This is a genomic window from Aquicella lusitana (assembly GCF_902459475.1).
GTDB classification, from domain to species: domain Bacteria; phylum Pseudomonadota; class Gammaproteobacteria; order DSM-16500; family DSM-16500; genus Aquicella; species Aquicella lusitana.
Map to the genome: position 1 here is coordinate 1,497,271 of NZ_LR699114.1, position 115,343 is coordinate 1,612,613.

The following is a 115,343-nucleotide window of genomic DNA, read 5'->3' on the forward strand; positions in this document are numbered from 1 at the left end:
GCGAACGTACTAAAATAGCGTCAGGTGACTGAATCTCCGAAGCAATTTCATAAAGTTCTCTCGGAAACTGATTTAAACCTACGGATGAAATAGTATTGAGTGTCTGAATTTTAAACATTTGCGCTCCTGCTCCGATAATGGGATTCCACATGACGACATTGTCGAGTAAACTTAGCTTTCGTTCAAAACTGACAAGTTTACATGAGTAAGACTTCAGATGAAAACACCCAGCTGGCAATTACAAACGCCTGTTAATGCTGTTGTATTTGATTGCGACGGTACATTAAGCACCATTGAAGGAATTGATGAACTGGCTAAAAATAATGGTGTAAGCAGCACTGTGGCACACTTAACCGCGGAGGCCATGGGAAAGGCGGGCATTAATCCTGAGCTTTATCAAAGGCGGCTTGATCTGGTCCGTCCCCGTCAGGAGCAGGTCATAGCACTTGGCCATCACTATTTCGCCAATCAAGTGCCTGATGCAGATACCGTGGTACAACTGCTAAAACGCCTCAACAAAGCCGTTTATCTTGTTTCCGCAGGTCTTTACCCTGCTGTAAAAATTTTTGGCGAATTACTGCAGATTCCTCGGGAAAATATTTTTGCTGTGGACATTCAATTTGATGCGCTGGGAAATTTTTTTGATTTTGAACGCACTTCCCCTCTCGTCAATAATCAGGGCAAGCGTGATATTGTTAACCAGTTAAAATCGCAGCATCCAGCCATCATTCATATCGGTGACGGTTTAAATGACTATGTGACGCATGATCTGGTCACACGCTTTATTGGCTATGGAGGCGCATTTTACCGCGAAAATATTGCTGCCCTCTGCCAATATTATATCCGAACCGCCTCCATGTGTTCGTTGCTCCCCCTAGTACTCACGCAGAACGAATGCAAGGAACTGGAAACAGACGAACGAATGCTGTATGAAAAAGGCGTAACCGCCATCCAGAATGGAATGGTGACCGTGTAATCCGCTAATTCCTACATTTTTTCCTGTACCGTTAACGAAATTTTCTGCCTGCCTTTTTCCACATCTGTTTAAGATAAACCCCGCCTTGCCAAAGCAAAGTCACAATGACGTAACCCGCAAGCGCTGCTCCAAAGGCTGCAATGGGTAGCCCCACAAAAAAAGCTTTGCCAAATTGAAAAAACCAGGCTGAAAATGACGACCAAAATCCGGACAGACTGGTGAAATCCCAGGCCACCTCATGCACAGTGATAGCGGCACCGTTGGCATCCAGCACCTTGTTGCCCAGATAATAAGTTAAATAAACCAGTGGCAAGATCGTAAAAGGATTATTAACCCACGAAAAAACGACGGCGATAGGCAGGTTAGCCTGTAAAAGAATGGCCAAAATAATAGCCAAGAGTGTCTGAAAAGGTAACACAGGGATCATTGCGGCAAAAAGGCCGATAGCAACGCCACGCGCTACTGACACACGATTAAGGTGCCATAAAGCTGGATGTCGCAGGCGCCGTTTTAAAATGGGTAATACCGATGCATTCTCAAGCGACTTGTGATCAGGAATATACTTTTTTAACCAATTGGGCGGGCGCACACATGAACCTCAGGCAAAAACATTATCATATCACTAATCGGACAAGCGCATATGACTACATTTGCTCTTCTACACTTTTAATTTTATCTTCGATTGTTTCTCCCTTATCAGTGCGAGTACTGAGATGCAGATTCGTGAGCAGACGTGGCACATTCATTTGATGCATCGCCTCAATACATTCTCTGACGGCTTGTAAAACTTCATCTAAATCCCCCTCGATGTTTGTTCCTTCCGCGTGCAACTGCACCTTGAGGTTGGTTTTTTTTAAGATACGCTCACATTCAGCAATATATTTTGAAAAGGATGTACCAATGCCAATCGGCACTATCATCAGTTCGGCTATAACTTTCATATTCTCCTCCTGCCCAATCTTGGATGGACTTAACGAATTCCATAACGGTGTTTACACATCAGTTCAATCGGCTTTTTCAGCAGCGCTTTTGGCGTATCAGTACTACGTGGATCCAGCCCGTAATAAACTGCCTTGTAACGGGCACTGTAACCTACTCCATCACGCTTGGTTTTAACCGTAGAAGGAATCGCATAAAATGAACCCGTGGGTGTAAGTTCCGCATTAAGCAAATTTGCAAAAGCAATCGTAAAAATCCGCTGTTTGATATGATGGGTCGTGAGTAACACGCCCTGTCCTAATACATTTGAACATTGGGCATCCACGCAGGCATTCACATACCGCAATGTCGCATCATCAATCGTGATCTTCACATCATAATCCATGCCATCGCCTGGCATATAACCCGAAATCTTGGCATCCTTTGAGGAGGACTGACAGTCAATCATAATTTGCATGCTGCCTGCAAAGGCGCTCAATGATATGATCAGGGCTGACAAACCGGAAAATATGGCCAACGTTCTCATCATCAATCCTCATTAATAATTGGTAACTTGCATATCAGGGTGTCGATATACATCATCGTCCCCGGTTCTCATGTCGTAGGTAACAAAATCATCCACATAAAAGGTTGCACCTCTGTACGAGGTGGGCATAGCTGAAAATGTCACGTAATCCCGTGAACGCTGGCAAGCAGGCATCCATCCGCAGGGATAAAAAGGACAAACACACTGCGCAGTAATACGTACACGGCTACGCTTATACTTTTTGGTTTTCTGCTTATACTGTACGGTTTTTTTATATTTTTTTTGATGCACCACTTTCACTGGATAACCAGAACAATAGCCGCAGGCAAAAGGATCAGGCATGGGATAGACCAGGTAATATTCCGCGTTCGCACTGGAGGCGAAAGCAAATAACATAATGAAAAGAAAAAATTTAACTGGCGAGATCAGTTTAATTTCCATTAACTTCTCTCCGTTTTTATTTTTCTATTATTAATTTTAACATTAAATAAGAGCGGTTGGAGTAAAGATTAAGGGACGTAGATCATGACAAATATTTTTTATTAATGCATTGAAGCAGTTATCTCTTTAATCCGCAAAGGGTAACCGGGAACGCAATACGAGGAGTGTATCAATGAATCGAAGGCCCGTCTGCCCAATGGGCCTTCGCTTAACTTGGAGGCTGCAATTAATCTTCAGGGCCAACTTTATAAAATCCTTTGCAATCCTTGGTGTACCATACACCCTGCTCCATTCCACCCTCTTTCATGAGTGACTGGCCAAAGTAATGGACTTTTTCTTGCCAGGATTTCCCGTCTTCCTCGCCGCTGAACATGGCAGTTCCATTAAAAAAGTAAACGCCGCCCTGCTCTTTGGTGCTGTAACCCAGGTCTTTTGCCTTCACACCGTTTTTAGCTGTTACTTCCTTATCAACCTGTGTGGCTGACGTTTCATATTTATCGAGCACATGTGACTTGCAATAATCTTCAGTCACATTTTTGTTTTTTGGCATAATACCGTAAAACTCGCCCTCCCATACTCCTTCAGCGGCAAAAGCAGTACACGAAACCAGCACTAGCGCGCCGAGGCTGCGCGAAATTAATTTTTTCATGACATCCCATCCTTAGTGATTGAAAACAATTACCATAGGCAGTAGAGAGTGTAATTGTCAACTGTATCCTGCTATAAATTCGGGTTTGTATTTGCCTCTGTGTTTTTTTTAAATTTTGATCGCCATCATTGATTAAGGGCTGTTGACATTTGCCTTAGTGGCAACCCCGAAAATATGCCATCCTTGCAAAATACGTCATCCTGAGCGCAGCGAAGGATCTTTTTACAATTCAAAGATGACGACAAGTCAACTTCCCCAATTAACGCAATTTTTTTGCTTCGCAACCATCAACCCATTACAATGGCACCGATTGAGATAGCTTGTCGCTCAGAATGACATCTCAGTCAAAATGACGTCTGATATAACCAGGATGACACTGGACATAAAATGCTCTGGTAAAATGTCAACAGCCCCTTTTAGGAGAAACCCCATGCCGACTTTCCCGATTAAAAAACTGCGCGAAGAAACACCGGGGTGCCGAGAAGTACTGCATTTCAATAACGCAGGTGCCGCTTTGCCACCACGTGCTGTTATTGATGCCGTCAAGGAACACATTGACCTGGAAGCAACCATAGGCGGATATGAAGCTGCTTCTGTGTCTTTCGATAAGACAGAACAAATGTATGAACATGCGGCGCAGTTAATCCACTGTGATCGCAGTGAAATTGCTTTTGTAGAAAACGCAACCCGTGCGTGGGATATGGCTTTTTATAGTTTTAAGTTTAAAAAAGGTGACCGTATCATAACGGCGTTGAGTGAATACGCGAGCAATTATCTTGCCTTTCTGCACGCAGCCAGGCATACAGGCGTCAGCATCGATGTGGTTCGCAATGATGACAGCGGGCAACTTGATTTGGATGATTTAGAAAAGAAGCTGGATGAACGAGTCAAACTGATCGCCATCACTCACATACCTTCTCAGGGTGGACTCATCAATCCTGCCACTGAAGTCGGCCGCATGGCAAATGCCATGGGCATTCCCTATCTGCTGGACGCAACACAATCTGTCGGTCAACTACCCATTGATGTTCGAGCCATAGGTTGTGATTTTCTTTGCACAACAGGGCGTAAATTTCTGCGCGGCCCGCGTGGCACAGGGTTTTTATATGCCCGCAAAAGCCGACTAGAGCAGTGCGATCCGCCTTTTATTGATTTACAAGCTGCAAAATGGGTTTCCGACAATGACTATGTTTTTCGACCCGATGCACGGCGGTTTGAATGCTGGGAACAAAATATCGCTGCCAAAATTGGTTTAAGCACCGCCATTCAGTATGCCTTGCAGATTGGGCCAGATCAAATCTGGGAACGTATCCATTATTTATCACAACGATTGCGCCAACGGTTAAGCGAGATATCCGGCATTACGCTTCGGGACCTGGGGCAAAAAAAATGTGGTATTGTAACGTTCACTTCAGATCGCCAAACTCCTGAGGCCATACAGCTACAACTTCGCCTGCAGAAAATAAATGTCTCCATTTCTCTTGAAGAGTACGCCCGGCTAGATTTAGCCCCCAGAAAGCTATCGGCATTGGTACGCGCTTCGGTGCATTATTACAACACGGAGGAAGAGATCGAACATTTTTGCAATACCTTACAATCCATTCTTTAAGATTGCCGTTCACAGTCTCCGCCTGATGGTGATAACATGGGTTTCATCAGGATCATATTTCAAGGATGAATATGGATAATATTCATGAAACATTGGGCATTATTGCCGGTATTCTGGCAATATCCGGATACATTCCCTATATTATCAGCATCTTTCTGGGCAAAACCCGGCCCAATAAGGCAACCTGGTTCATCTGGGCGCTGGTGGGCGCGCTGCTTGCTTTTTCCTATATCGCGGAAGGGGATATTAAAGCCATTTGGCTGCCTCTGGGATACTTTTTGGGCCCACTCATTACAGCTATTTTGTCGATATGGTACGGCTACACAGCGTGGAGCCGGTTAGATAAAGCCTGCATTGTTATTGCTGTCTTAAGCATTATCCCCTGGCTGCTTTCCAAAGATGCGAACCTGACCTTAATCATTAATGTTCTCATTGACGCCACCGGCGCTATTCCCACCATTGTTAAATCGCATCGTGAACCCGACACCGAAGACGCCACCGCCTGGATCATCTTTTTTATTGCCAATACCATTCAGCTTTTTGCTATTACCGTTTGGAATATAGCCGCGATCTACCCCATTTATTTATTCCTACTGGCAGGGGCTATCGTATTTTTTATTTTAAAAGACAAAATCAAGAAACGAATCTGGGGAACTCAGTAATATCAGAGACAAAGCTCCTGGCTGCAGCCAGGAGCTTTGTCGATTAAAACATCGTATTAACGTTAGCTGATTTTTCAGGAATTTCCTGCACCGCGTCCCAGTGTTCAACGATTTTTCCTTTTTCCAGTTTAAATAAATCAAAAATAGCGCGACCGCGCGTGCCGGGTTCACGAACAGAATGAACTTGCAGGATCACATAATTTCCGCTTGCGAATACGCGTTTGATATCGCTATGCGCCTTGGGATAATTATCGCGTAAATATTGAATAAACGCTTTCAGGCCTTCCGGGCCATCGGCCGCCGTTGGATTATGCTGAGTATAACGGGAACCAAGGTACGCGGATGCGGCTGCAAAATTTTTGTTATTGATGACTTCGTTATAGAATGCAACCACGTTCTGTTTATTGATTGCCTGTTGCTTTTCATCGCTGCACGCATAAGCAGCGTGCGTAGTAAATAACAGCATCATGATGGCTAGTAGTATTATTTTTCGCATCAAGCTCTCCTCGGGGTTTTAGTAGGGAAAAAATTTGTCAGTAATATACCTAGTATGGCTTAGAGGCGTCAATTATCTTTTAAAAGGTAATTGAGAGAGATATCCCAACGGGGATTTTAGTTGAGTAGATTCTTGCTTTCACGGAAATTTTCAAAAAGGCAAATAGCGCATTTTCACAGACAAAAAACTCCTCTTAATCAGAACGCATTCTGATTTAAAGGAGCCCTTACTATTAATAATTAATAATTTGTTTTTGTAACTGTTGTGCGAGTCACTGGCGTTGTAGTGTAAGTTGTAGTGGAAACAGCGGGCGCTGGTGTTGTATAAGTGGTTGTAGTCGAGGATGGTGGAGTACCAATAGAGGCTGAACAACCGATTAAAATAAATGGCGAGATCATCATTCCAAAAATAAATAACTTTTTCATAAAAAACTCCTTTTAAACAGGATGATTAAAAACATAAAACAGCAACTTGATCTGAATAACATTCCTATCAGACCAAGCCGCTTAATCTCTATTCGATTACAAAATATTCAGGACTATAATCATAACAGTGTAAGTTCACTTCGTCAGTTCCCAATTTCACTCTAAACACACCGGAATCAAGCTTTACAAGCGCCGGCTGGACTTCCTTGTAACAAACAATTTTTCTGTTATCCGTTGCAAAATAATAGTAATCATGAGTAGTAGTGACGACAGTCGAAGGAACATACACTTCTGCTTTTTTCTCTATTACAACAGGTTCCCCGCTTATAATAATTTTTTCAGCTGAAGCGGTTAAGCTAAACAGCAACAATGCAATTGTGCTCAAACCTAACATGACTATTTTCATATTATTATCCTCCATGGCTTTATCCATTATTTTACCATGCGGACTTCTGCAAAAGATTTTCAAAATAGTATCAATGAAGTGCAGAAATTTTTTAGCGGTTATAATAAAATAGCTAATCATTCATCAACCTATCCAAACGGTATCCCATGAAAACGCATTCACATGAAATAATTACAGAAAGCTGCCGCCTGTATCTGCGCAAATTAACGCTGGATGATATACCGAATCTGCTAAAAATCTTCGCCGATCCGATTGCCATGCAATATTATCCCAACACATTGAACATGGAGGAAACTCAAGCATGGATTGAACGTGTCTTGAATAATTACCGCCTGCATAACGCCGGCCTCTGGGCCTGCCACTTAAAAGCAACCGATGAATTTGTGGGTCAGTGTGGATTACATTTTCAAAAAAATATTGATGGTAGAGATGAAGTTGAAGTGGGTTATCTTTTTGTGCGTCAATTCTGGCACCAGGGGCTCGCAACAGAAGCAGCAAAAGCCACCATGGATTATGCCAGGGAAAAACTCGGATTCAGACGTTTGATCTCCCTTATTCGACCTGAAAACCTCCCCTCTCGGCGTGTTGCAGAACGAAACGGGATGGTGCCTGAAAAAGAAATCGAATTTAAAGGCTACAAGCATATTGTTTACGTCAGTGAGATTCCATAAATGGATGAGCCTATCCTGAAATGTCACTGGGAACGATTCCAAGCACATGTTGAGCTTGATAGAGAAACCGCTGCTAAACTAATGTCTCCTTATTCCTGCAGCCCGATAGCCACGTTAACATTGTTATCTGAGGGCTGCGCCAATACCAATTACAAAATCACATTTAAAAATGATGATCCTCCGGTAGTCTTGCGCATCTATGTACGGGAAAACGAAGCTTTATTTCGGGAAGCAGCCATTCATCAGCGGGTCAAAGATTGCGTCCCCGTACCCGCCCTCCTTTATGCAGATGGTCAATGCTCTTTCTACGCTTATCCTTATGCCATTTTTGAATGGATAGAAGGGAAACTGCTACGCGAAATTATCCTCGCCAAAAATGAAAAAGCCATGGCACAGTGCGCATATGATGCAGGCACTTACCTTAGCAAATTACGTTGTATCCGCTTTACAGAAGGTGGCTTTTTTAACGCTGATTTAACCGTTCGGCCCTTTCGCCCGGATGAAAACTATTTGCCTTATGTTGAGTGGCTCCTGCAAGACCCGATTGTCAGGCAAAGCCTGGGTGAAACACTGCATCAGTCTGTTCACCAACTGGTTTCAAAACATGCTTATCTGCTTCCTGACAAGAATGAAGCCAATTTGACGCATGGCGACTACGATCCTGCGAATATCTTGGTCAGGGAGCATAACAGTGAATGGAAAATTGCGGCCATTCTAGATTGGGAATTTGCCTTCGCAGGCTCTTACCTCCTCGATATAGGCGAGATGCTACGGTATAGCCATAAACTACCCGAAAGTTATGAAATGAATTTTATCGCAGGAATCAAAACCGCCGGCGTAGCGCTGCCAATGAACTGGAAAAAGCAGGCAAAACTAATGGATTTACTTTGCTTGCTGCAGCTCGCCCATTATAATCCACCTACCGTTCGGCCTAATCTGAACAAAGATGTTACATCACTCATCAGCCACACGATCAGTCATTGGCACACTTTTTAATTGCGCGAACCATTACTGCCTGTTCCGCGACAACAGGCTGATAGGGGCTGCAGGTTCTTTTCTTTATCCGATTAGCTTTTCAGCCAAATTTTTGATATGGGCATGAATGAATTCCAGCAGCAGCCGGGTACGCTTGGGTAAAGCCTGCTGGTGAGGATAAATAGCATATAAATGATAATGACCCCATTCATAATTCTCGAGTACCGGCTGTAGTTGCTGCTGTTGCAGCGCATGCTTAACATTCAGCTCGGTAAATTTTCCAATGCCGAATCCGCCGGTGCACGCAATCAGTCCACTTTCAATATCATTGCAATTAAATTGCGGCTTGAGCGTCATGCTGTGCTTTTTATTTTTAAGCAGATAGGTCCATATGGCCGCATCCGGCAGACGACGATTATCAACATAATTGATCGTTATGTGATGAGCTAACGCCTCGGGTGTTGCTGGCTGGCCGTGCTTCAACAAATAACCGGGGCTCGCATACAAACCGATTTTTTCTTTAAATAACAGTTTCATTTGCAGGCTGCTGTCTTTGAGTGAAGTTTCCTCCAAATAACCTGCACCGCGAATAACCAGATCTAATCCTTCCTTCACGGGATCCTGCTGCTGGTTACTCAGGATCAGATCGATATGAATGTCATTAAACGTTGTTAAAAACTTCAGAATAATCGGCGTCAAATAATGCCGGCCAAAATGTAACGGCGCACTGACTCGAATGGTGCCCTTAGGCTTTTGGGCGGAGGATTGTATTAAACTGAGTGCCGCATCCAGCTCCTGCTGAATACGCTGTGCATGCTGCCAGAATAATTCGCCTTCCGGGGTCAAATGCAATTGGCGGGTGGTACGCTTGATGAGCGTAACACCCAGATCTGACTCCAATTGCGCAATGCGGCGGCTGATCAATCCGTTTGACAAGCCCAGGTATTTTGCTGCATGGCTGAATCCACCTTGTTGCACCACTGCGGCAAAAACAGCTGTATCATCTAAAATGCCCATTTGATTATAGCCAAATAGTAAAAAATTTTATTAATTATCATCTATTGTTCAATTAATAGCAATAATTTATAGTCGTTGTAAATAATAGAGAGGTACCTTTTTATGAATAAAGCAGGATGGGTAAGCATTGTGATGGGATTGATGAGTCAGGTGATGGCTCCGCCTCTCCATGCTGAGACGGTATCCACTCAACCAGTTATTAACCAAAGCGGGAAACATGCCACTATGAAATTCAATAATTTTATTTATATTTTCCTGGGACCTGAACTGGATCCCAAGCAGCATCGTGCTGTCATCAAAACCGACAAATTGACTTATACTACGGTGGGTATCGACTTTAAACACAAGGAAAAAGTGATCGAAGTCGCAAAGGAAGCGGTTGCAAATGGCGCGCAGATGATTGAACTGTGCGGTGGATTTGGGCCTCTCTGGATCGCGAAAGTAACGGAGGCCATTCAGGGCAAAGTGCCGGTAGGCAGCGTTGCATACGGTCCTGAAGCGCGCAAACCCCTGGTCGATTTGTTGAGTTAATGCCATGAACATTCTGTACGTTTATGCACACCCCAGTGCAAGTTCGTTTAACCATAAACTCAAGGCGCATGCCCAGGATTCACTGGGCAAGCACGCCATGCTTTTGAACTCGGATTTATATGCAATGCACTTTAATGCTGTCGCCAGTTGGGAAGACTTTGACCTGGATGCTTCAGCGCTCAGTCCACAATATTTTTTCGCGCAGCAGCAGGCTTATAAAAAACACAAACTGGCTAAAGACATCACCGCTGAAATCGAAAAATTAGCCCGGGCAGACCATATCATTTTTCAATTTCCTTTATGGTGGTTTTCCGCGCCTGCCATTTTAAAAGGTTGGCTGGACCGCGTACTAGTAAAAGGTTTTGCCTATGATACCGGCAAAACCTTTGATGATGGTTTACTGAAAGGCAAAACAGCTTCATGCATCGTCACGACTCAGTCGACGGAAGCGGCCTATCAAGTTAATGGTATACATGGCGCAACGATGGATGCATTTCTGCATTCCATTCACCATACACTGCGTTTCGTCGGCATGACGATACAGGCGCCTTTTGTTGTATATGGCGCTTTTAATCTGGATGCTGCGAGAGAAGCACAGATTATGAAAGACATGGATGCTTACCTGAATAATCTGCTAGCGCCTGTAAAAACAAGATAACGCAGGATGCCGATTAACTGGTTTATTTTTCAATACTTGCATTTTCCACCCAAACAAGCTCACAGGAACCCGCTCCTGTATCCGTGCGTGAAAGCGAACTGGCCCAGGTATATCCATCATTCGCAACGACTTTAACCAGATAACCGTTCAAGCTGACGATTTCATTTGGCCGCGCGGAAAGAAGCAGCGCCCTGACTTCATCATTGGCCGGAATCATATGCATATTGGCACTATGCGCAATAATGTATTCATTATTGATCGGCAGCGGTTCGTCATATCGCCAAAAATACCAGCGATTTGACTGCTCAATCGTGATTTTCTCAAGAAGGCGCGGATCCGACATTAATCCCCAGCCAAGCGCAAGATCAATAGGTGATAACTCAGCTCCTCTGTCCCATCTGTATTGGCGAGTATGCAAGACTTTGGCACGTATACTAAAAGCTGCCAGCGGTGTGATCACATATCCCTTCTTCACCCAGGGTGCCTCACCCGTGAGCATACGCTGCTCCGGCTCTTCGACTACAACGACCGACATTGTGCGCGGCGTATAGGGCCAGTAAATGTAAACCATGACGCCCACCAAGACGGGAATTATCCATGGTAGAGAACGGAAAAATAAGTTTTTCAAATCTTGCCGCATTACGTTTGTTTTCACTCCAGTTTAGGACTTTAATGAAAGGAGTATAGGTTGAAATCTTTGTTTTATCATCCGGCATTTCGTTTGGATTTTGACTATCGGAACTTCACAGAGTCATGGTAACCCATGTTATACTTCGTTTTCCCTCAATCATTTAAAAGGAATTTATTATGGCAAAAGCTAAGAAAAAGACAAAAATGAAGAAAAAAGTCTCTGTGACAAAACGGTTACCAGGTCGCCGGTTAAAGAAAAAAACGGCGGCAAAAAAGAAAATAGTTAAACCCAAAAAGAAAATTGCCAAGAGCAGGAAGAAAGCGGTTAAAGGTAAAAAGAAAAAATTATCTGTTGTCCCCCAGGGATACAACAGCATCACTCCTTACCTGATTGTTAATAACGCAGCAAAAGCCATTGAGTTTTATAAGAAATTGTTTGATGCAAAAGAAGTCATGCGCATGGACCAGCCGGATGGTAAAGTCGGTCATGCGGAATTACGTATTGGCGATGCCAAGATCATGCTGGCGGATGAATATCCCGAGATGGATGCACGCGCACCTGAAGCATTTGGCGGATCACCGGTTGGCATCCATTTGTATATCAAGGAAGTGGATACCGTTGTAGAAAAAGCTCTCAGAGCTGGGTCAACATTAATGCGGCCTGTTGAAACCATGTTCTATGGCGATCGCACCGGAACCTTGATCGATCCTTATGGACACAAGTGGTATGTTTCCACCCATGTGGAAAATGTGTCAGCTGCCGAAATGAAAAAGCGTGCAGAAAAATTGTTTGGCTCAAAATCGCAATCTGCCTGAACCTCCCACCGATACCCGATAGTTTTTGCTATCGGGTCATTTTGCCTGCAAATATCGAGAGCGTTTATTTAACTGCGCCACTAATTGTGCCGGAATAACAAGTTTTAAGTCTTAATCTATCGCTGCTTGTATCTTTTGCGCCTAACAAGATTGAGCATTTCAACAAATAGAGAAAAGCCCATTGCAAAATAAATGTATCCTCTGGGCACATGAAACTCGAAACCATCGGCAAGCAGCACCATACCGATCAGAATGAGAAAGCTGAGCGCCAGCATTTTGATAGTCGGATGTTTTTCCACAAATTTGCTTAATGGTTCGCTGGCAAATAACATCGTAATAATCGCAATGGTAATGGCGATCACCATAATCCAATAACGCTGCGTCAAGCCGATGGCGGTCAACACACTGTCAAAGGAAAAAATGATATCAAGCAAAGCGATCTGAGTAACAACCAGTCCCATGCTTGAAGTCGCACTGGTCGTGATACCTTTGTTTTTTACTTCTGGCTCAATTTCATTGTGAATTTCCTGGGTAGCTTTTGCCAATAAAAACAAGCCGCCGCCAATCAGAAAAAGATCCCGTCCGGAAAAACCGATGCTCAAGATTTCAAACAGTGGTTGAGTGAGTTTAATCAGCCAGACACCCATCGCCAGCAAAAGGAGACGGGTGACCCATGCAAGCGTCAATCCTATTTTGCGTGCTTTGGGTTGTAAGGATTTGGGTAGACGCTGCGTAATAATGGCCAAAAAAATCAGGTTATCAATTCCCAGAATAATTTCAAGAATAGTCAGGGTTAGCAGACTTAATGCAATATCCAGGGTCTCAGCCATGGGCTATCTTTCCTTTGCTGACAGCTATTTTATTCCAATATAAATATCCAGACTGGTATGATGCGGATCTGCCGCGCGTTGGTCATACACTTCAAAATCTGCCTGAAAACTTCGATGACCATTGAGTTCAGCGGGTGACATTTTCCAGATTTGCTGCCAGGCCTCGATGACAACTTCAGGCATTTTGCCCACCGGTGTCGTAAATCGTTGATAATGAGCCGCAGGGATAGTTAACGCTTGCATACCGGCAGGGATTAATGTCTGTGAACTGACTTCTTCACCTATAAAATAAGTGTAATCGCCTTTTTCATCGCTTTCATAATCTGTATAAACTGCCAGCGTAACACCCGGATTTTTACGCGCAGGTATCTGCGCTGCGATTTGCTGGCTGAAATAATGGCCTACCAGACTGGCAATCTTTGACGTCTGCGGGTTCATTTCATTCTGATTGTTGGTACGTGCAGACAACCCAATTAACATCATGGCGGGCATCGTTGCCGCTTCTTTTTTCATGAATTGACCCTCTACTTATTTATAGTCGCAAGTTTTCATACAGATGAATAAGTATAAATTATCCGATGGTTTTTTCCAGATAAAGATGGAGGATTTGCTTTTAAAAACCCACTTAAGGAAGTCTGCGCTATTGTTTACGAGGATGATGATTTGTTTCGTTTAACACCACCGCTTCGTGCTTTTTTTGCTTCTCCGCAAATTCAAGCAATTTTTTACCTGAGACAGTGATTTCAACAGGCTGCATACCGCCGTAAGGACTTTCGGCGATAATTTTAAAGGTATTTTCGCCGTCTTTAACGGGTTCAATTTTTTGAATTAGATAAGAACTATCCAACGTTCTTAGTGCATTCATACCAACCAGACGTTTCTCCTTTTTATTGCTCTGTATTCTATTTAAATATGACAAAGCATCCTGTATATGTTGCTTGGTAACGGATGGCTGTGTTGTCCACATTGAGTATTGCTCAGCAGAATCTATGACTGAGGCAGACTGGGAGAATATTTTCGCAGAAGCTGAAATACCCAAGGCATTTAATTCGGCAATTTGATCATTTGCAATAAGAGTTATCAGCTTCTTGTTATGCAAATCAGGCTTGGTTATGTAATCCAGGTTGGTCAGATAATGCCTATAATAAGGCGCTCTTAAATCTTCTATTATGATAGCGCTTAATGCCTCTTTATCTACCTCATCGGCAAAAGCAATGCATTCTATTACGCTATCGGCCAATTGCCGTCTCAATTCTTCTCGGGCCTTAAATTCCGCCAATATCTCGGGTTTATCATCAATGAAGTGCGACAGAATTGATTTTGCCGTGCTCTCCAGATTATTAGCTAATTTTTCCAGTTCCTTTTCCTCAAATAGCATACCGCTTGTTAGGGTACTCATAATGCGAGAATTAAAAAAAATTTTCTGAAACTCGTCTTCTTCGATCATATTTGCTATTTCATTCAGAATAGCTAGCTTTTGATCCTCTGTTACCCTAGAAAAAACTCGGCCGAATGTATTCAATGAAAGCTTATTTGTAATAGTCTGAAAATCGTGGCCGCCAATTTTAGCCATGTCTTTATCAATTAAAAAGGCAAAGAAACGATCGCCGCGCCTGGCCAGTCCAAGATTCAATCCTTCTGGTTGAAAATCTTCATCTTCGATCAATATCGCGCCAAGATTGGCTGCAAATAAATTGCCACTTATTTTGTACTTTTGGTTCGTTATCAGATCTACGACCACCTGATTTTTTATATTGAGTTGATATTGCTTATTGTAAGCAATAAGTTCCTTGGGAATATCGTTAGGCGTAAAAGTATAGTATTCCAAGTTCAAAAACGCCGTCATTGGAATATAGCCTTCAATGGATTCTGTTGCCACTAACGTTCTGATCAATTCAGTTTTATCATCAATGAATGATGTTTCTTTGCGGAAGGACAACCGTGCTTTTGGTGTATTCAAACCGATGCGGCATAAAACTTCCATCACAAAATATTCTGTTGCGTGATGCGCAGCCAAATAATATTTTTTGGGCTGCCCTTCCATTCGACTGCTAGCCTTAAGTTGAGGACCTAACGCGCCAGCATGTCCGCCAAACCGTTCCCCTTCAGTAGGCGAAAAACGGCCTATCTCTTTCAGGAGCGACTTCGACTCATTCCGGCTGCCTATTAATTGAAAATCAGGTTGCCGCTTTTTAAATAAAGCTGAAGTCACCGTTTTCCTGTTATCCATCTTGCTCTCATTTTTTTCAAGCAGTTGATATTTTCTTAATTATAGTCTTTATAATAGTGTTCGGCGGCTAGAAAAAGCGCTTTAATTCTTGTAGTTAGCCCCTGATTAGTCCCTGAATCACGTAAGCCAGCCATTATTTGCTGAATAGCTTTATTTACTATAAAATCCTGCGGCTTAGAAACGAAGTGCATTAAGTTCGCCATTTTAATTTATTGATACAAGAGAAAATGCTCATGAGTAGTAGTCGAAGAAAAGATAGCATCGCACGCCTTTTTGTTGATACATCAAATAAAGCGTCAGATATAAAAAAGACCGACCATGCTGATAAACCGCGGAACAAACATCATCCCCTCAAGATTGTAGAACTTGCTGTTGTGGACGGCTTTCCACTCGACCCTCAAAGAACGCTTTCGGCTCATGACGCTTGCGATGATTTTTCGTTACCTCCGACACTATCCCTTTATGACCCAAGTAATGATGAAACCGATAACGACGCTTTCCCCACATCATTGAAACCTATTGACATGACCGACTGTAAGTTTATAAAAAAAATTGGGTCGGGTAGTTCCGCCGATGTTTTTAGAGCCACCTGGCAGAACAAGGATATTGCCGTAAAAAAAATGGATTTTTCATATATTCAATTCAAGCGGGAAGCTGCTTTCTTGCATAAATTGACCGAATTAAACGCACCCAATATCGTGCAGTTTATCGGTTATAGCACAGACAACCTCAACTATTTTTATCTGGGCATGGAATACGTGCCGGGCGGAAGCCTGGATTGTTTGCTTGATTCAGCCCGGGAACTTTCCTGGTCCCTACGCATTTCATTTATGCTGGATATCGCGCGTGCCATTGATTTTTTGCATCAAATGAAAATATTGCATCGTGATGTTAAAAGTCCAAACATATTTTTGCGTGCAAATTTCCAATTAGTATTGGGTGATTTTGGCAGTGCAATTTATTTCGATCAGAAGCAATCTTTCGCAGGAACGATTGCCTGGATGGCACCTGAATTATTTGCACAAAAACCGGCAACACCCGCGTCTGATATCTTTAGTGTTGCAGTGACTTTTTGGGAAATTGCTTCCCGTCAAGTCCCTTATGAAGCCCACAAAGAACAGAGTATGATTAAAATCGTATCGGAAGGGCACCGGGAAAACATCCCTCTAACTTGTCCAAAAGACATAGCCGACTTAATCACTGAAAGCTGGGATCAGGATCCAACAAAGCGGCCGACTGCGGGAAAACTACTTGCCAGGCTTAGTATGTTAGCTGAAAAATCCAAAATAAACGTATCACCGATTGATGTTCCCGAAAAAGAAAAGAGTGCAAAAAGAAATACAGATCAGAAACGATTTCGCAGTTTTTGAAATGAGACTCGATTGGCATTCTCATTCGGAGAATAAAAACTCCAAATCGATCTCATCTCGCATGGGAATGCCATAATCGCCCGTCATGCCTATCAAGGGTTTTATTTTTCTTGAAACTTTCACTGAATCCATGTGAATACCACAAATATGAAATCCTCTTTTTTGATAAAATCGTAGTGCATCCAAATTATCATTCGTCGTCATTAAATATATTCTTTTGCAATTGTTATCTTTCGCTATTCGTTTTAATTCATCTAAAAGGATTGTGCCGGTACCTTTAAATTTATCAAAAACTTCAAACACGATTATTTCACAATTCTCACCTTGCATTTCGTAAAATAAAAATCCCGCAATGCCATTTTCATTTTCGGCAATCACCCCATCTAGAACAACCGGATTATATTTTTTACCTCGAATGACCAAAGGCAAGCCACCCCAGTCCCTGTTCATTAATTCTTCTAGCCATGTGGCGTCATCAGGAGAGAAAGACCTTATTTTCATTGGATTATTTTGCGGCATCGTTATTCCTTTCACATAAATTGAGTATCTTATCTTAAAGATACTGATACCAAGCGAACTTTAAAAATTTCTTCTATTATCATGCACCCCTGCGATAAATAAACTAAGGCGTATTTTACTTCCCTGCACACGACAAAACTTTTAACCGTTCGCCCTGTGCAGAGATTTTACTTGCTTTTATGTAAAAATATTTTACAATTATTCACTTTTTGCTGATATTAAAATTAACTACAAAACGAGGACAGCATGCTCCGAATGTTTAGCCAGCACTGGTCAAAATCCAGTCACCAGCCCACTACCAAAAATACTGCCCATTTTTCCTCAAGTTCAATTAAATTGCCCAAAGATTTTAATCTGCTTACCGCCCAGACCACCTATCAGGCCGTAACGCATTTAGCCGCGATTAAAGGAAAAAAAAGTGAAGAAATAAAGACAAAATATCCTCAGCTTCTTGAACATTTCTTCCACGGAAAAATTGCTTATACATTGCAATATAAATCTCCTGAAGAAGTAATTAAAAATGGTGGCCTGCTGTCCCGAAAAGATCTTTGGGTGTCAAATACCAGATCCGGTTACAATGATGGTTGCATTTGTTTCTCGCTGCTTCCTGAAGTAACAGCGATATTTTCTCGCGGATCCATCCATTCTTCTTCCACTAAAAAAACGAGCAAACCCTATATTTATGCTTTTCCCTTAACAGGAAATTTTTTCATCCCTGGCAGTCAATGGCGTGAAATCATATCACCCGGCGCATTTCCGCTCACTCGTTTCTGGATGTGCCGAGAATTGTTGGACATTGACCATCAAAACAAGATCCATCTTGGGCCCATACAGGGCCACATTGGAAAGATGGATATCATTCATGGCGAACGACTGGAAGCGTACCTGCAAAACAAGCTGGTCAAGCCGAATGAAATTGATTTCGGCGAAGACTTCCCGCTGGAGTTTGATATCAATGATACGGATGAATCAGCGAAATTTCAAAAGGCGGTAAAGGAACATTATGATGCCATAGCGAATCAGCCGACCCCTCGTCCGTAGAAGGCATAAACATTAGACGTGTTTTGAAATTTAATTAAATATTCACTTCATATAGTTGAAGAGTTTTTTTACTAATCGTTCGACGCGTATTCGGCATATTTTTTCTGTCATAGGACCGGGCGAGAGAGGTTATATCAAAAAACGATAAAGCAATAAACAAATCAGTATTAATCTTTAAAGTAGTGTTTAAATAACTGTGTCAGTGTTCAAAAGTTGATATAATTTTTCAAACTTGGAGCGCTGATAATGAACAATACAAAAATAAATCTTGAACAATTTGACTTCAATCAATTTCAGGAAGAGACAATAAAGAAGCTGAAATCCGGTCAGCCTTTGACCGGAAAGGACGGCGTACTTACCCCTTTAATCAAGCAATTATTGGAAGTAGCCCTTGATGGCGAAATGGATGCCCATATTGCCGATTGCAAGGATGATGGGCAGCCTAATCGCCGCAATGGCAAGACAAAGAAAACCGTCAAGACAGGTACTGGTTCATTTGAACTTGAAACACCTCGTGATCGTGAAGGCACTTTTGAGCCTGAGATTGTTAAAAAGCGCCAGACAGTATTGAACGAATCGCTCGATAATAAAATCTTGTCCCTGTACGCAATCAGCATGAGTTACGAGTCTATTACGGAACACCTGCAGGAAATGTATGGTCTTGAGATATCCCCTGCCAAAATCAGCCAGATAACCGATAAATTGTTACCCGTCATTACTGAGTGGCGCAGTCGTCCGCTGGATGCTGTTTATCCCATCGTGTTTCTAGATGCCATGCATTTCAAGGTTCGCGAAGAAGGAAAGGTTGTCAGCAAAGCGATTTATTCTATTCTTGGCATCAATAAAGACGGTCGCAAGGAAATTATCGGGATTTATCTTTCTGAGAGCGAAGGCGCACGTTTCTGGCTGGGCGTTTTGAATGACCTGCGCACTCGCGGTGTAGATGACATTCTGATTGCCAGTATTGATGGTCTTAAGGGCTTCCCGGAAGCAATAGCGGAAGTCTATCCCAGAGCCGAGATCCAGCTTTGCGTAGTGCATCAGATTCGCAATTCACTAAAATATGTTGTCAGCAAAGACCAGAAGTCATTTATGCTTGATTTACGGCAGGTATATCAGGCGCCGAACCGTGATGCTGCTGAACAGCACCTGCTTGAACTGGGCGAAAAGTGGGGTAAAAAATACCCTGCTGTTATCAAATCCTGGCATGTTAACTGGGAGACTCTGTCGCAGTATTTTAAATACCCTGAAGAATTGCGTCGTATAGTGTACACAACAAATATCATTGAGGGATTTCATCGTCAGGTTCGCAAATACACCAAGAGCAAGGGGGCGTTTGTGAGCGAAAATGCGTTAATGAAGCTGATTTACTGTGCCTGTCAAAAGATCATGGAAAAATGGAATCAGCCTATGCATAATTGGGCGTTGATAGCATCCCAGCTCCAGATTTATTTTGACGGTCGCTTAAAATTAGAACTGAGATGATTTCGGACTGACACAGTTTGATGAACGCTCTCTTTTAAGATCCATAAAAAAGTATGGCATCATCTCTTTAAAATACTATCCGCACAGTGAAAATAAGTTGGCATCAAAGTAGCCTTAGTAATATCTTCCAATGCAAGCTCATCTAACAACTCATTGGCGAAACTGGCGGGCAGAGATATCTTCTCTAGGTTGTATAAATGTTCTCGATCATCAACATATTCATCATAAAAGTTTATATGTTCCTCCAACGAAGGCCATTCGCCATGCTTAAAATAATAAAAATCTGCGCCGCGCATCTCGGTAAATAGTCCTTTTTGCATATGCAAAAATTCGAATTTATTATGCTTTAAATTCTGGTGTAACCTTAATGAATTTCGATGAATTAAAACATCATTTTGATAAAGGGTATTAAATGCATAGACACACATATTACCTTCATTGCCACCCTTAACCACAGATTGATATGCTGAAAAAAAAGCTGCGATATAAGAGCTATATGTCCAATCTAGCAGTCTTGTTGGCACCCCTGAATGCTGCGATAACGCTAACGAATAATAATCTTGATATTCTATTAATGGCGGGTATGTCTTCACGCGATACATCGCTTCCATATCAAGACAATCTTTCAGCCAGCGCTCCAAAGCCCTATCTAAAAAATAAATTATCTCATCAGTAATAAAGTTATTTTCGCTCTGATTAAGCTTAATTTTTATCTCGTTACTTTGAAGATACAATGCAGATTTATTACATGAATCTATAAATTTTTTTATTAATAATAGCTCTATTACTGATTGCTTTAATATTTCCTTTAAGCGATCAATCTCATCGCTAGAAAATTGACGTAGAGCGCTATTAAACAGGGTAATACTCTTAGTGGAATATCCATTCGCAATATTCTTAGCAAAGCTCTCTAAATTGCCTCCATTTGGCAATACTTCTTGCAATATTTCTGTTTTAATCCTGTCAGTTTCTAATCCTAAATTATTTCTTAGCGAAGAGGGCAATAGCGAAAGACTAGTTGGCTCCCACTGTCCCCTGTATACCCAATAATTTCGCTTGGTGCTATTTTTTCTCCATCGCTCATTTCTTTTATTTAATATATTTAAAAACTCACTTACGCTTTTTGCATCAGTTACAAGCATTCCACATTTTTGATTACTCATTAAATACTCCTAGTATCGCAGACAACATTTCTTATATTTTTTGCCGCTACCACAGGGACAAAGAGAATTTCTCTGAATTTTAACTCTTGTATATCGATCATGTGTCCCCATCAAATTCTTAGATAGCAAAGGATGGCCATGTTTTTGTTTGGCCATTTCATGTATTAGTGACTTCGTCTTGTTTTTTAATGTTTCAGGTACATTATCATCTGATACAGTAATCCCAACCCTACGTTTTATTTGCTCCTCTTCTAATCCATAAATAATCTTACTAATCTCATCAATCAGTTGCTGATATTCATTTGCAATTTGAAGCACTTGGTCAGTTGTTATTTCACTTATAATGTATCGATGAACTACCTTATTTCTGCGTTGATAAAGATTTTCAATTTTCTCATACTCAATCTGAGTAAGAATGTTTTTTTCAAGAGCATTCGCATAAATAGCCCGCTCAGATATAATCTTATCGTCATCACTTTGAAAAATTAATTCAGTAGGAATTTCAGTGCTAGCAGTATCAAGTTGATGCCGCAAAATTAAACCAGTTCGCAACAAAGCATCTATTACTGATGTTGCCAAACATACATACTCAACAAAACATCCGTTGTTACCTGCTCGATTCATGAGCAAGTTAGCTGCGGCAAATCCATTCATAAATTCTGTAAATTTTTCCCAGCTCATATCCGACTAAATCCATGTAATTAATGGGCTCTACCCCAAATAAGGGGGCATTTTAATCGTAAATAACATACCTTACTTGTTGAATGGACAAGGAAAAGGAGATTAAAAATGCCCCAAAAGGATATTATCCTAAGTTTACCCGGCTTTACCATCAAAAATGTCAGTGGTCATAACCCGATAATTATTGATGTTCATTATCGAAACAAACCACGATGCCCAGCTTGTAATGGCAGGAACGTGCGCAAGAAGGCTAGCTTCATTCGGCGTGTTCGTCATGAGCCGATAGGGCATAGACAAACAGTGTTGCGCTTTAAAGCTTATAAACTCTATTGCCATACCTGCCAGCGTTACTTTAACCAGCAGTTCCCTGGTATCAATAAGTATCAGCGAGCAACAGAACGCCTGCATAATCACCTTTATCATCGACACACGGAAGGTGTTTCGCAACAGTCTCTCGCTCGTGACTTTAAAATGGGTAAAGCAACCATTGAGCGCTGGCACCATCAGCAATATGTGCTTGCTCACAAAGAAATTGATGTTCGACACTGTCCAACAGTGCTTGGCATTGATGAGCATTTCTTTAGTAAAAAACAGGGTTATGCCACCACGTTTTGTAATCTCAGAAAACATAAAATATTCGACATCGTTAAAGGTCGATCGGCAAAAGATTTGGCAAGCTATTTAGATCGACTACCCGGAAAAGATCGCGTAAAAGTCGTCTGTATTGACTTAAGTAGCACATATCGAAGTATCGTGCATCAGTATTTCCCTAATGCCAAAATCGTTGCTGATCGCTTCCATGTGATTCGACTCATGCACCATATGTGTATGCAGACTTATCAGGAAATTGATCCCAAAATGAAAAATAAACGAGGGTTATTAGCAGCACTCAGAACTAACCCAGACAATCTCACTTCAGACAGATTGAAAAAGCGTGATCAGTATTTAAATGAGCATCCTGCAACTGCTGCCATATACCATTTTAAACGGCGCTTGCATCGATTGTTAATGAAAAAAACAGTGTTCAAAAGTCGTTGCCAGCGGCTAATTCCAGTATTTTTAAAAATGGTTACAGCATTGAAACAGAGTCCATTTAAACGATTAGTAACGCTTGGCAAAACACTTTATCAATGGCGTGAGGAGGTGGTACGTATGTGGCGATTCACAAAGAACAATGGAATAACGGAAGGCTTCCATCGGAAGATGAAATTAATACAGCGACGAGCATATGGGTTTCGGAACTTTGAAAACTATCGGTTACGTGTTAGGGTGCTGTGTTCGTAAATGGTGTGCCCCCTGAAATGGGAAAGACCCCACATATTCGACACACAAGAAGTACCGCAAAGAGAAAACCGCTGGAGAGCCCGTCATTGCTCTGCCGGTGACGAGACTCGAACTCATGACCTACTGATTACGAATCAGTTGCTCTACCAACTGAGCTACACCGGCATGGCTTTGAAAAACACGCGAAGTATAATGAAAAATGGGACCGATCGCCAGGGTTTGATATAAATTATGAGCGAGCAAAGAGTGCTGTTCTGCTCCAGCTCGGTATAAGGCAAAACAGGGCTGCTCATTTTTTAGCCGACCTGCCCGGACGAGTAGATATTCTCTGGTACAACAATTAACGATGCCCTATTTTATTTTGGTCCCCACTCTCTTATTCTCCACCACCTAACCAAATCAGCCTCCAATCGTTTTCCTGCTGCAGAATCTTTGCCAACGTTTTTAAGAGTATTTATTTAACTGTATCACTCCCGCATCACCCTCTCTGTCATTCCCCCGCATAGACGGGAACCATTCATCCTTGGCAATAGCCGTGCCAAAAAAACGATGGGATCCTCGTCTGCGCGGGGATGAGGCAGTTATGAAAAAGTTTGCCTTGTAAGTCGCTGAAGAAAACACCAATTCGCCCCAGAATTAGTTTTTGTTTTAAAAAATCAATCAATTAAAAATTCCGCCTGCACGGGAAAAAATCAAAATATGCACTATAGTTTATATATACCAATTAAAAAATATCTACTTATTTAACAACATAAAACGAGAGCTGGAACAATGCATTTGCTGGGACAACAACACAAATCGGCTCTATCTTATCTATGCAGGAAGGGAATCATCCTGCTTGGGACGGTTTTTTTGGTGTCCAGTGCTTATTCAAATCCCGCCCTTGATAATGTTGCAGCTGGTCAGGTTTCCATTCAACAAGCACCCAACTCCACCGTCATTAATCAGTCCAGTCAAAAAGCTATTATTAACTGGAAAAGTTTTAACATCGGCCAATCCGAATCTACCCATTTCCAGCAACCAGCGGGCGGTGTCGCCCTTAATCGTATCAGTCCGACCCAAGGTCCCTCCTCTATATATGGGAGACTGACCGCAACAGGGCAAATTATATTAATGAATCCCGCTGGTATTTTTTTCGGACCTTCTGCCTATGTCAATGTTGGCGGCCTCATTGCCACGACTGCCAATATTTCCAATCAGGATTTTTTAAATGGCAATTATCGCTTCACCCATGTATCGCCTTATTCCGGCTCCATCATTAACGAAGGACAAATTATCGCAGCCGAGCACGGACTCATTGCGCTCGTCGGTAACAACGTACAAAACAAAGGTCTCATACAAGCCCGTATGGGAAAAGTCGTATTAGCATCAGGCAGTGCTTTCACGATGAATTTCGATGGTTCTAATTTGATTAGCTTCACTGTCGATGAAAAAGCTGTGGGTGATCTAAGAGGTGTCAGTAACACGGGCATGATTTCAGCCGATGGCGGCAAAGTCATTGTCACAGCTAAAGCAGCGCAAGGTGTGCTCGATCATGTCATTAATATGGATGGTATCGTACAGGCACGATCAGTGGGCGTACAAAATGGTGAAATTATTTTATCCGGTGACACGAATGCAGGTGTTGTACGTGTTGCTGCAAAAATGGATGCGTCTGGTAAAGGCGCGGGTGAAAAAGGCGGCAAGATTCATATCACCGGCAATAAAATTTTAGTCGATTCCGGCGCAGAGATTGATGTCAGTGGTGATAAAGGCGGCGGTGAAATTTTAATTGGCGGTAATTATCAAGGCAAAGGCCCGCTGCCAAATGCCAACGCAACGGTCGTTATGCCGAACACTAAATTAATTGCGGATGCCCTTACTGATGGCAAAGGTGGTGACATCATTGTCTGGTCTGATGAGGTGACAAAAGTATATGGCAACTTGAGTGCACGGGGCGGTGCACAGGGCGGTGACGGCGGATTCATTGAAACATCCGGTCATCATATTTTGGAAGTCGGCGACATCGCCGTTGATGTCAGCGCGCCTTACGGTAAAACCGGCGAATGGTTATTAGATCCCTGGAACGTCACAATCACTGGCAGCACAGCAAATGGTGCCTTTGATGGTGGCAGTCCTAATATCTTCACACCCACAGGAAGCCCCGCAACTGTTTCCGCCAGCACGATTGCCAGTAATTTAAATACTGCCAATGTCACGATCACCACAGGCTCAACCGGCGCTGAAGCAGGTAATATCACGGTTTCCAGCGCTATCACCTGGACTTCGCCTTACACCTTATTATTAGATGCGGCTTCCAATATCATTATTAATGCAGGCATCACCGCATTGAACGGTACTCTGCAGTTACGTGCCGGTGCCTTGGCTAACACAATCACAACGGGTGCTTCCGGCACCATCAACGTGAAAAATTTCAATCTGCTACGCGGTACGTGGAGCCAAGTTTCAACCTCGCTCCCGAGCTTTACCGTTTCGGGTAATTTCCAGATCAATTCAGGCACAATGGGTTTTGCCAACTCAAACGCAGCATTCATTCGTGCAGCAAATGCTTCATCTGTTAATCTGGGGCAGGCAAGCAATCCTGTTGAATTAGTAGATATTTACGGCTTACAAGGTGCGGGCTCCACCGCCACAACGTTAGGTTATTACTACGCACTCAATAATAATATTAATGCAGCGGCAACCTCCAACTGGAACAGCGGTAGCGGTTTTGTGCCTATTACTGGTTACGCCAGCACTTTTGAAGGCAATGATTTCATTGTCAGCAACCTGTATATTAACCGTCCCTCAACCGACCTGGTTGGCTTATTTGGCAGTTCCGGCGGTACCATACAAAATGTCGGTGTCATGAATGCTGATATTACCGGTCAACAATATGTAGGCGGGTTGGTTGGCTCAAACAGCGGCACGATTACGGACTCATTTTCTACAGGAACTATTTCAGGATTATACTTTACCGGTGGCCTGGTGGGTTACAACAGTAATGATATTGCTACTTCCTATTCTTCTGCGGATGTCAGTGCCCAGTCAGGTGGCGCTTTCACGGGCGGTCTTGTAGGGTATTCCACCAATGCAGGCAGCACGATTACTGATACTTATGCTACGGGTGCTGTTTCTGGCTTTACCAACGCCGGTGGCCTGGTTGGATTCCTGGATGCTTCTTCAGCAGTTTCTAATAGCTATTCGACAGGTGCTGTTTCCGGCAACGCAGGCTCGCGTGGCGGCTTGATCGGTGGCGGCTCAGGTAGCGTAACAAACAGTTTCTGGGATACCGAAACATCCGGACAAAGTACAAGTTTTGGCGGCACGGGAAAAACGACGGCAGAGATGATGAGTGCTACTACCTTTAGCACACCCGGATGGAGCATTGCCAGCACAGGCTTTACAGGCGCAACCCCACCTGCAAACACGTGGTTAATTCTGAATGGGCAAACGCGCCCCATGCTCCGCGCTGAATGGTCTACTAACTTGAATACACCGCATCAATTGCAATTAATGGCCACAGCACTCGATGGTGCCTACACGCAAATCAGTAATATCGATCTTAATGAAGGCATGAATAACGCAGCAGAAATCTGGGGCACCAACCGAAGCACGTCGAGTGGCGCCGGCTTTGTACCCGTGGGCACATTTGCCAGCAATTTCATCGGCAGCTTTGATGGTAATGGTTATACCATTAACAATTTAGTGATTTACCAGCCCTCTCAAGTGGATGATCTTGGGCTATTTGGCGCCACAGGTGCAGCAACGATTACCAACGCAGGCCTCATTAATGCAAGCGTCACAGGTGGGTGGGGATTTTCTAATGGTCCTTTAGTAGGCTGGACAGGTGTAAGCGGCGCGACATCCATTTCCAACTCCTACAGCCTAAATGGGACAGTCGTGATACAAGCCGGTAACGCGGGCGGCCTTGTTGGTGGTACTGACTTTAATCTTTGGGGTAGCACCATTAATGACTCCTACGCTTCAGGAAGTGTCACCGCGCTTTTCACTCATGGTGGCACAGTCGGCACAGGTGGTCTGGTAGGCCGCAATCGCAGCACCATTAATAATTCATATAGTTTTGCAGATGTAACCTCCGCCGATTATGAAGGCGGGTTCGTTGGTTATAATGAAGGCACCATCACCAACAGCTATAGCTCGGGTGAAGTCGTTCAAACGAGTACGCGCCCTGTGGGTGGTTTTATCGGCGTTAACACGGGCGGCATTACTGCAAGCTTCTGGGATACTGACACTTCAAACCAGGCTGTCGGGGTTGGTACAGATTTCATTGGAGGTGACGTAACAGGCGGCTGCTTCACAGGGACCTGCACAAATGGCGGCGCAGCAAATCTTTCCGCGTTGGCTACTTATACAGGTGCAGGCTGGTCAATCACCTCAACATCCGGTACCGCCAAACCCGCAGGTACATGGTTTATCTTCGAAGGTGACACACGCCCGATACTGCTCGCCGAGCAAAACACCCGGGTTAATACGCCGCACCAATTACAAATGATGGGATCCACGCTGGGTGCAAGTTATACATTAGGAAGTGATATTGATTTGAGCAGCCTCACAACTGCTGCAGATGTCTGGGGTAACACCGAAGGATTTGTACCTATCGCCAATTTCAGTGGTTCATTAGATGGTAATAATTATACCATTAGCAATTTATATATTAACCGACCAAGTGCCCCCTCAGGCGTTGGGCTTTTTGGAAGCACGAGTGGTTCTGCTTCAATTCAAAATCTTTATATTGATAATGCATCTGTGTCTTCGGGTAACACAACTCGTACTGGTATCCTACTGGGTTATCATAACGCTACTAGCGGCTATATTAATAACATCACGATTTCAGACAGCACAGTCACTTCAACGGCAACGAATTCCAGACTGGGAGGCGCGATTGGAGCAAGCGAAGTAAACGCCGGTGCCCTGCATAATATTATTGCCAGCAATGTTGATGTGAATGCTTCCGGCTTCTCTGGTGGATATGTAGGAGGACTAATAGGCAGATCACTTAGTGGAACGTCGCTATTCAATTCATATTATTCCGGCACCATTAATTTAACAAGTTCAGGTACATGGTTTGGCGGTCTCATTGGGGAAATGCATGGCACAGTTGCTAATAGTTTTAGTCTGCCAATTATACTGAATAGTAATCCTGGTAGCAGCAGCGGTGGTGGTTTAGTAGGTACATTATCAACAGGTGGCTCAATCAGTAACTCATATAGCATGGGTTACATTCAACATGGCAACAGACTTGGAGGGCTGGTTGGACAACTCGCAGGTGGCGGCTCCATTTCAAATTCCTTCAGTACTTTATACATTGCAGCCGGCAATACAAGAGGCGGTGCAATTGGTGAGATGACAGGCGGTACCATTTCCAATAGCTTCTGGGATACCGAAACATCCGGCTTAAGTGCCGGTGTGGGCAGTCAAACCGGCGGAACCATTACCAATTTAACAGGCGGCTGCTTTACAGGCGTTAGTTGTGGTAATGGAGGAACCGCCAATTTATCTTCCCAAGCGACTTATCCTTCTGGCTGGAATTTCTCTACTGTCTGGGGAATTATAGAAGGACAATCCTATCCTTATTTGCGCGCTTTCTTTTCTGATACACCGCGCGCTATTTCAGGGATTGTTTCTGGAATCAGCAGTAACAATACCGTCACACTGGCCGCCAATGGTGTTAACGTCACCACCAATGGTTTAACGCAAGGCACTACGCAAACAGCCGCAAACGGATTCTATTATTTCTTGCAGCCAAACGATGCCATTACAGATGCACAAGTATTATTGGCTTATCTGACGACGGGAGGCGTTGCGAATGCCGTCACGCTCGCACCTGCAAGTGGTGGTAGTATTACTGGTTTGAATATGGCGGCCAATACCGTATCAGTGGGCGATGATAATACTAATACATTAACCAACGCAAATCTAAGCACTGCAAAAGGCAGTCTCTCTGATACAGATATTTTATTTTCAGTTACCAGCAATAATCTGACATTAGGCAATGCTACAAATCCCAATGTGAGCTTAGCTACAACAGCAACGACAACTTATAATGTTGATGGCAATATCACCGCAGGCGGAACAGGATCGCTCACCTTCGATGGTGCGGTTAATTTATCAGCCGATTCTATTTTTACTACCACCTCAGGCAATATTATCTTTAATAATACACTGAACTCATTAACCTCCACTTTCCGATCTCTCACGCTCAACAGTTCCGGCATTACAAGATTTGGCGGCAACGTGGGCGGCACGACATTTGCATTATTAAATCTGACAACAGACAGTGGCGGCACAACAGAAATTAACGGTGGCAATATCACGACACGCGACAGTCAAACCTATAATGATCCTGTCACCTTGGGTGCAAACACGCAGTTATTTAGCACGAGCGGAGGCGGCGAAGTCAGATTCAATAATACGTTAAGTGGCGCATTCAGTCTGACAACCAATAATAGTGTGGCCTATTACTTTAATAATACTGTCAGCGGTCTCACTTCATTCACAGCAGCGGATACCGGCGGGTTCACTGCATTTAGTGCAAATGTCACGACCTCAGGCGCACAAGATTATAATAATCAGGTTTTATTCTCTGGCGATGCCACACTAACTGGTACGGATATCTCCTTTAGCAACGGCATTAGCACATTGGGTTGTAGTACGTGCGACTTAACTGTCAATGCCAGCGGCACTACTTTATTCGAAGGTGTTGTAAATGGTCTTGCCTCATTGACAACTGATAGTAACGGCACAACAAAAGTCTATGCAACAGGCATCACTACTTCGGGCAATCAGACATATAACGATCCTGTTGAGGTAGGCATCAATACAGCCTTTACTAGCACAGCGGGCAATCTTCACTTTGCTGATACCATCGACATCGATCCGGCAGCACCACAAGGTTATTCGCTCACATTTAATGCAAGCAACGGCACCCTGACATTTGATGGAAAAATTGGCTCAGCCCCCACAAGAACACCCACTTTACTGACAGCAACAGCAAACACAATATACATCAATGGCGGAACAGATATTTCACTCAATCCTACTATTGATACATTAGGCACCCAAACCTATACCGGCGCGACTGTGTTGGGAGCTGATACCGTATTATATAGCTTAACCGGGGATGTATCTTTTATATCTGATGCCACCCATACTTCTACCATTGATTCTGATAATGCTCTGACACCTCGCGCGTTAACTGTTTATTTCGGCAATGATAATTACTTCAGTGCCGATATTGGTGCAAGTGTTCCTTTAGCAAGTTTAACTTCCACGCCGCTTGCAGTCACATTTAGCATACATTTCCAGGATACGCTTAATCCTGCCAACGTTATTAATGTAACAACGGTTGGCGATCAAACTTATGGCGATGATGTTCATCTGGATAACCCTGTTTCGCTCACGTCAACCGCGGGTGATATCATCTTCACGACTACCGATATTGGCGGACCTATTGTAGGCGGCAATGTCATCGGTGGCGGCTCAACCAGCTTTACGATCAACAATGCAGGCCTTTCCAGTCTCGCTGCTGGCACCATCACTGGTGTCACGCTGACCAAAGAAGGCGCCGGCACATTCCAGCTCTCCGGCGCGAATACCACGGGCACTACTACTATTAATGGCGGCACTTTACGGCTCGGCAGTGGCGCTTCATTGGCCAGTACATCCAGTATTATTCTCGCCGATGTCGCAGGCGCCACCTTGGATCTTAATGGAAACAGCCAAACCATCGCGGGTCTTTCCGGCGGCGGCACAACGGGTGGTAATATTTCCTTAGGTGCAGGCACATTAACTGTGAATGAGACAGGTACCGAAACATTTGGCGGTATCATCAGTGGCACTGGTGGGCTTACTAAAAATGCCAGCGGCACATTGATACTCAGCAATGTCGCGAGCACTTATACCGGACAAACTTTTATTAACGCAGGTACTTTGTCCGTTGCCAAATTAGCTGATGGCGGAACAAACAGTTCAATTGGTGCAGCTTCATCAGGTATTGTTTTAGGCAACGCAGGTACAACAGGCACTCTTACCTACACCGGCGGTACAGACAGCACAGATCGCGCCATTATTATCAATGCAACAGGTGCCACCATCCGATCCACCAGTGCTGGTACATTAACACTGGCAGGCATTGTTGCGAATAATGGCAATCCGCTAACGTTTGATACAGATGGCGGAAATATCGCGGTCTCCGGTGTGATGAGTGGCGGCGCTCCTGGCACAATCACCAAAACAGGCAGTGGCACATTAACTTTATCGGGCGCAAACACTTATCTCGGCACGACTTTAATTAACGCTGGCACTTTAGTTGCAAATAATAACACAGCATTAGGAAGTGTCAGTGCGGGCACCACAGTAAGTGATGGCGCGACGCTGCAAATTAATAATGCGACTATAGGCAGCGAAGCGGTGACAGTAACGGGTACAGGTACAGACGGTAACGGTGCATTGATAGGTACAGGCACCGGTTCGCTTTCTGGCGCAATTTCACTTACCGGTAATACAACCATTGGCGGCACAGGTTCATTAACACTGAGTGGTATCATCAGTGAAACGGGTGGCGCGAGAACAGTAACAAAAACAGGCACGGGTACAGTAACACTATCAGGCGCTAATACCTACTCCGGTGGAGCAACCGTCAGCGCTGGTATATTAGCCGCACAAAATAACAATGCATTAGGCACGGCTTCTACCACCGTCAATAGCGGTGGTACGCTGCAAATCAATGACGGTATTACCGTCGCCAATGCACTAACATTAAACGGCAGCGGCGCTGCGGGCACGGAAGGTGCATTAGTTGGCACGGGCGCTGCAACCGCAAGCGGTGCCATCACACTCGGATCTGATACAACGATAGGCGCCATCAATCCGACCGATACACTGACACTTAGCAACACCATCAACGGTGCAGCAGCATTAACGCTGGAAGGCGCAGGCACGATTATACTGGGCAATACCGTTGGTAATACAGCTTTGACCGCACTGACTGCCAACACGAATGTCACCATCAGCGGTGGCAGCATCACCACATCAGGAGCACAAAGCTATACGGCAGGAGTATTGCTGGGTGCCGATACGACCTTGTCCGGAAGCGCACTGACTTTTGACACAGTGGATTCTACCGGCAGTGCACGCACACTCTTATTAAATTCTTCTGGCGCAACGACATTCAATGATGTCGTCGGCGGCGCAATGGCACTTTCAAGCCTCACAACGGATAGCGGTGGTACCACTGAAATCAATACCAGTGGTATCACGACCAGCGGTGCAGGAGGTCAATTCTATGGTGACGCAGTCATACTCAGTGCAAATTCAACTTTATCTGCATCCGCCGGCCCAGTCACCTTTAATAGCACATTGAATTCCCCTGCTGACAGAAATCTCACTATTACCACTTCAGGTGACACAACATTTAATGGTGTGGTCGGCGGTTCTCAAGCGCTTGCAAGTCTTACTACAGATGGTGGCGGCAATACGATCATTAATACCAGCAATATCTGGACCAACGGAACCCTAGGCCAGGTTTATAATGACAATGTCTTATTAGGTGCAAATGTCACATTCGACGCTACGAATAGCGGAACCAAACCTATTTACTTTGGCGGCACTGTAGATTCCTCAGGCTCTGCGCGCACTTTAACGGCAAGGACTTCAGGCACAACAACCTTTAATGGTCTCGTCGGAGGCGGATTAGAACTAGCTAGTATTACTACCAATGCGGGTGGCTCTACAGTGATTAATACAAGCGCTATCAACACCACTGGGGCACAAACTTATAACGATGCTGTAACACTTGGGACTACATCAAACCTTACTTCGACCACCAATGATATTATTTTCGCCAGCACTATCGATGGCGGCAACAATGGCTTAACCATTACGAATGCGGGAGCAAGCAGTCAGGTAAGCGGTGTTATCAGCAATCTAGCTTCACTGACCAAAGCAGGCACCGGCACACTGACACTGAGCGCTGCTAACACTTATGATGGCACAACCAATATTAATGCTGGTACCTTAATCGTCACGAATGCAACCGGTCTGGGTTCCATCATTGGCGGCACTTCAGTAGGCGATGGTGCTACATTAAATATTAATGATGTGGATATCGTCGGTGAAACACTTACCATTAGTGGCTCAGGTGTAGGCGGCGCTGGCGCATTAATTGGCATCGGTACAAGCCCCTCATTAACAGGCGCTATTTTACTGGGAGCAGATAGCACAATCGGCGGCACAGGGTCATTGACGCTCTCAGGTGTCATCAGTGACGGTTCCAATAGTTTCAATCTAACCAAGACAGGCACAGGCACACTGACTCTCTCCGCTGTTAATACTTATTCGGGCTCAACCATTATTAACGATGGCTTACTCAATCTTGGTATCAATAACGCACTCCCTATCAGACCCTTATCCATGACAGGTGGCACACTTGATTTAAATAGCTTCTCACAAGAAATTTTAGATCTCTCCGGTACCGGTGGAACTATCACTAATTCTAGCTTAACGACAGGAACATTCACCGTACGCACATTAGCAGGTGGAAATATATACGCCGGACTCATCACGGGTAATTTGGATTTCGCTAAACTCAACAGTGGTTCACTGCGATTAGATAGCGCCAATACTTATACCGGCAGTACCACTATTTCTGCCGGCACCGTGACACTCGGCGTTGATGACGCACTACCAACAGATACAGACTTGACGCTGAACGGCGTGCTTAATATGAATACCTTCTCACAAACTGTCGCCAGCCTGAATGGTACAACAGGCAACATTTCCAATAGCGGCGCTTTTTCCACCCTGATAGTCAATACAGCCGGCACTGATAGTTACTCAGGAGTGATCGGTGGCGACATTAACCTGACGATGGGCGGCAGCGGCACACTTCTTTTATCTGGTACGAATACTTACATTGGTGCGACCACCATTAATGATGGCACGCTGCAATTAGGCGCAAACAATGTCATCGATGATCGCAGCACTGTCACTGTCGCAAGCGCCGGTACATTAGATTTAAATGATAGAAGCGACACGATCACTACGCTCGCCGGCAGCGGTAACGTTTTCTTAGGCTCAGGTACGTTAACAGTAGGATTTAATAATGGCGGCTCCACTTTCTCTGGTGTCATTTCTGAATCCGGCGGATTAACCAAGATAGGCTCAGGAACGTTCATCCTAAGCGGTAGTAACACGTACACGGGCGCAACCACGATTAATGCAGGCACATTACAGCTCGGTGCTAACAGCGCACTCTCTGATTCGACAGCCGTTGTATTGGCAGATATTGCAAACGCCATCTTTGATGTCAATGACAAAGTTGAAACCATCGGTTCACTGTCAGGCGGTGGTACAACGGGTGGTAACGTCATGCTGGGTAGCGGTATTTTAACCACGGGTAACGATAATACGTCCACGGCATTCGGCGGTATCATCAGTGAAGGCGGTATATTAATTAAAACCGGCACAGGCACCTTCACGCTAAGTAATGCCAACACGTATTCCGGTGGTACGATTATTAACAATGGCACTGTTGCCATCACAAACGGTAGCGCATTAGGCACCGGCAATGTATCTGTCACCAGCGGTGCAGCATTGGATATTAGCAATAATATTACTGTTGCAAACAATCTCACTCTCAATGGCACTGGCATCGGCAATACAGGCGCACTGGTTGCAACAGATGCAAACAGCTTGAATGGCAGCATCACATTAGGCAGCGACAGCCTCATTAATGTGGCCAACCTAAGCGATGCGCTCACGATCAATGGCAATATTGGCGGCGCATTCGCACTCTCTAAAATAGGCAATGGCACGCTGATACTTGCCGGCACAAACACCTACACAGGTGCAACCAATATTAATGCAGGTATTTTGCAACTTGATTCTGCTGCAGATGCACTTTCAAGTTCAACCGCTGTGACCATTGCAAACGGTGCAACACTTGATCTTAATAATGGTAATGAAATATTAGGCAGCATAGCTGGCAGTGGGAACATCATATTAGGCAGCGGAACACTTTACGCTGGTTTCAATAACACATCCACCACCTTCAGCGGTGTCATCTCTGGTACAGGCGGATTAACGAAACAGGGCACCGGCACCTTAACACTCTCCGGCAGTAACACTTACATAGGCGCGACCAATATTGATGCCGGCACGTTGCAGCTCGGCAATAGTGACGTGCTGGCCGATACAACACGGGTCACCGTTGCAGGCGGTGCGCTGTTTGATCTTGCCGATAACAGCGATACCATCGGTTCGCTTGCTGGCGCCGGCAATGTCGCGCTGGGTGTCTCGCCGAGCGCAGGCACATTGATGACAGGTTACGACAATAGCGACACCACCTTTAGCGGTGTTATCTCCGGCACTGGCGGCGTCACTAAAGTAGGAACCGGTAACTTTACACTTGATAACGTCAATACCTACACAGGCGCGACCAATATTGATGCCGGCACGCTGACACTCAATGTCGATAATGCCATTGATCCCGCAAGTGCGCTCACCATTGCTTCAGGCGCCACACTGGGATTGGGCAATATTGATTACACTATGGCGGCTCTCTCCGGTGATGGCAATATTGCACTGGGTTCCGGCACCTTGACGATTGGTGATAACACTTCCACCACCTACAGCGGCGTCATCAGCGGTTCAGGGAATGTGATCAAACAGGGCAGCGGCACACTGACATTCGCCAATACGAACACCTATACCGGCACAACCGATATTACCGCAGGCTCATTACGTCTTGGCACCAACAATGCCTTCGGCGATGCAAATAGCATCACCGTTGATGCAGCCGGTACACTCGATCTCAACAACTTCAGTGACACCATTGGTTCCATTGCGGGCGCTGGTAACCTCATATTAGGCAGCGGTGTATTAACACTCGCCGATAATAGCGATACCATATTCAGCGGCAGCATCACCGGCACAGGTGCAGGCGGCATCACGAAATCGGGTTCGGGTATCTTTACCCTCACAGGCAATAACACAGGTTATGCAGGCACCACGACTGTTTCAGCCGGCACACTGAATATTGGCCACAATAATGCGCTGGGCACCGGCTCACTTGTTATGTCCAACAGCACATTCACCGCCAACAGCAACGGTATCAATGCAGGCAATGCTATTACCTTAAACAATACGGTCACGATAGGCGGTTCCAATAACTTCGAATTAAGCGGCATCATCAGCGGCACTGGTGCACTCACCAAAGCAGGAAGCAGCACGCTCATCCTGTCAGGGATCAATACTTATTCAGGCAATACCGTCATTAACGCAGGCACACTGACTGTTGCAAACCCACAGGGTCTTGGCACCACAGCAGGCGGCACAACCGTCAATAGCGGTGCAACGCTTCACATTAATAACGTTAATGTTGGCAATGAAGCACTCGCCTTAAACGATGGCTCTCTTGAAGGCACCGATACCGCTTCACTCGCTGGCGACATAACACTCGGTGCCGGCACCACCAACTCCGTCACCGCCAATAATGCAGACAGCGACTTCACGTTGAGCGGAGATATAAATGGCGCAGGCGCTATCAATCTGCTTGGCACAGGCAGTGTCACTCTGACGGGTAATATTGGTAACCTGACACGGCTTAGCTCCGTCACTGCCAACAGCACAGCTGTCATTGACGCACCTGTCATCCGTACTACCGGCGACCAGACTTATGCTGGAACCGTCCGCGTCGGCCGTGCCATGACCTTCGATAGCTCCGGCGGCAATATTGCCTTTAATGGTATAGTGGATGGTGATGGCGACTTTGATCTCACCGTCAATAGCAGCGGTACCACCACGTTCGCCGGCACAGTGGGTGCAACCGATGCACTGAACAGTCTAGCTGTCACCGCAAGCGGCATTAACATCAATGGCGGCAGTGTCGCCACTGTCGGCAACCAGACTTATACGGGCGCCATCACACTCGGCGCTGACACCACCTTCTCTACTGCGGCAGGCTCAGGCAATGTCACCGTCGCCATCAACAATGGCATCGGCAGCAACCGCAACGTCACCTTCGCCGGCGGCATGAGCAGCAATGAATCCTACATGATCAGCGGCGCTATCGCTGCCAACAATGTCACTGTCGCTGGCAGCGGTGGTTCCAATAGCCTCACGGTCAATACCGGCAACACCCAAACCTGGAACATCACCGGCGCCAATGCAGGCAGCCTCGCCACCGCAGGCGTGACCGGCAGCTTCACTTACGGCAATATCCAAAGCTTAACCGGCGGCAGCGGCAATGATGCCTTCACCTTAAACGGCGGCTCGCTCGCCGGCGCCTTAAGCGGCGGCGCGGGCACGAACTCCCTGACCGGCGCTAATACCGCCAACACCTGGGTCATTACCGCTGCCAATGCCGGTTCCGTTACCGGCATCACCGGCGGCTTCTCCAACATCCAGAATGTCACGGGTGGCAGCAATGGGGATACCTTCACCTTAAACGGCGGCTCGCTCGCAGGTGCTTTAAGTGGCGGCGGCGGTACCAATACCTTAGTCGGCGGTAATACCGCCAACACCTGGACGCTGACTGCGCTTAACGCCGGTTCCGTCACCGGCATCACCGGCGGGTTCAGCTCCATCCAGAACTTAACCGGCGGCAGTGGCAATGATAGCTTCACGCTAAATGGCGGATCACTCGCAGGCTCCATCAATGGCAGCGGCGGCGTTAATACCTTGACTGCAGGCAACTCCGCTAACAACTGGACGGTCTCCGGCACCAATGGCGGCACCGTCACCGGCGTGGGCGGCACCTTCAGTAACATCCAGAACTTAACCGGCGGCAGCAGTGATGATACCTTCGTCTTCGCTAACGGCGCCCGCATCACTGGCATTGTCAACGGCGGATCACTTGCTGGCACCAATACCCTGAACTTCGCCCAATACAGTTCTCCAGTCAATGTCACTTTAACCAACACCAATACCGGCAGTGCCACCAATGGTGGGCTCATCACTGCATTTGATAACATCACGCATCTCATCAATAATGGTCAACGTAATGAAATCACCTTACCCAGCAAATCCAATACCATTACCATCACCGGTGCAAAAGTCGGCTTTATCAACGACCCCATCTTCTTCGACGGGTTCCAGGTATTCCGTGGTAGCGGCAGTGTTAACTTCAATACAAGCGCGCTTGTCAATGCGGCAAATGGCACTGCCATCGTTAACGGCACTACGATGTATTTCTACGGCATCACGCTACCTACTGGAAACACCAATGTTGCAGACGTTCTTCAACAAAGTAATAATCCGCCGCCCAGTGAAGTAACTCAAACTACCTCTAGCTGGACAATGACCAGCGTCAATCAGAATATCACCGACATGATCGCACAAGCTGCGGAAGATTATTATGAAACATTAAATAAAGTTAAGATTAATCCTTATTGCTCTCAGGCTAATTAAGTTAGTATTTAACCTCAGTTATGGATAAGCGAATTTTAACTTTTTGAAAAGATTGAAAATAAGAAAGGCGCTTGGTAAATTTTGCCATTTTTAACCGCCCAAGGTTTTGAATGGAGTCAAAATGCTACTAGCGCCGATCGTTGAAATTTTCTGTGATATTGATGAGTTTTACAAGAACCATGTAAAAGAATCTGCAAATAAAATTTTGCCCTTACCTAAAGGCAAACGTCAGAGGAAAACAGAATTAAGTGAAAGCGAGATGATGACGATCATGATTTTATTTCACTTAAGCCACTATCGCACATTCAAGGATTTTTATCTGGATTGTGTGTTAGGCCAACTTTTTCGAGAATTTCCTAAAGCGGTAAGCTATCCACGTTTTGTTGCACTCATGCCAAGGTTGCTTGCACCACTAACGGCGTATGTACTATCAAGAACAGGAAAACACACCGGATTGTATTATTTGGATTCTACAAAAATGGTTGTATGCCACAATCGTCGAATTTACAGAAATAAAGTTTTTAAAGGCATTGCTGAACGCGGACACTGTTCTGTAGGCTTTTTTTATGGATTCAAATTACATTTAGCGATCAATCACCAGGGAGAAATTATGAGTTTTTGCATTACAAAAGGAAATGTTGATGATAGAGAAGTTGTTGAAAAATTAATGCAAGGATTAACTGGTTTTGGTGCGGGCGATAAAGGATACATCAGCAAAAAATTAGCGGAGTCGCTTGCAAAACGAGGCATAAAATTGATTACGAAAGTTAGAAAAAACATGAAGAAAAAAATGCTAAGCGCGTTCGAAAAATTTTTTCTTTATCAGCTGTAAAAGTTCCGACTTGATCTGACAGTTACCCGTTTTTCAGTTACGGTTTTACTGTCAGTTCAAGTTGAGATTATCAACTTTTTCCTTCCAGATTCTTTTACCATCAATCAATGTCGCCATCGGAGTTCGGCCACAACACATTTTACCCTGATGTGTGCGTTCATTGTTGTAATAACCGAGCCAATCATCCAGATCTTTTTGCAACTCGTCAATAGTTGTGTAAACTTTCTTTCGGAAAGCAACCTGATAAAACTCATTCAGAATCGTCCTATGAAAGCGTTCACAGATGCCATTGGTCTGGGGTGATTGAGCTTTCGTTTTGGTGTGCTCAATATCATTGAGCGCCAAATACAACTCGTAATCGTGTTGCTCTACCTTGCCGCAAAACTCAGTGCCACGATCCGTTAATACGCGCAGCAAGCCCAAGCCTTGTTCTTCAAAGAATGGCAACACACGATCATTTAACAGGTCAGCAGATGTAATCGGTGTTTTTGTGGTATATAGCTTGCAATGAGCCACTTTGGAGTAGGTATCAACAAATGTTTGCTGATAAATGCGCCCAACACCCTTGAGATTGCCAACATAAAAGGTATCTTGTGAACCAAGATAGCCAGGATGTGCTGTTTCAATTTCACCGCAGGCCATATCATCGTCTTTTTTGCGTTCTAGCGCGGCCAGTTGTGCTTCAGTTAGAATTAAGTTCTCCTCGGCAGATTTCTTTTCCAGTGCGGTTAGACGCTGTTTAAATGATGCCAAATCATGCCTTAGCCAGATGCAACGAACACCGCTAGGAGAAACAAAAACACCTCTTTTCCTAAGCTCATTACTGACTCTTAATTGACCATGCGCGGGGTACTCAATGGCATAGTCCAATACAGCATTCTCTGTAGCTTCATCGGTGCGGTTCTTGATGTTTGGCTGCCGTCTGCTCTTGTCGAACAAGGTCTCAATGCCTCCTTGCTCAACTGCTGATTTATAACGATAAAACGTATCTCTGGAGAAGCCCATTACCTTGCAGGCTCTTGATACATTCCCTAGCTCTTCTGCCAAATTTAACAGACCGACCTTGTTTTTAATGATTTTTTGCGTACACTCGTACATAAGGTTACCTCTTTAATGTTTTGATTTTTACTCGACATAACTATCAAAACGGGTAACCTTACTTTTTTCAAGTAGCAAGTGTCAGATTAGATCGGAACTAATGCATATCAGCGAAGCATTGTAGAAACCGTCATTGATCAACTTAAATCTATCTGCCATATTGAGCATACTCGACATCGCAGTCCGGTAAATTTTCTGGTTAATCTTGTTAGTGGTTTAGCAGGTTACTGTTTAAAAGCAAAAAAACCGTCTATCAGCAGAAGTAAATTTTGGATGTCCTCAATTGCTTAACCATAACTGAGGTTAGTTTATATATAACCCTATTTTCCCGATACAACCTCCTTATTGCCGGGGAAATAGGTTATTCTTCCACTTTTACTTCAATCTTCTTGATTTCCGTTTTTTCTTTCTTCGGTACGATCACTTCTAACACGCCTTGTTTTGATTTTGCAGTAATATGCTTACTATCAACAGCGGTCGGTAGAGTGAACTGCCGATAGAATTGTCCTTGCATACGTTCCATACGATAGAAAGATCCTTTTTTCTCCTCATGTATTTCCTCTCGTTTTCCTTTCAATGTCAGCACGTTATTTTCCAGCGAAATGTCGATATCCTTTGGATCTACGCCTGGTAAATCCGCCGAGATTAAAAATTTATCCTCTTCTTCTCTTATATCAATAGCAGGCAACCATTGACCTGTTCTTCCACTTGCATTCCTCGTATCCAAATCAAATGTGCGCTGCCATAAATTTTCCATGAGATTATGCATATCATTTATCAACTTCGCTGGTTCATAAGGTATTAACGTATTCATACATCATTACCTCCGAACAATTATCATCAAAGTTGAGTCATTTTTACTTCCTTACCGTATGCTTGAGAGTCCCTTCTAGTAATTATTATAAAAATTAAATTTAAAATTTCAAGAGTTTAACTGTATGATTTATAAGGAAAATAATTGTATTTAACCGTATGATTTTTATAAAAATCATACGATCTATTAGGATTTTTGTGGGTTTAAATTCAAAATTCGAGTGAAAATAAGAACTATTCTTCTGTTTCTATTTTAAAGTTCTTCTCTTTCCAACGATCATAGCCACCTTGGAGTTCCATTACATGAAACCCCGACTTTGCGAATTGAGCCGCGGCTTTTGCTGCTAAATGACATTCCACTGAGTAGCAATAAATGACATTCATCAAATCCTTGTTGAGGCCTGATAAGGTATGCCATTTTTCTTCAGGAAGGTTAATAGCTCCAGGGATGTGACCTTTCTTAAAATCTTCCTCATTTCTGACATCGATAATGTTAACGTCGTCTTTATTCTTTTTCATTTCATCAAATAAGTCTCCTGGCCCAATAGTAAAGGCCATTCTATTAATAAAGTAGTCGGCTGCCTTTTGGGGCTTATTAGCTTCGGTCCATTGATTTAATTTATCTTTCATAGAGAGTCCTCCATTCTTCTTTATTGATTATACGTCATTATTCATCCTCAATGACTTTTGGGACAAGATAAAGCCCGGATTCCACCTGAGGTGCGATAGCTTGAAATTTATCGCGCAAATTAGGCTCTGTCACTTTATCTTCGCGCAAACGTTGAGGAATATCTAATGGGTGGGCAAGTGGTTCAATGTTGGTGGTGTCAACTTGATTCATGTCTTCAATGAAATCTAAAATGCGTGAAAGCTGTACTGAATATTCCGCAATATCTGTATCTGCAAGATATAACCGTGACAAATGGGCGATTTTTTGAATTTCTTCAATCGAAAGAGACATCCTGGTTCCTCTTTAATTAATCATTTTTCTAACTATAAAAATAAAACGATTCAATTCCAATTATTGAGCCCATATTTTTATCCATAAAATTGGAAACATCATAAATGGAATGGTATTCTCATAAATCTTATCAATTTCATAGATTATTATCCGCTTTTCACAAGTCAATATAGTGAGCCATGTTACTTCTGTGACAGCGAGTGCATACTTATTTAATTCATTTATGATGCAATATTGTCTATTCTGCATAAACAACAATCTTTTTATCACAATACAATTGAATATGAAGAGGCGATTCAACACCTGATCTTGACCGCTTTTCCAATTCTTTTCTGGTTCTCTGTGACACTAGGCTTAACCGCACACAATGCCACAAGCAGATATCTAAAATGATTTAAAATAATGGTCGAAGAGGGTACTTAAATCACCCATTTTTTTCCCCTTTCTCACCACTCCTTTTTTATTATAGTATTTTAGAATAGAGATCACGCATGATAAGAGAAAAAATAATTATATTTATTCAATCACTAACAAAAAATATGCAAACAAAATTTGACTAGCGTCAGCGTTTTCAAGCTAACTTTGACTTGAACTCTCATTAACTATCCCTATATTCACTGTTACATAGAAGTAATCTGTCATTTATTGATAATTTACAAGGAAAATTTACTATGACTACATTTAACATTCGTCCGTTAAACGATCGACTGGTTGTCGAACCTCAAGAGCAAGAAACAAAAACCAAAGGCGGTATTGTTTTACCTGATACAGCGGATAAAGATAAACCCATGCGCGGAAAAATCATTGCCGTAGGAACCGGAAAATATGTGGATGGCAAAATACAATCTTTACAAGTTAAAACAGGTGATGAAGTCGTCTTTGCGAAATATTCTGGAACAACTATCAAGTTGAACGACAAAGAATACCTCGTCATGCGAGAGGAAGATATATTAGGTGTTATTGAATAACAGCGTTTGATTAATAAATAAAAAGAGGATAAAGACTATGGCAGCTAAAGAATTACGATTCAGTGAAGAAGCACGACAGTTAATGCTCTCTGGCGTTAACGATTTGGCGAATGCTGTGCAAATTACTATTGGACCACGCGGTCGCAATGTGGTGATCGATAAATCATTTGGTGCGCCACTTGTTACTAAAGATGGTGTGACTGTTGCCAAAGAAATTGAATTTAAAGATAAGTTCAAAAATATGGGCGCACAAATGCTTAGAGAAGTTGCATCTCGTACTTCTGATGAAGCAGGTGATGGCACAACTACTGCTACTGTTTTAGGTCGTCAAATTTTTGCCGAAGGATTAAAGTTAGTGGTTGCTGGCTATGATCCTATGGATTTAAAACGTGGTATTGATAAGGCTGTATCTCAAGCTGTCGAAGAATTGAAGAAACTCTCTGTTCCCTGTAAAGACGATAAATCCATTGCACAAGTAGGGACAATATCTGCCAATGCGGATGAAGCCATTGGTCGAATTATTGCAGATGCAATGGCCAAAGTGGGTAAAGAAGGTGTCATTACCGTTGAAGAAGGTTCTGGGTTAGAAAATGAATTGGATGTTGTTGAGGGGATGCAGTTTGATCGTGGATACGTATCGCCTTATTTCATTACGGATCAACAAACCATGTCTGCTGATTTAGAGAATCCTTACATTTTTATAACCGACAAAAAAATTACTACTATCCGGGATTTGGTGTCACTACTTGAAGCAGTTGCAAAGTCTGGTCGTCCTTTATTGATGATTGCAGAAGATATAGAAGGCGAAGCTTTAGCTACCTTAGTAGTCAATCAAATGCGCGGTATTGTAAAAGTATGCGCTGTCAAAGCACCCGGATTTGGTGATCGTCGTAAAGAAATGTTGCAAGATATTGCTGTTATCACCAGAGGACAAGTGATTGCCGAAGAAGTAGGGCGCACACTGGAATCAGTGAAATTAGATGATTTAGGTACAGCAAAACGCGTACACATCACCAAAGACAACACTACCATTATTGATGGTGGCGGTGGGAAAAAGGATATCGAAGACCGCATCCAACAATTAAAAGCACGCGTTAAAGAAACAACATCTGACTATGATCGTGAAAAACTGCAAGAGCGTATTGCTAAATTAGCAGGCGGAGTAGCCGTCATCAAGGTAGGCGCAACATCAGAAGTCGAAATGAAAGAGAAAAAAGCTCGTGTAGAAGATGCTCTTCATGCGACTCGTGCCGCCGTCGAAGAAGGTGTTGTGCCTGGTGGTGGTGTTGCATTGGTTCGCGTAATGCAATCAATAAAAAATCTTAAAGGCAACAATGACGGCCAATCAATCGGCGTACAACTCATTTGCCGTGCACTAGAAGCACCTATTAGACAGATTGTTGTTAACGCTGGTTATGAGCCATCTGTTGTTTTAAATAAGGTCACAGAGAATAAAAGTAATCATGGATTTAATGCGGCAACCGGCGAATATGGCGATATGTTAGAAATGGGCATTTTGGATCCCACCAAGGTCACTCGCACTGCCTTGCAGCAAGCAGCTTCTGTTGCTGGCATGATGATTACAACGGAGTGCATGATCACTGAATTACCCAAAAATAAATCCCCCATGGGAAGAGAAAGAATGGGCGGCATGGGTGATATGATGTGATTAATTTATTGACCGGTGAGAACCCTGTCTGATTATTGGCGGGGTTCAAATTTCAAATGATCAAATAAATACCAAAAATTACAAGTAAGTCAAAATTATGACGCTTTCTTTTAACACCAATAATGCTGTTATAATAAATCGTTTCCTTTCAATTGTTAATTAAGCCTAGGGTAGAATTTATTTTCATGGAGGAATTAAATATGAATCAAATTGTTAAACGCCCTCTCTTTTCAAATTTATCGGAACTTCATCAAGCCCTTGATCGCATGTTTGAACCATCTTCCTTCTTAGATCGTGAAAACTGGCTTTCGAATGTCGTTGGATCAAATTGGACGCCAACCATTGATATTAAAGACGAAGCAAATCAATATGTCATTCGAGCAGATGTGCCGGGTGTAGATCCCAAAAATATAGAAGTAAGTATCGATAAAGGCATGCTCACAATTAGGGGACATAGAGAAACAGAAACTAAGGAAGAGCGTGAAAATTATGTTCACGTCGAAAGATCACAAGGATCCTTTTATCGTACCATCAGTCTGTCTAATGCAGCTGATTCGTCAAAGATTAGTGCCAAGAGTAAACACGGTGTATTAGAAATTACTATTCCAAAAGCAAAGGAAAGTTTGTCACAAAAAATTCAAATAAAAGAAGAATAAAATTTCATACAAAGCCGGTAAGGATTATTTGCCGGCTTTATTGAAAGGGAAATGAGTGCAATGTCGTGCTTAATGAAAAAAATAATCATGATGACTCCTATTAAACACTGTTTATTTAGGAATATGGCATATTACTTACTAATCCGCATAAAAAGGAGAATTGACTATGCTAAAGAGAGCATTATTTATTTTAACCTCAGTTATGGATAAGCGAATTTTAACTTTTTGAAAAGATTGAAAATAAGAAAGGCGCTTGGTAAATTTTGCCATTTTTAACCGCCCAAGGTTTTGAATGGAGTCAAAATGCTACTAGCGCCGATCGTTGAAATTTTCTGTGATATTGATGAGTTTTACAAGAACCATGTAAAAGAATCTGCAAATAAAATTTTGCCCTTACCTAAAGGCAAACGTCAGAGGAAAACAGAATTAAGTGAAAGCGAGATGATGACGATCATGATTTTATTTCACTTAAGCCACTATCGCACATTCAAGGATTTTTATCTGGATTGTGTGTTAGGCCAACTTTTTCGAGAATTTCCTAAAGCGGTAAGCTATCCACGTTTTGTTGCACTCATGCCAAGGTTGCTTGCACCACTAACGGCGTATGTACTATCAAGAACAGGAAAACACACCGGATTGTATTATTTGGATTCTACAAAAATGGTTGTATGCCACAATCGTCGAATTTACAGAAATAAAGTTTTTAAAGGCATTGCTGAACGCGGACACTGTTCTGTAGGCTTTTTTTATGGATTCAAATTACATTTAGCGATCAATCACCAGGGAGAAATTATGAGTTTTTGCATTACAAAAGGAAATGTTGATGATAGAGAAGTTGTTGAAAAATTAATGCAAGGATTAACTGGTTTTGGTGCGGGCGATAAAGGATACATCAGCAAAAAATTAGCGGAGTCGCTTGCAAAACGAGGCATAAAATTGATTACGAAAGTTAGAAAAAACATGAAGAAAAAAATGCTAAGCGCGTTCGAAAAATTTTTTCTTTATCAGCGAAGCATTGTAGAAACCGTCATTGATCAACTTAAATCTATCTGCCATATTGAGCATACTCGACATCGCAGTCCGGTAAATTTTCTGGTTAATCTTGTTAGTGGTTTAGCAGGTTACTGTTTAAAAGCAAAAAAACCGTCTATCAGCAGAAGTAAATTTTGGATGTCCTCAATTGCTTAACCATAACTGAGGTTATTTAACAAAACTATTGAAGATTTATTTTGAAAATCGTATAAATAAAAAATGCTTCATTCTTATCTTAAAGATACTTACCTCCCGTCGAAATTTCTTATCCCGTTTTTCATCCAGTAAACCCCATTTAACTTTATTGCAGGAAAATGCCTCGCCATTGCTGTAAAGGTTAGGTAATTAGTTGATAAAAGCAAGGATCGCATAACCCATTTATTCCACAAGGAGAAAAAAATGTTTTCCCATCTACGCATGTATGGCTTTTCATTAATCGAATTAATGATTGTTGTTTCTATCATCGGCATTCTTGCCATGATCGCTGCTCCTTCTTATCAGCATTACACACAACGCGCGCGCTTTGCTGAAGTGATTTCTATTGCTGATAGCTTCAAGACAGCTGTGTCACTTGCGCTACAGCAAGGCGCTTCGTCCGCCGAATTAACCCACGGCAAATATGGCATCCCGGCTGAACCAAAAAGCACGCAAAATCTGGCCAGTCTACACGTTGAAAGCGGTGTCATCACTGCAATATCAACCGAACGCGCGGGCAATGCCACTTATGTTTTAAAACCTAGCGCAGAAGGAAGTGTCTGGACAATCAGCGGATCTTGCCTTAAAAGTGGATTTTGCAATGCGTGACGCTCTTTTATCCGAAACAGATCAGCAAACACTACATGGATTGGCAGGTTATCTTTATCGTGACGGACTCATTGATTATCCGACTGCCAAAGCCGCGCTTCATGCAGTAACGATGCAAGGAATGACACTCACGCAATATCTTGTCCAGTTTAATCAGCTATCCAGTCAACTGATTTTAGAATATTGTGCGAAATTGTCTGGTTTGCCCGTTTGTGATTTGAAGCCTGAGGATTATACTTTTCACGGCGACATCATCAAACCGGAATTGGTACAACGTTATCGTGTTATTCCAATCAATCGCGATAAAAAACAACTCTACCTGGGTATTACCGATCCTACTGATCACGCCGCCATAACTGCGATTGGTTTTCATACAGGACTTAGTATTCACCCATTACTGGTACGGGAAGATGAATTGGACAAGATCATCCATCTTTATTTCCGACAGATGAATTTGAATTCGCAGCTTGAATGCGCCTTGTCCAGAATAACTCCGGTAGAAAATCCACCTTCCGCAGTAGAAAAGAACGAAGAAGATGATGAGCCTGTTATTCAGTTTGCCGATCATCTTATAGACGAGGCTATTGAACATCGTATCTCGGACATTCACATCGAGCCCTATGAAGAACATTGCAGAATCCGATTTCGCCGCGATGGGTTATTACATGAAGCCGCAGTGGTACCCCTGCATTTAGCCACCCGACTTGCAACACGATTTAAAATCATGGGCAACATGAACATTGCTGAACGGCGCCTGCCGCAGGATGGCCGTATTCAGTTGCGCGAGCCCGATAAAAGAGATATTCGGATCAATACCTGCCCTACGCTACACGGTGAAAAAATGGTATTGCGTATTCTGGATGCAGGACATGTTCAGCTTGATATCCATTTACTGGGTTTGACAGCAACACAGGAAGCCCTACTCCTCGCGAATCTTGCACAACCACAGGGATTAATACTGGTCACTGGCCCAACCGGCAGCGGAAAAACCATGACACTTTATTCTGCGCTGCACTATCTCAACCAGATAGAAAAAAATATCGTCACAGTTGAAGATCCGGTTGAAATTGAACTACCGGGTATTAATCAGGTGAATGTGAACCCCAAAATCGGATTGGATTTCGCTTCGGTGCTCCGCACCTGTCTGCGTCAAGATCCAGACATTATTATGATTGGAGAAATTCGTGACACGGAAACAGCAAATATCGCTGTTCAAGCAGCGCTTACCGGACATCTGGTTTTATCAACGCTGCATACCCGAAGCGCGGTTGAGACCATGACCCGATTACAATCTATGGGCATTGACGCCTATCACCTGGCGAACTCCATTTCATTAATCGTCGCACAGCGCCTTGTTCGAAAACTCTGCGATCATTGCAAACAACCGGAAATACTTCCTCCTCGGTTTGATGACACCCATGCCCATACGACTCCCTTCACTGCTTTCCGTCCCATTGGCTGCCAGTACTGCAACCAAGGATATCAAGGCCGTATTGGTATCTTCGAGCTGCTTCCTGTGACTGAAAAAATCGTGCAATGCCTGTTATCAGGTAAAAGCCTTTCGCAGATTTTAATACAAGTTCAACAAACAGAAGGCATGCGTTTATGGGAAGCCGGATTGCAAAAAATACGGCAAGGCATAACCAGTCTGGCTGAAATCACGCGCGTAGCTGGCGAAATTCGCGCACAGGATATCGATCAACAGTAAGTAAATCTTGCCTGCGGGGAAATGCATGACAAAACAGACAGCGCACAAGAAAAAAAGAGAATGCGTATGACAGACCAAAACAATGGAGACCGGTCCATGAAGCAAACCATCAAACACCATTGGCTGCAGCTTAAACAGAAGCGACCCATCACGCCATCCGATCTTTCCGTTTTTTTACGCCAGTTTGCGACGCTCATCACAGCAGGAATTCCTATCATCAAGAGCTGCGAGATTCTAGAAAGAAGCCAGGAAAAAATGGCCATGCGTCTGCTTATTTTTACCATCAAACGTGAAATCCTAATAGGCAAAACGCTTTCCCATGGACTCGCTCAACATACGCAGCATTTCGATGGCTTGACCTGTCAGTTCATCCGTATCGGTGAACAGACGGGCAGGCTGGATACCATGCTCACAGCCGCTGCCCGTTATCATGAAAACCGGCTGGCTTTCAACAAGCAGATTAAGCAAGCCCTGTTTTATCCTTGCATTATTATGGTGGTAGCCTTGATAGTGACATTAAGTATGTTTATCTTTGTCATTCCTCGGTTCGCAGAATTATTTCAGGGCGCAGGGAATAAACTGCCACTATTAACGCGCGTGATTTTTTTTCTTGCAGCCTATATCAATCATTACTTTGCAGGTCCCATACTGCTCATACTGCTTTTCCTTTTGCCTATTTTAAGCAAAAGCACTCTTATAAAAAATAAATTCAACTTCCAGCAGTGGCTGGTCAGGCTTCCCTTCGTTAAACAGTGTGGGCGTAAAATTATGCTGACGCGCTTTGCAAATCATTTATCCATCTCGTTAATGGCTGGAATCCCGCTGATCGATGCATTGAAATTAACCGCAAACGCATGCAGCGATCCTGTTTTCCTGACGGTTATCAATACGCTGCGCAACAAAGTAAGCGCCGGTCATGCACTCCATCAAGCCATGCAAACCTATCCCTTCCCGCAACTCATGATACAAATGGTCAAAATAGGTGAAGAATCCGGACAGCTTGAACCGATGCTGGATAAAATAGCGGAATTTCTGGATACAGAGATCGAACAGCTAATGGGATACTTTAATCAACTGCTTGAACCCTTGATTATGGTAGTGCTTGGTGTTTTAATCGGTGGATTGGTAATAGGGATGTACTTGCCCCTGTTTAAACTTGGTTATCTCAATTAGGGTCTGTCATCATGGACATTGTGCTTTTTTTTGCTGCTAATCCTGATATTTTCCTGATTGTAACCGCGATCCTTTCTCTCTTTATTGGCAGTTTTCTTAACGTTGTCATTTATCGCCTGCCCCGCATGATGGAACAGAGCTGGAGCGAGGAATGCAGGGTTTATCTGGGTTTAAAACCTCATGCTGAAACAGAAAAACTTAATTTATATCTGCCCTTTTCGCATTGTCCACAATGTAAAAAAGTCATCCGTCCCTGGCACAATATCCCTATTCTGAGTTACCTCTGGCTGCGCGGACAATGCGCTTATTGCACAGCACCTATTTCCATACGTTATCCGCTTGTGGAAGCGCTCACCTGCATTGTTTCTGCCTATGTTGCCTGGAAGTTTGGCTTTAGCTGGCAAACAGCAGCTGCGTTGCTCTTTACCTGGATCATCATTTGTCTGACTTTTATAGATCTGGATTATCATCTACTGCCAGACCAGTTGACCCTTTTGCTGCTTTGGCTAGGGCTGTTTTTCAGCATATTCAATTTATTTTGTACCAGCCATGACGCTATTATCGGCGCTATCGTAGGTTATATCATTTTTGCCGCTACCCAACTGCTGTTTGAATGGACCACGGGTAAAACCGGCATGGGCCAGGGCGATTTTAAATTTCTGGCTGCCTTAGGCGCCTATCTGGGATGGCAAATGCTGCCGCTCATCATTTTACTTGCCTCTATCACAGGTATCCTTTTCGCTGTTGCGCATATGATTGTAAAACGACACATCAAAAGTGTACCGCTGCCTTTCGGTCCTTATCTCGCGTTTGCGGGTTGGATTGCGATGCTTTGGGGCAATGAGATCATGCTCTATTATTTTGAAATGGTATATTAATGCTAGTGATTGGCTTAACAGGCGGAATCGGCTCGGGCAAATCGACAGTGGCTCGATTATTTTCCGAGCGTGGCATCGCTATTATTGATGCCGATGTCATCGCTCGCGACATCACAGCGCCTGCACAGCCCGCTTTCACTGCCATTACCAAACATTATGGCAATGAGATTCTGTGCAAAAATGGAACGCTTGATCGGGCAAAACTACGCCATATCATTTTTAACGACCGGCATGAGCGCCGCTGGCTGGAAAACCTATTACATCCTCTTATACGCGGCGAAATAGAAAAACAAACCAAACAAGTGACGTCCCCTTATTGCATCGTCGTAATTCCCTTACTCATTGAAGCCGGACCTTATCCTTTCATTAATCGTATCCTGGTAGTAGATACCCCAGAGCATTTGCAGATTGAGCGTACTGCCTTGCGCGATAAAGTAGAAAAACACCAGGTAGAAGCCATCTTAAAAACACAAACCAACCGGCAGCAGAGGCTCAAATACGCCCACGATATCATTATCAACGATGGGAAGCGGGAAGATCTGGCGTTACAGGTGGACCAGCTTCATCATCGCTATCTGAAAATGGCCCAGGCGTAAATATCATTCCGTTGAAAAAATACAAGCCAAACGTCCAAATTCCAAACAATTCATGTTATGATTTCCAACGACGTCTCGATTAGTTTGGCACCATGAAAGAATCAATTGTATATGAACAGCCATTAAATGAAATCATTCGCGTATGTTTGCGGCTTGAGCAGCTATTTCAACAGATTGATCATCAGTTGACAGATACGACCGAGCTCAGCGCGCGGAACGTGGTTGCTTTTATTATCAATGTGTTACATCTACTGGATCGTCCTGATCTGAAAGCCAAGCTGGCCAAGGAACTTACACATCACCTGACAAACCTCATGCGTTACGGCAATTTGCCTGATATTGATAGCAAGAAGTTTAATGATATTACCCGTCAACTGGATGAGCATGCTCGTAGTTTGATTGACAGCAGCGGCAAAATTGGTCAGCGTCTGCGAGACATTGAATTATTCAATACCCTGCGCCTACATTTGGCGAGTCCCGGCGGCGGATGCAGTTTCGATATTCCCCTGTATCACTACTGGCTACAGCAGCCAACAAAAATTCGTCAGGGAATGATTAATGACTGGCTGGGCGATTTTAGCCAGATTAAAACGATCATCACCCTGATACTTGACTTGGTTCGCAAAAACGCCAAAGTTGATCAAAAAACTGCTGTGCATGGTTTCCATCAAGAATTATTGGATCCGCAATGGAATTTGCGCATGGTTCGCATCGGCATCACGCACGACATTCCGGCTTATCCTGAAATCAGCATTGGCCGCCATTTTTTAAGTGTACGTTTCTTTATCCCCGAGATTGAAATTCGCCCCACCCAATATACTGAAAACTTGCCCTTTTGGGTCGCTTATTGTAATTCCTGAGATTGCTCATGACGTCAAACCAGAAAAAAAATATTCATTGTCCTACTTGCGGTAAGCAAAACACTTGGGAAAGCGACAACTCTTTTAGGCCCTTTTGTTCCGAACGCTGCAAACTGATTGACCTTGGTGAGTGGGCAGGCGAGCAATACCGTATGCCAGGTGGACCGGCTCAGCCTGATAACAACAATGACGACGACAGTTAAGGTTGTGAAACTGTCGACAACAGTAAGCCTTCGCTGGCCATGACATTGTTAAATAAAGTACTCTCAACATTGCAAGCCTATATCATGCTACAATTAGCACTTTAAGTTAAAATCCTTGCAAATATTTGAAACGAAAAACGATTGATCATTCACAGATATTAATTTTTGTGCTTTTGCTTTCACTACGTCAAAACAAATCTCGATAATTTCCCTGTCATTAACGCTATCGCTATAAGTAATAAATTCCCTTGCAACCGTAAGATGCATGAATAAATCGAAACTTTTATAAATCAACCGCCCTTCATTGAAGCCGTACAATCTTACAAATTCACTCAATATCAATGACTTCAAATTTTCAAAATAACATCGACCGCGCTTAAATGGTTTTTGCTCAATTTGCTCATCCGGCTCATATTCTGATTCGGCCAGAGCTGGAATATCGCTAAAGAGAACCGTTGTTGCAACGCTTTCATTTTCCTCCTTGAGCCGGGAAAATTCAGCCATCATTTTTCTTTCTGCTTCTTTATTTTTTACTTCCAGTTTCAGGACGGAGCATACCTTCCCTGTTTTTTTAAGCTTTGCATAAAAGCCCCGCTCATACAGCTTATAGACAAATTTATCCTCCATCACGAGGCGCGACCCATAGATAACGTGTGTATCAAATCCGCTTGTAAAATACACAAGTTTGGAGGAATTGAGCTTTGAAGCATCTTGTGGCAATACGGAACTAACAAGAGGAGAATGACTTTCTAATAAAGCTTTCAACGCCATGATAATGGTATTCATTGGCAAAGTATCGAGAGAGCTGCCTACATGCTTTACAAATTTTTCTAGTAATTCAATGATGATTTCGATAGCTTCTTCAGAAGATCCACCTGACGTATAGGAATGAATGCCTTCTTTTTCAAATAAAGAAGAAAGCTTTGGATGATTAAATATATTTGACACTTTACGCTTACAGATATATTTTTCCGCATCAATATTTTTGTATGCACATATCACTCGGATCATTTCCTTGTTCCACATATAAGTAGCCGCGCCCAGCGGATCCACCCCTTGTTGCTGTTGCGTTTCAGAATCATTCTCCATGACGGTCAAATTGTTCGCACCTGGCTCGTCAACATTGGCACCATGCTCCAAAAGCGTCTTTGCAATCTCAACATCATTCACCTTAATCGCTCCCTGGAGTGGGGAATCACCCATTAACGTTTTGGCATTGATATCAAAGCCTAATGCAATAAGCCTACGAACCAGGGCATGTCGTCGCGTCATGATCGCATGATGCAAGGCCGTTGCTCCCGAGCTCACATTTTTAGCATGAAGGTTAACACTTTTGCTTAACAGAAAATCCAGCATCTCAATACTGCCATTTTCAGCTGCAAAGTGGATAACGGATGATCCTAGCTTAGCGGATACAGCATTAACGTCTGCACCATGGTCAACAAGCATTTTGGCCAGATCCAGGTGACCGTTATATACAGCCCACATGAGTGGCGTCAGCCCCATGTCATCAACAGCATGGACCCAGGTCTTATTATCATTAAGAAAAAATAAAACCTTGCCTATTTCACCTTTAGAAACAGCGTCAAAGAATTCTTTCATAACACTCATTTGGAAATCAGCAAAATGTGTCTTATTATACTTTGCGTATATTAAGAAAAATTTAATAAAGATTAAGAATGTATTAAGGTAATTAAAAAAACGTGCTCAGAGAGTAACTCAAAGGCGTGTACAAAGTTTATCCTGGGTGAAAAAGAGCAACATCGTTAAAATAAACGCTCTCGGTTTTGCGGACTTTAATTACGGAGTCAAAACTGCCTTCGCTGATAGTATAGCTTGCGCTTTTACCTGTTTAAGCCAAGCTTCAAGCACAGTTATATTGCCGAGACTGTCTAGCAACGATATTCCCTCAGGGCCGACAAAATTCCCGCTCAATATTGACTTGCTGGCAATATCAATCTGATAGGTATAAAGTGATTTTTCTGCTATTACATTAATCTCTCTTGGCTTGTCTTCGTCTTTCCTGGACACCATTATTTTATTATGGCTTTCAGGCAACCAGGGATTAGTCATTACTTTTAAGTGGCCTTCTGTGCCATAGATATCGAATTGCCAATACATTTCCATATCATCGGCTGTTGAAACAATAGCTATGGTATTATTCTCAAACTTCAGCATTACACTTGCCTGATTATCTAATTGAGTAGCAGCATTAATCCTGCCCATTGCATTTATTTCAATGGGTTCCGCATCAGCAAGCAGCCGGATTAAAGAGATGGGATAACAGCCTAAATTTCGAATACTTCCGCCTGCAGTCGAATTAGCTATCGATGCAATATTGGCTGTATAAACAGCATGATACAATTTTATATCGCCAATAATGTTATTTTTCACCAGCTCTTTTAGCTTTTTTGTAACAGGATGGCAGCGATACATCAGGGCTTCCATGCAAAACACCCTGGATTTGTTTACGATGGAAATCACTTCCTGTGCTTCGGTGGCAGTCAGAACAAAAGGTTTTTCACATAAAATATGCTTGCCCGCCAGCGCGCAACGCACTATCCACTCCTTATGCAGATGATTGGGCAACCCAATATAGACAGCGTCAACATCAGCATCATTTAGTAATGACTGATAAGTATCATAAAATTTAGGGATCGAAAATTTGTCTGAAAATTGTTTCGCCGTTTGAAATGAACGACTACCTACTGCTGTGAGTTGGCTGGCAGGTGACGTTTGGATCGCTTTGGCCATCACTTCAGAGATATAACTTGTGCCCAGAATTCCCCATCTTACGCAGTCTGCTGACATATTTTGTCCTTTATCTGACTTTGGCCATTTTTATAAAACGTCTCTCTGTACACGACAAAACTTCTACAACGCTCTCAGGATGATAAATTCGTAGCCACCCCTCAAAAATGGCCGAAGTCTGGTTTATATATTTTCAAAAAATATTTTTTGTTTTTGCTATATCGCCGATTATATTAACAGCCTAAATGAGGCTGAGCGGTTCACCCCTTCGGAAGCGGCTGGTTCATTCCCAGTCATAAAAAGCGGAGCAACTCCGGGTCTGCTCTGATAAAAACGCTGTATTTCCCGCCCCGTCACACGAGTCGAGATAAATTTGTTTATATCCAGCGCCTGGTAGACATTGATGACAGAATCAAAATCCTGCAAATTATGCCCGCACATCATAGCCATTAACTTCACATTATCTCGATAACGGTAATCGATGACACCTTTGCCCTGAATCGTCTGTATCGGATCCGCTTTAAGGTCGCCATCATAAGGATAGAGATTTAATGTGACACCGTCGGGAATCAATTGCGGATTGGCTGAAAATGTTTTACCGATCGCTTCAAGAATACTATTCTCGTTATCGTAAAATTCAATCGTAATATCAGCACGCTCGGAGCCAATATCGAGTTCACTTAGTACGTTAATCACGACGTCATGGACGATAGCATATAATAGCGAAACTTTTGATTCGTCGAAAATAGCACAAGCGTGATTTTTGTATCGAAAACCCTGTCCATCCGGTGTCCAGTACTCATCCAATATTTTGCTATAACTGATTCCGCGCGCGAGGTTGGCATAGATATCGCTCATGCTGAATGGACTCACGCGGCAGATAATATTTTTCAGCTGACTGCGTATACTACCTTCAATATCATGGAGATTAACGTAACAGGACCCCGTTCCATTTTGCTCCATGCCGGCGCGATCATGATAAAAAGACTGCCTGTTAGTGCCAAGCATGAGCGCAGCCCTGGAAACACCCTGTATCAGCATTTTATTGCACCAATGCGAAATCAGAGCCTCATTTGCCATTAAAAAAATCTTGAACATAATTTCTTCGTTTAGGCGGCAAATATACCCAATGAATTCATGCAGAATAATGCCAATTATTTGCTTGACGGAGACAAGATTTTTTTTAATATGCCCTATCTTGTCCAACGCTGTCGTTATCCTTTTCTGAAAGGCCGGATGAGTAATCCAAGCCTGCATCTTGCTATACTTACAATCTTTCACATCATACTTATCCAACTCTTGCAATATGTTGTGAGTAACTTGATTGACATAATTCGCCTCACTCTCACTGAGATGATTTTTCCTGCCAAGTGCAATTAGAAAATCCCAGTGGCGATTTAAGACTTCAATAATGAGCTTAAAATATTTACCATTATAAAGGCAGCCGTCAAAATCCGGCACAATGATAGAGACGCGCTCTCGCATCTTAAATATCCTTTCATTATAGGCAGTAACTATGATTTTTTATGCACAGTATCCAATATGGATTCAGCAATATTGCTAGCCGCCTCTGCACGCAGGCTTTTGTGCATTTCGGTAAAAATTTGCACCAGTTTTTCGACTTTTTCCGGGTGATCCAGATAGTCGAGCGCATGCTTGCAAATGGTTTCCGGGTTGACGTCATGCTGGATCAGTTCGGGTACAAGCGACCGATTAGCTAGCAGGTTGGGCAATCCTATATAGGGCACTTTCACCAGTAATTTTGCCAACTGATAAGTCATGGGCGACATGCGATAGGCGATAATCATTGGCTTTTTATACAACATCGTTTCAAGCGTTGCCGTGCCTGAAGTAACGAGGACAACATCCGCCGCTGCCATCACGTCATGCGATCGCCGGGTAAAAAAGTGCAGTGGCAAATCGGGTGCGTACTGCTTGTAATAAGCATGGAATTCTTGATAACGCTGTTCGCTTACATGGGAAGTCAGGAATCGCAAGTCTGGTTTTTTCTGGTGCATTTGCTTTGCAGCCAGCAAAAAAGGTTCCGCCATGAAGCGGATTTCCTGTCGCCGGCTGCCCGGCAGTAATGCAACATACGTAGCATTTTCATCGATGCAAAGTGCGCGTCGAGCAGCTATTTTATCAGGCTGCAAAGGTATCTGATCTGCCAGCGGATGCCCTACATAACGCACCGGCACATGATGCTTCTCATAGAATTTTGCTTCAAACGGCAGGAGGGTAAGCATCAAATCAACTGCTTTTGCGATTTTATGGATACGGTTTTGGCGCCAGGCCCATACGCTGGGACTCACATAGTGCACCACTGGAATACCTGCCTGACGCAGTTTCAATTCCAGTCCAAGATTAAAATCGGGTGAGTCAATACCTATAAAAACATCAGGGCGGTTTTTCAGAAAATAACGATAGAGATCGCGGCGAAGTCTGATGAGATCAGGTAAGCGCAGCAGCGGCTCAATAAAGCCCATGACGGCCAATCGCTCAATATCAAAAAGGCTTTCGCAACCTGCAGCGCTCATTGCAGGACCACCCATGCCATATACCTCGAGTGTTGGGCACCGCTCACGCAGTGCCTGGATAAGCTTGGCCCCTAACAGATCGCCTGATGCTTCGCCCGCTACGATTCCAATTTTCATTATGGCACTACAGGTCCTTTCTATTAGCTAAATGCGCTCAAAAAACCAAACGCCAGTGAAAGCTGGCATGACAAGGATAAGCCATTTTGCTGCATCAGCGCACGATGCCGGCCTGAGAGGTTTGGATGAAATCGATTAATCGTTGAACCTCGGGGCATTCCATTTTTTTCAATTCTTCGATTGCCTTGGCAACGGTTAATCCGTTTCTATAAATAACTTTATAGGCACGACGCAATTGCTTCAGGGATGCTTCCGTAAAGCCGTGGCGCTGCAGTCCTACCGTGTTTAAGCCAAATGGCTTGGCATAATAACCAGACACTTTGACATAGGGTGGAACGTCTTTGATAATGACTGAATTAGTCGCCGCAAAACTGTACGCACCCACGCGGCAAAATTGAAAAACACCGGAAAATCCACTCAGAATGGCATGATCTTCCACTTTCACATGACCTGCGAGCGATGCATTGTTCGCAAATATGGTGTGGTTACCGACTTCACAATCATGTGCGATATGCACATAGGCCATAAACAGGTTATGATCACCAATCTTAGTCATGGATTCCTGCGATGTACCGCGATTTAAGGTACAAAACTCGCGAATCACATTGCCATCGCCAATTTCAAGATAGGTTTTCTCACCTCTGAATTTTTTGTCTTGCGTTACTTCACCCACAGACGCAAATTGAAAAATTTTATTATCACGCCCGATACGGGTGGGTCCCTGAATCACTACGTGCGGTCCAATCCAGGTACCTTCGCCTATTTCAACATCAGGCCCAATAACTGAATAAGGTCCCACATGAACGCTGTCAGCAATCTTTGCCGAAGGATCGATTATTGCAGTTTTGTCAATCACAGCTTACCTCGTTATTTACTTTTACGTGCGCTCATAAATTCCGCTGAGCAAGCCAATTCTTCCTCTACGTATGCAAATCCTTCCAACTTCCAGATATCGCGCTTGGAGCGAAGCACATTCACCTGTAAACGCAGTTGATCCCCGGGCTCTACTACGCGACGAAACCGTGCGTTATCAATGCCGGCGAAATAATACAGTGCTCCATTATCCGGCGTGGTATTCGTGGAAATATAAGCCAGCACTGCAGCTGCCTGCGCCAAAGCCTCAAGAATCAGTACACCCGGCATCACTGGGCGGCTAGGGAAATGCCCGGCAAAAAAAGCTTCGTTGATCGTCACATTTTTGAGCGCAACTACGGATTTCCAGGTTTCCACCTCAAGGACTCTGTCAATTAACAAAAACGGATACCGATGCGGCAGGAATTTAAGTATTTCATGTATATCCATCACATGCTTCATGATTCATTTCTCTCTGTAAGCTCTTTTAAAGCGGACTCCAAACTTTTTACGCGCTGCACCAGACTTTCCAGCTGGTGAAAACGAGCACTCTTTTTACGAAACTCCTGGTTTGTCATGAGACCCAGGATGCCTGTGGAATAAATACCTGGCTCCTGAATGGATTTTGTAACCCCCGTTCCACCTGTGAGCATGACGCCATCAGTAATAGTAAGATGGCCTGCGATCATGGCAGCACCTCCTATCATGCAGTGCTTGCCAATAACCGTGCTGCCGGCAATGCCCGTACAACCCGCAATAACCGTATGCGCGCCGATACGAACGTTATGCGCCACCTGAATCAGGTTATCCAATTTGACGCCATTCTCGATGACCGTGTCTTCCACCGCACCTCGGTCAATGGTGGTGTTCGCGCCAATATCGACATCATCCCCAATTTCAACACCACCCACTTGAGGAACTTTATGCCAAACACCTTTCTGATTGGCGAAACCAAAACCATCACTCCCGATCACCACACCACTTGCGATGCGGGTACGCTTGCCAATTTTTACACGGTGATAAAGTGTGACCCGGGCATCCAGCTGTGTCGCTTCGCCAATGACGCTGAAATCTCCGATAATACAGCCAGGACCAATCACAGCATTCGCAGCGATCTTAACCCCTTTGCCGATGATGCAATGCGCACCGATGCTGGCTGATGGATCAACATAGGTGTCTTTACCGATAACAACGGTCGGATGAATTCCCGCAGCAGGTGTCTCGTGGTCATTAAAAAAAGCGGCGATTTGCGAATAAGTATAATAAGGATTGCGGCTAATAACCGCATTGACAGTACAGCCTGCAGCATCTTCCTCTGTCAAAATCACAGCAGAGGCTTGCGTATCAGGGAGATATTTACGATAAAGGGAATTAGTCAGAAATGCGATATGCCCAGGCCGGGAATGATTAAGCGTGCAAATCCCGCTGATCATACAGTGCGGATCACCCTTAATCATCACATCCAGTCCCTTGGTTAGTTCTGATAGTGAATATTGTGTTTTATTTAGTGCTTGCATAATGATGATATGCTCATTATTAATTAAATTATTAATTAGTCGCTGGCGTGAACCGTTATGTACATTCCAATTACTGGCCGCCCTGTCATCCCGGCTCTTGCCTCACATTGCCCATCCCACACTTGCCGAGTTCACCCTCGCACTCGCCGAGCTGTCATCCGTACTTGCCCTTATTGTCATCCCGCTCTTGTTGCGGGGTGACAAAACCCAAGTGCGGGGTAACAAAGTCCAAGTACAGGTGACAAAGTCCAGGCACAAGATGACAAAGTCCAAGTCCAGGGTGACACATCAAAAACTTAATACGCGAGCGACTGATTAAAATTTATAAATCGCCTATTTGTCCCACTCACTATTATTCGTTTGCGCCTAAAACAAATCTCCCCCAAAAATGGGGGAGATTGTCAAAAGTAAAAAACGAATTTTTTAACTCTTGCTGTTAAATTGTTTTGCTACATCCTTGGTAATATCGTTTCCATCAGCTGCAAAAATAACAGCTTGGGAATCCAGCACCAGTGAATAATTTTGGCTCTTAGCAATAGTAGACACAATGCCATTTAAATCATTCAAGATACCCTGCATGATTTTATTTTGTTCTTTTTGTAAATCCTGCTGGTAGGCAACAACCTGTTTGACCAGATCAGATCGGTCAGCAGCGATCTTTTTCTGCATTGAATCCCTTTCTTTCTGGTTCATCGTGGGTGATTCTTTCTTAAATTTATCCAGCTGATCCTGCAAAGCTTTTTGTTCATCGCTAATTTTGGACTGGCGGGTCTTGAACTGGTTTTCCAGTTTTTTGCTCAATTCAGCAACTCGTGGCGATTGTTGCAACACTTGTTGCACATTGACGACAGCAACCTTTAATTGGGCAGAGGAGGCAGACGCGTCTGCTGCCTGAGACACTTCAACGCCCGTGGCCAGCAAAAATGCGCTGATTAAAATGCCAATTTTCTTCACAATCTTCATGATATTCTCCAAATAAAATTAAACGCTAATTTTCCCTAAAACCAACACCCGTGCTATTGTACCGCCAACCACTATCTATCGCATCAGCTTCTTGATGCAAACAGATTGTAATATTTATCAGAAATTTGCGCCCAGAGCAAACTGGAATACTTCTTCCTGATCGCCCCGGTTTCCGCCTTTACCCTTCTGGCGATTAAGAGGTTTAGCGAGGCTGAACTGGATAGGTCCAAACGGTGTAATCCAGTCTGCTTCGAGACCTATTGAATAACGAATGGGGCCTGCATCTGTACTTTTACCCCCAAAACCCCGATTATTCAAGGAGGTATAGACGTTACCGGCATCTACAAAAGCACTAGTACGCAGGTTTTCCGTCAGATAGTTGGGAAAAATGAGGCCAATGCTCGCATCCACCAGCATATTACCGCCATAGGGATTATCATTCGAATCCCGCGGGCCCAATGTATAACCCTGGTAGCCCCGAACGGAATCAATGCCGCCGGCATAATAGTTTTTGAAGAATGGGTAGTTACGGGCACCGTGCAAACTGTTGCCATATCCCAAATCTGCCCGACTGGTCAGGATAAACTCGTCAGTCAGGGGCGCGTACCATTTGCCATGATAATTAATGGTATAAAAGCTGAGTGAATTGCTGTCCAGCGGTGCATAACCATCAAGAAATAGGGTCTGGAGGCCGCCCCGCGTAGGGAAAAGGGCTTTATCCCTGCTATCCCGCGTGTAGCCCAGCTTCATATCCAGCTCTTGGAAATGCCGTCCATGACGGTTAACAAAAGTCGCCACCTGCGAGGACGTCTTAGACAAATCCTGGTTCAGATTAATAAGCGTATTCTGATAGCCCAACCCCGCCTGGATGCGGTTAATGACGCCGATTTCCTGGCCAACGGGTATGCCGTATAGCACGCCAAAACCATATTCATTGGCTGTATAGCCACTGCCTACGCCAGCTCCCCGGGGGTCAACGCGTGACATAGTTAAGTTGAAACTGCGGCTGATGCCGTCCGCCGTATAATACGGATTAGTGTAATCAACGCTATAAAACTGTTCATAGCGGCTGCGGGAAAGGTTAATGCCAAAGGTATTACCTGTTCCGAAGACATTTTTCTGATTAAAGCCCACACCCAGAATGGTGCGATAAAGCTGGGAATAACCAATTTTAAAAGAGGCCTGTGCAGAACTTTCTTCCTTCACCTTGTAGTTGACATCCACTTGGTCGTCCACCCCTTCCACCGGCGTGACCGACATGTCCACTTCCTTGAGATAAGGTAATAAATTCAACCGATGTTTGGATTCTTCCAGTTTGGTAGTGGAAGCAGGCGCCGCTTCCCATTGCTGCATCTCACGTCGCAGAACAACATCGTTGGTACGATTATTATCTGAGAAAGTGATATGACGTACATAGGTGCGCTTGCCTGGGTTTATCACAAATACCAGCGCAACTTCATGGGTGCTTTCGTCAACCTGTGGACGCAGGGAGATGGAAGCAAACATATAGCCATGATCGCCCAACAGCTTGGTAATATCTTTTTCGGTATCCAGCACTTTTTGTCGTGAAAAAGTTTCACCTGGTTTGACATGGACCAGTTTCATCATGTCTTCGCGCGGCACAACCATCTTGCCTTCAATGTCATAACTTTTGACAGTATAAGGCTCGCCTTCTTTCACAACAATATTGATATAAACGGATTTACGATCCGGCGTCACTTCCGCCTGGGCTGATTTCACTTCGAACCGGATATAGCCATGGTCCATATAGAAAGCGCGCAGCTTTTCCAGACTTTCGTCAAGTTTTGCTTCTGAATAACGGTCTGTCTGGGTCACAAACGTAAACAGCCCCACGGTTGTCAGGGTCATTTGATTGATCAGTGTTTTTTCATCAAAGGCATGATTGCCGATAATGGAAATCCTGCGTATTTTTGCGACTAAACCTTCTGAGATATTGATGTTTACCATGACACGATTACGCGGCATGGGCGTAGTATTAATATCAACACGCGCGTTATAGCGGCCCAGCTGATAATACTGATTTAACAGGCTTTGTTTGATTTTATCTAATATGACGGGATTGTAGACGCGTCCCTCCGCCACATCGAGTGACTTCATTACACTCGTTAGTTTATCCGTGGGGATGATCGAATTACCTGAAATTTTCAACTGTCCAATCGTTGGGCGCTCAACCACATGAATGATTAAGGTGCCATTCGCTCTGGATAATGTGATGCGATCAAAGAAACCGGTTTGATAAAGTGCCCGCAGAATGGCTGCTGTTTTGGCCGGCTGCAATGTTTGGCCACGCTTGATCGGTAAATAACTTTCGACAGTCGCTGATGAAACCCGTTGCAGTCCCTCAATTTCAATATTCCTGACAACAAAAGCCTGCTGCGCCCAAGCCGCAACAATGAATTGAGATAATAAAATAATTAAGTATGCTAATTTTTTCATTGTTTCCTCGTTTGTCATCCCGCACTTGTTGCGGGATCCGGACCTTTCTCCGAATTGCTACCAGACCTCGTCATTCGCAGCGCACACGAACGCGGGGTGACATAACCTTATTAACCAGCGTGACTTTACATCGCCAGGACTAAATCAAGCAGCCAATTATCTTGGCTTTTTTCTTGAAAATCCAGCTTTTAATTTTCAGGAGAAATACAAGCCTAAAACCCATGCCCCAAGCGAAAAAACCGGCGCAGCGGCGGTCAAACTGTCAATCCTGTCCAACAATCCGCCATGTCCAGGCAAAAATGTACCGGAATCCTTTAAATCAGCCAGGCGCTTTAGCATACTTTCGAACAAATCACCTACCACGGAAAATAAAACTGTAAGAAGTGAAAGCGCAACACTCCATAGCCACAAGTATTGCGGTGTGGCAGTCAGCCATAATGCAGCGCCAGCAACAAGCAAAGTAAAGATAATTGCGCCGATCAAACCTTCTATTGTTTTACCCGGACTAACTAGCGGAGCCAGCTTGTGCTTGCCCCATTGTTTGCCTGCAAAATAGGCAGAGGAATCCGCGCCCCATATCAGCACAAAAAGGAAAAGCAGAATGTAAATTCCATCCTGCTGTATACGGATAAAATTAATGGCTGCCCAACAGGGCACCAGAACAAAACAACCCATCAAACCGCGTAAAAAGCGGCTGTGCCCCCATCTTTCTCTTCCACGAGGATAGAAATAGATCAGCAATACAGCAAGTAACCACCAAGTAAAAGCCAAAAGAAAAATAGCGGGTGCTGGAATTAAAAGCGCGACCAAAAGCAGCAACCCGATTAAAAAAAAATAAAATACCTGTCCGGGAAACGTTTTTATTTGAATAAGATGAGACCATTCCCACGCTGCGGCTAATGTAATGACGGCGGTTAAAAAACAGAAAGCGCCAGGCGGAAGAAAAAATAAAAGCAGAAGCGTGATGGGAATCAAGACAAGTGCAGTAAGGATACGCTTTTTAAGCATGACGGGCCGCTTCTTTTAATTGTTCACTGCTATAACCATAACGCCTTTCACGGCTGGAATAGTGCTTTAAAGCCTTTTCCAATTCATTCTCATCGAAGTCTGGCCACAAGATATCGGTAAAATAGAGTTCCGAATAGGCAAGCTGCCAAAGCATGAAATTACTGATGCGCAACTCGCCGCTTGTGCGGATAAAAAGATCGGGATTGGGCAAATCGGAAAAGGACAATCGGCTGGCAAATTTTTCGGGTGTGATTTCTTGGCTTCGAAGCGTGCCTGCTTCTACTTCCAGCGCCAGCTGACGCGCTGCCTGACAAATATCCCACTGGCCGCCATAGTCAACAGCGATAATAAGTGTCATGCCGGTGTTTTTTTGTGTTAACTGCTCAACTTCCTTGATTTTTTCACACAGCTTCTCGCTAAACCGGGAACGATCGCCAATAAATCGCAATTGTATATTATTCTCATGCAGCATCCCCACTTCGCGCTCAAGACCTGTTAAGAATAATTCCATGAGAAAGCTGACTTCCTGCGCAGGGCGTCGCCAGTTTTCGCTGCTGAAAGCAAAAAGAGAAAGCACTTTAATATTTCGTCGAGCACAATTTTTAACAACTTGCCGCGCAGCTTCCACACCCGCACGATGACCAGCAATACGCGGCATAAACCGCTGCTTGGCCCAGCGACCGTTGCCATCCATAATGATGGCGATATGCTGCGGCAAATGTATGTCAGCCATCTTAATAACCTGTGTTACTAAAGTTTGTCACGTGCCCACTCTGTCAGAATTTAATTACGCACCAGCAATTGGCTTGGAATGCATGACACAGTTAGATAAAACGCTCTCATTAAATCGCCATGAGATCCGTTTCTTTTGCCGTTGTTAATTGATCCACTTCAGCAACAAATTTATCAGTCAACTTTTGCACCTCATCACCCAAGCGCCGTTCTTCATCTTCAGTAATTTCTTTTCCCTTGAGCATTTCTTTAAGCAATGCGTTGGCATCACGCCTGACATTGCGAATACTCACGCGCGCGGCTTCTGCTTCATTACGCACGACTTTAATCAACTCTTTTCTTCTTTCTTCATTGAGCGCCGGCATGGGTACGCGGATAATATCGCCTGAAGTCGCGGGATTCAGTCCCAAATCAGAATTGAGAATCGCTTTCTCAATCACCTGCACCATCTTTTTTTCCCATGGGGTAATCGTTAAGGTACGTGCGTCGCTGACTGTAATGTTAGCAACCTGATTGATTGGCATTTCTGAACCGTAATAATCAACGCGAATATGATCCAGAATACTGGGGTTCGCCCGCCCGGTACGTAATTTTGCAATTTCAGTCTTGAATGAATCAATACTTTTACGCATACGTGTATCTGCGTCTTTAATTACTTTATGCATGGATGATTCTCCACTTTTACTTATCTTAATAAAGCATAATATAGCTTCTCACACTCTCTTTCTTCATCGGTAAGTATGAGCAATTATCATGTAAATTTTTGTCGGCAAACACTCGTTTGTTAGAGCTGGTTTCTGCCTTCTTATTCTACTGCTTTTATCATGGTGCCTATGTCTTCGCCGAGCATAATACGCTTTAAGGCACCCTGTTTATTCATGTTAAAAACGCGAAGCGGTAGGCCATGATCCTGGCAAAGCAGAATCGCGGTCAAGTCCATGACGCCCAGGCGTTTGCTGATGACTTCTTCGTAGCTTAAATGTTCGAAACGTTCTGCCTTGGGATTCTTGATAGGGTCATCATCAAAAACGCCTTCGACTTTCGTTGCTTTTAATACGATATCCGCGCCGATTTCAATACCGCGCAGAGCGGCCGCCGAATCGGTCGTCACTAAAGGATTGCCCGTTCCCGCAGAAAAAATAACAACATGGCCTTGCTGCAGTTTCTCTTGCGCTTTAGAACGGTCGTATTGTTCAGCAATGCTTGGGATACCGAAGGCAGACATGAGCGTGACAGGAATCGATTTTCGTTCGAGCGCATCACGTAAAGCAAGGCCATTGATAACGGTAGCTAGCATGCCCATTTGATCTGCAGCGATCCTGTCCAGGCCCGCGGCGCATAAATCCGCGCCGCGAATAAGATTCCCCCCACCAACGACCAGGGCGACTTGCACACCTAACTGCTGTGCGCCGATGATTTCCTGGGCAATACGTGAAAGTTTGCTGGCATCGATCCCGAAAAGGTGATCGCCCTGCAGTGCTTCCCCGCTCAATTTAAGCAGAATACGCCTATAAAGAGGCTCGACACGCGCAGTTGTTTGCTCCATATATTTTTGCCTTTAGCTGCCTTGCACTTGTGACATTACAGCTTCTTTGAAATCTTCAGAAGCTTTCTCTATCCCTTCTCCTACTTCAAAACGATGGAATGCCAGCACTTTGGCGCGGTGCTTGCTAAGCAAACCGCCTACGGTAATATCAGGGTCTTTCACAAAAGGCTGACCCACCAGACTGACTTCATCGAGGAACTTCTTGAGACGGCCTGCAACCATTTTCTCAATGATTTCCTGTGGCTTGCCGCTGGTTGCCGCTTGCGCCATATAAATTTCTTTTTCTTTAGCAATCAGTTCCTGTGAAACATCTTCCGGTGAAATCACGAGGGGCCTGCTAGCAGCAATGTGCATTGCAATATCGCGTGCCAAATCTTTGTTATCCACATCCAGCTCAACCATCACGCCGATACGGCTACCATGCAGATAAGTACCAATGGTGGCTGCTGAAACGCCACTCAGCACGATACGTCGTACCTGGACATTTTCACCCACCTTGGTCACCAGCTCCTGACGGACTTGTTCTACCGTCTGTGGTGCATGGCCAAGCAAAGGCGCACCGGAAAGTTGGCTTACATCCTGAATGCCGGTTTCCAGCGCTGTTTTGGCAACTGCTTTGACAAAAGAAGTAAAGTTGCTGTCACGCGCCACAAAGTCAGTCTCGCAATTCACTTCAATCATGACGGCTTGTTTATCATTATCAGTAATAGCAATAGCACCTTCTGCCGCAATACGGCCTGCTTTTTTGCCGGCTTTCGCCGCACCTGATTTACGCAATTCTTCAATTGCGCGTTCCATATCGCCATTACTGGCTTCGAGTGCTTTCTTACACTCCATCATGCCAGCCCCGGTTCGTTCGCGTAATTCTTTTACTTGGCTTGCTGAAATTATGGTTGACATATTTTCACCTCTTACTTGTCTGATTCGGTTTCATCAATATCGCCATCATCCGAGAGAGGTGCTTCCTCAGAGGCTTCCTGAATTTCTACGAATTCGTCTGCTTCTTCTGTGCCTTCTAACATGCTTGCGCGGGCATCCATAATCGCTTCAGCCACAGAGTTGGCATAAAAACGGATAGCGCGGGTTGAGTCGTCATTGCCAGGGATAACGTATGTAATACCATCCGGATCATTATTGGAGTCGACGACGCCAATCACAGGAATGCCTAAACGGTTTGCTTCGCGTACAGCAATCTTTTCATGGCCCACATCAATGACAAACAGTGCATCCGGGATGCCACCCATGTTTTTGATACCGCCAAGACTGCTCATCAGCTTGTCTTTTTCACGTTCCAGACCCAGGATTTCTTTTTTGGTCAGGCGGCCAAATTTGCCGGATTCGAACATGGCTTCCAGCTCTTTGAGGCGTTTGATGGATTGACGAATGGTTTTGTAGTTCGTCAACATACCGCCTAGCCAGCGGCGGTTAACGTAAGGCATTTTGCAACGTTCTGCTTCCTGCTGGATAATGTCCTGCGCAGCATATTTCGTGCCCACAAACAGGATCTTGCCTTTCTTTGCCGCGATGTCGCCTATAAAATTCAGCGCATCCTGAAAAAGCGGCAGGGTTTTGCCCAGATCAATAATATGGATTTTGTTACGGGAGCCATAAATATAGCTCGCCATTTTGGGATTCCAGTAACGGGTTTGGTGGCCAAAATGCACACCTGCTTTTAACATGTCTTGCATTGTAACTTGCATGGTTTTTTCCTCTTTGGGTTAAGCCTCCGCATGCCCTTTCCGCCAACTTTATTTTAATAAAGCACCCGGCGAAGAGTTTTGACACGCGTGTGGACTGTTGTTATTGCTTAATAAGGCATGCCTTTATACCATAGAACCTGAGCAGCAACAATATCCGACTGGATTACTTATATACTTATACTTAAAGGTAAAAACAGGTAAAAATGGCCGAAATTATTATTAAAACAGCTGAGGACATCGAAAAGATGCGGGTAGCCGGACGTTTGGCAGCCGAAGTCCTTGAAATGATTGAACCTTATGTAAAAGAAGGCATTACAACAGAAGAACTCGATCAAATTTGCCATGATTATATCGTTAATATCCAAAAGGCAATCCCTGCGCCATTGAATTATCATGGCTTCCCCAAGTCCATCTGCACCTCGGTTAATCACCAGGTATGTCACGGCATCCCCGGACCCCGGAAGTTAAAAGCAGGAGACATTGTAAATGTGGACATCACAGTGCTCAAGGATGGTTATCATGGCGATACCAGCAAAATGTTTGCCATTGGCAAGCCATCCATTCTGGCTGAGCGCCTGATCCGGGTTACTCAGGAAAGCATGTACTTAGGCATTAAACAGGTCAAACCAGGCATCCATCTGGGCGATATTGGAGCAGTCATTCAGCTGCATGCGGAAAAAAACCGCTTTTCAGTTGTGCGCGAATACTGCGGCCATGGTATCGGGAAAGGCTTTCATGAACCCCCCAATGTGCTGCACTACGGCAAACCTGGCACTGGCGAAGTATTAAAGCCTGGGATGATTTTTACAATCGAGCCCATGGTGAATGCAGGCAAACGCGACGTCAAACTGCTGCCTGATGGCTGGACCGTCGTCACCAAAGACCACAGCCTGTCTGCCCAATGGGAGCATACCGTGCTCGTCACTGAATCCGGGTTTGAGGTGCTGACAAAGCGGAGTGAGGAAAGCGGGATTTAATTGGCCTGGGCTGCCAGTCGTACCTCCTGGCGCATGGCTCGCATGCGTGCAGCTCTTGCAGCCTTCCACTAGGCCATCCCCTTAAAATGCTTCCGGCACAGCGCAATATAGCTCTCATTCCCCCCAATCATCACCTGCTCGCCACTTTTGACAGGCCGTCCTTCTGCATCGATGCGCGCACTCATGATTGCCTTGCGGCCGCAATGGCAGATGGTTTTGATTTCACTCAGGTGGTCCGCCCAGATCAGCAGATAGAGGCTGCCTTCAAATGGCTCGCCCCTGAAATCGCTGCGCAAACCATAGGCGAGGACCGGCAGGTTCAGCTTGTCGACAATGTCAGTCAGCTGGGCCACCTGTTTTTTAGTCAAAAATTGCGCTTCATCAATGAGAACACAGGCAAGTGAAGTGTGTTTCGTGCGATATGACTCGGTATATTCGAGCAGATTCATTTCATCTGTAAAAGGCACTGCCTCCGCGCTTAAACCAATGCGGGAGTGAATCTTTCCTTTTTCAAACCGTGAATCAATCGCTGGTGTAAAAAGCAGCGTCTCCATGCCTTTTTCCTTATAGTTGTAAGCAGATTGCAACAGAATGGTGCTTTTTCCGGCATTCATCGCCGAATAATAAAAATAGAGTTTTGCCATAGCCTAGCCCCGGTAAAATGTATTATCCTGCAAACTCAAAAGTAGAAGGAGAAATACCCATGTTTGAATTACCCAAATTACCATATGAAATGGATGCACTGCAGCCTTACATTTCTAAAGAAACGCTGGAGTATCATTATGGCAAACATCATCAGGCTTACGTTAATAACCTGAACAATCTCATTAAAGATACCGAGTTTGCAAACCTGTCGCTGGAAGAAATCATCCTGAAATCGAGCGGCGGCATTTTTAACAATGCAGCACAAGTCTGGAACCATACCTTTTATTGGCATTGCATGGCACCTAAAGCAGGCGGCGAACCATCTGGAAAACTGGCGGATGCAATCAAGAAAAAATTTGGCTCCTTTGATGAATTCAAAAAACAGTTCACTGAATCGGGCACCAAATTATTTGGCTCCGGCTGGACCTGGCTTGCTCAGGACAAAAACGGTGAGCTTGAAATTATCAATGAAAGCAACGCGGGCCTGCCCATGAAATCAGGCAAAAAAGCCCTCTTCACCTGTGATGTTTGGGAACATGCGTACTATATTGATTATCGTAACGCACGGCCTAAGTATCTTGAGAATTTCTGGAATTTGGTAAATTGGGACTTTGTTGCAGAGAATTTCGCCTAGTAATTTAATAATAGGGTAAGCTAACAATGTTATGCTTGCCCTATTTATATCAGCCTCATGCCTTTTCTGGCTGCATACGAATAAATCTAAATTTTAATATAAACTTAAATTGTAATTATGCAATCAAACAGATTTCAAAACACATTGTTTTCTTCAGCGCCAGAAACCGCGCAAAATCCTGAAAAACGATTGGATGCAGAAGGGTTTTCTAAAAAAGCATCTGAAGAAAAATTAAACGGCAGTCTCATTGTACCAAAAGGAGCAACGGTTAAAATATGTTCTAATCCAACGGGCAGGGCATGGCTTAAGGAGATTACACATACAAAAGTAAAAGATGCTATCTTTGCAAATCCGCCTTCTCTTCATGACATCAAACAGGGTGGAAAAACAGGTGATTGTTTTTTATTAGGCCCTTTAGTGGCTATTCTAGCCTTGCCTGAGGGCGAAGAAATTATCAGAAGCATGCTAAAAGAAGTTGGTGATCGTGTTATTGTTAGATTGTTTGATGATTATAATATTCCACATTACCTGTCTATTGAAAAATCCATTCCAACCAGTTTCGGCGTTTTAAGCTCGGGTCCGTTGTGGGTTAGACTAATTGAAAAAGCCTACACTATTTTTCATGGAGGCAAGTATAGCGTATTGGATCATGGCAGGTCCGAACAAGCTATGAAGACATTAACTGGCGCGCATGACCATGCTGAGTATGAAGGTTATTGTTCCCTGCCTTTTCAAACAAAAAAGCGGCTCTCCGAATTAAAAAAATACATCGATGCTCACGGTATCTATCTTTTCAACGAATTAATGCGGATGAATAGTAAAACACCGCGTTCAATCAGAGAAAATGCCACCCAACAAGTTTTTGCAGGAAATGCATCGCTACTAGGGGAATGGCAATATTGGTTGGAAAGCGGAAATAAAATACAAGCATGGACAAGCATCTTGGAAAATAATCATCCGATCCATCTTCATCATGTAGAAAAATTCTTTTCTTCGTATGAAAGCAATCAAGCAGTCCAATGTGTAACAACATGGATTAACCAAAACAGAATTTTATCTGGGCCACCACTTTCGGGCATATACTCTCATGAGGAATTGGAATTATTTTCTGCGATTGAAAAACGCCTGAAAGCAAATATGCCCATCATGATGAGCACTGGGGACGTATTTAAAGAAGGCCTGTTGCCGGTACACGTCTATGCCGTAATAGGCGTGGAAGATAATTTATTGACCCAGCGTAAATATCTTCTGGTGAGAAATCCTTACGGAGATGATAGGGGCCTACTTTCCAAATTGATGACAAAAGGAGGCCGAACATCTATAGATATTCAAAATCAAGATAAAAGTTGGGGAGTAAAAATCCAAAGTATTGATCAATCGACTGCGCGGATGGAATTAAGTGATTTTTGTTCCTGTTTTGATTACATTGATGCGTTTACTTCAGTTTCAATGATGGAGATTAATAATCGTATAGAAAGCCACTTTCAATCAATCAATCGCGATGACTCTTCGCTTTTAAGACGAAACTAAGATTCAAAAGCCAAAAATTATTTCAAATAAAGCTTCTCCAGCATCGCCATCCTGGCCCGCAATCTTTCCATCTCATCAAGCAAATCCAGCACCACAGCAACACCCGCCAGATTCACTTCCAGATCACGTTGCAAACGCAGCGCGGTTTTGATGCGTTGTAATTCATCCAGATCGAACTGCCACTCTTCGGGTAATTCGCCTTCGGGATGAACAATCTCATATTCGATCAAGTCTTGAATGAAATCGGCAGAAATATTGCAAATCTCACAGATTTCCTCCAGCGAAACCGGCGTATCACTCGTGTAATCTGCAATAATCATGATTTCTTTCTTTGCCATAACTTCCTCTTACATTTATACCGCCCAATCTTTGCGCGGGTTAAATGGCATTATCTGCGCCATCTTCTGATATAACTGTCGCTGCTCTTCTGTTTCAGCAGGCGGTGTCTTGATTTGTACGACCACAAACTGATCACCTGCGTGTGGTTTGCCTGGCATTCCTTTTTCCTTCAATCGGAGTTTTTGGCCGGTTTGCGTGGCAGCAGGCAACTTGAGACCAATCTTGCCGGCCAGTGTTGGGACACGTATATCAGCTCCCAGCGCTGCTTCCCAGGGTGTGACAGGTAGAGTGAGGTATACATTCTTTCCTTCCAGGGAGAAAATGGGATGCGGCTCAATATCGATTTCTAGATAAAGATCACCTGCAGGCGCACCACCTATTCCCGGATTACCCTGCTGAGCGAGACGCAACTGCTGCCCTTGCGTAGCACCCGCCGGTATATTGACTTTAATTGTGCGTATCTGATGTGAAACGTGCCCTGTGTTTTCATCCACAATCGGCACTTGCAGCTGAATAGTTTTGTTTGTTCCCCTAAAAGCATCTTCCAGTGAAATGCTGATCCGGGCATGCTGGTCGCTGCCACGCCGTTTGAATCCCGCAAAGGTATCTCGTTCAAAGCCAGTCTGTGTTCTTCCACCGCCAAAGAGACTGGAGAAAAAATCACTGAAGTCACCGCCAAAATCGCCCTCGGTAAATGCACCTGTGTCACCTGAAGTATAAAAACGGGTATGCGCTGACTCCCAGCCTGGCGGCGGTCGAAACTCCTGGCCTGCTTTCCACTGGCTGCCCAATTGATCATATGCAGTACGTTTTTCCGGGTCTTTTAAAACCTCGTAAGCTTCTTGTACATTTTTGAATTGCTCTTCGGCGTTGGGTTCTTTACTGACATCAGGATGAAATTTGCGAGCCAGCCGGCGATAAGCATGTTTAATATCATCTTGTGACGCCTTCCGGTCTACTCCCAGGATTTTATAATAGTCTTTGTATTCCATGCGAGCCTTCTGACTTTTTGAGAATATTGTAAGTGTTCGGTTAACCCGTTAGCCGTTCACCCCGAGGAGCGTGCGAAGCACGCGTCTCGAGGGGTAAGAACACGGGCCACTCGTTCATGCTTCGAGACGCACGCTATGCGTGCTCCTCAGCACGAACGGGTTAACAGAATATTTAAATCGCCTTAAAAACTTATCATTCCCGCGCAGGCGGGAATAACAAAATTTAGCAATGCTAAAAGCCGCTCATCTTCCACATCATGTTTAATAAATTACTGTTCTTCCGGTAACCGAACCGTGAGCACATCACACTTCGCACCATGCAAAATGGCATTGGCTGTGGAGCCCAATAGTAAGGACAAACCGTGACGACCATGGCTGCCGCACACAATAAGATCCGCTTGGATATCTTCTGCAATTTTGAGAATTTTGGTTTTGGTCGGACCCACTTCAACGTGCAAGTCGCTTATAGTGACACTTAATTTTTCACCCAATTTTTCGATAGATTGGCGCGCTTCTTCGATTAATTGTCCTTCTATATCTTCAATCCCCAGATAAGCATAGCTATAACCCGGAAGCGGTTCGACAACGTGCACAAGGCTGAGCTTGGCATTGGTTAGTTGGCGTATATCCCGCACTTTGGCGACAAGATAATCGGTATCTTCGGTTAAATCGGTGGCAAACAAGATATGTTTGTACATAGCAACATCATCCCTTTTCGCTATCGTTAAATTATTCGCTCTGCCTGTGTCCTTCTCAATACCAGCAAAAAGGATACAGTTTTATTTTAAACCGTTACGGCCGCTTTTGAAAATTCAATACGGTCTTTTTTCAATTCAATCTGTACCGTATCACCCGGCACATATTTCCCCGCCAGTATTTCCTGAGCTAGTGGATTTTCAACATATTGTTGAATAGCACGTTTTAGCGGTCTTGCTCCATAAACGGGATCATAACCTGCTGCTGCCAAATAATCCAATGCTTCATCGGTAATGGCAAGGCTGTATTCGCGTTCAGCCAAACGTGATCGCAACCGGTTAATTTGAATTTTAGCAATAGTTCTAATCTGCTCTTGATCAAGCGGATGAAACACTACAATTTCATCAATACGATTGATAAATTCAGGCCGGAAATGTTGCCCGACTACGCCTAATACCGCTTCTTTCATCGCAAAATAATCGCCTTCTTTTGAAATGCGCTGTATTAAGTCCGAACCCAAGTTGGAGGTCATGACAATGACCGTATTGCGAAAATCAACGGTGCGCCCCTGGCTGTCTGTCAGTCGCCCATCGTCCAACACTTGCAGCAAAATGTTAAAGACATCGGGGTGTGCTTTTTCCATTTCATCCAGCAAAATGACTGAATACGGTTTACGGCGCACATGCTCAGTCAAATAACCGCCTTCTTCATAACCTACATACCCGGGCGGTGCGCCAAGCAATCTTGACACAGAATGTTTTTCCATAAATTCGGACATATCAAGACGTATCACGGCTTCTTCTGTATCAAATAAAAATTCCGCAAGCGATTTGCATAACTCTGTTTTACCGACACCCGTTGGGCCTAGAAACAGAAAAGAACCGATAGGACGGTTTGGATCAGACAAGCCTGCGCGTGAACGTCGAATCGCATTACAAACAGCTGTCACCGCCTGGCTTTGACCCACGATGCGATGGTGCAGCGCATCTTCCATCTGCAGCAGTTTTTCTTTTTCACTCTCAAGCATTTTGGAAACCGGAATATGCGTCCATTTGGAAACGACTTCCGCAATTTCTTCGTCCGTTACCCTGTTACGCAGCAGGTGAGTTTCTTTTTTCTGACTGCCCGAAGCCGCTTCCGCAAGCTGTTTTTCTAGCTCAGGAATACGCCCATATTGCAACTCTGCCATACGCGAAAGATCACCCGCACGACGCGCGTTATCAAATTCAGTGCGCGCTTTTTCCAATTCAGTCTTAATACTCTGCGCATCCTGCAGCGAAGCTTTTTCCGCTTTCCAGATTTTTTCTAGCTTTTTGTATTCTTCTTCCAGTTTTTGCAAATCGTTTTCAAGTTTTTCGAGATGCTTTTTGGAGCCTTCGTCTTTTTCTTTTTTTAATGCTTCACGTTCAATTTTAAGTTGGATGATACGGCGTTCCAGGTTATCCATCATCTCCGGTTTGGAATCGATTTCCATACGGATATTGCTTGCAGCTTCATCGATTAAATCGATGGCCTTGTCGGGCAAGTTTCGGTCTGTAATATAGCGATGCGATAGCGTGGCAGCCGCGACAATCGCAGAGTCTGTTATTTCCACGCCATGATGCACTTCGTAGCGTTCCTTCAAGCCACGCAGAATAGCGATGGTATCAGGCACGCTGGGCTCTTCGACGAGTACACGCTGGAAACGGCGCTCAAGGGCCGCGTCTTTTTCAATATACTTGCGATACTCATCCAGTGTTGTCGCACCTACGCAATGCAATTCACCGCGTGCAAGCGCGGGCTTTAGCATATTACCGGCATCCATGGCGCCTTCTGCTTTACCTGCGCCTACGACATTGTGCAATTCATCAATAAATAAAATAACTTGGCCTTCCTGTTTTCCAAGCTCCTTTAAAACACCTTTCAGCCGCTCTTCAAATTCGCCGCGAAACTTTGCCCCTGCGATCAATGATCCCAGATCAAGAGAAAGCAACCGCTTGTTACGCAAACCTTCCGGCACTTCACCATTTACGATGCGCTGCGCAAGCCCTTCCACAATGGCTGTTTTACCCACGCCGGGTTCTCCAATCAGCACGGGATTGTTTTTGGTTCGCCGCTGCAGTACCTGAATCGTGCGCCGAATTTCTGCATCGCGCCCAATCACGGGGTCAAGTTTGCCCTGCTCTGCCAGTTTCGTCAGGTCAATGGTATATTTGGCCAAAGCATTGCGCTGTTCTTCTGCATTAGGATCTTCCACACGCTGTCCTCCCCGTTCTTCATCAATGGCTTTTTCAACATTGGCTTTAGTCGCACCGCATTTACGCAGAATATCGCCAAGCGTTCCATTGTCTTCGACTGCGGCCAGTAAAAATAGCTCGCTTGAGATGTACTGGTCTTTGCGTTTCTGGGCAAGTTTATCGGTCAGATTTAATATGCGGTTTAACTCATTAGAAATATGCATTTCGCCGCCCGCCCCTTCCACGCGCGGCAAGCGCTCGATAGCTGTGTCTATTTCAGTACGCAGATTGGGAATATTGACATGGGCCTTAGTCAGAATGGAATGGATACTGTCTTCCTGTCCTAGCAGCGCTTTCATGACATGAACAGGCTCAATAAAGGCATGATCCCCTCCTAGCGCAAGCGATTGTGCATCCGCCAAGGCCATTTGGAATTTACTGGTCAGTTTATCCATTCGCATATTCATTTCACCTTTTTTGTACTGTCCATATTACACATGAGGGCAAAACGCATAAGATTCAAGCATAGCATGGAAAAACTTTTTGCACTAAATACGCTGTTATTAAGCGCCGTACTGTGTCGATGCAGTCACATAGCAACAAGGCTGTGGCGTCCGGATCCAGTCTCGGAGCTTTGAAAACTATTGGCTTCGCGTTAGTGCACAGTGTTCATAATTAGTGTGTCCCTGAAATGGGAAAGACCCTAAAAATGGGTCGTCTGCGATTCGAACGCAGGACCAACAGGTTAAAAGCCTGCTGCTCTACCGACTGAGCTAACGACCCATGAGATATGTCTACAGCGGAGTCGCATATATTACTGATTCTCACGAAAATTTCAACGTCTCAGCGCAACAAAAAATGAGAAGAAAACAGGGTCTATTCCTACTTGGTGATAACTTGCCCAAAAACATGGCTCCAAGGGATCGAAATAATGTGACAAAGGTTGTTTATATACGCGCAGCTGAGACATGACACTACCGACCGGCTACATCACCCCATAAATATTTATGTAGCTGAATCTGGAAACGAACCGCTAATCGATCGCGCAAAATCCAGTCGGCCAGATCACCCGGCAGGACTTGCTGATAGCTGGGTGAAAAGAGTATCTGGCAAACACTATTCAGATCATATTGCGCGATAATGCTTTTTGCCCATTCATAATCAGCCTCATTACAAATGACAAATTTGATTTGATCATGAGGGAGCAGGCTACGGATATTCTGCCAATTATTTTTTTCGACTTCGCCCGAACCGGGTGTTTTGATATCAACTACCTTGATCACCCTTGGATCCACCAGAGATACATCCAGCGCACCGCTCGTTTCCAGTGAGACTTCGTAGCCATCGTCGCACAAACACTGAAGCAGCTTCAGGCAAGGCTTTTGCGCAAGGGGTTCACCGCCGGTAACTGTCACATAGCGCGCGTTATATTGCCTTACCTCAGCCAAAATAGCTTCCAGGTTATACCAGGTACCCCCCTGAAATGCATAGGCGGTGTCACAATATTGGCAGCGCAGTGGACAGCCAGTTAAACGCACAAAGACAGTGGGGAGTCCCACTGTCCTTGTTTCACCCTGCAGGGAAAAAAAGATTTCAGAAATACGAAGCCGATCCACTAATGACCTGCTTGCTTGATCTGCTTGAGCTGTTCTGATGCAAGTCGGGAAGAAGCAGTGCCCGGATAGCGGTTAATGACTTTTTTGAACGCTGATTTGGCTTCCGACCATTTAGATTGAGAAGCATAAATCAGGCCTACTTTTAACTGTGCATCAGACACACGTGGACTATCTGGATAGGTTTTAACTACCAGGCTGAACTCACTTAAGGCCTGATCATTTTTACTCATCAAGCCATATAACTCACCGAGCCAATAATGGGCATTGGAAGCAAACTGCCCAGAAGGATACTTCTGCAACATCTTTTGCAACGTGCTAATGGCGTCATTATATTTTTTGGCTTTAATCAGGTTATAAGCCGTTTGATAAATCTGCTGCTCTTCCGCCACATTTGGCTGTTCCCCAGCAGTTGATTTGGCCGCCGTGGTTTCGGGTGGAACGGCTGATGCCTTAGAGGGAGTGACTGATAAGGATTTACGGCTCTGCTTCACCGTAACAGGCGCAGGGGCTGAATCCTCATCATTTGCATTTGACGTTTTCGTATCAGGTGCTGCGGGTGCGACGATCGTTTTGCTCGCGATCACATTCTGCTGGGCTAACCGTTTGTCCAAATCAGAGAACATCGATTTCTGCTGGCTTTGCAGCTGCTGCAATTGATGCGTCAGTTGTTCTACCTGGCCGCGCAAAGATTGTACCTCTGCCTGGAGTGACTCAACACGGGAACCCGCGTTATTTGATTGCAAATTATCCAGACGTTGTTCCAGTCGGGCAATCCGCTGCTCAGGGTTCGCGGAAGAACCCACAATCACAGGTGAGCTCACGGAGGCCGGCGCTTGTTGCGCGGGAAGCTGTTGGGCTGGAACAAACGCACTTTCCTGCTCCGGCGCTGGCGGATAATCCTGTCCTTGGTCTGCGCCTATATTTTCAAACTGCTGCTGCATGGTATCTGCATCGTAGACAGGCGCTGATTCAGCAAAAACAGGTACAGCAATACTAATAAGTATCGCTGTACCCACATATTTGATTACCCGAGAGAATGTCTGCATAAAGTTATCGCTGCAAATAAACAAGAACAGCACGACGATCCAACTGAAAATCTTGCTCTGTACGGCCTGGCGTGGCTAATTTCTCTGCACCATAGCTGACAATACGGATCTGGGCAGGATTGACGCCTCGAGCAGTCAGAATTTCAGCCACGGCTTTGGCGCGACGTTCGCCTAAACCAATATTATATTCACGGCTGCCGCGCGGGTCGGTATGGCCTTCAACCATGATTTTTGCGCTGGCATGCGAGGCCAGATAGTCGGCATTTCTGTCAATGGCTGGTTTATATTCTTCACGAACGACATCACTATCAAAATCAAAGTAATAGACGCGTTCGGCTGAGGCACGCTGACCACCGCCAGCCTGATCGCCAAATCGGGACTCTTCGCCTAATCCAGAGGATTGCGCCCCTACATAGGCATTATTGGCATCATTGATTGCCGCGTTATCTGCCGCGTTTTTATGCTTGGATGAACAGGCAGCGAGGGTAATAACGCTGCTGCTAACCAGGATAATCTGTATCCATTTTTTTAATTTCATGCTCTCCCCCTATTATTAGACGTTAACGGAAAAGTATACCGTGAATTAACGACTTATCAAGACCCTGTACAAGCCTCGCTCAGGATAAATAAGGAGACCATGCCGGATCCTGGGCTTCTCCATTACGCGCAGGCAGTACTAGCTGGATGCGGCCATCCGAAGAAACCATGCCCAGCATATTGCGGTTGCGATAAAAGGTATCGTAAAGAATCATGCTGCCATTCGGCGCAATACTGGGCGATGCGCTGTCCCCTGCCGAGCTGGTGAGCACACGGGTTGTGCCGGAATCCAGATCCAGAATGGCTATCTTGTAAATGCCCGATACACGATGAATCATTGCAATATGCCTGCCATCCCGCGTATAAGAACCGCGAGCATTATAATCACCGTCATAGGATATACGCGAAACAGCACCCGAGCCTAAGTTAATTTGATAAATCTGTGGGTTACGGCCGCCGCGATTAGAAGTAAACAACAAGGATTTACCATCTGGGGACCATGAAGGTTCAGTGTTAATGTAAAAGTCACGCGTCACCTGTCGAAGTCTACCCGAATTCACATCCATGATATAAATATTCGGAGCGCCGCTTTTAGATAAAACTAGCGCCAGCTGCTTGCCATCGGGAGACCAAGAAGGCGCGCCATTGATACCAGGAAACTCACTCAACAGGCGCCTTGCACCGGTAATCACATCTTGGATATAAATGCCTGCGCGACGGTTCTCGAATGAAACATAAGCTACCTGTCTGCCATTCGGCGACCAGGAAGGCGACATAATCGGCTCGGGCGAAGTAAGCAATGGACGGGGATTATAACCATCCTGATCCGAGACTTCGAGAATATAACGTGCTGGCGCATTAGCGGGACGCTGCACCACTACATAGGCCAATTTAGTTGAAAAAATACCGCGAAGACCCGTTAACTGCTCATAAATCAGATCACTAATATGGTGGGAAACAGAGCGCAGCTCATTGCTGGAAACGGTGTATTTCTTGCTCAACACAACACCCGCTTCGCCTTTGCCACGGAACATGTCAAGCAGCTGGAAGCTGACCTGATACCGATCGCCACCTACCGACTCAATTTTGCCAACGACTACATTATCCGTGCCCAAGCGACGGAAATAATCGGGGGAAACATCACGTGCGTCACTGGGAGACTCGGTTAAGACATTTTTTCCAAATACTTTAAAACGGCCGCTATTTTGCAGGTCATTCGAAACAATGGCAGACACATCCTGCGAAGACTCACCCTGGGCGGCAAAGGGCACCACGGCAATCGGAATGGCTCCTGCCACGCCACGGGTAAGCTCCATGCTTAAAATAGCAGAAGCTGAATAGGGCATGATAATAGCAAACAGAAATACGAATAGGCTCATCATCTTGCGCATGGCGGTCTCTTCCCCCATTTTCTCATCATGTCACTAACCAAAAGTCAGGTTTTTATATCATATCTTTTAAAAACAGGCTATTGTTGAGTCTATAATCATGACTGCCCTTCGTTACGCGTCAGGGAAAAAACTGGCATGAAAAAAGAACAAGCTGCTCAACCTTTTGATGGTTTAACAGAGGAAATGACGATTGAACTGGCAAAAGACAGGATCATTCGACAACCTGTTCTCACCAAAACAACCCTTGCAACATTGTATGACAACTTTGATGATCCTTATGAACCCCATTCGTATGCAGGATTGTCTTCTATCACGCAAATAGGTTTCGCTGAGCTCCACGGGCAAAGAAAAGCCATGGAAGATCGCATTGCCTTTGGCACTCAGCCCGCCTTTTTGCAGTTATCTGAAAATCAGCGCTGCACCGCGCTCTTTAATACTATCGCAAAACTTGAGCAGGTGATGGACTCCCACTATCTGGAGAGAACGGGATCAACGTTATGTGCCGCCGTTATCTGCGGAAAGGATATTTATACAGCGAGCGTAGGCGACAGTGCAGCATATCTTGTTGCACTGACGAATGAAGATGAAGCGGGGCAATGCAGGCGTTTAAATGTCCATCTTCACCATCCTCATGAACCGTCAGAAGAAAAACGACTGGAAAAAGCCGGGAAAGCGATGTTTAGTCGCCATCATCGCCTCATGGGACTCGCTGTCAGCCGCGCCATGGGAGATACCATGATGGAAGAATTTGGCCTGATCCATGATCCAGACATTTATCACGATGAAATCAACCTGCCACAAAAGGGTAAGGCTTTTCTAATTGTCGCGTGTGATGGATTAACAGAAGGAGATTGCCTCACCGCAAACCCACAGCCTGAAAGCACAAGCATTTTTGAACTGGTTCAAAAAAATTCTCGATGCGATTCCCAAAAAATGGCGTCGGTTCTGGCACATGAAGCAATCAAAAAGGGATCAAGCGATAACGTCTCTGTGATAGTCACGTTATTGGATCACACCCAAGTTTCTGTTAAATATATGGCAGTTTTTGATGGCCATGGCGGCACAGCTTGCGCTGAGCTGCTGAGAAAGCATTTTCATACGCTTTTCAGTGATACAATCCAGCAGATACTTGATTCATCCTCCTCCGCGATACTTAGCTGAATTTTTCGTTCGACAGAAAATCGTTCACAAAACTGTTATCCTGAGCGAAGCGAAGGATCTCTCGATGTACAAAAGGCGATCCTTCGCTCCATTACTGTCTGGTAAATTTCCGGTCTCACCGCGTCGTCCCGCTGCTTGTCAGCTGGATCCAGACGCCGCGAAGCGGCGAGAAGGAACATTCATAAAAAAACCTGTTAAATGTTTGATAGATCCCGCGAACAAGTCGCGGGACGACGCGGTGAGACCGGAAATTTACCAGACAGTAATGCGCTTCGCTCAGGATGACAGCATTATCAAGCATTTTGTAAAATGGCCAAAGCCCAGTTCAAATAACTCTTTCGACTTTTAAACAACCATTTTATCCGTCACTTCATGCTCGGAAAGCGGTCCGCCTAACAGCTGTCCTTGCATCAGAGAATAACCCAGTTTCTTGAGCAGTTCCATTTGCTGGTTTGATTCCACGCCCTGGATAATAACCTGCATATCCATGTTGGTCGACAGATAGATCAGTGACTTAGCAAGGGCCTGTGTTTGCAAGTTTGTATCAATATCCTTAATCAAGGCGGGATCCAGCTTCAGATAATGGATGGGAAAATCTTTTAGATGCTGCAGTGAAAATGTGCCTTTACCAAAATTTTGTACCGCTAATTTGACACCGACAAATTTCAGCATATTAAATGCTTTTTCCAACACATCAAATTGCAGCTGATTTGTGCCTTCCTGAATTTCTAGCAGAATCCATTCGGGATTGCATGCCAGGTCTTGTATGAGCTGTGAGAGCCTATAAATAAACTGGCTGCTTTCCAGCTGATTAAGTCTCACAGGTATGCCAATATGTTCAGGATAAAATCCCAAGGAACGCCAATGTAAAAATTGCCGGCACGCGTTTTCAAATAACCATTCGGATATGGCATTGAGCTTTTGATTTTTTTCAGCGTAATTGAATAATTCGTCAGGGCCGATTAATCCCAATTCCGGATGCTGCCAATGCAGCAGCGTATCCATGCAGAAGACGGATTCATTGGTAATATTAACAACCGGCTGGTAATAAAGTGCAAATTCCTGAAAAAGACTGTCCTTATTCAATCCTGTGGATAACACCAGTTCCCGCTGACTTTTAGCGTAAATTTTTTCCTGATAAAACTGATAAAGATGTTTACCCTTTTCTTTGGCAAGATGCAGGGCATAATCCGCACCTCTCAGCAAAGTTTCCGCATCCTGTCCGTCGACAGGATAGATGGAGATGCCGATGCAGGCAGTAACATATAACTCTTGCCCTCTAATCTGAAAAGGTTCTGCCAGTGATTTTAAAATACGCTGGGCAACAACGGCGGCAGTTTCGGGTTTTGAAAGTTGTGTTAGCAAAATGACGAACGTATCTTTAGTAAAACGGCTAATACTGTCAACGCGGCGAATACAGGCAACCAGTCGCTCGGCGGTTTCACGTAATAAAGCATCCCCCACTTCATAGCCTAATGCGTCATTAATCATTCTGAAGTCGTTAATGTCAACAAACATCACGCCTAAAGTAAGTTGATAGCGTTCGCTTTCCTTAATGTTTTGATTCAACCGGTCTTCAAATAGCTTCCATCCCGACAATCCCGTAACGGGATCCTCGAGTGTAAAACGTAACTTATTTTGCAGAAGGCTGATTTCTTCAATCAACCGTATTTCATTTTCCTGGGATTTTTTTGCTTTGGCCTCGGCAATGCGAAGTTCATTTTTAAACAATCCCGCTTGTCTCCCGCTTCTTTTACAGAAGACAAAAGCAAGACACAGAACAATGAAACTGATTCCTGCGATAAGATATGACAACTCCATTGTCACGCTCTCCCTTGAGAGGCAGCTTTCTCTCGTATAAAGATAGAATAGCAGCAAATGACTTATGCGTCACCGCGGGATGGCAGTAAAAGACAAGGTATAACAATAAAGAAGCTATCCGCTCAGGCCGCCGTCACTTGAGAGAATGTTCTCTGGTTTGACCTTGAGTACAAATTGGCGGAAAGCTTCGAAGGCTGCGGGGTCGTTTGGTACCGGCAAAGGGGATGCCTTAAGTACAGCAGCGCGAGCGGATCTATCGAGTGAAGGGTCTCCGCTGGTTTTGGTAATTTGTACATCCAGCACCATACCGCCAGGTGCGACACGGATCATGAGCTCGCAATAGAGTTTTTTATTTGCCTGTGTTGGCACAATCCAACGCTCGCTGATCGCCTGCAAAATTAGCGCCTTGTATTTATTCACTTCTCCCTGGGCCTGTCGGGACTGCGTTGACTGTAACTTGATTTCTTCATTCAATAATTGCTGACGCAAGGAAGCTTCGGCCTGCTCGCGCAATGTCTTTTCAAATTGCGATTTCAATTGTTTTTGTTTTAATTTTTTTTGTTTTTCTTTTGCGTTTTCGATCTCTGCAAGCAAATCTTTCGCAATCTTATCGCGGCGTTTCTTTTCTTCCAGTGCTTTTTGTTCCGCCTGCTTCTTTTTTTGCTCAACTGCCTCTAGCGCAATAACATCTTTTTTCATCTGCTCCGATTCAACCGGTTTCGGTTTAGGCATTATTTTCTGCTTGGGTTCTACCTTAGGCGCTTCCTTCACAGCTTGCTGCAACGGTTTAGAAGGTAGCTGCGGCAAAATTTTGCTTTTGGGCGAATCACCCAAAACAACCGCGCTGATGATGTCATTTTTATTGGTGTTTTCGATGACAGGTAAAGGCGTTGTAAAATCAAACCCTAGTACGAGCACAAGAATAAGAAAAACATGCAGGCAGACAGAAACAAATAAATATTTTTGTGCACGACGGGCTGCCATAACAATCAACCAATCGTTTTATCAGACGAGTTAGGTTGGGTAATCAATCCTACGCTTTTCGCGCCTGCCTGTTGAAGCAGCACCATGGCTTCCACGACTTTCCCATAATTCGCATTTTTATCACCACGTACGAGCACGGGCCGCTGCTCACCTGTCTGTTGTCCCGCAAGCTGGGTAGTAACCAAGTGGCTTAAAGTCTGTGCCGGAATAGCCTGGTTAGGTTTATCCGCCAGATTCAGGTAAAAATTACCGGAAGCATCCACCGTCACAATGAGCGGTTCTTTCTGCTGCTCATCCAGCGCCTTAGCCGCGGTTTGCGGCAAGTCCACTTTTACCCCCTGCGTCAGCAAAGGAGCGGTAATCATAAAGATCACCAGCAGCACCAGCATCACATCAATGAAGGGAACCACATTGATATCAGACATGGGGCGCCTTGATCCAGGCTGATGTGTATAAGCCATTGAAATTACTCCACTACTTCCAGTTTGACCGCGCCGCCACGCTGTGACTGGCGAATGAGAATATTGATAAACTCTTCCTGAAACGCATCAAAGCGGTTCATCAGGCGGCCAATGCTGGTGATCAGGCGGTTATAGGCGATGACAGCCGGAATGGCAGCAAACAAACCGAGAGCCGTGGCAATTAACGCTTCGGCAATGCCGGGTGCCACCATGGAAATAGTCGCCTGCTGTACGGTTGAAAGCGCGCGAAATGCCTGCATGATACCCCATACCGTGCCAAATAAACCAATATAAGGACTGGTTGAGCCGACGATAGCCAGAAAAGGCAGAGACTGCTCGAGTTTGTCCTGCTCACGCATTTGCGCAACACGCATAGCGCGTTTGGTGTTATCAATGATATTTTCTGTCGTAGTCGTGATACCCGCCTGCTTGTGAAAACGCATAAACTCTTTAAAACCTGCATGGAAAATCGCTTCCATGCCTTCCACATTCGCTCTTTGCTGATTGCTTTTTATATATATTTTGGATAGATCTTCACCCGACCAGAATGCTTTTTCAAATTTACCTGCCGCTTTTTTGATATCCTGCAGATAAAATCCGCGCTGCAGAATATACGTCCATGAAAAAACAGAAGCGCCCGCCAAAATCAGCATGACACACTTCACCACCAGTCCGGCATTCCAAAAGTAACTTAATAACGTAGCATCATAGTTCACGTTAACTCTCTCCGAATCATCTCTAGAAAAGGCGCGTAAGGTATGGCGCGCGGCCGCATGTCTAAATCCACACAGGCGATCTTGATTTCCGCCTTACATAACATTTTATCGGGCTCATGTGCCAGGCGCAAATACTGTTCGTATACGAGACTGGCCGGACGGACAGCTTTAATAGAAGTCACCACTTCTACCTTGTCATGCACCCGGGCCGGCTTGAGAAACAGGATGTGGGCAGCATGCACAGGGAAATAAATTTGATGCTCGCGCTGCCAGGTCATGCCCAAACCCACCTGCTCTGCCCACTCCGAACGGGCGCGCTCCATAAATTTAAGATAATTACTATGGTAGACAACACCTGCAAAATCGGTATCTTCGATATGAATGCGAAGCAAATAAGTAAACTGGTTCTGCATTTCAGCCTGCATCGGTGACAGGATCCAGCTCGTCAAATAGGCCCAGATTGGGTGAAGTTATCATTTTTTCAGGCGCTTTTAATCCGAAGTGCAGATACGCCTGCTGTGTGGCCGTGCGGCCACGCGGGGTACGCAGCATGAATCCCTGCTGGATCAGGTAAGGCTCAATCACGTCTTCGATGGTGCCTTTTTCTTCGTTGATAAAAGCAGCCAAGCTTTCAAGTCCTACCGGGCCGCCATTGAATTTTTCAATCAGGGCCAATAATAATTTCTGGTCCATCACGTCAAAGCCCTGGCTGTCTACTTTCAGAAAATCCAGTGCCTGCTTCACAATCCCTTCCGAAATTTTACCGTCTGCTTTGACTTCTGCGTAGTCGCGCACACGGCGCAGCAGCCGGTTGGCAATACGCGGCGTGCCGCGGGAGCGGCGTGCTACTTCTTCAGCCCCTTTGGCATCCACTGGCACCTGCAGGATATGGGCGGAACGCAGAACAATGTGCGTCAAATCCGGTACCTGATAAAATTCCAGCCGCTGCACAATGCCGAAGCGATCGCGCAAAGGCGACGTCAGAAGGCCTGCGCGCGTGGTCGCGCCAATTAATGTAAAGGGCGGTAAATCCAGTTTAATTGAGCGGGCGGAAGGACCTTCACCGATCATGATATCAATCTGGTAATCTTCCATTGCGGGATAAAGCACTTCTTCCACCACAGGGCTCAGACGATGGATTTCATCTATAAAGAGCACATCGCCGGATTGCATATTCGTGAGCAACGCTGCCACATCACCCGGGCGTTCCAACACAGGGCCCGATGTCTGTTTGAGGCTGACACCCAGTTCGTTGGCAATGATATTGGCAAGCGTCGTCTTGCCAAGCCCCGGAGGACCGAAGACCAACACATGGTCTAGCGCATCACCGCGTGCCTTGGCAGCCTGAATGAAAATTTCCATCTGCTCGCGCACCGCGCCCTGGCCAATATAATCCTGCAGCGATTTTGGTCGCAGCGCACGGTCAATGGGATCAGTTTCCCGCTGTTCAGGACTAATAATTCTATCGGTCTGCAACATTACATCATCTCCCTTAAGGCGCGGCGAATAAGTTCTTCACTGTTTAATGCACCGTCGTCCACTTTGGTAATCGTCCGGGTCGCTTCCTGCTGCTTATAACCTAACGCAATCAGGGCTGCAATCGCATCCTGTAATATCTGGTGCCGGCCCTGACCGTCCTGAGTCATCGGCATGGCGCCTTCCTGCGGTGTGCCGCGATGCCAGTCTGACAGTTTATCGCGCATCTCGATCACCAAGCGTTCCGCTGTTTTCTTGCCCACCCCCGGCAGGCGCACCAGGCTTGCGGTGTCATTATTCAATACGCAGCGCACAAATTCTTCGGTTGCCGTGCTGGACAAAATAGTTAACGCGAGCCGGGGCCCCACGCCGTTGACTTTAAGCAGGGTTTTAAATAATGCACGTTCATCTCGTGTATAAAAGCCATAGAGGTGATGCGCATCTTCGCGCACTATAAAATGGGTGTATAAACTCACCTCTTGCCCGGTGTCCGGCAACTGGTAGAAGGTGCTCATGGGTGCGTCAATTTCGTAACCGATACCATGCACATCCACGATTAATTGGGGAGGCTGTTTCTCCAGAATAATGCCGCGTATTTGTCCAATCATGGTGAATCCTTCAGATAAGCTGATTAACGGTTCATGATATAGCCAAACACGCTGTTTTCAAACACTTGCGAAAATCCTTTTACCGAAAGGTTACCCCTTTATTCCTCAGGTTCCTCGCATGGGCATGACACAATGCCACCGCCAGTGCATCCGCTGCATCGGGCTGCAGGCTGCCGGATAAATTCAGCAAACGTTTTACCATATATTGCACCTGCTCCTTATTTGCAGCGCCGATACCAACAACGGATTTTTTGACCTGACGCGCAGAATATTCCGTCACTGGCATATCAAGCGCCACGATCGCTGCGCCACGCGCCTGACCCAGTTTCAGCGCTGAATTAGGATTTTCATGCATAAAAATCTGTTCAATAGCCGCTTCTTGTGGCCGGTATGACTGGATGAGCTGCTGAAGACCCAAAAAAATTTGTCGCAGGCGTTCACACGCAGGATAGGAAGTTAAATCAAGATAACCACTCGTCAGATAAATATGCCGATTGCCTTCGACCCGAATGACACCATAACCTGTACGACGCGAACCGGGATCGATTCCCAAAATGATGGTCATGTCCTTCTCCTTTTAATGGCATTTTATCCGAGCCCTCTTCATCCTGCACACTTCGCGCATTACCGGACACTAGCGAACCTTCGCGGTCATGACAGCAAATTGCAAACAGAGAGCGAAGCAGCGTTTTTTCGTATAAAAGGATATAGGACTATTAAGACAACTGCTCCATGATTTCTTCCATAATATCCGCATTGGAGTAAACAGATTGCACATCATCGAGGTCTTCAAGCGCATCGATTAATCCCATCACCGTTTCTGCCGTTTCTTTATCAGTAATGGATACGCTTGTTCCCGCTATCATGGTGACATCCGCCTGCACAGACTGAAATCCGGCTTTTTGCAGTGCATCTTTAACGGGAATAAAATTTTCAGGAGCAGTGATGACATCGATACTCTTGTCATCATTGACGATGATATCTTCAGCACCCGCTTCAAGCGCGTGTTCCATTAGCCGCTCTTCGTCAGCGCCAGGTGCAAAAGTAATCTGTCCCTGTTTTTTGAAAAGATAAGCGACCGACCCATCGGTGCCAAGGTTACCGCCATGCTTGGAAAAAGCATGGCGCACTTCGGCTACTGTGCGGTTACGGTTATTAGTCATGCAATCGACCATGACGGCAATTCCACCTGGACCGTAACCTTCATAACGCACTTCCTCAACGTTTTCGCCTTCCATTCCGCCGGCACCACGCTTGATGGCACGCTCAATGACGTCTTTTGTCATGTTGGCTTCCTGCGCTTTATCGAGCGCTGCACGTAAACGCGGATTGGCGTTAGCATCCGCACCGCCCATTTTCGCAGCCACAGTGACTTCGCGTATAATTTTCGTATAAAGCTTGCCACGCTTAGCGTCCTGTTTTGCCTTGTGGCGCTTAATATTCGCCCACTTACTATGTCCAGCCATATCAACCTCCGTACACTTCTGAGTGCTAAAAAGCAAACTCAGTCGTTCATTCTTTGGATTCTTTAGCGTCTTTTGTCTTTGCCACACGTATTCCCAACTCAATCAGCTGCGCAGGTTCCACTGGCGCCGGCGCATCCATTAATGGGCAGCTCGCTGTTTGGGTTTTGGGGAATGCAATCACATCACGAATAGAATTGGCACCTGTCATCAGCATCACCAAGCGATCCAGGCCAAAGGCAATACCGCCATGGGGAGGACAGCCAAGCCGCATTGCTGTGAGCAGATGCCCGAATTTTTCTTCTGCTTCTTCATCGCTGATGTTGAGTATATTAAAAACGGCTTTCTGCATTTCAGCCGAGTTGATGCGTATGGAGCCACCGCCAATTTCACTGCCGTTTAGAACCATATCATAAGCTTTGGCAAGCGCGTGTTCGGGATGCTTCAATAATTCCGCAGCAGACTCCGCCTTGGGAGAGGTAAACGGATGATGACAGGCAGACAGTTGGCCGGAACCCCCTTCAAACATGGGGAAATCCACTACCCATAAAATACGCCAACCCTGCTCAACCAACCCGCGGTCATGGCCCACTTTCAAACGTAATGCGCCCAGCGATTCGTTGACGATCGATGCTTTATCTGCGCCAAAGAAAATAATATCGCCTACTTTTGCTTCCGTGCGTTCCAAAATAGCCTGAACGACCTCATCCGGTAAAAACTTCAGGATGGGTGACTGCAGGCCTTCTTTTCCTTCGGCGTTGATCTTGATATACGCAAGACCGCGTGCACCGAAGACGCTAATGTAGTTCGTATAATCATCAATTTCCTTGCGGCTAATCGCAGCACCGCCCGGCACGCGCAGCGCAGCGATGCGGCCTTGCGGGTCTTTAGCCACATCCGCAAAAACTTTAAATTCCACATCGCGTAACAAATCGCCAATGTCGACTAATTCTAGCGGAATACGTAAATCCGGCTTGTCCGAGCCAAACCGGCGCATGGCCTCAGCATACGGCATACGCGGAAAAACAGCTGGCAATTGCACGTCCAGTATTTCAGCGAACAGGCCGCGGATCATTTCTTCCATGATGGCCTGAATCTCCTGTTCGTTCAGAAAGGAGGTTTCGATATCCAGCTGGGTAAATTCAGGCTGACGGTCGGCGCGCAAATCTTCGTCACGGAAACAGCGGACAATTTGATAATAACGGTCAATACCGGACATCATGAGCAGCTGTTTGAATTGCTGGGGAGATTGCGGCAAGGCAAAAAAACTGCCCGGACGCGTGCGGCTTGGCACCAGATAATCGCGTGCGCCCTCTGGCGTTGCACGAGTTAAAAAAGGTGTTTCCACATCGATAAAACCATGGTCATCCAGGTAACGACGTAGATAACGTGCAATGCTTGCGCGCATTTTCAACCGTGACAGCATCTCCGGGCGACGGATATCAAGATAACGATAATGCAGTCGTGTTTCTTCGCCCACATCGTGATATTCATCATCAATAGGAAAAGGCAGTGGATCCGAGCGATTCAGAATCGCAAGCTCGCTCACTTCCACTTCCACTTCGCCTGTGCGCAAATTGGGATTCACGGTACCAGCAGGGCGCCTTCTCACTTTACCCTTGATCTGCACTACAAATTCGCTGCGGACTGACCCGGCATTTGCAAAAGCCTGCTCATGCTCGGGATTAACAACCGTTTGCACAACGCCCTCGCGGTCGCGTAAATCAATAAAAATTACGCCCCCGTGATCGCGCCGGCGGTGAACCCACCCTGCCAATTTCACTTCTTTATCTAATAATTCAGCCGTTATCTGGCCGCAATAGTGACTACGCATGAAGCTATCCTGTTTATCGAAAAATAAATTAAGTTTATTGACCACAGGGTATAAAAACCTGATGGTCAACCATTCCCGCGAGAAGCCGCGGAGAATAAATTTAATGTTAAGAAAAAGTGAGCAGTGAAAAATCCTAGCGGCTCAAACTGCAATCACGCTTATTTTTTCTTGTTATTCGCCAATGTACCCATACCTGGCTGCACAACACCCAATGAAATCACGAATTTTAACGCTTGATCCACGCTCATATCCAGCTCTATCACCTTGCTCTTTGGCGCCATCATGAGAAAACCGGAAGTAGGATTCGGCGTGGTCGGAATAAAATAACTCACCATAGGTCCCTGATTAACCGGCCCTTCCATTTCTTTGACCACTTCGCCAGTCTGAAAGGCGATGCTCCAGACACCTTCGCAAGGATATTGTACGAGCAAAACTTTGCGAAATGATTGGCCGCCCGGCGTAAAAAGCGTATGAGTGACCTGCTTGACACCGGTATAGATAGACCTCACAACGGGAATACGACCCACAATGGCATCGCCAAAATCAACCAGCCGTCTGCCTATAAAGTTGGCCGCGACCACGCCTGTCAGAAAAATCACGACGAGCGTTACCAATACGCCAATACCCGGCACATGAAACCCCAGTAGGGCATCCGGTTGGTAGTGAGGCGGCAATAAAAGCAGTGACCGGCTAAGCAAATCAACCAGAAATTTGATTACCAGCAGGGTGACCCAGATAGGCAGCCACACCAGCAGGCCGGAGATAAAGCACGTGCGCAGATAGGCGATCATTGATTAGACTGCTGCCGTATCATTAGGTGTTGATCCACTGGATTCAGTAGATCCTGATCCCGTCGCCGCATCGTTGCCATCCTTACCTGCTCCTTTTGGCTTTTTCTTGTCGCTATAGTCCGTGACATACCAGCCCGAACCCTTTAGCTGAAACCCGGCTGCGGAAACCAGCTTGTTCAATGCCGCTCGATGACAGGAAGGGCAATCCTTCAAAGGGGCATCCGAAATCTTTTGCAGTGCCTCCAATTGATGACCGCATGCCTCGCACTGATATTCATAAATTGGCATAATTAATCAACTCCACTCTTTGATAAAAATATTTATTTTTCAATAAGATGCGTTAAAAACACGCCTGGTTTTTTTAATTTTCACCTTAAGTTTAAGAATATGTTAAATTTTTAACAGTATAATTTTACGCTAATAATTAAAAAAACAAAAATACCGTTTTATCGCGAGAAAATAATGCATTCAACTCAAATACCGACCCACACATCGGATAGTAACATTTTTGCGAAGCTCCTGATATACATCGAGATAAATGAGATCTTTGAGTCAATTCAGGGAGTCACTAGAAGTAACTTTTGTTATGGCGGAGTGCCTATTTTTCTTCAACTGGTGATAGCGCAATACCTTGCCGCCCAGCCAAAGATGCATTCTCCTCTTAATCGCTCAGAGGACAATCAGCAGCCGAACAAACAACATGATCCACTCAATGCACTCAGTATTCTTGCCAACTGGGATGAAGATTTGGCCTCTTTATCATCTAGCGAGAAAGAAGAGATTGATCAATTTCTGGTTGCTATCGATTTATCACAAACGCGGATTCTGTCACAGGAAGCTTTATTCAATTTACAACGGGACAACGTTCAGCTTGACCAAAACACAATTGATGCGTTGATGCTTCAGCCACCGCAAGGCAAATGCGGCGGCCTGTCTTCGCTGTTTTTGCCCTGCATTTGGCTGCAAACACAAATGCAATCGGCGAATACATCCGATAATAATAACTATAAAGAGCAGGATAATTTGGATTGGTTTGCAGCTATGGTAATCCGGATCACCAACTGGGATGGCAACTATGCCACCTTAGCACCTCATGAGAAAAAAGGATTTGAACGTTTTTTTAGCTTCGTTCATCACTACCAGGCTAATCTCATCTTATTAAAAGGCGCGCAGCAAGGCGACTTGGATAAATTATTTTTTGACACATTAAAGAGAACGCCCAAACGCGAATATTCGCTGGCGGGTCTTTTTACCTATCAGGACTTAATCCGCAACTATACCTGCAAAATGGATGATGGCAAAGAAGTTACCGCGCCGCTATTTGATTTCCTGGCGCCGGAACGCCGTCTGGTTTACATACGCTCGCATAATCATGCTGTCGCGCTGTTTCGTTTCCAATCTCAATTTTATTACCTCGACCCTAATCATCCTTTTTCCGTACTTGTTTTCAAGGAAAACCGATTTGCCGATCTAGCCAAGATACTATTTGTAAATATGCAATTTGACGTGAACACACCCTCGCCTCTGGGATTTAAAGTTTTCAGTTTTGATCCCGAAAGCGCTTATTATCCCTACCAAAGCGAATTGCTTACTGAGCATGCTTTTGCTTCTGGTTACGCAAACAATTTTACCGCATTAATGATGGCGGCAACTATCAACTGCGATCACTCTTTTTTCTTCCATTTATTCTCGCCTTATGTTGATGTCAACGCACAAAATCATGAGGGCCTTACAGCACTTCATTTGGCTGCCTTTTATAATGACATTGAAAAAACCGGATTGCTCATCACGAAGGGTGCCGATGTTAATCTGAGAAATGCAATTGCAACTGAGTACCGAACTCCCCTGCATTACGCTGCGTTACACAACAACGAAGAGATAGTAAAGCTATTGCTTGAAAATGGGGCCAATATAGAAGCGATGGATATCAACGGAAACCTGCCAGAGGATCTCACTACCAGCGCTTCTATAAAGGTGGCTATTTCCACCCATTGGGAGAATAAGCTAACGGAGTCGCTGCATGAATTTGAAAAATTTCTGGAAGCGCTGCCAAAAACACCAGAAGGGTTTCTGGACTTTTCTGTCATAGACCCGAGTGCCGACGAAAACTCACTGTCTAAACCACAAGAAAGAGAGACCGCTGCCTCAACGAGTGAAAACGAAATCGGAGCGGAACGCTTATTTCATACAAAATTTTCTTATGTTGCCGAACTAGAAAACCAGTCAACTTCACTTACCTTCGGCACAGGTTTTGAAATGACTGCCTCTGAAGCAGATCTGAATGAATATCCGGGATTAGAGGTTGAAAAGCTGCCCTTTGCACCGAAGAAAGAGGTAGAAGAGGTAGAAGAGGTAGAAGAAGTGGCAATAATAGCAAAAGAAGGAGAAGGTAATGATCAAGAAACCGACATTGATAACGCTCCAAACTTAAACAGAGATTATTACCACCTCAAGGAAAATCTCTTCAAAAACCGAAAGCATACTTTTGGGGAAGAAAATGACAACAAATCTAACGCACATAAGCGATGTAGAACATAGACCCCAACAACAATAACCTTTAGACTATCTGCCGCTTCCATTGCTTCAATTAAACAAGGATCTTTATGTCCGCAAAATCCATTCTCATTACGGGATGCTCAAGCGGTATCGGACAGCGTGCCGCGCAGCGCTTAAAGGAACGCGGCTATCGTGTTTTTGCCACAGCACGGAAAGTCTCAGATGTGCAAGCACTCAAATCACAAGGGTTTGAAAGCTTTCAGGTGGATGTGACGGATACCGCTTCAATGCGACAGGCATTGGATCAGATACTCTCCGCCACGGGTGGCAAACTGGATGCGTTATTTAATAATGCCGCTTACCTGCAGGCGGGCGCCATCGAAGACTTAACACGTGAGATGGACCGCGCACAGTTTGAAGCCAATGTGTTTGGACCGATGGAACTCATTCGTCTCGTGCTACCCGTCATGCGTCAGCAGGGCCATGGTCGTATCATTCAAAACAGCTCCATTTTAGGGATTATCACACTGCCTTATTATGGCGCATACAACGCTTCCAAATACGCACTGGAAGGGTTCAGCAATACTTTGCGCCAGGAGCTACGCGGCACCGGCATTCATGTCTCGATCATCAATCCCGGCCCCATTCATAGCAAACTGCGCGCAAACGCCTATCAACATTATCAACAAACAGAACACGAGCGTACGGGCTTACATGATAAGGCGTATGAGAAAATGGAAGCCTCCTATTTTAATCCCAGCGAACGTGACCGCAAACTTACCCAATCCCCTGATGCAGTAGTTAAAAAGCTGATTCATGCACTGGAAAGTTCGCGTCCAAGCGCCCATTACTATGTGGGTTTTCCGGCGAAGCTTTTTGCTTTTTTAAGAAGAATTCTACCTGACTCTGCGTTAGACTGGGTGCTTGCAAAATTCAGCTTTAAAGAAGGAGAATAACGCCATGGCCTATATTCTTGTGCTTTATTACAGCCGTTATGGATCCGTCAAACAGATGGCGCAGCATATCGCCCGTGGGATTGAATCCGTTTCTGGCATGGAAGCAAGAATCCGCACGGTTCCTCCTGTTTCCCCGACCACGGAAGCGACAGATCCCGCCGTACCCGAGAGTGGCGCGCCTTATGCCACCCTGGAAGATTTAAAAAACTGCGCAGGCCTCGCACTGGGAAGCCCTACGCGATTCGGCAACATGGCAGCGCCCATGAAATACTTTATCGATCAAACCAGCAGCCTGTGGTTATCTGGCCATCTGGTGAATAAACCCGCTACTGTTTTTAGCTCAACGGCCAGTTTGCACGGCGGACAGGAAACAACGCTTCTAAGTATGATGCTGCCGTTATTTCATTTGGGATTTATTTTATTAGGCCTTCCTTATACGGAAACAGACTTAAATACGACACAAAGCGGCGGAACGCCTTATGGCGCAACACATCATGCCGGCACATCCAGCAAAAACCCGTTAACAGATGAAGAACAGCGCTTATGTTTTGCACAGGGCAAGCGTCTCGCGGAAGTCGCTGTTAAATTGAGTCAAGGCCAGATTAGCTAACATTGAACTGAGAATATTGTTCTATGCTGGCAATTTGAACTTTTTTCTCTATATCTTTGTCACTAGGATTTTGAACTTTTTTCTCTATACCTTCGTCACTGGGCTTGAAGAGAGACGGACTAAAGGAGAAAGTCATCTCCTCACTTTTTACCTCTTTCTGTTCTTTTGCATACTTTTCTTCTAAACGACAGACCCAATCGTTTATGGCTTCCTTCAAGTTCCTAGCAAAAATAATATCTTTAATTACTGCTCGCGTTAATGGACAATAAACCAGACTATCATGCGCAGGTTTTATCAGAGCCAACGAGGATTTATCAAAGGTTTGACTTTGATTTGGATCATCTGTCACCGTGGTATAAGGGTCAGACATAATGGTTAAGGAAATGGGACACTTCGCCCAACCTGGAATTTCACCTGTATAATTGATTGCCTCTAATCGTTTTTCAAATTCATTCGCCGTCACTTTAGATTGCAAGGCTTCAAGGTGAGTCGTTACAGTGGATGCTTGTTCTTCTGGTGCCGGATCATTTTGTTCTTGCTCCCCTACTGGTGCAGGTTCAGAACGCAAAAACCCTGCTGCGCCAGCCAACAAACTGATTGCAATAACGGGCACAAAGAAAGATGATAAATTCGATTCTAGACACTCAAGATCGAAAGTCGCCTCTCGCCCATGCATGTATTGAAAACGATCCATACTTCCTCCACAGCGAAGAAAGGAAATATAAAAGCTTGCCGCAGTCGATAGCAAACTACAGGTTACAGTATAAGAAACGCTCTTTTTCATTCGATTAAACATATAGTTAGTTTCTCCGCCTTCAATTTAAGGGGATGCTGGTGTTTGGTCGCTTGCTTATCCAGCACAACAAACCCTTCGAGGTGAATTGTTGACTATATTTTTACCAGAAAAAGCTTATAGCTATATTAGGGAACCATAAAAAAAGCAGCTTAATGAAAGCTTAGCGTTAATTCTTGAACCTTTGCGCAGGATGGGGATAACATAACTACCTTTTCAATAATGGAAAAGAGTGAACCTATGGCCATTTATCTCGTATGTGCAATCGCTGCGTTAGCAGGTTTGCTTTTCGGTTTTGATACCGGGATCATTTCAGGCGCCTTGTTATTCATCGAAAAAGGATTTCCCCTCACCACCGTCATGAAAGAATTAATTGTCAGCAGCGTACTGCTTGGCGCCATGGCAGGTTCACTCTTAAGCGGCAGACTAACAGACTACTATGGCCGCAGAAAAATTATTCTCATCATTTCAGGCATGTTTATCATTGGCACACTCATCGCTTCATTAGCACCCAATGTTAACGCCATTCTGCTAGGCCGACTTTGCATCGGCATTGCCATCGGAATAGGCTCCTACACAGCGCCGCTCTACATTGCTGAAGTGGCACCCCTAGAATTACGCGGCGGATTAGTTTCACTGAATCAACTCGCTATTACCATTGGTATCATGTGTTCTTACTTCATTAATTATGCCTTCACCAATACGGAAGGTTCCTGGCGGCTGATGTTTGCAATCGGACTCATTCCCGCGATTTTGTTATGTATAGGCATGTTCTTTTTGCCTGAAAGTCCACGCTGGCTCGTCAAACAGAAAAGACTGCGTGAAGCCAAAGCGACTTTAAGTTATTTGCGACGCACGGCGCATGTGGATCAGGAAGTAGCCGAAATTGAAAGAAGCCTGAATGTACATCAAGCCAAACTGTCAGAAATTTTTGCACCTTGGATTCGGCCGGTTTTATTCCTGGGTATTATGCTGGGCTTTTTGCAACAAGTCGTCGGCATCAACACCATTATTTATTATGCGCCAACCATTTTCCAACTCGCCGGTTTTCAGGACACATCAACCTCCATTCTGGCAACGGTAGGCATTGGCATCGTCAATGTGATCGCCACTATCTTTGCCGTGTTGTATCTGGATAAATTGGGAAGACGGGTATTACTGTTAACAGGGCTGGTTGGCATGTGTCTCAGCCTGCTTGCGCTCAGCCTCGCCTTTCAATGGGATAGCGCTTATCTGCGCTGGATTGCTGTATTCAGTACCTTTACCTACGTAATCAGCTTTGCTTTCAGCCTGGGTGCCATGCTGTGGCTGCTGGTTTCTGAAATCTTTCCGCTGGATGTGCGTGGCGCCGCAATGGGTGTTGCTGTATTCAGCTGCTGGTTCTGGAATTTCGCGGTTTCTTCCACGTTTTTAAGCTTATTAAACGCGTTAGGCCCCACCAATACATTTCTGTTATACGCGAGCATGTGTGTCGTTGGCTTTGTCTTCTGTTATTACAAAGTCCCCGAAACTAATAATGTGTCGCTCGAAAAAATTGAAGACAATATACGCCGCGGATTACCTTTACGTGAAATTGGCCAACCTGTCTCGGTTGCTCCCGGCAAAGCGTTGCAAAAACCCGTATAAAACTCGGGCGCAAGCGATAAGGGTTTATATACGATCAGGTTATATATTATGAGTAAAAGAATCATTGCATGGGATTTAGGCGCAACAAAATGCGCTGTCGCGCTGGTGGAATATGATGCACGGCGCCATCAGTTACATTGTAAGCAGGATGGCGCAATCAAAATACGTACTTGTGAATCGCTTGAAGATTTATCAGCCAAACTGGAAGAAATAACAGGCGTAAAAATGGCTGAAGCCGATGCAGTCATTATAGGCGCTGCGGGCCAGTTTGATGGCGAGCATCTGCTTCTCGATAAAAGTTGTCCGCATTCCGGTTATCCCTATCCGATGGGATTTGCCGAGCTTGCCAAGCAGCAGAAGTGGCCAGCGTTTGATGTAATTCATGATTATTCTCCTATTGTTTGTGCAACTTTTACTTCCTATCTTCACCATCCTGAAAACATCAAACACCTGAATAACGCGGAAATTAACCCGCACGGCCGACGCGTAGCATTAGGCGTTGGAACAGGTGTAGGATTGAAAGACGGTGTTTTATTTACAAATGGCGACTTCTGGCTTGGTACGAACGAAATGGGCCATATAGGCGTCACCGCACCGCCGCTCACCGACAAAATCCATTATGAACGCCATCAGGAATTAATTCGATTTTTACGTAGCGAAAGCATCCTCGCCGAAGATGAACCGCTTACTTTTGAAAAATTGCTGGCAGGCCCCGGCATTGTTCGTATTCATGCTTTTTTTGATCGTGACGCAAAAAACAAAAGCGCGGAAGAAGTGGGTTCCCTGGTGCGCGAAGGCCATGCAAAAGAAACGCTTGCTACCTTTGCCTGGTATCTGGGTCTCCTGGTCGGCACGGTACAACTGACGTTCATGCCAGACGGCGGCATCTGGCTGACAGGCGGGGTCATTCTCAATCACATGGAATTATTCGATCATCCCGACTTTTATCACGGCATTGAATCCTCGCCCACTTATCTGAAACTGCGCCAGGAATTCCCACTCGGTGTACTTTGCGGCACTGATCATGCATTCATGGGCGGGGCTTATTATGCGAGCCGCCGGCTTTTATAATGCATCACTCCATTACTGTAGAATGCGACAACCCGAGTTGTTCACAAAATTAAGCATTTGAAAGTCTTCTTGCAAAAGGACTTCCCATTTTCATCGCTTTTATTCCACTCATGTAGCTTTATTTGATTCTAGGAAAAAAATATGCCACCCCATCATGGATTCAACTTGCTTGAAATACTGATAGTGACTTGTTTGATCGGCATACTGGCAGCGCTTAGTATCCCGCTCTATTCTTTTCCGCTCACCCAGGAAAAACGGATTGAAGCGGCTGGCGTGCTGAGCAAACTTGCTGTTGCCATGGAACAATATTATCTGGAACACCAGACTTATCAGGGAGCAACGCTATCGGCACTCAATTTACCTGACCATATTGCTAGCGGCCATTATCTACTGACAATCCGCATCGCACGCGATCAAGATTATTTACTTGAAGCCAAACCACTGGGAAAGCAGGCCGTCAATGATGCAGGCTGTGGAACATTGATACTTGATTCAAATGGTGAAAAAAGTGTGTCCGGCACTGAGCCGGTAGAAGCATGTTGGTAATCAGCTATGTTTCATCACAACGAAGTGGTTTTCCATCACTCCCATAGATTTTGTCATTCTCGTCGGGCGAAATGGCGCGCGCTCTTCCTGCTTTATTAATCACAATAGCCCAAACCGGTGCAATGTGGCTCGTACTGCAAAACCATAATGTGCCATTATCACTTTGCATTACGCCGGTGGGATAAAAAAGAAAATCATTGCGATATTTGGGGAATAAACGCCAGTGAAGTGCGCCTTGGTATTCGCGTATCTGTACCATCGCGAGTATTGTCGGGTTTGATTGTTCATTTGCATACGCAGCAACCCGGTACATATTGCCGTCAGGACAGATACTGCTTCTGTGATGACAGATCACTACCGACACACCTCGTATACGCGCTTCATTTCGCGCTAATTGAATCATCCGGAGCATGCGCCATTGCAGTGACATCGCTCTGTCATACTCGCCAAAATGGCGCAGCAAAGGCATGGATAGCGCCGTTATGATACTTATCAGTGCAAGCGTGATCATCAGCTCAAGAAATGTAAAAGCGCGTTGTAAATTCATCATCGCAGCTCCTTATGCTTATGTATTTTTGTTTGATTTTTTATGCTTATCTTTTTTCCCGACAACATGCTGATTAAAAAGGATTTATCGTTAATACTTTTTTATTTCATTAAAATCAATTCAATGCATCACCTTCCGCTTTCAAATAGAGGCATTTTTTAGGTTTATAATGGGTAATGAATAAGAAAAAAGGAGAATGGTTATGAAGACCGTTTTAGCAAAGATTGCATTCACTGCTCTACTCTGTACTTTCGTTATCACAGCACACGCAGCATGGCGATGTCAGGCAACCAATTCAATGGGTCAAAGCTGGTATGCCATCGCTAAATCGTCTAACGCTTCCGCTGCGATAGCAATGAAAGCATGCAAATTAAATACGCACTACACAAGATCGTGTCGATTAGACTATTGCACGTATGCTCATAAAAGCAAAATTTATCGTCCGCTCTGGCAGTGCAATATCATGAATAGCAAAGGGCAAGCCTGGTATGGCGTAGGTAGCACAAAAGCTGATGCCTATGCAGTCGGCATGAAATATTGCCTCCGTTATTCTTCCCGCTATAGCTGTCCGACCAGTTGTGATGTGTTGTCTTGCTTCAAAAGACAATAGTTCCCATCATTAACTTTGTCACTTGGAAAGTGGGCGTTAAAAGCAACTCAAAATAAAACGTCCACTTTAAGTTTTTTATGTCTTGAATGAGTAAATAAATAAATTAACAACATAGAATTGGACTTTGGCTATTTTTGACAGGTATTCATGAATTTGTCATCCTGGGCGCAGCGCACTACTGTCCGGTGAACCTGTATCATAAATAAACAGGCCTCCTTGAAATTAAATAAATAGGAGGCTTGTATTGTCTATTGCGATATTCTGCAACATGCAAATTATGTCTGATCCAGACTAAAACGAGATGTAATGAACGTTTCTCATTTGAAACATTTTTAAATATCTGTATCAATATAAAAGCAATCAAGGCTGTTGCTATTTGAATTTTAACCGCATTAGAAGATCGGCCCAGAAATTTTTTAAGTCGAAGATTTTGCTTGATCCATTTAAAAAATAGCTCTATTTCCCATCGGGCTTTATAAAGCTTAGCAATATTTTCTGCTGGTAAATCTTTCAAGTTAGTTACCAAAATAAGAGGAGTTTTTCCTTCTCTTTTTACACTTATATATCTCAGCGTCTCGCTATATTCCATGCGTTTTCCACCACGTGGAACTTTATTTGAAATTCTAAAAAGACAATCTTGTAAGATGGGTTCGCGAGTATTTTTTTGCCGGCTTTCTATAACAATGGCCGCATTCTTCTTTAATCGAGTCACAAAATAAGCCTGCCTTTTGTTGATGCTCCACCACCAATTGTAATCGTAGTAACCTTTATCAAACACATAAAGGGTGTTTTTAAGGATTGGCCATTTTTGTCCCATCGTCGCATCATTACAATTTGGATGACTCAACTTCATCCTTAAGGGCAAATCTAATCCTAAATCATATTCAACATGTAGTTTTAATCCTTGTATATGCCGAGTCGCATATTGCTTTGACCACTCATCGTACCCTTGGCCTCTTAGCTGTATCGGGCTACTATCTAATATCCTGATTACTTTTTTTATTTCTTTATGTTTTTTCCTGGGTAACAAAGACATAAGCTGTTCTAATATCCAAAAGAAACTTTCGGCTGGTCGTTTTCGATTGGCATCACTTAAGGTCGAGCGTTTTACTTGCGTTTTTATACCAATTTTTTGACTGTTTATCGCAACCTCTAACGTGCGTAAGCTTTTAATTTCATTAATATGTGCATAAATCATCGTTTTTAAATGTTCAAATGTATTAAATGATTCATAACGATGATCAGATCGAAAGCGTTCTATACATTCCTTCATTAATTTTTTTGTAACGGGTTTTAATAATCGTTGAAAAACGGTATCTTTCATCAGTTCGTCCTTGGTGCTAAATGTGGTGTTTAGCGCGCTATCATAGCGCTTTACCAAGGACGATCAATTTTTAATCTGGTTCACCGGACAGTAGTGGGGCGCAGCGAAGGATCTCCTATTGTGCATTGGAAGATCCTTCGAGCAAAAAACGCTCTCAGGATGACAGCCATTCTGTAGAATCAGTATCATTTGTCTAAAATGCCCAAAGTCCAGATACTAATCAAAAATAACACAAACATTATTTTTGATTATCAAAATCATCACGTTGAATAATAAAAACCACGCGAGTTGAAACAAGCTGCGTTTTTAGATGGTTTATAATAAGAACATTACATAAAAAGGAGGATGGTCATGAAGACACTTTTATGGAAAATCCCTTTAGCAATCACTCTAGCATTCGTTACATTTAGCGCACATGCCGCATGGCGTTGTGAAGCCGGCAATAGCCGGGGTCATGAGTGGACAGCCGTTTCCAATTACCGCTCACAAGCCGCAAGACTGGCCATGCAGGCTTGCCGATACAATAGTTCATATCGCCACAGCCGCACATGTCGTTTGAATTATTGTCGTTATACGTCAAGGTATCGTGATCGCGGCGCATGGCAATGTAATGTAGCTGATCGTCGAGGCAGAGCATGGTATGGCATGTCTAATTCACGTCAAACAGCTCGTTCAGTTGCCTATCGTTATTGCAGAGCCAACTCCACGCATCCCCGCAGCTGCTATTTACAAGCCTGCTTCCGAAAATGGTAAGAGCGAGTACGCCATTTGAGGAGTAAAATAAAAAGGTGGACAACCATGTCCGCCTTTTTATTTGCAAAGCGCGCTATTCTTTAGGCCGCATGTGAGGGAATAAAATCACATCGCGTATAGAAGGTGAGTCAGTAAAAAGCATGACAAGACGATCAATACCGATGCCTTCTCCTGCCGTAGGCGGCAAACCGTGTTCAAGTGCAACAATGTAATCTTCATCATAAGGCATGGCTTCTTCATCACCCTCTGCCTTGTCTCGCATTTGTTTATGAAAACGTTCTGCCTGGTCTTCGGGATCATTTAATTCCGTAAATCCATTTGCTATTTCCCGGCCGGCAATGAATAATTCAAAACGATCTGTTACAAAAGGATCCTGATCATTACGCCGTGCCAGAGGCGAAACTTCAGCAGGATACTGCGTGATAAAAGTAGGCTGTTTTAATTTCTGCTCCACTGTTTTTTCAAAAATCTCGACTTGAATTTTGCCAAGACCATAACTTTCCTGCGTGGGAATACCTAATTTTTTAGCCGTTTCTTTTGCCCTTTCAAGGGTCTCAATATCTGCTGCTTTTAGATCCGAATTGTACGCCAGAATGGCTTCTTTCAATGTCAAACGCGTAAATGGCTTGCTGAAATCAAGCGCCGTGCCCTGATAGGAAAATTGCATTTGGCCAAGTACATCCCGGGCAATTTTCCTGAACATATTTTCTGTCAAATCCATTAGATCATTATAATCTGCATAGGCCTGATAAAACTCAAGCATGGTAAATTCAGGATTGTGCTGCGTAGATAATCCTTCATTACGAAAATTGCGATTGATTTCAAATACGCGCTCAAAACCACCGACTACCAGGCGCTTTAAATAAAGTTCAGGCGCAATACGCAAAAAAAGCGGCATGTCGAGTGCATGGTGATACGTCACAAAAGGCTTGGCCGCCGCTCCGCCCGCGAGAACCTGCATCATGGGCGTTTCGACTTCAAGAAAATGCTGTTCTTTCAAAAATTGGCGGATGGAATCCGTAATGTTTGAGCGCATCAGAAACGTTCGCCGCGCTTCCTCATTCGCAATGAGATCCAAATAACGCTGACGATACCGTGTTTCCTGATCAGTTAAGCCATGAAATTTATCGGGTAGCGGTCGAATAGCTTTAGTGAGCAGAACAATTTTTTTTACCTTAACGGAAAGCTCGCCCGTTTTGGTTTTAAATAAATGGCCTTCTGCACCAATAATATCGCCGAGATCCCATTGTTTGAATGCTTCGTACACTTCAGGCGTCACTTCATCCTGACGAATATAAAGCTGAATCCGGCCGGACATATCCTGAATATGCGTGAAACTCGCTTTGCCCATCAGGCGGCGAGTCATGATCCGTCCCGCCACCTTCACTTCGATGGGATTGGCTTCAAGCTCCGCTTCTTCTTTGTTTTCGTGTTGCGTCATTAAATCCTGAGCCAGTGCATTGCGGCGAAAATCAGTGGGATAAGCCCCGCCGCTTTTGCGCCATTCTTCCAACTTGGTGCGTCGCTGCTGGATTAAATCGCTTGTACTGACTTGCTCATTTTCAGGTTGATGGTCATGCATAATTACAATCCGCTCAATAAACTTGCTTCGATAAATTTATCTAGGTCACCGTCTAATACGGCCTGTGTATTTCCTACTTCTACGCCCGTACGCAAATCTTTAATGCGCGACATATCGAGTACATAGGAGCGAATTTGACTGCCCCAGGTAATGTCCTTTTTACTCGCTTCCAATGCTTCCTGTTTGGCATGTTGCTTTTGCATTTCTATTTCATACAGTTTCGCACGTAGCTGCTTCATCGCCTGCGCGCGATTTTTATGTTGCGACCGGTCTGACTGGCATTGCACCACAACGCCCGATGGAACGTGCGTAATACGCACTGCCGAATCAGTCCGGTTAACGTGCTGGCCGCCCGCGCCGGATGCACGGTAAGTGTCTACCCGCAAATCAGCGGGATTGATTTCGATAGCGATATTGTCATCAATTTCCGGCGAAACAAAAACAGAGGCAAAGGAAGTATGGCGTTTATTATTGGAATCAAAAGGTGACTTTCTCACCAGGCGATGCACGCCGCTTTCCGTTCGCAGCCAGCCGTAAGCATAAGGGCCGTCAAACTTGACCGTGGCACTTTTGATCCCTGCCACTTCTCCCGCCGAAACTTCGATTAATTCGGTTTTAAAGCCGTGCCGCTCGCCCCAGCGCAGATACATTCGCAACAGCATATTTGCCCAGTCCTGGGCCTCGGTTCCACCTGAACCCGACTGGATATCCATATAGGCCGCATTCCTGTCCATTTCACCGGAAAACATGCGGCGAAACTCAAGGGATTCAATTTTTTTGGTAAATTTTTCAACATCCTGTGTAATAGCTTCCAGGGTTTCCGTATCATTTTCCGCTTCCGCCAGCTCATAAAGCCCTTCCATATCATCCAATTCGCTGCGCAGATGGGTCATTGACTGGATAGTTTCTTCCAGTTGGGCACGTTCTTTACCCAGGCTCTGGGTTTTTTCAGGCTGACTCCAGATAGCGGGGTCTTCTAGTTCCTGCCGGATAGCATTTAAGCGTTCAATTTTATTATCGATTTCAAAGATACCCCCAAATGCTGTCCAGGCGGGACCGCAGTTCTTTGAGGTAGTTTTTCATGGATGTAATTTCAATCATAATCAAGGCCTTTTCTAGCTATTGCGCGATGTTAGCAAGTTTTTGCGGCTCTGTCATATTTCCTCATGCAAACTTTTGGCAAACACCAGCGCATCTTCCTGCCCTGATACCGTGGGATAATAGTTTTTACGCTCTCCCACCAAGTGAAAGTGCATTTTTCGATAAAGCGAAATAGCTCGAGTATTGGAACGCCGCACTTCAAGGTAGGCGATTCCGGCCCCCTCTCGTTTGGCTTGCTGCAATAAGTGCTGCAACAGCTTACGGCCCCATCCCTGGTGCTGATACTCACGCGCGATGCCGATGTTTAGCACATGGCATTCGCCCGAATGGGCGGAACTGATCGCAAACCCAATAATCTTTTTATCCAGCTCGACTACAAAGCAGTGATGGCCCGATTGAAAACAGGCTTTAAAGGTCTCTTCTGTCCATGGAGCAATATGCACCGCCTGCTCAATGGCCACAATTTGGGGTAAATCCGATTTAAAAAATGTACGCAGCATAATTTAAAACTTCTAAAATTAAGTGATAGTATAGTGACATCATGATCAGGAAATAAAGCACCATGCCCTATAGACTTACTAAAATCTATACTCGTAAAGGCGATCAAGGCTATACGACATTAGGTGATAACCGACTTTCCAAAGACGATTTTCTGGTTGAAGCCATTGGCACCATTGATGAACTTAATTCAGTCATCGGGTTCGTCATTTCTCTGCAAATTCAACATAAAGACATCGCAGATTATTTAACACAAATTCAAAATGAACTATTTGACATGGGCGGGGAGTTGCATGCGCCTGAGCACAGCGTCATTAATGCAGAAAAAGTCTCTGTCATTGAGCAAAAGCTGGATACATGGAACAAGACGCTGCCGCCCCTCAAGGAATTTTTGCTGCCGCGCGGTAACCCAAAATCGGCAGCCTGTCATGTCGCCCGTACCGTCTGCAGACGCGCCGAACGTTGTCTTGTGAGACTTCATCGACAAGTGCCGCTTAACAACACAGAGCTGCTGCGCTATTTAAATCGGCTTTCAGATTTACTCTTTGTCGTTGCCCGCATGCTTGGGAATGAAACGGATGAAAAAGAATTGCTATGGGCACATGAAAAGCAGCAAAAAAATAAGTGACGCTTTAGCCAGCCTTCTGCTTCTTTTTCATTTCGGGGATTTCACAAGCGGGTTAACTTGTTCAGTGGTTGACACTTTACTCATCCTGAATTCTTCCGACATAAATTGATAAGCATTGAGCGCGGCATCCTGGGTAAATGCCAATCCAGTTTGGGTCGTAATCAGCGCCAAATCTTCTTTGGTTAAATAGATAGCGCCGCTTTGGGCTGTTTTTGGCACGCCTTGACCAAAGGTGTGGCTATAAATACCAAATTTTTCTGCCAATTCCTTGCTAAAATTTTCTGCTTCTTTTTGTGTCGCAAATTTCAATTTAAGCGCGACTCCGTCATGGGACGGCTTTCCTTTATTAATATTTTCTACCATTTCACAACTGATTTTTAACTGATGATCATCCATTACATTTTTTGCCGCATGAGCTACCATCATATTGGTATAACTCAGGCGGTTGGTATGCGATACCTTACTTGATGAATCGAATACGTTATCAAAGACCGTGAGATTATTTTGCGCCAAGGTAGGAATTTCTTTTTTATCCAGGCTTTCTTCAACATTTTTTGGACTAAGCCCATTAAAATCATTTACAAAACTGAGCGACAGTTTTGCCGGTTGATGCGATACTTTATTTTCAGGATTCAGTTGCTGCAGCATTTTGGAATAGCTCGAGATGGGTTTGCTTGCTGGCATGGTCGGCGAAGCAGGGACAATCGGAGGCGGCGATGGCTTTGCTTCTGTTTGCTGCACGAATTTTTTCGCCAATGGTGCACGATTGAAAATTTCAGGCAGCATGCTGACTTGCATACTGATATCATCACTAACAAGAAATCCGTCACGTGCTTTGGGAGCATTCGCTTGTGTATTGGGATAAGAGTAAGTGCCCGGTCCAGCATGTTGTTTTGTCAAACCCGGATTTGCAGTTTGGGTTAAAATATCACGATTAAAATCACCGCCCATCACCAACTTCAAATTATTTTTCTTGGCAAAATCCTGCAAAGCCTGAATCTGTTGTTGCAATTGAACATCTTGACTCATTCTTGCATGGACATTCACTACCAGCATTTGTTCCCCGGTATTTTTATTCTCCAATATCGTGCACTGTATCCCATGCGGGTTGCTTTTATCTTTAGGAGCAATCTGATTCAGTTGTTTGGACCATTCAGCATTCACCACCTCTTTATACTTGGCGGGATTATACAGAGTTAACAGCGACCGGCCATTATAGCCCGTATAATTTGCCTTCATGGGGCTCGTCAAACCCTCATTAATAGAACCCATCAGCATATCTTGTTGGGCTTGCTGCGACGGTGCTTCCTGCAGCAGGATAATATCCAGCTCATTATCACTCTTAAGTTTCTGATTAATATTTTCGCCTGTACTTTTTAAGCGGGCCTCGTATTGCGCTTGATTTTCTGTCTGGCCAAACCGATTATTATAGGGCGCCTTCGGATCATTCTTCGCACTGCATTGATCCATCATATTAAAAATCATGACTTCCGCTGTCGACTTTGGTGTTTTAAGGCGCGCTAATTGCGGGAGATGGTCTGAATTAACTTTATTATAATCAAGGATATAGTTGTTAGATGCGTGCATAACTCCTCCACCCTTTTAAATACTATAGCAAAGACCATGAAAAAAAAGATAACCGAGAAGGAGTTCGAAAGTGGAGACTTCAAGTTTTTAATACGGCTGAAAAAAGAAAAAACCCCGGATTGGCATGATGCAACCCGGGGTGGCTGGAACTTTAAAAAATTAAGTTAATTTTGACTTATAAAACCTGCGGCAAGTCCGCAGGAATAAAGTTTAACTAGTGGCTTTTTCTTCTTTTTTCTTAGGCAGATATAAATCGGTGATCGTACCTTCAAATACTTCTGCCGCCATCGCCACTGTTTCAGATAAGGTCGGATGGGGATGAATAGTCAGCGCCAAATCTTCCACATCAGAGCCCATTTCGATTGCAAGCGCCACTTCAGCCACCAGTTCGCCCGCGTTCGGGCCCACAATACCTGCGCCAATCACGCGGTGATTCGATTCATCAATGATCAGCTTGGTGATACCTTCACTGCGGCCAAGACTTAAAGAACGGCCACTAGCAGCCCAGGGAAAGACGCCCTTGCCATATTTGATGCCTTTTGATTTAGCTTCATTTTCCGTCACGCCAACCCATGCCACTTCCGGATCCGTATAAGCAACGCTAGCAATGCATTTAGCATCAAAATAATGTTTGAGTCCCGCAATCACTTCAGCTGCGATACGGCCTTCCGGGATTGCCTTATGCGCCAGCATGGGGTTGCCAGCGATATCACCAATCGCGAAGATGTGCGACACATTGGTACGCTGCTGCTTGTCTACCGGGATGAATCCGCGTTCATCCACTTTAACACCGGCTTTATTGGCATCAATTTGATCGCCATTCGGACGTCTGCCCACTGCGCAAAGGATGCGGTCAAATTTTTCCGGTTTTTCCGGCGCGTTTTCACCTTCGAACGTCACATACAGACCGTCTTTTTTTGCTTCGACTTTCGTGACTTTGGTTTTGAGATAAATATTTTTGTAGCGCTGTTTAATACGCTTGAAAAGCGGCATCACTACATCGCTATCCGCGCCAGGAATAATCTGGTCCATTAATTCAACCACGGTAATTTCAGCACCAAGCGCATGATAAACCGTCGCCATTTCAAGACCAATAATGCCGCCGCCAATCACCAGCATTTTGCCATGGGTCTCTTCTAGCTCCAGCGCGCCGGTTGAATCGATAATGCGCGGATCATCAGGTAAAAAGGGCAGTTTGACAGGACGTGAACCTGCGGCGATGATCGCCTGCTCGAACTTTATCGTTTCTTTCTTGCCATCTTTTGCGGTGACGTCAATTTCATGATCCGAAATAAATTTGCCTACACCGTGCACGACTTCAACCTTGCGTTGTTTCGCAAGCATCTTGAGACCGCCAGTTAATTTGCTCACCACGCTGCTTTTCCAGTCGCGCAATTTTTTATTTTCTATTTTAGGTTTGCCAAACTGCACGCCATGTTCTGACATTTCCGCCACTTCATCAATGACTTTGGCTGCGTGCAGCAGGGCTTTAGAAGGAATGCAGCCTACGTTCAAACACACACCGCCCAACACGTCATAGCGTTCGATCAACACGACTTTCTTGCCCAAATCAGCAGCGCGAAAAGCAGCCGTGTAACCACCCGGACCACTGCCCAGCACAACAACTTCAGTTTGTATCGTCATTTTTTCTTCTCTCTCTTTAATAAACTCAACATCCTCACGCGGCATGCCACGTGAGGCAATTAAGGGCTATAACAGCAAATTGCGAATGTCGGAAAGCATATTGGTTAAATGCACCATGAAACGCGCGCCGTCTGCACCATCGATCACACGATGGTCATAGGAAAGCGAAAGCGGCAACATGAGACGCGGCACAAACTCACCATCTTGATAAACAGGCTTATAAGAAGATTTTGATACGCCCAAAATAGCGACTTCAGGATAGTTAATAATGGGTGTAAACGCAGTGCCGCCAATGCCGCCCAGACTGGAAATGGAAAAACAACCGCCCTGCATGTCACCCGGTGTTAATTGTTTTTTACGTGCTTTCTCGCTGACATCCGCCAGTTCTTTTGCGAGATCGCTCAAACCTTTTTTATCTACGTCGCGAATCACTGGCACAACTAGCCCATCCGGTGTGTCAACCGCTACACCCAGGTTAAAATATTTTTTCATGACCAGATTTTCACTGGCTGCATCCAGTGATGCGTTAAAATGCGGGAAAGCTTTCAATGATGCCACCACTGCTTTCATGATAAAAACAAGCGGCGTCAGCTTGATATTCTGCTTTTCCAGTTCATTTTTTTTCGTCTGTCGGAACTTCTCGAGTGTGGTGATGTCCGCCTCGCCAAACTGGGTGACATGCGGGATCATCATCCAGTTGCGTTGCAGATTTTTACCAGAAATTTTCTTGATACGGGAAAGCGCCTGACTTTCAACCGGACCAAATTTGGAAAAATCAATCGCAGGCATGGCAGGTAACGAGAGAGATGTGCCACCCTGAACCTGTGATAATTGCGCTTTGACATAAGCCTGAACGTCTTCTTTCAATATGCGCTGCTTTGGGCCGCTGCCTGAAATCAGTGTGAGGTTAACGCCCAGTTCGCGTGCAAGCTGGCGTACGCCAGGCCCGGCGTGAACATCGCTGGTAGACTGGACTGTGCCTGTCAGCACCTTGGATTCTTCGGATGTTGATGCTTCTTCAGCAACGTCTTCAGCAGCTGAGACGGCTGGTTTCTTCTCTTCTTTGCTTTCTGGCGCCTTGGCCTTTTCTTTTTCAACTTCTGGCTTTGCGTCAGTTGGCTTCTTCTCTTCTGCTTTGGCTGCTGCCCCGCTCGTTTCCAGAGTCAGAATAACAGCATCAGATGAAACCTTGTCACCGACTTTGATTTTCACTTCCTTGACCACGCCTGCATCGGTGGAAGGCACATCCAGTGTTGCTTTATCTGATTCAAGCGTCACAATAGACGTATCTTTCTCAATTTTATCGCCTGGCTTTACCAAGACTTCGATAACAGTCACATCTGTTGCCCCTCCCAAATCAGGGACGGTGATATTTTTCAATTGTGCCAAAGGAATTCCTCCATTCATTTAATCACTCGCGCTTCCTCTCCCCTGCAAGGGAAAGGGTCTGGATGAGGCCCGCTTTCATTGCGCGTATTATTATACTCTGAGCTTCGCCTGGTCCCACAGTAAAAAATGCAAGGTCATGAAGCGCTTTTATTAAACCAGTCTCGCCAAGGATGAATGGTTTCCCTGCCTGGACGGGGAAACCATATAAAAGTTATGCGGCGGTTTTTACGATCAAACGGTTACCGGGTTAGGTTTCTTCGGATCGATGCCGTATTTTTTCATGGCAGCAGCGACTTGTGCAGGTTTAAGTTCACCTTCTTTTACCAGCGCATACAAGGCAGCAACCACAATATAATAACGGTCCACTTCAAAGAAACGGCGCAAGCTTTCACGCGTATCGCTGCGACCAAAACCATCCGTACCCAATGTCACATAGGTGCGTTCAAGGTAGGGACGAATGAGATCAGCATAAGCGCGTACATAATCAGTCGCTGCGATCACTGGCCCAGTCTGGTTCTTCAGACACTGAGCCACATAGGGCACAGCTGGTTTTTTATCGCCAACCAGCATATTTTCACGCTCGCAAGCGGCACCGTCACGTCTCAGTTCACTAAAGCTGGTAACGCTCCAAACATTCGCTGCAATATCAAAGTCTTTTTTCAACAACGCTGCTGCTTCAATCACTTCATTCAGAATGGCGCCGCTGCCCAACAGTTGTACTGTATGTTTCGTCTTGCTGGTATCTGCTTTCTGGAACAGGTACATCCCTCTGATGATGCCTTCCTCCACCCCTTCCGGCATTGCTGGCTGTGCATAGCGCTCGTTCATGGCCATAATATAATAAAAGACATCTTTTTCTTCAGCGTACATCTCTTTCAGGCCATGCTGAATAATGACAGCCATTTCGTAACCATAAGCCGGATCATAAGCGCGGCAGGTGGGGAAAGTTGATGCGATCAATAAACTGTTACCGTCCTGATGCTGCAAGCCCTCACCTTCCAGTGTTGTACGGCCGGCTGTCGCCCCTATCAAGAAACCGCGCGCACGCATATCACTAGCCGCCCAGATGTAATCACCTACACGTTGAAAACCAAACATGGAGTAATAGGTGAAAAAAGGCACCATGGGAAACTGATGAGTGGCATAAGAAGTAGCTGCCGCTATCCACGAAGCCATGCAGCCCGCTTCAGTAATCCCTTCTTCGAGTACCTGGCCGTCTTTAGCTTCATGATAATACAGGAACTGTTCTTTATCTTCCGGCGTGTAACGCTGGCCTACGGATGAGTAAATACCCACCTGGCGAAACAGGGTTTCGAGGCCAAAAGTACGCACTTCATCGGAAAAAATAGGCACAATGCGCGGGCCTATTTCTTTCTCTTTTAACAGGACATTCAGAATGCGCCCCAGGGCCATGGTCGTAGAGATGGCCCTGTCACCGGAACCTTTCAGCACGGCATCAAACACAGATAGGTCAGGCACCGTCAAGGGATGGGATTCCACGCGGCGTGAAGGCAAATACCCTCCCAGCTTTTCACGTTGAGCTTGCAGATACTGCATTTCTGCGCTGTCTTTTTCCGGCTTATAAAAACTGAAACTCAATAATTCTTTGTCATTGAGCGGCAAGTTAAAGCGATCGCGGAAAGCTTTTAATTCTTCTTCAGTCAAGTCCAGCTGGTTGTGCGCGACGTTTCTACCTTCGGCGGTCGTTGTGCCAAGACCGTAGCCTTTGACACCCTGCGTTAAAATAACTGTAGGCTGTCCCTTATGACGGGTTGCTGCATGATAAGCAGCATAAATTTTTACTGGGTCGTGCGCACCACGCTTTAGACCTGCAATTTCTTCATCCGACCAGTCAGCGACCAGTGCTTTTAATTCATCCGTATTAAACAGGAATTCGCGTGTATAAGCGCCACCACGCACATAAGCAGTTTGCAGGTCACCATCCACACATTCGGTTAATCGTTTGACGAGCGCGCCTGTTTTGTCTTTTGCAAATAATTTATCCCAGCCACTGCCCCATAATACTTTGATAACGTGCCAACCTGCGCCGCGAAAAAGGCTTTCCAGCTCCTGCACAACCTTGTAATTACTGCGAACCAAACCATCCAGGCGCTGCAAATTGCAGTTAACGACAAAAACAAGATTATCCAGTTTTTCACGTCCCGCGAGGGTCAGGCCAGCAATAGCATCGGGTTCATCCATTTCTCCGTCACCGCAAAATACCCACACCTTGCGATCACCCGCAGGCAAAAGACCTCGATTTTCGAGATAATGAAGAAAGCGCGCCTGATAAACACCTTGTAGCATACCAAGACCCAGCGAGACAGTCGCAAACTGCCAGAAGTTTGGCATGAGCCATGGATGCGGATAAGAGGAAACGCCTTCCCCTCCTGCTTCCTGGCGAAAATGCTTTAACTGTTTCTCTGAAATCCGGCCTTCCAGGAATGCACGGGCATAATTTCCTTCTGAAGAATGGCCCTGAAAATAGACGAGGTCTCCCAGACTGTCTTTAGTAGGCCCTCGAAAAAAGTGATGCATGCCGACTTCATATAAAGTTGCGATAGAAGCAAAGGAAGATAAATGACCGCCAACACCCCCTGCCTTGCTTTTTGCCTGCAGCACCATTGCAATTGCGTTCCAACGAAGGATTGCTTCGATAGCCGCTTCGATTTTCAAGTCGCCCGGATAGTCAGGCTGGTCTTCTGCTGAAAGGGTATTACAATATGAAGTCATCAAAGCGCCCAGGCCGCTTTTGACGCCTTGCTGTTCTGCTGCT

General features: G+C 44.8%; 105 protein-coding genes, 2 tRNA genes and 2 pseudogenes (2 of these 109 only partly in view). 40 read left to right on the forward strand and 69 right to left on the reverse strand.

Features of this window, described 5'->3' with window-relative positions:
* Positions 1–118, reverse strand: partial view of a 3-phosphoglycerate dehydrogenase family protein gene (locus AQUSIP_RS06880; RefSeq protein WP_114835256.1) — the 5' end (the start) only. Its footprint begins 1,064 nt before the window's first position; 118 of the gene's 1,182 nt are visible here — the first part of the coding sequence; the start codon lies at positions 116–118; its stop codon lies off the left edge, out of view.
* 99 nt (positions 119–217) lie between these two features.
* On the opposite strand from AQUSIP_RS06880, the gene AQUSIP_RS06885 reads away from it, so the two are divergent.
* A complete protein-coding gene (locus tag AQUSIP_RS06885; protein WP_114835257.1) occupies positions 218–976 on the forward strand; it encodes an HAD family hydrolase in 759 nt (252 codons plus the stop codon).
* Positions 977–1,007: 31 nt separating this feature from the next.
* Here the strand turns inward: AQUSIP_RS06885 and AQUSIP_RS06890 are convergent, their stop codons facing one another.
* From AQUSIP_RS06890 to AQUSIP_RS06910, 5 genes are all read right to left on the reverse strand, one after another.
* Entirely contained in the window at positions 1,008–1,565 is a 558-nt protein-coding gene (locus AQUSIP_RS06890) for a DUF2062 domain-containing protein (protein ID WP_114835258.1), read from the reverse strand.
* A gap of 55 nt (positions 1,566–1,620) precedes the next feature.
* A complete protein-coding gene (locus tag AQUSIP_RS06895; protein WP_114835259.1) occupies positions 1,621–1,917 on the reverse strand; it encodes an MTH1187 family thiamine-binding protein in 297 nt (98 codons plus the stop codon).
* A gap of 29 nt (positions 1,918–1,946) precedes the next feature.
* Entirely contained in the window at positions 1,947–2,444 is a 498-nt protein-coding gene (locus AQUSIP_RS06900) for a hypothetical protein (protein WP_147277507.1), read from the reverse strand.
* Positions 2,445–2,453: 9 nt separating this feature from the next.
* Positions 2,454–2,882: a hypothetical protein gene (locus tag AQUSIP_RS06905; RefSeq protein WP_114835261.1), complete on the reverse strand. Its 429-nt coding sequence runs from the start codon at positions 2,880–2,882 to the stop codon at positions 2,454–2,456.
* A gap of 226 nt (positions 2,883–3,108) precedes the next feature.
* Positions 3,109–3,531 carry a hypothetical protein gene (locus AQUSIP_RS06910; RefSeq protein ID WP_114835262.1) on the reverse strand — a complete coding sequence of 141 codons (423 nt, stop codon included), beginning with the start codon at positions 3,529–3,531 and terminating at the stop codon, positions 3,109–3,111.
* Positions 3,532–3,961: 430 nt separating this feature from the next.
* Between AQUSIP_RS06910 and AQUSIP_RS06915 the strand changes: the two genes are divergently transcribed.
* Both AQUSIP_RS06915 and AQUSIP_RS06920 read left to right on the forward strand, forming a co-directional pair.
* Complete coding sequence (locus AQUSIP_RS06915) at positions 3,962–5,140, forward strand: aminotransferase class V-fold PLP-dependent enzyme (RefSeq protein ID WP_114835263.1); 1,179 nt, start codon at positions 3,962–3,964, stop codon at positions 5,138–5,140.
* Positions 5,141–5,211: 71 nt separating this feature from the next.
* Positions 5,212–5,802 carry a hypothetical protein gene (locus AQUSIP_RS06920; RefSeq protein WP_114835264.1) on the forward strand — a complete coding sequence of 197 codons (591 nt, stop codon included), beginning with the start codon at positions 5,212–5,214 and terminating at the stop codon, positions 5,800–5,802.
* A 43-nt stretch (positions 5,803–5,845) separates the two neighbouring features.
* Here the strand turns inward: AQUSIP_RS06920 and AQUSIP_RS06925 are convergent, their stop codons facing one another.
* From AQUSIP_RS06925 to AQUSIP_RS06935, 3 genes are all read right to left on the reverse strand, one after another.
* Positions 5,846–6,298, reverse strand: coding sequence for a nuclear transport factor 2 family protein (locus AQUSIP_RS06925; protein WP_114835265.1), 453 nt, complete (start codon positions 6,296–6,298; stop codon positions 5,846–5,848).
* A gap of 239 nt (positions 6,299–6,537) precedes the next feature.
* Entirely contained in the window at positions 6,538–6,723 is a 186-nt protein-coding gene (locus tag AQUSIP_RS06930) for a hypothetical protein (RefSeq protein WP_147277508.1), read from the reverse strand.
* An 88-nt stretch (positions 6,724–6,811) separates the two neighbouring features.
* A complete protein-coding gene (locus tag AQUSIP_RS06935) occupies positions 6,812–7,156 on the reverse strand; it encodes a hypothetical protein (RefSeq protein WP_148326087.1) in 345 nt (114 codons plus the stop codon).
* 119 nt (positions 7,157–7,275) lie between these two features.
* Between AQUSIP_RS06935 and AQUSIP_RS06940 the strand changes: the two genes are divergently transcribed.
* Together AQUSIP_RS06940 and AQUSIP_RS06945 are read left to right on the forward strand one after the other, a co-directional pair.
* Positions 7,276–7,800 (forward strand): GNAT family N-acetyltransferase, encoded by a 525-nt coding sequence (locus AQUSIP_RS06940; protein WP_114835267.1) that lies wholly within the window; start codon positions 7,276–7,278, stop codon positions 7,798–7,800.
* A complete protein-coding gene (locus AQUSIP_RS06945; RefSeq protein ID WP_114835268.1) occupies positions 7,801–8,796 on the forward strand; it encodes a phosphotransferase family protein in 996 nt (331 codons plus the stop codon).
* 63 nt (positions 8,797–8,859) lie between these two features.
* On the opposite strand, the gene AQUSIP_RS06950 is transcribed toward AQUSIP_RS06945, so the two are convergent.
* The gene (locus AQUSIP_RS06950) at positions 8,860–9,792 is read right to left on the reverse strand and encodes a LysR family transcriptional regulator (RefSeq protein ID WP_114835269.1); all 933 of its coding nucleotides are present in this window, start codon (positions 9,790–9,792) and stop codon (positions 8,860–8,862) included.
* A gap of 102 nt (positions 9,793–9,894) precedes the next feature.
* Here AQUSIP_RS06950 and AQUSIP_RS06955 point away from each other — a divergent pair, with 102 nt between their 5' ends.
* Together AQUSIP_RS06955 and AQUSIP_RS06960 are read left to right on the forward strand one after the other, a co-directional pair.
* Positions 9,895–10,323 carry a DUF6506 family protein gene (locus tag AQUSIP_RS06955; protein WP_232058652.1) on the forward strand — a complete coding sequence of 143 codons (429 nt, stop codon included), beginning with the start codon at positions 9,895–9,897 and terminating at the stop codon, positions 10,321–10,323.
* A 4-nt stretch (positions 10,324–10,327) separates the two neighbouring features.
* Positions 10,328–10,981, forward strand: coding sequence for an NAD(P)H-dependent oxidoreductase (locus tag AQUSIP_RS06960; RefSeq protein ID WP_114835270.1), 654 nt, complete (start codon positions 10,328–10,330; stop codon positions 10,979–10,981).
* A 22-nt stretch (positions 10,982–11,003) separates the two neighbouring features.
* Here the strand turns inward: AQUSIP_RS06960 and AQUSIP_RS06965 are convergent, their stop codons facing one another.
* Positions 11,004–11,552 (reverse strand): hypothetical protein, encoded by a 549-nt coding sequence (locus tag AQUSIP_RS06965; protein ID WP_147277509.1) that lies wholly within the window; start codon positions 11,550–11,552, stop codon positions 11,004–11,006.
* Between the two features lie 236 nt (positions 11,553–11,788).
* Between AQUSIP_RS06965 and AQUSIP_RS06970 the strand changes: the two genes are divergently transcribed.
* On the forward strand, positions 11,789–12,427 hold the full coding sequence (locus AQUSIP_RS06970; protein WP_269473839.1) for a VOC family protein: 639 nt from the start codon (positions 11,789–11,791) through the stop codon (positions 12,425–12,427).
* A gap of 116 nt (positions 12,428–12,543) precedes the next feature.
* Here the strand turns inward: AQUSIP_RS06970 and AQUSIP_RS06975 are convergent, their stop codons facing one another.
* The 3 genes from AQUSIP_RS06975 to AQUSIP_RS06985 form a co-directional block, all read right to left on the reverse strand.
* Positions 12,544–13,257 carry a TerC family protein gene (locus AQUSIP_RS06975; RefSeq protein ID WP_114835272.1) on the reverse strand — a complete coding sequence of 238 codons (714 nt, stop codon included), beginning with the start codon at positions 13,255–13,257 and terminating at the stop codon, positions 12,544–12,546.
* 24 nt (positions 13,258–13,281) lie between these two features.
* Positions 13,282–13,770: a GyrI-like domain-containing protein gene (locus tag AQUSIP_RS06980; RefSeq protein ID WP_114835273.1), complete on the reverse strand. Its 489-nt coding sequence runs from the start codon at positions 13,768–13,770 to the stop codon at positions 13,282–13,284.
* A gap of 127 nt (positions 13,771–13,897) precedes the next feature.
* Entirely contained in the window at positions 13,898–15,487 is a 1,590-nt protein-coding gene (locus tag AQUSIP_RS06985) for a hypothetical protein (protein WP_114835274.1), read from the reverse strand.
* 233 nt (positions 15,488–15,720) lie between these two features.
* Between AQUSIP_RS06985 and AQUSIP_RS06990 the strand changes: the two genes are divergently transcribed.
* Positions 15,721–16,857 (forward strand): serine/threonine kinase, encoded by a 1,137-nt coding sequence (locus tag AQUSIP_RS06990; protein WP_170131876.1) that lies wholly within the window; start codon positions 15,721–15,723, stop codon positions 16,855–16,857.
* A gap of 21 nt (positions 16,858–16,878) precedes the next feature.
* Here the strand turns inward: AQUSIP_RS06990 and AQUSIP_RS06995 are convergent, their stop codons facing one another.
* Positions 16,879–17,376, reverse strand: coding sequence for a GNAT family N-acetyltransferase (locus tag AQUSIP_RS06995; RefSeq protein ID WP_114835276.1), 498 nt, complete (start codon positions 17,374–17,376; stop codon positions 16,879–16,881).
* Between the two features lie 246 nt (positions 17,377–17,622).
* Between AQUSIP_RS06995 and AQUSIP_RS07000 the strand changes: the two genes are divergently transcribed.
* Together AQUSIP_RS07000 and AQUSIP_RS07005 are read left to right on the forward strand one after the other, a co-directional pair.
* A complete protein-coding gene (locus AQUSIP_RS07000; protein WP_114835277.1) occupies positions 17,623–18,417 on the forward strand; it encodes a hypothetical protein in 795 nt (264 codons plus the stop codon).
* Positions 18,418–18,663: 246 nt separating this feature from the next.
* Complete coding sequence (locus AQUSIP_RS07005; protein WP_114835278.1) at positions 18,664–19,902, forward strand: IS256 family transposase; 1,239 nt, start codon at positions 18,664–18,666, stop codon at positions 19,900–19,902.
* Positions 19,903–19,961: 59 nt separating this feature from the next.
* Here AQUSIP_RS07005 and AQUSIP_RS07010 read toward each other — a convergent pair whose 3' ends face one another.
* Together AQUSIP_RS07010 and AQUSIP_RS07015 are read right to left on the reverse strand one after the other, a co-directional pair.
* A complete protein-coding gene (locus tag AQUSIP_RS07010) occupies positions 19,962–21,065 on the reverse strand; it encodes an FRG domain-containing protein (RefSeq protein WP_114835279.1) in 1,104 nt (367 codons plus the stop codon).
* Between the two features lie 9 nt (positions 21,066–21,074).
* Positions 21,075–21,746 carry a YecA family protein gene (locus AQUSIP_RS07015; RefSeq protein ID WP_114835280.1) on the reverse strand — a complete coding sequence of 224 codons (672 nt, stop codon included), beginning with the start codon at positions 21,744–21,746 and terminating at the stop codon, positions 21,075–21,077.
* Between the two features lie 108 nt (positions 21,747–21,854).
* Here AQUSIP_RS07015 and AQUSIP_RS07020 point away from each other — a divergent pair, with 108 nt between their 5' ends.
* Positions 21,855–23,030 carry an ISL3 family transposase gene (locus AQUSIP_RS07020; protein ID WP_148326088.1) on the forward strand — a complete coding sequence of 392 codons (1,176 nt, stop codon included), beginning with the start codon at positions 21,855–21,857 and terminating at the stop codon, positions 23,028–23,030.
* Between the two features lie 92 nt (positions 23,031–23,122).
* Here AQUSIP_RS07020 and AQUSIP_RS07025 read toward each other — a convergent pair.
* A tRNA-Thr gene (locus tag AQUSIP_RS07025) sits at positions 23,123–23,195 on the reverse strand.
* Positions 23,196–23,801: 606 nt separating this feature from the next.
* On the opposite strand from AQUSIP_RS07025, the gene AQUSIP_RS07030 reads away from it, so the two are divergent.
* Both AQUSIP_RS07030 and AQUSIP_RS07035 read left to right on the forward strand, forming a co-directional pair.
* Positions 23,802–38,441, forward strand: coding sequence for an autotransporter-associated beta strand repeat-containing protein (locus AQUSIP_RS07030; RefSeq protein ID WP_148326089.1), 14,640 nt, complete (start codon positions 23,802–23,804; stop codon positions 38,439–38,441).
* A 121-nt stretch (positions 38,442–38,562) separates the two neighbouring features.
* A pseudogene (locus AQUSIP_RS07035) lies at positions 38,563–39,267 on the forward strand (IS982 family transposase); the annotation flags it as partial.
* Positions 39,268–39,324: 57 nt separating this feature from the next.
* On the opposite strand, the gene AQUSIP_RS07040 reads toward AQUSIP_RS07035, so the two are convergent.
* The gene (locus tag AQUSIP_RS07040) at positions 39,325–40,371 is read right to left on the reverse strand and encodes an IS481 family transposase (RefSeq protein WP_114835537.1); all 1,047 of its coding nucleotides are present in this window, start codon (positions 40,369–40,371) and stop codon (positions 39,325–39,327) included.
* A 108-nt stretch (positions 40,372–40,479) separates the two neighbouring features.
* On the opposite strand from AQUSIP_RS07040, the pseudogene AQUSIP_RS07045 reads away from it, so the two are divergent.
* Positions 40,480–40,662 (forward strand): annotated as a pseudogene (locus tag AQUSIP_RS07045) (transposase); the annotation flags it as partial.
* Between the two features lie 70 nt (positions 40,663–40,732).
* Here the strand turns inward: AQUSIP_RS07045 and AQUSIP_RS07050 are convergent.
* The 3 genes from AQUSIP_RS07050 to gatC all read right to left on the reverse strand — a co-directional run bounded on the left by AQUSIP_RS07050 (position 40,733) and on the right by gatC (position 42,145).
* The gene (locus tag AQUSIP_RS07050; protein WP_114835494.1) at positions 40,733–41,185 is read right to left on the reverse strand and encodes an Hsp20/alpha crystallin family protein; all 453 of its coding nucleotides are present in this window, start codon (positions 41,183–41,185) and stop codon (positions 40,733–40,735) included.
* A gap of 233 nt (positions 41,186–41,418) precedes the next feature.
* A complete protein-coding gene (locus tag AQUSIP_RS07055) occupies positions 41,419–41,814 on the reverse strand; it encodes a rhodanese-like domain-containing protein (RefSeq protein WP_114835495.1) in 396 nt (131 codons plus the stop codon).
* Positions 41,815–41,851: 37 nt separating this feature from the next.
* Complete coding sequence (gene gatC / locus AQUSIP_RS07060) at positions 41,852–42,145, reverse strand: Asp-tRNA(Asn)/Glu-tRNA(Gln) amidotransferase subunit GatC (protein ID WP_114835496.1); 294 nt, start codon at positions 42,143–42,145, stop codon at positions 41,852–41,854.
* Positions 42,146–42,816: 671 nt separating this feature from the next.
* Here gatC and AQUSIP_RS07065 point away from each other — a divergent pair.
* From AQUSIP_RS07065 to AQUSIP_RS07115, 11 genes are all read left to right on the forward strand, one after another.
* Entirely contained in the window at positions 42,817–43,113 is a 297-nt protein-coding gene (locus AQUSIP_RS07065) for a co-chaperone GroES (protein ID WP_114835498.1), read from the forward strand.
* A 37-nt stretch (positions 43,114–43,150) separates the two neighbouring features.
* Positions 43,151–44,782, forward strand: coding sequence for a chaperonin GroEL (gene groL / locus AQUSIP_RS07070; protein WP_114835499.1), 1,632 nt, complete (start codon positions 43,151–43,153; stop codon positions 44,780–44,782).
* Positions 44,783–44,982: 200 nt separating this feature from the next.
* Positions 44,983–45,438: an Hsp20/alpha crystallin family protein gene (locus AQUSIP_RS07075; protein ID WP_170131896.1), complete on the forward strand. Its 456-nt coding sequence runs from the start codon at positions 44,983–44,985 to the stop codon at positions 45,436–45,438.
* Between the two features lie 303 nt (positions 45,439–45,741).
* Positions 45,742–46,626, forward strand: coding sequence for an IS982 family transposase (locus AQUSIP_RS07080; RefSeq protein WP_148326070.1), 885 nt, complete (start codon positions 45,742–45,744; stop codon positions 46,624–46,626).
* Between the two features lie 243 nt (positions 46,627–46,869).
* On the forward strand, positions 46,870–47,274 hold the full coding sequence (locus AQUSIP_RS07085) for a pilin (protein ID WP_170131840.1): 405 nt from the start codon (positions 46,870–46,872) through the stop codon (positions 47,272–47,274).
* Entirely contained in the window at positions 47,267–48,982 is a 1,716-nt protein-coding gene (locus AQUSIP_RS07090; RefSeq protein ID WP_114834790.1) for a GspE/PulE family protein, read from the forward strand. The genes AQUSIP_RS07085 and AQUSIP_RS07090 overlap by 8 nt, the downstream gene beginning before the upstream one ends.
* A 66-nt stretch (positions 48,983–49,048) precedes the next feature.
* A complete protein-coding gene (locus AQUSIP_RS07095) occupies positions 49,049–50,155 on the forward strand; it encodes a type II secretion system F family protein (protein WP_170131841.1) in 1,107 nt (368 codons plus the stop codon).
* A gap of 11 nt (positions 50,156–50,166) precedes the next feature.
* Complete coding sequence (locus AQUSIP_RS07100) at positions 50,167–51,033, forward strand: prepilin peptidase (RefSeq protein ID WP_114834792.1); 867 nt, start codon at positions 50,167–50,169, stop codon at positions 51,031–51,033.
* Positions 51,033–51,629 carry a dephospho-CoA kinase gene (gene coaE, locus AQUSIP_RS07105; protein WP_114834793.1) on the forward strand — a complete coding sequence of 199 codons (597 nt, stop codon included), beginning with the start codon at positions 51,033–51,035 and terminating at the stop codon, positions 51,627–51,629. Before AQUSIP_RS07100 ends, coaE begins: the two co-directional genes overlap by 1 nt.
* Before the next feature lie 92 nt (positions 51,630–51,721).
* Entirely contained in the window at positions 51,722–52,489 is a 768-nt protein-coding gene (zapD, locus tag AQUSIP_RS07110) for a cell division protein ZapD (protein WP_114834794.1), read from the forward strand.
* A gap of 8 nt (positions 52,490–52,497) precedes the next feature.
* A complete protein-coding gene (locus tag AQUSIP_RS07115; protein ID WP_114834795.1) occupies positions 52,498–52,692 on the forward strand; it encodes a DNA gyrase inhibitor YacG in 195 nt (64 codons plus the stop codon).
* Positions 52,693–52,785: 93 nt separating this feature from the next.
* On the opposite strand, the gene AQUSIP_RS07120 is transcribed toward AQUSIP_RS07115, so the two are convergent.
* The 7 genes from AQUSIP_RS07120 to lpxD all read right to left on the reverse strand — a co-directional run bounded on the left by AQUSIP_RS07120 (position 52,786) and on the right by lpxD (position 60,466).
* Complete coding sequence (locus tag AQUSIP_RS07120; protein WP_170131842.1) at positions 52,786–54,294, reverse strand: ankyrin repeat domain-containing protein; 1,509 nt, start codon at positions 54,292–54,294, stop codon at positions 52,786–52,788.
* Positions 54,295–54,492: 198 nt separating this feature from the next.
* Complete coding sequence (locus AQUSIP_RS07125) at positions 54,493–55,503, reverse strand: Gfo/Idh/MocA family protein (RefSeq protein WP_114834797.1); 1,011 nt, start codon at positions 55,501–55,503, stop codon at positions 54,493–54,495.
* Between the two features lie 168 nt (positions 55,504–55,671).
* Positions 55,672–56,928 (reverse strand): hypothetical protein, encoded by a 1,257-nt coding sequence (locus AQUSIP_RS07130; protein WP_114834798.1) that lies wholly within the window; start codon positions 56,926–56,928, stop codon positions 55,672–55,674.
* Positions 56,929–56,957: 29 nt separating this feature from the next.
* Complete coding sequence (gene lpxB / locus AQUSIP_RS07135) at positions 56,958–58,097, reverse strand: lipid-A-disaccharide synthase (RefSeq protein ID WP_114834799.1); 1,140 nt, start codon at positions 58,095–58,097, stop codon at positions 56,958–56,960.
* Between the two features lie 94 nt (positions 58,098–58,191).
* Positions 58,192–58,953 (reverse strand): acyl-ACP--UDP-N-acetylglucosamine O-acyltransferase, encoded by a 762-nt coding sequence (lpxA, locus tag AQUSIP_RS07140; RefSeq protein WP_114834800.1) that lies wholly within the window; start codon positions 58,951–58,953, stop codon positions 58,192–58,194.
* Positions 58,954–58,964: 11 nt separating this feature from the next.
* Positions 58,965–59,411 carry a 3-hydroxyacyl-ACP dehydratase FabZ gene (gene fabZ, locus AQUSIP_RS07145; protein WP_456151158.1) on the reverse strand — a complete coding sequence of 149 codons (447 nt, stop codon included), beginning with the start codon at positions 59,409–59,411 and terminating at the stop codon, positions 58,965–58,967.
* The gene (lpxD, locus tag AQUSIP_RS07150; RefSeq protein ID WP_114834801.1) at positions 59,408–60,466 is read right to left on the reverse strand and encodes a UDP-3-O-(3-hydroxymyristoyl)glucosamine N-acyltransferase; all 1,059 of its coding nucleotides are present in this window, start codon (positions 60,464–60,466) and stop codon (positions 59,408–59,410) included. Before lpxD ends, fabZ begins: the two co-directional genes overlap by 4 nt.
* A 1-nt stretch (position 60,467) precedes the next feature.
* Here lpxD and AQUSIP_RS07155 point away from each other — a divergent pair, with 1 nt between their 5' ends.
* Positions 60,468–60,785, forward strand: a complete 318-nt coding sequence (locus tag AQUSIP_RS07155) for a hypothetical protein (RefSeq protein ID WP_147277497.1) — start codon at positions 60,468–60,470, stop codon at positions 60,783–60,785.
* Positions 60,786–60,889: 104 nt separating this feature from the next.
* On the opposite strand, the gene AQUSIP_RS07160 is transcribed toward AQUSIP_RS07155, so the two are convergent.
* The 8 genes from AQUSIP_RS07160 to rpsB all read right to left on the reverse strand — a co-directional run bounded on the left by AQUSIP_RS07160 (position 60,890) and on the right by rpsB (position 68,872).
* Positions 60,890–61,429, reverse strand: coding sequence for an OmpH/Skp family outer membrane protein (locus AQUSIP_RS07160; RefSeq protein ID WP_114834802.1), 540 nt, complete (start codon positions 61,427–61,429; stop codon positions 60,890–60,892).
* A gap of 117 nt (positions 61,430–61,546) precedes the next feature.
* Positions 61,547–63,886 (reverse strand): outer membrane protein assembly factor BamA, encoded by a 2,340-nt coding sequence (gene bamA, locus AQUSIP_RS07165; RefSeq protein WP_170131843.1) that lies wholly within the window; start codon positions 63,884–63,886, stop codon positions 61,547–61,549.
* Between the two features lie 195 nt (positions 63,887–64,081).
* Entirely contained in the window at positions 64,082–64,894 is an 813-nt protein-coding gene (locus tag AQUSIP_RS07170; protein ID WP_114834804.1) for a phosphatidate cytidylyltransferase, read from the reverse strand.
* The gene (locus AQUSIP_RS07175) at positions 64,887–65,627 is read right to left on the reverse strand and encodes an isoprenyl transferase (protein ID WP_114834805.1); all 741 of its coding nucleotides are present in this window, start codon (positions 65,625–65,627) and stop codon (positions 64,887–64,889) included. The genes AQUSIP_RS07170 and AQUSIP_RS07175 overlap by 8 nt, the downstream gene beginning before the upstream one ends.
* 109 nt (positions 65,628–65,736) lie before the next feature.
* A complete protein-coding gene (frr, locus tag AQUSIP_RS07180; RefSeq protein ID WP_114834806.1) occupies positions 65,737–66,291 on the reverse strand; it encodes a ribosome recycling factor in 555 nt (184 codons plus the stop codon).
* Positions 66,292–66,431: 140 nt separating this feature from the next.
* Positions 66,432–67,172 (reverse strand): UMP kinase, encoded by a 741-nt coding sequence (pyrH, locus tag AQUSIP_RS07185; RefSeq protein ID WP_114834807.1) that lies wholly within the window; start codon positions 67,170–67,172, stop codon positions 66,432–66,434.
* Positions 67,173–67,184: 12 nt separating this feature from the next.
* Positions 67,185–68,072, reverse strand: a complete 888-nt coding sequence (tsf, locus tag AQUSIP_RS07190; RefSeq protein ID WP_114834808.1) for a translation elongation factor Ts — start codon at positions 68,070–68,072, stop codon at positions 67,185–67,187.
* A gap of 11 nt (positions 68,073–68,083) precedes the next feature.
* A complete protein-coding gene (gene rpsB, locus AQUSIP_RS07195) occupies positions 68,084–68,872 on the reverse strand; it encodes a 30S ribosomal protein S2 (protein ID WP_197737840.1) in 789 nt (262 codons plus the stop codon).
* A 203-nt stretch (positions 68,873–69,075) separates the two neighbouring features.
* Between rpsB and map the strand changes: the two genes are divergently transcribed.
* Positions 69,076–69,849 (forward strand): type I methionyl aminopeptidase, encoded by a 774-nt coding sequence (map, locus tag AQUSIP_RS07200; protein WP_114834809.1) that lies wholly within the window; start codon positions 69,076–69,078, stop codon positions 69,847–69,849.
* 68 nt (positions 69,850–69,917) lie between these two features.
* Here map and AQUSIP_RS07205 read toward each other — a convergent pair whose 3' ends face one another.
* Positions 69,918–70,493: a thymidine kinase gene (locus AQUSIP_RS07205; protein ID WP_114834810.1), complete on the reverse strand. Its 576-nt coding sequence runs from the start codon at positions 70,491–70,493 to the stop codon at positions 69,918–69,920.
* A gap of 59 nt (positions 70,494–70,552) precedes the next feature.
* Here AQUSIP_RS07205 and AQUSIP_RS07210 point away from each other — a divergent pair, with 59 nt between their 5' ends.
* Together AQUSIP_RS07210 and AQUSIP_RS07215 are read left to right on the forward strand one after the other, a co-directional pair.
* Positions 70,553–71,128, forward strand: a complete 576-nt coding sequence (locus tag AQUSIP_RS07210) for a superoxide dismutase (protein WP_114834811.1) — start codon at positions 70,553–70,555, stop codon at positions 71,126–71,128.
* Positions 71,129–71,317: 189 nt separating this feature from the next.
* On the forward strand, positions 71,318–72,658 hold the full coding sequence (locus AQUSIP_RS07215; RefSeq protein WP_170131844.1) for a C2 family cysteine protease: 1,341 nt from the start codon (positions 71,318–71,320) through the stop codon (positions 72,656–72,658).
* Between the two features lie 17 nt (positions 72,659–72,675).
* On the opposite strand, the gene AQUSIP_RS07220 is transcribed toward AQUSIP_RS07215, so the two are convergent.
* The 9 genes from AQUSIP_RS07220 to tolB form a co-directional block, all read right to left on the reverse strand.
* Positions 72,676–72,996 carry a chaperone modulator CbpM gene (locus AQUSIP_RS07220; RefSeq protein ID WP_197737841.1) on the reverse strand — a complete coding sequence of 107 codons (321 nt, stop codon included), beginning with the start codon at positions 72,994–72,996 and terminating at the stop codon, positions 72,676–72,678.
* Positions 72,997–73,011: 15 nt separating this feature from the next.
* The gene (locus AQUSIP_RS07225) at positions 73,012–73,989 is read right to left on the reverse strand and encodes a DnaJ C-terminal domain-containing protein (RefSeq protein WP_114834813.1); all 978 of its coding nucleotides are present in this window, start codon (positions 73,987–73,989) and stop codon (positions 73,012–73,014) included.
* 269 nt (positions 73,990–74,258) lie between these two features.
* The gene (locus tag AQUSIP_RS07230; RefSeq protein ID WP_114834814.1) at positions 74,259–74,687 is read right to left on the reverse strand and encodes a universal stress protein; all 429 of its coding nucleotides are present in this window, start codon (positions 74,685–74,687) and stop codon (positions 74,259–74,261) included.
* A gap of 86 nt (positions 74,688–74,773) precedes the next feature.
* Positions 74,774–77,362 (reverse strand): ATP-dependent chaperone ClpB, encoded by a 2,589-nt coding sequence (gene clpB / locus AQUSIP_RS07235; protein WP_114834815.1) that lies wholly within the window; start codon positions 77,360–77,362, stop codon positions 74,774–74,776.
* 249 nt (positions 77,363–77,611) lie between these two features.
* Positions 77,612–77,684 (reverse strand) — tRNA-Lys (locus AQUSIP_RS07240).
* A 191-nt stretch (positions 77,685–77,875) separates the two neighbouring features.
* Positions 77,876–78,517, reverse strand: coding sequence for a 7-carboxy-7-deazaguanine synthase QueE (queE, locus tag AQUSIP_RS07245; protein ID WP_114834817.1), 642 nt, complete (start codon positions 78,515–78,517; stop codon positions 77,876–77,878).
* A complete protein-coding gene (ybgF, locus tag AQUSIP_RS07250; RefSeq protein ID WP_114834818.1) occupies positions 78,517–79,563 on the reverse strand; it encodes a tol-pal system protein YbgF in 1,047 nt (348 codons plus the stop codon). Before ybgF ends, queE begins: the two co-directional genes overlap by 1 nt.
* 4 nt (positions 79,564–79,567) lie before the next feature.
* The gene (locus tag AQUSIP_RS07255) at positions 79,568–80,101 is read right to left on the reverse strand and encodes an OmpA family protein (RefSeq protein ID WP_114834819.1); all 534 of its coding nucleotides are present in this window, start codon (positions 80,099–80,101) and stop codon (positions 79,568–79,570) included.
* A 79-nt stretch (positions 80,102–80,180) separates the two neighbouring features.
* The gene (gene tolB / locus AQUSIP_RS07260) at positions 80,181–81,491 is read right to left on the reverse strand and encodes a Tol-Pal system beta propeller repeat protein TolB (protein ID WP_407641512.1); all 1,311 of its coding nucleotides are present in this window, start codon (positions 81,489–81,491) and stop codon (positions 80,181–80,183) included.
* A gap of 135 nt (positions 81,492–81,626) precedes the next feature.
* Between tolB and AQUSIP_RS07265 the strand changes: the two genes are divergently transcribed.
* On the forward strand, positions 81,627–82,652 hold the full coding sequence (locus AQUSIP_RS07265; RefSeq protein WP_114834820.1) for a PP2C family serine/threonine-protein phosphatase: 1,026 nt from the start codon (positions 81,627–81,629) through the stop codon (positions 82,650–82,652).
* Between the two features lie 345 nt (positions 82,653–82,997).
* Here the strand turns inward: AQUSIP_RS07265 and AQUSIP_RS07270 are convergent, their stop codons facing one another.
* From AQUSIP_RS07270 to AQUSIP_RS07325, 12 genes are all read right to left on the reverse strand, one after another.
* Positions 82,998–84,473 (reverse strand): putative bifunctional diguanylate cyclase/phosphodiesterase, encoded by a 1,476-nt coding sequence (locus AQUSIP_RS07270; protein WP_114834822.1) that lies wholly within the window; start codon positions 84,471–84,473, stop codon positions 82,998–83,000.
* A gap of 114 nt (positions 84,474–84,587) precedes the next feature.
* Complete coding sequence (gene tolA / locus AQUSIP_RS07275; RefSeq protein WP_114834823.1) at positions 84,588–85,457, reverse strand: cell envelope integrity protein TolA; 870 nt, start codon at positions 85,455–85,457, stop codon at positions 84,588–84,590.
* Between the two features lie 5 nt (positions 85,458–85,462).
* On the reverse strand, positions 85,463–85,918 hold the full coding sequence (gene tolR, locus AQUSIP_RS07280) for a protein TolR (RefSeq protein ID WP_197737842.1): 456 nt from the start codon (positions 85,916–85,918) through the stop codon (positions 85,463–85,465).
* 5 nt (positions 85,919–85,923) lie between these two features.
* Positions 85,924–86,634, reverse strand: a complete 711-nt coding sequence (gene tolQ / locus AQUSIP_RS07285) for a protein TolQ (protein ID WP_114834824.1) — start codon at positions 86,632–86,634, stop codon at positions 85,924–85,926.
* A complete protein-coding gene (locus AQUSIP_RS07290; protein ID WP_147277498.1) occupies positions 86,631–87,047 on the reverse strand; it encodes a YbgC/FadM family acyl-CoA thioesterase in 417 nt (138 codons plus the stop codon). Before AQUSIP_RS07290 ends, tolQ begins: the two co-directional genes overlap by 4 nt.
* 1 nt (position 87,048) lies before the next feature.
* Positions 87,049–88,113: a Holliday junction branch migration DNA helicase RuvB gene (ruvB, locus tag AQUSIP_RS07295; protein WP_114834826.1), complete on the reverse strand. Its 1,065-nt coding sequence runs from the start codon at positions 88,111–88,113 to the stop codon at positions 87,049–87,051.
* On the reverse strand, positions 88,113–88,718 hold the full coding sequence (gene ruvA / locus AQUSIP_RS07300) for a Holliday junction branch migration protein RuvA (RefSeq protein WP_114834827.1): 606 nt from the start codon (positions 88,716–88,718) through the stop codon (positions 88,113–88,115). The genes ruvB and ruvA overlap by 1 nt, the downstream gene beginning before the upstream one ends.
* A gap of 79 nt (positions 88,719–88,797) precedes the next feature.
* Positions 88,798–89,283 carry a crossover junction endodeoxyribonuclease RuvC gene (ruvC, locus tag AQUSIP_RS07305; protein WP_114834828.1) on the reverse strand — a complete coding sequence of 162 codons (486 nt, stop codon included), beginning with the start codon at positions 89,281–89,283 and terminating at the stop codon, positions 88,798–88,800.
* A gap of 151 nt (positions 89,284–89,434) precedes the next feature.
* Positions 89,435–90,184: a YebC/PmpR family DNA-binding transcriptional regulator gene (locus AQUSIP_RS07310; protein WP_114834829.1), complete on the reverse strand. Its 750-nt coding sequence runs from the start codon at positions 90,182–90,184 to the stop codon at positions 89,435–89,437.
* A gap of 46 nt (positions 90,185–90,230) precedes the next feature.
* Entirely contained in the window at positions 90,231–92,015 is a 1,785-nt protein-coding gene (gene aspS / locus AQUSIP_RS07315; RefSeq protein WP_114834830.1) for an aspartate--tRNA ligase, read from the reverse strand.
* Positions 92,016–92,173: 158 nt separating this feature from the next.
* On the reverse strand, positions 92,174–92,806 hold the full coding sequence (locus tag AQUSIP_RS07320; protein ID WP_114834831.1) for a DUF502 domain-containing protein: 633 nt from the start codon (positions 92,804–92,806) through the stop codon (positions 92,174–92,176).
* Between the two features lie 3 nt (positions 92,807–92,809).
* The gene (locus tag AQUSIP_RS07325; RefSeq protein ID WP_114834832.1) at positions 92,810–93,094 is read right to left on the reverse strand and encodes an FmdB family zinc ribbon protein; all 285 of its coding nucleotides are present in this window, start codon (positions 93,092–93,094) and stop codon (positions 92,810–92,812) included.
* A gap of 684 nt (positions 93,095–93,778) precedes the next feature.
* Between AQUSIP_RS07325 and AQUSIP_RS07330 the strand changes: the two genes are divergently transcribed.
* The 3 genes from AQUSIP_RS07330 to wrbA all read left to right on the forward strand — a co-directional run bounded on the left by AQUSIP_RS07330 (position 93,779) and on the right by wrbA (position 96,868).
* Positions 93,779–95,344: an ankyrin repeat domain-containing protein gene (locus AQUSIP_RS07330; RefSeq protein WP_172621971.1), complete on the forward strand. Its 1,566-nt coding sequence runs from the start codon at positions 93,779–93,781 to the stop codon at positions 95,342–95,344.
* Positions 95,345–95,409: 65 nt separating this feature from the next.
* Positions 95,410–96,258 carry an SDR family NAD(P)-dependent oxidoreductase gene (locus tag AQUSIP_RS07335; protein WP_114834834.1) on the forward strand — a complete coding sequence of 283 codons (849 nt, stop codon included), beginning with the start codon at positions 95,410–95,412 and terminating at the stop codon, positions 96,256–96,258.
* A gap of 4 nt (positions 96,259–96,262) precedes the next feature.
* Positions 96,263–96,868 carry an NAD(P)H:quinone oxidoreductase gene (gene wrbA / locus AQUSIP_RS07340; protein WP_114834835.1) on the forward strand — a complete coding sequence of 202 codons (606 nt, stop codon included), beginning with the start codon at positions 96,263–96,265 and terminating at the stop codon, positions 96,866–96,868.
* On the opposite strand, the gene AQUSIP_RS07345 is transcribed toward wrbA, so the two are convergent.
* Positions 96,861–97,562 carry a U-box domain-containing protein gene (locus AQUSIP_RS07345; protein ID WP_170131845.1) on the reverse strand — a complete coding sequence of 234 codons (702 nt, stop codon included), beginning with the start codon at positions 97,560–97,562 and terminating at the stop codon, positions 96,861–96,863. The two genes, wrbA and AQUSIP_RS07345, sit on opposite strands and share 8 nt — an antisense overlap.
* Before the next feature lie 339 nt (positions 97,563–97,901).
* On the opposite strand from AQUSIP_RS07345, the gene AQUSIP_RS07350 reads away from it, so the two are divergent.
* The 3 genes from AQUSIP_RS07350 (at position 97,902) to AQUSIP_RS07360 (ending at position 100,904) form a co-directional block, all read left to right on the forward strand.
* Positions 97,902–99,287, forward strand: a complete 1,386-nt coding sequence (locus AQUSIP_RS07350; RefSeq protein ID WP_232058653.1) for a sugar porter family MFS transporter — start codon at positions 97,902–97,904, stop codon at positions 99,285–99,287.
* Between the two features lie 48 nt (positions 99,288–99,335).
* Entirely contained in the window at positions 99,336–100,358 is a 1,023-nt protein-coding gene (locus tag AQUSIP_RS07355) for a glucokinase (RefSeq protein WP_114834838.1), read from the forward strand.
* 141 nt (positions 100,359–100,499) lie between these two features.
* Positions 100,500–100,904 carry a type IV pilin protein gene (locus tag AQUSIP_RS07360; RefSeq protein WP_114834847.1) on the forward strand — a complete coding sequence of 135 codons (405 nt, stop codon included), beginning with the start codon at positions 100,500–100,502 and terminating at the stop codon, positions 100,902–100,904.
* Between the two features lie 4 nt (positions 100,905–100,908).
* On the opposite strand, the gene AQUSIP_RS07365 is transcribed toward AQUSIP_RS07360, so the two are convergent.
* Positions 100,909–101,454 (reverse strand): GspH/FimT family pseudopilin, encoded by a 546-nt coding sequence (locus AQUSIP_RS07365; RefSeq protein ID WP_114834839.1) that lies wholly within the window; start codon positions 101,452–101,454, stop codon positions 100,909–100,911.
* Between the two features lie 199 nt (positions 101,455–101,653).
* Here AQUSIP_RS07365 and AQUSIP_RS07370 point away from each other — a divergent pair, with 199 nt between their 5' ends.
* Positions 101,654–102,061 (forward strand): hypothetical protein, encoded by a 408-nt coding sequence (locus AQUSIP_RS07370; RefSeq protein WP_114834840.1) that lies wholly within the window; start codon positions 101,654–101,656, stop codon positions 102,059–102,061.
* A 196-nt stretch (positions 102,062–102,257) separates the two neighbouring features.
* Here the strand turns inward: AQUSIP_RS07370 and AQUSIP_RS07375 are convergent, their stop codons facing one another.
* Positions 102,258–103,385, reverse strand: a complete 1,128-nt coding sequence (locus AQUSIP_RS07375) for an IS4 family transposase (protein ID WP_232058605.1) — start codon at positions 103,383–103,385, stop codon at positions 102,258–102,260.
* A 351-nt stretch (positions 103,386–103,736) separates the two neighbouring features.
* Here AQUSIP_RS07375 and AQUSIP_RS07380 point away from each other — a divergent pair, with 351 nt between their 5' ends.
* Complete coding sequence (locus AQUSIP_RS07380; protein ID WP_147277510.1) at positions 103,737–104,138, forward strand: hypothetical protein; 402 nt, start codon at positions 103,737–103,739, stop codon at positions 104,136–104,138.
* A gap of 73 nt (positions 104,139–104,211) precedes the next feature.
* Here the strand turns inward: AQUSIP_RS07380 and lysS are convergent, their stop codons facing one another.
* From lysS to rimI, 3 genes are all read right to left on the reverse strand, one after another.
* Positions 104,212–105,720, reverse strand: coding sequence for a lysine--tRNA ligase (gene lysS / locus AQUSIP_RS07385; protein ID WP_114835329.1), 1,509 nt, complete (start codon positions 105,718–105,720; stop codon positions 104,212–104,214).
* 2 nt (positions 105,721–105,722) lie between these two features.
* Positions 105,723–106,821, reverse strand: a protein-coding gene (gene prfB / locus AQUSIP_RS07390; RefSeq protein WP_114835330.1) for a peptide chain release factor 2 whose coding sequence is annotated in 2 segments (ribosomal slippage) — positions 105,723–106,745 and positions 106,747–106,821 — 1,098 coding nt in all. Because the reading frame shifts where the segments join, the coding sequence is not laid out codon by codon here.
* Positions 106,822–106,874: 53 nt separating this feature from the next.
* Positions 106,875–107,321, reverse strand: a complete 447-nt coding sequence (gene rimI, locus AQUSIP_RS07395) for a ribosomal protein S18-alanine N-acetyltransferase (RefSeq protein WP_114835331.1) — start codon at positions 107,319–107,321, stop codon at positions 106,875–106,877.
* Between the two features lie 62 nt (positions 107,322–107,383).
* Here rimI and AQUSIP_RS07400 point away from each other — a divergent pair, with 62 nt between their 5' ends.
* Positions 107,384–107,947: a cob(I)yrinic acid a,c-diamide adenosyltransferase gene (locus AQUSIP_RS07400; protein ID WP_114835332.1), complete on the forward strand. Its 564-nt coding sequence runs from the start codon at positions 107,384–107,386 to the stop codon at positions 107,945–107,947.
* Between the two features lie 27 nt (positions 107,948–107,974).
* Here AQUSIP_RS07400 and AQUSIP_RS07405 read toward each other — a convergent pair whose 3' ends face one another.
* From AQUSIP_RS07405 to aceE, 4 genes are all read right to left on the reverse strand, one after another.
* Positions 107,975–109,534 carry an endonuclease/exonuclease/phosphatase family protein gene (locus AQUSIP_RS07405; protein ID WP_114835333.1) on the reverse strand — a complete coding sequence of 520 codons (1,560 nt, stop codon included), beginning with the start codon at positions 109,532–109,534 and terminating at the stop codon, positions 107,975–107,977.
* Between the two features lie 210 nt (positions 109,535–109,744).
* On the reverse strand, positions 109,745–111,178 hold the full coding sequence (gene lpdA, locus AQUSIP_RS07410) for a dihydrolipoyl dehydrogenase (RefSeq protein ID WP_114835345.1): 1,434 nt from the start codon (positions 111,176–111,178) through the stop codon (positions 109,745–109,747).
* Between the two features lie 66 nt (positions 111,179–111,244).
* A complete protein-coding gene (aceF, locus tag AQUSIP_RS07415) occupies positions 111,245–112,567 on the reverse strand; it encodes a dihydrolipoyllysine-residue acetyltransferase (protein WP_232058654.1) in 1,323 nt (440 codons plus the stop codon).
* 231 nt (positions 112,568–112,798) lie between these two features.
* Positions 112,799–115,343, reverse strand: partial view of a pyruvate dehydrogenase (acetyl-transferring), homodimeric type gene (gene aceE / locus AQUSIP_RS07420; RefSeq protein ID WP_114835335.1) — the 3' portion only. It continues 125 nt past the right edge of the window; 2,545 of the gene's 2,670 nt are visible here — the last part of the coding sequence; its start codon lies off the right edge, out of view — the gene reads right to left on this strand; it ends in the stop codon at positions 112,799–112,801.

Excerpts from the sequence above, each read along its gene's own strand:
- AQUSIP_RS06885 (WP_114835257.1), top strand. The coding sequence starts at position 218 with ATGAAAACACCCAGCTGGCAATTACAAACGCCTGTTAATGCTGTTGTA.
- AQUSIP_RS06895 (WP_114835259.1), bottom strand. The coding sequence starts at position 1,917 with ATGAAAGTTATAGCCGAACTGATGATAGTGCCGATTGGCATTGGTACA.
- AQUSIP_RS06900 (WP_147277507.1), bottom strand. The coding sequence starts at position 2,444 with ATGATGAGAACGTTGGCCATATTTTCCGGTTTGTCAGCCCTGATCATA.
- AQUSIP_RS06905 (WP_114835261.1), bottom strand. The coding sequence starts at position 2,882 with ATGGAAATTAAACTGATCTCGCCAGTTAAATTTTTTCTTTTCATTATG.
- AQUSIP_RS06910 (WP_114835262.1), bottom strand. The coding sequence starts at position 3,531 with ATGAAAAAATTAATTTCGCGCAGCCTCGGCGCGCTAGTGCTGGTTTCG.
- AQUSIP_RS06915 (WP_114835263.1), top strand. The coding sequence starts at position 3,962 with ATGCCGACTTTCCCGATTAAAAAACTGCGCGAAGAAACACCGGGGTGC.
- AQUSIP_RS06920 (WP_114835264.1), top strand. The coding sequence starts at position 5,212 with ATGGATAATATTCATGAAACATTGGGCATTATTGCCGGTATTCTGGCA.
- AQUSIP_RS06925 (WP_114835265.1), bottom strand. The coding sequence starts at position 6,298 with ATGCGAAAAATAATACTACTAGCCATCATGATGCTGTTATTTACTACG.
- AQUSIP_RS06930 (WP_147277508.1), bottom strand. The coding sequence starts at position 6,723 with ATGAAAAAGTTATTTATTTTTGGAATGATGATCTCGCCATTTATTTTA.
- AQUSIP_RS06935 (WP_148326087.1), bottom strand. The coding sequence starts at position 7,156 with ATGGATAAAGCCATGGAGGATAATAATATGAAAATAGTCATGTTAGGT.
- AQUSIP_RS06940 (WP_114835267.1), top strand. The coding sequence starts at position 7,276 with ATGAAAACGCATTCACATGAAATAATTACAGAAAGCTGCCGCCTGTAT.
- AQUSIP_RS06945 (WP_114835268.1), top strand. The coding sequence starts at position 7,801 with ATGGATGAGCCTATCCTGAAATGTCACTGGGAACGATTCCAAGCACAT.
- AQUSIP_RS06950 (WP_114835269.1), bottom strand. The coding sequence starts at position 9,792 with ATGGGCATTTTAGATGATACAGCTGTTTTTGCCGCAGTGGTGCAACAA.
- AQUSIP_RS06955 (WP_232058652.1), top strand. The coding sequence starts at position 9,895 with ATGAATAAAGCAGGATGGGTAAGCATTGTGATGGGATTGATGAGTCAG.
- AQUSIP_RS06960 (WP_114835270.1), top strand. The coding sequence starts at position 10,328 with ATGAACATTCTGTACGTTTATGCACACCCCAGTGCAAGTTCGTTTAAC.
- AQUSIP_RS06965 (WP_147277509.1), bottom strand. The coding sequence starts at position 11,552 with ATGGTTTACATTTACTGGCCCTATACGCCGCGCACAATGTCGGTCGTT.
- AQUSIP_RS06970 (WP_269473839.1), top strand. The coding sequence starts at position 11,789 with ATGGCAAAAGCTAAGAAAAAGACAAAAATGAAGAAAAAAGTCTCTGTG.
- AQUSIP_RS06975 (WP_114835272.1), bottom strand. The coding sequence starts at position 13,257 with ATGGCTGAGACCCTGGATATTGCATTAAGTCTGCTAACCCTGACTATT.
- AQUSIP_RS06980 (WP_114835273.1), bottom strand. The coding sequence starts at position 13,770 with ATGAAAAAAGAAGCGGCAACGATGCCCGCCATGATGTTAATTGGGTTG.
- AQUSIP_RS06985 (WP_114835274.1), bottom strand. The coding sequence starts at position 15,487 with ATGGATAACAGGAAAACGGTGACTTCAGCTTTATTTAAAAAGCGGCAA.
- AQUSIP_RS06990 (WP_170131876.1), top strand. The coding sequence starts at position 15,721 with ATGAGTAGTAGTCGAAGAAAAGATAGCATCGCACGCCTTTTTGTTGAT.
- AQUSIP_RS06995 (WP_114835276.1), bottom strand. The coding sequence starts at position 17,376 with ATGCCGCAAAATAATCCAATGAAAATAAGGTCTTTCTCTCCTGATGAC.
- AQUSIP_RS07000 (WP_114835277.1), top strand. The coding sequence starts at position 17,623 with ATGCTCCGAATGTTTAGCCAGCACTGGTCAAAATCCAGTCACCAGCCC.
- AQUSIP_RS07005 (WP_114835278.1), top strand. The coding sequence starts at position 18,664 with ATGAACAATACAAAAATAAATCTTGAACAATTTGACTTCAATCAATTT.
- AQUSIP_RS07010 (WP_114835279.1), bottom strand. The coding sequence starts at position 21,065 with ATGAGTAATCAAAAATGTGGAATGCTTGTAACTGATGCAAAAAGCGTA.
- AQUSIP_RS07015 (WP_114835280.1), bottom strand. The coding sequence starts at position 21,746 with ATGAGCTGGGAAAAATTTACAGAATTTATGAATGGATTTGCCGCAGCT.
- AQUSIP_RS07020 (WP_148326088.1), top strand. The coding sequence starts at position 21,855 with ATGCCCCAAAAGGATATTATCCTAAGTTTACCCGGCTTTACCATCAAA.
- AQUSIP_RS07030 (WP_148326089.1), top strand. The coding sequence starts at position 23,802 with ATGCATTTGCTGGGACAACAACACAAATCGGCTCTATCTTATCTATGC.
- AQUSIP_RS07040 (WP_114835537.1), bottom strand. The coding sequence starts at position 40,371 with ATGTACGAGTGTACGCAAAAAATCATTAAAAACAAGGTCGGTCTGTTA.
- AQUSIP_RS07050 (WP_114835494.1), bottom strand. The coding sequence starts at position 41,185 with ATGAATACGTTAATACCTTATGAACCAGCGAAGTTGATAAATGATATG.
- AQUSIP_RS07055 (WP_114835495.1), bottom strand. The coding sequence starts at position 41,814 with ATGAAAGATAAATTAAATCAATGGACCGAAGCTAATAAGCCCCAAAAG.
- gatC (WP_114835496.1), bottom strand. The coding sequence starts at position 42,145 with ATGTCTCTTTCGATTGAAGAAATTCAAAAAATCGCCCATTTGTCACGG.
- AQUSIP_RS07065 (WP_114835498.1), top strand. The coding sequence starts at position 42,817 with ATGACTACATTTAACATTCGTCCGTTAAACGATCGACTGGTTGTCGAA.
- groL (WP_114835499.1), top strand. The coding sequence starts at position 43,151 with ATGGCAGCTAAAGAATTACGATTCAGTGAAGAAGCACGACAGTTAATG.
- AQUSIP_RS07075 (WP_170131896.1), top strand. The coding sequence starts at position 44,983 with ATGAATCAAATTGTTAAACGCCCTCTCTTTTCAAATTTATCGGAACTT.
- AQUSIP_RS07080 (WP_148326070.1), top strand. The coding sequence starts at position 45,742 with ATGCTACTAGCGCCGATCGTTGAAATTTTCTGTGATATTGATGAGTTT.
- AQUSIP_RS07085 (WP_170131840.1), top strand. The coding sequence starts at position 46,870 with ATGTTTTCCCATCTACGCATGTATGGCTTTTCATTAATCGAATTAATG.
- AQUSIP_RS07090 (WP_114834790.1), top strand. The coding sequence starts at position 47,267 with ATGCGTGACGCTCTTTTATCCGAAACAGATCAGCAAACACTACATGGA.
- AQUSIP_RS07095 (WP_170131841.1), top strand. The coding sequence starts at position 49,049 with ATGACAGACCAAAACAATGGAGACCGGTCCATGAAGCAAACCATCAAA.
- AQUSIP_RS07100 (WP_114834792.1), top strand. The coding sequence starts at position 50,167 with ATGGACATTGTGCTTTTTTTTGCTGCTAATCCTGATATTTTCCTGATT.
- coaE (WP_114834793.1), top strand. The coding sequence starts at position 51,033 with ATGCTAGTGATTGGCTTAACAGGCGGAATCGGCTCGGGCAAATCGACA.
- zapD (WP_114834794.1), top strand. The coding sequence starts at position 51,722 with ATGAAAGAATCAATTGTATATGAACAGCCATTAAATGAAATCATTCGC.
- AQUSIP_RS07115 (WP_114834795.1), top strand. The coding sequence starts at position 52,498 with ATGACGTCAAACCAGAAAAAAAATATTCATTGTCCTACTTGCGGTAAG.
- AQUSIP_RS07120 (WP_170131842.1), bottom strand. The coding sequence starts at position 54,294 with ATGAAAGAATTCTTTGACGCTGTTTCTAAAGGTGAAATAGGCAAGGTT.
- AQUSIP_RS07125 (WP_114834797.1), bottom strand. The coding sequence starts at position 55,503 with ATGTCAGCAGACTGCGTAAGATGGGGAATTCTGGGCACAAGTTATATC.
- AQUSIP_RS07130 (WP_114834798.1), bottom strand. The coding sequence starts at position 56,928 with ATGCGAGAGCGCGTCTCTATCATTGTGCCGGATTTTGACGGCTGCCTT.
- lpxB (WP_114834799.1), bottom strand. The coding sequence starts at position 58,097 with ATGAAAATTGGAATCGTAGCGGGCGAAGCATCAGGCGATCTGTTAGGG.
- fabZ (WP_456151158.1), bottom strand. The coding sequence starts at position 59,411 with ATGAAGCATGTGATGGATATACATGAAATACTTAAATTCCTGCCGCAT.
- lpxD (WP_114834801.1), bottom strand. The coding sequence starts at position 60,466 with ATGCAAGCACTAAATAAAACACAATATTCACTATCAGAACTAACCAAG.
- AQUSIP_RS07155 (WP_147277497.1), top strand. The coding sequence starts at position 60,468 with ATGATGATATGCTCATTATTAATTAAATTATTAATTAGTCGCTGGCGT.
- AQUSIP_RS07160 (WP_114834802.1), bottom strand. The coding sequence starts at position 61,429 with ATGAAGATTGTGAAGAAAATTGGCATTTTAATCAGCGCATTTTTGCTG.
- bamA (WP_170131843.1), bottom strand. The coding sequence starts at position 63,886 with ATGAAAAAATTAGCATACTTAATTATTTTATTATCTCAATTCATTGTT.
- AQUSIP_RS07170 (WP_114834804.1), bottom strand. The coding sequence starts at position 64,894 with ATGCTTAAAAAGCGTATCCTTACTGCACTTGTCTTGATTCCCATCACG.
- AQUSIP_RS07175 (WP_114834805.1), bottom strand. The coding sequence starts at position 65,627 with ATGGCTGACATACATTTGCCGCAGCATATCGCCATCATTATGGATGGC.
- frr (WP_114834806.1), bottom strand. The coding sequence starts at position 66,291 with ATGCATAAAGTAATTAAAGACGCAGATACACGTATGCGTAAAAGTATT.
- pyrH (WP_114834807.1), bottom strand. The coding sequence starts at position 67,172 with ATGGAGCAAACAACTGCGCGTGTCGAGCCTCTTTATAGGCGTATTCTG.
- tsf (WP_114834808.1), bottom strand. The coding sequence starts at position 68,072 with ATGTCAACCATAATTTCAGCAAGCCAAGTAAAAGAATTACGCGAACGA.
- rpsB (WP_197737840.1), bottom strand. The coding sequence starts at position 68,872 with ATGCAAGTTACAATGCAAGACATGTTAAAAGCAGGTGTGCATTTTGGC.
- map (WP_114834809.1), top strand. The coding sequence starts at position 69,076 with ATGGCCGAAATTATTATTAAAACAGCTGAGGACATCGAAAAGATGCGG.
- AQUSIP_RS07205 (WP_114834810.1), bottom strand. The coding sequence starts at position 70,493 with ATGGCAAAACTCTATTTTTATTATTCGGCGATGAATGCCGGAAAAAGC.
- AQUSIP_RS07210 (WP_114834811.1), top strand. The coding sequence starts at position 70,553 with ATGTTTGAATTACCCAAATTACCATATGAAATGGATGCACTGCAGCCT.
- AQUSIP_RS07220 (WP_197737841.1), bottom strand. The coding sequence starts at position 72,996 with ATGGCAAAGAAAGAAATCATGATTATTGCAGATTACACGAGTGATACG.
- AQUSIP_RS07225 (WP_114834813.1), bottom strand. The coding sequence starts at position 73,989 with ATGGAATACAAAGACTATTATAAAATCCTGGGAGTAGACCGGAAGGCG.
- AQUSIP_RS07230 (WP_114834814.1), bottom strand. The coding sequence starts at position 74,687 with ATGTACAAACATATCTTGTTTGCCACCGATTTAACCGAAGATACCGAT.
- clpB (WP_114834815.1), bottom strand. The coding sequence starts at position 77,362 with ATGCGAATGGATAAACTGACCAGTAAATTCCAAATGGCCTTGGCGGAT.
- ybgF (WP_114834818.1), bottom strand. The coding sequence starts at position 79,563 with ATGCAGACATTCTCTCGGGTAATCAAATATGTGGGTACAGCGATACTT.
- AQUSIP_RS07255 (WP_114834819.1), bottom strand. The coding sequence starts at position 80,101 with ATGAAATTAAAAAAATGGATACAGATTATCCTGGTTAGCAGCAGCGTT.
- tolB (WP_407641512.1), bottom strand. The coding sequence starts at position 81,491 with ATGCGCAAGATGATGAGCCTATTCGTATTTCTGTTTGCTATTATCATG.
- AQUSIP_RS07265 (WP_114834820.1), top strand. The coding sequence starts at position 81,627 with ATGAAAAAAGAACAAGCTGCTCAACCTTTTGATGGTTTAACAGAGGAA.
- AQUSIP_RS07270 (WP_114834822.1), bottom strand. The coding sequence starts at position 84,473 with ATGGAGTTGTCATATCTTATCGCAGGAATCAGTTTCATTGTTCTGTGT.
- tolA (WP_114834823.1), bottom strand. The coding sequence starts at position 85,457 with ATGGCAGCCCGTCGTGCACAAAAATATTTATTTGTTTCTGTCTGCCTG.
- tolR (WP_197737842.1), bottom strand. The coding sequence starts at position 85,918 with ATGGCTTATACACATCAGCCTGGATCAAGGCGCCCCATGTCTGATATC.
- AQUSIP_RS07290 (WP_147277498.1), bottom strand. The coding sequence starts at position 87,047 with ATGCAGAACCAGTTTACTTATTTGCTTCGCATTCATATCGAAGATACC.
- ruvB (WP_114834826.1), bottom strand. The coding sequence starts at position 88,113 with ATGTTGCAGACCGATAGAATTATTAGTCCTGAACAGCGGGAAACTGAT.
- ruvA (WP_114834827.1), bottom strand. The coding sequence starts at position 88,718 with ATGATTGGACAAATACGCGGCATTATTCTGGAGAAACAGCCTCCCCAA.
- ruvC (WP_114834828.1), bottom strand. The coding sequence starts at position 89,283 with ATGACCATCATTTTGGGAATCGATCCCGGTTCGCGTCGTACAGGTTAT.
- AQUSIP_RS07310 (WP_114834829.1), bottom strand. The coding sequence starts at position 90,184 with ATGGCTGGACATAGTAAGTGGGCGAATATTAAGCGCCACAAGGCAAAA.
- aspS (WP_114834830.1), bottom strand. The coding sequence starts at position 92,015 with ATGCGTAGTCACTATTGCGGCCAGATAACGGCTGAATTATTAGATAAA.
- AQUSIP_RS07320 (WP_114834831.1), bottom strand. The coding sequence starts at position 92,806 with ATGATCGCCTATCTGCGCACGTGCTTTATCTCCGGCCTGCTGGTGTGG.
- AQUSIP_RS07325 (WP_114834832.1), bottom strand. The coding sequence starts at position 93,094 with ATGCCAATTTATGAATATCAGTGCGAGGCATGCGGTCATCAATTGGAG.
- AQUSIP_RS07330 (WP_172621971.1), top strand. The coding sequence starts at position 93,779 with ATGCAATCGGCGAATACATCCGATAATAATAACTATAAAGAGCAGGAT.
- AQUSIP_RS07335 (WP_114834834.1), top strand. The coding sequence starts at position 95,410 with ATGTCCGCAAAATCCATTCTCATTACGGGATGCTCAAGCGGTATCGGA.
- wrbA (WP_114834835.1), top strand. The coding sequence starts at position 96,263 with ATGGCCTATATTCTTGTGCTTTATTACAGCCGTTATGGATCCGTCAAA.
- AQUSIP_RS07345 (WP_170131845.1), bottom strand. The coding sequence starts at position 97,562 with ATGGATCGTTTTCAATACATGCATGGGCGAGAGGCGACTTTCGATCTT.
- AQUSIP_RS07350 (WP_232058653.1), top strand. The coding sequence starts at position 97,902 with ATGGCCATTTATCTCGTATGTGCAATCGCTGCGTTAGCAGGTTTGCTT.
- AQUSIP_RS07355 (WP_114834838.1), top strand. The coding sequence starts at position 99,336 with ATGAGTAAAAGAATCATTGCATGGGATTTAGGCGCAACAAAATGCGCT.
- AQUSIP_RS07360 (WP_114834847.1), top strand. The coding sequence starts at position 100,500 with ATGCCACCCCATCATGGATTCAACTTGCTTGAAATACTGATAGTGACT.
- AQUSIP_RS07365 (WP_114834839.1), bottom strand. The coding sequence starts at position 101,454 with ATGATGAATTTACAACGCGCTTTTACATTTCTTGAGCTGATGATCACG.
- AQUSIP_RS07370 (WP_114834840.1), top strand. The coding sequence starts at position 101,654 with ATGAAGACCGTTTTAGCAAAGATTGCATTCACTGCTCTACTCTGTACT.
- AQUSIP_RS07375 (WP_232058605.1), bottom strand. The coding sequence starts at position 103,385 with ATGAAAGATACCGTTTTTCAACGATTATTAAAACCCGTTACAAAAAAA.
- AQUSIP_RS07380 (WP_147277510.1), top strand. The coding sequence starts at position 103,737 with ATGAAGACACTTTTATGGAAAATCCCTTTAGCAATCACTCTAGCATTC.
- lysS (WP_114835329.1), bottom strand. The coding sequence starts at position 105,720 with ATGCATGACCATCAACCTGAAAATGAGCAAGTCAGTACAAGCGATTTA.
- rimI (WP_114835331.1), bottom strand. The coding sequence starts at position 107,321 with ATGCTGCGTACATTTTTTAAATCGGATTTACCCCAAATTGTGGCCATT.
- AQUSIP_RS07400 (WP_114835332.1), top strand. The coding sequence starts at position 107,384 with ATGCCCTATAGACTTACTAAAATCTATACTCGTAAAGGCGATCAAGGC.
- AQUSIP_RS07405 (WP_114835333.1), bottom strand. The coding sequence starts at position 109,534 with ATGCACGCATCTAACAACTATATCCTTGATTATAATAAAGTTAATTCA.
- lpdA (WP_114835345.1), bottom strand. The coding sequence starts at position 111,178 with ATGACGATACAAACTGAAGTTGTTGTGCTGGGCAGTGGTCCGGGTGGT.